Annotated in this window: 103 protein-coding genes and 3 tRNA genes (2 of these 106 only partly in view); 57 read left to right on the top strand and 49 right to left on the bottom strand. The window is 67.8% G+C overall.

Going from position 1 to position 111,444, the window contains the following annotated elements:
• Positions 1-898, bottom strand: partial view of an acyltransferase family protein gene (locus LC039_RS26975; protein WP_226624741.1) — the beginning only. The gene continues 1,004 nt to the left of window position 1, outside the view; 898 of the gene's 1,902 nt are visible here — the first part of the coding sequence; it begins with the start codon at positions 896-898; the stop codon falls past the left edge of the window.
• Positions 899-1,258: 360 nt separating this feature from the next.
• Here LC039_RS26975 and LC039_RS12725 point away from each other — a divergent pair, with 360 nt between their 5' ends.
• From LC039_RS12725 to LC039_RS12710, 4 genes are all read left to right on the top strand, one after another.
• Positions 1,259-2,146 (top strand): LysR family transcriptional regulator, encoded by an 888-nt coding sequence (locus LC039_RS12725; RefSeq protein WP_226624740.1) that lies wholly within the window; start codon positions 1,259-1,261, stop codon positions 2,144-2,146.
• Between the two features lie 74 nt (positions 2,147-2,220).
• Positions 2,221-2,931, top strand: a complete 711-nt coding sequence (locus tag LC039_RS12720; protein ID WP_226624739.1) for an ABC transporter ATP-binding protein — start codon at positions 2,221-2,223, stop codon at positions 2,929-2,931.
• 4 nt (positions 2,932-2,935) lie between these two features.
• Positions 2,936-5,296, top strand: a complete 2,361-nt coding sequence (locus LC039_RS12715; protein WP_226624738.1) for an ABC transporter permease — start codon at positions 2,936-2,938, stop codon at positions 5,294-5,296.
• A gap of 4 nt (positions 5,297-5,300) precedes the next feature.
• Entirely contained in the window at positions 5,301-6,539 is a 1,239-nt protein-coding gene (locus LC039_RS12710) for an efflux RND transporter periplasmic adaptor subunit (protein ID WP_226624736.1), read from the top strand.
• Between the two features lie 227 nt (positions 6,540-6,766).
• Here the strand turns inward: LC039_RS12710 and LC039_RS12705 are convergent, their stop codons facing one another.
• The gene (locus LC039_RS12705) at positions 6,767-7,012 is read right to left on the bottom strand and encodes an accessory factor UbiK family protein (protein WP_066104340.1); all 246 of its coding nucleotides are present in this window, start codon (positions 7,010-7,012) and stop codon (positions 6,767-6,769) included.
• A gap of 94 nt (positions 7,013-7,106) precedes the next feature.
• Here LC039_RS12705 and lgt point away from each other — a divergent pair, with 94 nt between their 5' ends.
• Genes lgt through pgeF form a run of 3 tightly spaced genes read left to right on the top strand, consistent with a single transcriptional unit; the run spans position 7,107 to position 9,807 of the window.
• Positions 7,107-7,994, top strand: coding sequence for a prolipoprotein diacylglyceryl transferase (lgt, locus tag LC039_RS12700; RefSeq protein WP_226624733.1), 888 nt, complete (start codon positions 7,107-7,109; stop codon positions 7,992-7,994).
• Positions 7,991-9,055 carry a class I SAM-dependent methyltransferase gene (locus tag LC039_RS12695; RefSeq protein ID WP_226624731.1) on the top strand — a complete coding sequence of 355 codons (1,065 nt, stop codon included), beginning with the start codon at positions 7,991-7,993 and terminating at the stop codon, positions 9,053-9,055. The genes lgt and LC039_RS12695 overlap by 4 nt, the downstream gene beginning before the upstream one ends.
• On the top strand, positions 9,052-9,807 hold the full coding sequence (gene pgeF / locus LC039_RS12690) for a peptidoglycan editing factor PgeF (RefSeq protein ID WP_226624729.1): 756 nt from the start codon (positions 9,052-9,054) through the stop codon (positions 9,805-9,807). Before LC039_RS12695 ends, pgeF begins: the two co-directional genes overlap by 4 nt.
• Positions 9,808-9,822: 15 nt before the next feature.
• Here pgeF and LC039_RS12685 read toward each other — a convergent pair whose 3' ends face one another.
• The gene (locus LC039_RS12685) at positions 9,823-10,119 is read right to left on the bottom strand and encodes a hypothetical protein (RefSeq protein ID WP_226624727.1); all 297 of its coding nucleotides are present in this window, start codon (positions 10,117-10,119) and stop codon (positions 9,823-9,825) included.
• A 60-nt stretch (positions 10,120-10,179) separates the two neighbouring features.
• Here LC039_RS12685 and LC039_RS12680 point away from each other — a divergent pair, with 60 nt between their 5' ends.
• On the top strand, positions 10,180-10,860 hold the full coding sequence (locus LC039_RS12680; RefSeq protein WP_226624725.1) for a Hint domain-containing protein: 681 nt from the start codon (positions 10,180-10,182) through the stop codon (positions 10,858-10,860).
• Positions 10,861-10,909: 49 nt separating this feature from the next.
• Here the strand turns inward: LC039_RS12680 and LC039_RS12675 are convergent, their stop codons facing one another.
• On the bottom strand, positions 10,910-11,410 hold the full coding sequence (locus LC039_RS12675; protein ID WP_226624723.1) for an Lrp/AsnC family transcriptional regulator: 501 nt from the start codon (positions 11,408-11,410) through the stop codon (positions 10,910-10,912).
• 191 nt (positions 11,411-11,601) lie between these two features.
• Here LC039_RS12675 and trxB point away from each other — a divergent pair, with 191 nt between their 5' ends.
• The gene (gene trxB / locus LC039_RS12670; RefSeq protein ID WP_226624722.1) at positions 11,602-12,606 is read left to right on the top strand and encodes a thioredoxin-disulfide reductase; all 1,005 of its coding nucleotides are present in this window, start codon (positions 11,602-11,604) and stop codon (positions 12,604-12,606) included.
• Positions 12,607-12,999: 393 nt separating this feature from the next.
• Positions 13,000-13,908 (top strand): autotransporter domain-containing protein, encoded by a 909-nt coding sequence (locus LC039_RS12665; RefSeq protein WP_226624719.1) that lies wholly within the window; start codon positions 13,000-13,002, stop codon positions 13,906-13,908.
• A 17-nt stretch (positions 13,909-13,925) separates the two neighbouring features.
• On the opposite strand, the gene LC039_RS12660 is transcribed toward LC039_RS12665, so the two are convergent.
• The 3 genes from LC039_RS12660 to LC039_RS12650 are packed head-to-tail and all read right to left on the bottom strand — an operon-like array spanning position 13,926 to position 15,468.
• Positions 13,926-14,807, bottom strand: a complete 882-nt coding sequence (locus tag LC039_RS12660; RefSeq protein ID WP_226624717.1) for a PhzF family phenazine biosynthesis protein — start codon at positions 14,805-14,807, stop codon at positions 13,926-13,928.
• 19 nt (positions 14,808-14,826) lie between these two features.
• The gene (locus tag LC039_RS12655; RefSeq protein WP_226624715.1) at positions 14,827-15,054 is read right to left on the bottom strand and encodes a DUF1150 family protein; all 228 of its coding nucleotides are present in this window, start codon (positions 15,052-15,054) and stop codon (positions 14,827-14,829) included.
• A gap of 3 nt (positions 15,055-15,057) precedes the next feature.
• A complete protein-coding gene (locus LC039_RS12650; protein ID WP_066104369.1) occupies positions 15,058-15,468 on the bottom strand; it encodes an Hsp20 family protein in 411 nt (136 codons plus the stop codon).
• A 172-nt stretch (positions 15,469-15,640) separates the two neighbouring features.
• Here LC039_RS12650 and LC039_RS12645 point away from each other — a divergent pair, with 172 nt between their 5' ends.
• From LC039_RS12645 to LC039_RS12630, 4 genes are all read left to right on the top strand, one after another.
• Positions 15,641-15,865: a YdcH family protein gene (locus tag LC039_RS12645; RefSeq protein ID WP_092423670.1), complete on the top strand. Its 225-nt coding sequence runs from the start codon at positions 15,641-15,643 to the stop codon at positions 15,863-15,865.
• Positions 15,866-16,128: 263 nt separating this feature from the next.
• Entirely contained in the window at positions 16,129-16,944 is an 816-nt protein-coding gene (gene proC, locus LC039_RS12640; RefSeq protein ID WP_226624713.1) for a pyrroline-5-carboxylate reductase, read from the top strand.
• Positions 16,937-17,275 carry a tRNA-binding protein gene (locus tag LC039_RS12635; RefSeq protein ID WP_226624704.1) on the top strand — a complete coding sequence of 113 codons (339 nt, stop codon included), beginning with the start codon at positions 16,937-16,939 and terminating at the stop codon, positions 17,273-17,275. The genes proC and LC039_RS12635 overlap by 8 nt, the downstream gene beginning before the upstream one ends.
• A complete protein-coding gene (locus tag LC039_RS12630; protein ID WP_226624702.1) occupies positions 17,272-18,225 on the top strand; it encodes a 2-hydroxyacid dehydrogenase in 954 nt (317 codons plus the stop codon). Before LC039_RS12635 ends, LC039_RS12630 begins: the two co-directional genes overlap by 4 nt.
• Positions 18,226-18,256: 31 nt before the next feature.
• Here the strand turns inward: LC039_RS12630 and LC039_RS12625 are convergent, their stop codons facing one another.
• Together LC039_RS12625 and LC039_RS12620 are read right to left on the bottom strand one after the other, a co-directional pair.
• Positions 18,257-18,850, bottom strand: coding sequence for a thymidine kinase (locus LC039_RS12625; RefSeq protein ID WP_226624700.1), 594 nt, complete (start codon positions 18,848-18,850; stop codon positions 18,257-18,259).
• Between the two features lie 39 nt (positions 18,851-18,889).
• Positions 18,890-19,744 carry a glycosyltransferase family 32 protein gene (locus LC039_RS12620; RefSeq protein WP_226624698.1) on the bottom strand — a complete coding sequence of 285 codons (855 nt, stop codon included), beginning with the start codon at positions 19,742-19,744 and terminating at the stop codon, positions 18,890-18,892.
• A 137-nt stretch (positions 19,745-19,881) separates the two neighbouring features.
• Here LC039_RS12620 and LC039_RS12615 point away from each other — a divergent pair, with 137 nt between their 5' ends.
• Positions 19,882-20,778, top strand: coding sequence for a hypothetical protein (locus LC039_RS12615; RefSeq protein ID WP_226624697.1), 897 nt, complete (start codon positions 19,882-19,884; stop codon positions 20,776-20,778).
• 3 nt (positions 20,779-20,781) lie between these two features.
• Here LC039_RS12615 and rimO read toward each other — a convergent pair whose 3' ends face one another.
• The 3 genes from rimO to LC039_RS12600 form a co-directional block, all read right to left on the bottom strand.
• On the bottom strand, positions 20,782-22,146 hold the full coding sequence (gene rimO, locus LC039_RS12610) for a 30S ribosomal protein S12 methylthiotransferase RimO (RefSeq protein WP_226624695.1): 1,365 nt from the start codon (positions 22,144-22,146) through the stop codon (positions 20,782-20,784).
• Positions 22,147-22,355: 209 nt separating this feature from the next.
• Entirely contained in the window at positions 22,356-24,137 is a 1,782-nt protein-coding gene (locus LC039_RS12605) for an SLC13 family permease (RefSeq protein WP_226624692.1), read from the bottom strand.
• Between the two features lie 184 nt (positions 24,138-24,321).
• Entirely contained in the window at positions 24,322-24,927 is a 606-nt protein-coding gene (locus tag LC039_RS12600; protein WP_226624691.1) for a GcrA family cell cycle regulator, read from the bottom strand.
• A 123-nt stretch (positions 24,928-25,050) separates the two neighbouring features.
• Between LC039_RS12600 and LC039_RS12595 the strand changes: the two genes are divergently transcribed.
• Positions 25,051-25,860, top strand: coding sequence for an ABC transporter permease (locus LC039_RS12595; RefSeq protein ID WP_226624689.1), 810 nt, complete (start codon positions 25,051-25,053; stop codon positions 25,858-25,860).
• A gap of 82 nt (positions 25,861-25,942) precedes the next feature.
• On the opposite strand, the gene LC039_RS12590 is transcribed toward LC039_RS12595, so the two are convergent.
• From LC039_RS12590 to dapF, 4 genes are read right to left on the bottom strand one after another with little or no spacing between them, the layout of a single operon-like run.
• Positions 25,943-26,647, bottom strand: a complete 705-nt coding sequence (locus tag LC039_RS12590) for a CDP-alcohol phosphatidyltransferase family protein (protein ID WP_226624687.1) — start codon at positions 26,645-26,647, stop codon at positions 25,943-25,945.
• Between the two features lie 39 nt (positions 26,648-26,686).
• Entirely contained in the window at positions 26,687-27,313 is a 627-nt protein-coding gene (locus LC039_RS12585) for an FMN-binding negative transcriptional regulator (RefSeq protein ID WP_226624686.1), read from the bottom strand.
• A 4-nt stretch (positions 27,314-27,317) separates the two neighbouring features.
• Positions 27,318-28,577 carry a tRNA (N(6)-L-threonylcarbamoyladenosine(37)-C(2))-methylthiotransferase MtaB gene (gene mtaB / locus LC039_RS12580; RefSeq protein WP_226624684.1) on the bottom strand — a complete coding sequence of 420 codons (1,260 nt, stop codon included), beginning with the start codon at positions 28,575-28,577 and terminating at the stop codon, positions 27,318-27,320.
• A complete protein-coding gene (gene dapF, locus LC039_RS12575) occupies positions 28,574-29,374 on the bottom strand; it encodes a diaminopimelate epimerase (RefSeq protein ID WP_264179530.1) in 801 nt (266 codons plus the stop codon). Before dapF ends, mtaB begins: the two co-directional genes overlap by 4 nt.
• 213 nt (positions 29,375-29,587) lie before the next feature.
• Here dapF and LC039_RS12570 point away from each other — a divergent pair.
• Positions 29,588-29,663, top strand: a tRNA-Lys gene (locus LC039_RS12570).
• 23 nt (positions 29,664-29,686) lie between these two features.
• Positions 29,687-29,762 (top strand) — tRNA-Lys (locus LC039_RS12565).
• 241 nt (positions 29,763-30,003) lie between these two features.
• Here LC039_RS12565 and LC039_RS12560 read toward each other — a convergent pair.
• Genes LC039_RS12560 through LC039_RS12550 form a run of 3 tightly spaced genes read right to left on the bottom strand, consistent with a single transcriptional unit; the run spans position 30,004 to position 33,130 of the window.
• Complete coding sequence (locus tag LC039_RS12560; protein ID WP_226624679.1) at positions 30,004-31,482, bottom strand: O-antigen ligase family protein; 1,479 nt, start codon at positions 31,480-31,482, stop codon at positions 30,004-30,006.
• Positions 31,479-31,688: a hypothetical protein gene (locus LC039_RS12555; RefSeq protein ID WP_226624678.1), complete on the bottom strand. Its 210-nt coding sequence runs from the start codon at positions 31,686-31,688 to the stop codon at positions 31,479-31,481. Before LC039_RS12555 ends, LC039_RS12560 begins: the two co-directional genes overlap by 4 nt.
• Positions 31,685-33,130 (bottom strand): lipopolysaccharide biosynthesis protein, encoded by a 1,446-nt coding sequence (locus LC039_RS12550; RefSeq protein ID WP_226624677.1) that lies wholly within the window; start codon positions 33,128-33,130, stop codon positions 31,685-31,687. Before LC039_RS12550 ends, LC039_RS12555 begins: the two co-directional genes overlap by 4 nt.
• A gap of 324 nt (positions 33,131-33,454) precedes the next feature.
• Here LC039_RS12550 and LC039_RS12545 point away from each other — a divergent pair, with 324 nt between their 5' ends.
• The 10 genes from LC039_RS12545 (at position 33,455) to LC039_RS12500 (ending at position 51,356) form a co-directional block, all read left to right on the top strand.
• Entirely contained in the window at positions 33,455-34,621 is a 1,167-nt protein-coding gene (locus LC039_RS12545) for a hypothetical protein (protein ID WP_226624676.1), read from the top strand.
• 61 nt (positions 34,622-34,682) lie between these two features.
• Entirely contained in the window at positions 34,683-35,930 is a 1,248-nt protein-coding gene (locus LC039_RS12540; protein WP_226624675.1) for a glycosyltransferase, read from the top strand.
• Positions 35,931-36,566: 636 nt separating this feature from the next.
• Positions 36,567-37,559, top strand: a complete 993-nt coding sequence (locus LC039_RS12535) for a sulfotransferase family protein (protein ID WP_226624673.1) — start codon at positions 36,567-36,569, stop codon at positions 37,557-37,559.
• A 56-nt stretch (positions 37,560-37,615) separates the two neighbouring features.
• Positions 37,616-38,605, top strand: coding sequence for a UDP-glucuronic acid decarboxylase family protein (locus LC039_RS12530; protein ID WP_226624672.1), 990 nt, complete (start codon positions 37,616-37,618; stop codon positions 38,603-38,605).
• A gap of 95 nt (positions 38,606-38,700) precedes the next feature.
• Entirely contained in the window at positions 38,701-39,894 is a 1,194-nt protein-coding gene (locus LC039_RS12525) for a polysaccharide lyase family 1 protein (RefSeq protein WP_226624670.1), read from the top strand.
• A gap of 331 nt (positions 39,895-40,225) precedes the next feature.
• The gene (locus LC039_RS12520) at positions 40,226-41,515 is read left to right on the top strand and encodes a sugar transferase (protein WP_226624668.1); all 1,290 of its coding nucleotides are present in this window, start codon (positions 40,226-40,228) and stop codon (positions 41,513-41,515) included.
• A gap of 142 nt (positions 41,516-41,657) precedes the next feature.
• Complete coding sequence (locus tag LC039_RS12515; protein WP_226624667.1) at positions 41,658-47,840, top strand: malectin domain-containing carbohydrate-binding protein; 6,183 nt, start codon at positions 41,658-41,660, stop codon at positions 47,838-47,840.
• Position 47,841: 1 nt separating this feature from the next.
• Positions 47,842-49,011 (top strand): glycosyltransferase family 4 protein, encoded by a 1,170-nt coding sequence (locus LC039_RS12510; RefSeq protein ID WP_226624666.1) that lies wholly within the window; start codon positions 47,842-47,844, stop codon positions 49,009-49,011.
• The gene (locus LC039_RS12505) at positions 49,008-50,168 is read left to right on the top strand and encodes a glycosyltransferase (RefSeq protein WP_226624665.1); all 1,161 of its coding nucleotides are present in this window, start codon (positions 49,008-49,010) and stop codon (positions 50,166-50,168) included. Before LC039_RS12510 ends, LC039_RS12505 begins: the two co-directional genes overlap by 4 nt.
• Before the next feature lie 12 nt (positions 50,169-50,180).
• Complete coding sequence (locus tag LC039_RS12500) at positions 50,181-51,356, top strand: polysaccharide biosynthesis/export family protein (RefSeq protein WP_226624664.1); 1,176 nt, start codon at positions 50,181-50,183, stop codon at positions 51,354-51,356.
• Between the two features lie 16 nt (positions 51,357-51,372).
• Here the strand turns inward: LC039_RS12500 and LC039_RS12495 are convergent, their stop codons facing one another.
• The 12 genes from LC039_RS12495 to LC039_RS12440 all read right to left on the bottom strand — a co-directional run bounded on the left by LC039_RS12495 (position 51,373) and on the right by LC039_RS12440 (position 65,489).
• Complete coding sequence (locus LC039_RS12495) at positions 51,373-52,311, bottom strand: MYG1 family protein (RefSeq protein WP_226624663.1); 939 nt, start codon at positions 52,309-52,311, stop codon at positions 51,373-51,375.
• A gap of 77 nt (positions 52,312-52,388) precedes the next feature.
• Positions 52,389-53,876 carry an acyl-CoA dehydrogenase family protein gene (locus tag LC039_RS12490; RefSeq protein ID WP_226624662.1) on the bottom strand — a complete coding sequence of 496 codons (1,488 nt, stop codon included), beginning with the start codon at positions 53,874-53,876 and terminating at the stop codon, positions 52,389-52,391.
• 7 nt (positions 53,877-53,883) lie between these two features.
• Entirely contained in the window at positions 53,884-55,527 is a 1,644-nt protein-coding gene (locus tag LC039_RS12485) for a tannase/feruloyl esterase family alpha/beta hydrolase (RefSeq protein ID WP_226624660.1), read from the bottom strand.
• A gap of 57 nt (positions 55,528-55,584) precedes the next feature.
• A complete protein-coding gene (locus LC039_RS12480) occupies positions 55,585-56,460 on the bottom strand; it encodes an amidohydrolase family protein (RefSeq protein ID WP_226624652.1) in 876 nt (291 codons plus the stop codon).
• A 12-nt stretch (positions 56,461-56,472) separates the two neighbouring features.
• Positions 56,473-58,347, bottom strand: coding sequence for a feruloyl-CoA synthase (locus tag LC039_RS12475; RefSeq protein ID WP_226624643.1), 1,875 nt, complete (start codon positions 58,345-58,347; stop codon positions 56,473-56,475).
• Positions 58,348-58,368: 21 nt separating this feature from the next.
• A complete protein-coding gene (locus tag LC039_RS12470; protein ID WP_226624642.1) occupies positions 58,369-59,157 on the bottom strand; it encodes a crotonase/enoyl-CoA hydratase family protein in 789 nt (262 codons plus the stop codon).
• A gap of 32 nt (positions 59,158-59,189) precedes the next feature.
• Positions 59,190-59,954 carry an SDR family NAD(P)-dependent oxidoreductase gene (locus tag LC039_RS12465; RefSeq protein WP_226624641.1) on the bottom strand — a complete coding sequence of 255 codons (765 nt, stop codon included), beginning with the start codon at positions 59,952-59,954 and terminating at the stop codon, positions 59,190-59,192.
• An 11-nt stretch (positions 59,955-59,965) separates the two neighbouring features.
• Positions 59,966-61,246 carry a TRAP transporter large permease gene (locus LC039_RS12460; RefSeq protein ID WP_226624640.1) on the bottom strand — a complete coding sequence of 427 codons (1,281 nt, stop codon included), beginning with the start codon at positions 61,244-61,246 and terminating at the stop codon, positions 59,966-59,968.
• Positions 61,246-61,794, bottom strand: a complete 549-nt coding sequence (locus LC039_RS12455) for a TRAP transporter small permease (RefSeq protein WP_226624639.1) — start codon at positions 61,792-61,794, stop codon at positions 61,246-61,248. Before LC039_RS12455 ends, LC039_RS12460 begins: the two co-directional genes overlap by 1 nt.
• Positions 61,795-61,871: 77 nt before the next feature.
• The gene (locus LC039_RS12450) at positions 61,872-62,975 is read right to left on the bottom strand and encodes a C4-dicarboxylate TRAP transporter substrate-binding protein (RefSeq protein WP_226624638.1); all 1,104 of its coding nucleotides are present in this window, start codon (positions 62,973-62,975) and stop codon (positions 61,872-61,874) included.
• Between the two features lie 57 nt (positions 62,976-63,032).
• Positions 63,033-63,506, bottom strand: a complete 474-nt coding sequence (locus LC039_RS12445) for a MarR family winged helix-turn-helix transcriptional regulator (RefSeq protein WP_226624637.1) — start codon at positions 63,504-63,506, stop codon at positions 63,033-63,035.
• Positions 63,507-63,629: 123 nt separating this feature from the next.
• A complete protein-coding gene (locus LC039_RS12440; protein WP_226624636.1) occupies positions 63,630-65,489 on the bottom strand; it encodes an FAD-dependent monooxygenase in 1,860 nt (619 codons plus the stop codon).
• Positions 65,490-65,591: 102 nt separating this feature from the next.
• Here LC039_RS12440 and LC039_RS12435 point away from each other — a divergent pair, with 102 nt between their 5' ends.
• Both LC039_RS12435 and LC039_RS12430 read left to right on the top strand, forming a co-directional pair.
• Entirely contained in the window at positions 65,592-66,023 is a 432-nt protein-coding gene (locus LC039_RS12435; protein ID WP_226624635.1) for a MarR family winged helix-turn-helix transcriptional regulator, read from the top strand.
• A gap of 120 nt (positions 66,024-66,143) precedes the next feature.
• Positions 66,144-67,016, top strand: coding sequence for an MBL fold metallo-hydrolase (locus LC039_RS12430; RefSeq protein ID WP_226624634.1), 873 nt, complete (start codon positions 66,144-66,146; stop codon positions 67,014-67,016).
• Between the two features lie 64 nt (positions 67,017-67,080).
• Here the strand turns inward: LC039_RS12430 and LC039_RS12425 are convergent, their stop codons facing one another.
• The 5 genes from LC039_RS12425 to LC039_RS12405 all read right to left on the bottom strand — a co-directional run bounded on the left by LC039_RS12425 (position 67,081) and on the right by LC039_RS12405 (position 71,639).
• Positions 67,081-67,731 (bottom strand): isochorismatase family protein, encoded by a 651-nt coding sequence (locus LC039_RS12425; RefSeq protein WP_226624633.1) that lies wholly within the window; start codon positions 67,729-67,731, stop codon positions 67,081-67,083.
• A 1-nt stretch (position 67,732) separates the two neighbouring features.
• Positions 67,733-68,224: a flavin reductase family protein gene (locus LC039_RS12420; protein WP_226624632.1), complete on the bottom strand. Its 492-nt coding sequence runs from the start codon at positions 68,222-68,224 to the stop codon at positions 67,733-67,735.
• Entirely contained in the window at positions 68,224-69,510 is a 1,287-nt protein-coding gene (locus LC039_RS12415; protein WP_319003719.1) for an amidase, read from the bottom strand. Before LC039_RS12415 ends, LC039_RS12420 begins: the two co-directional genes overlap by 1 nt.
• Before the next feature lie 108 nt (positions 69,511-69,618).
• Positions 69,619-70,698: a pyrimidine utilization protein A gene (gene rutA, locus LC039_RS12410; protein ID WP_226624624.1), complete on the bottom strand. Its 1,080-nt coding sequence runs from the start codon at positions 70,696-70,698 to the stop codon at positions 69,619-69,621.
• Positions 70,699-70,886: 188 nt separating this feature from the next.
• Positions 70,887-71,639 (bottom strand): GntR family transcriptional regulator, encoded by a 753-nt coding sequence (locus LC039_RS12405; protein ID WP_226624622.1) that lies wholly within the window; start codon positions 71,637-71,639, stop codon positions 70,887-70,889.
• 115 nt (positions 71,640-71,754) lie between these two features.
• Here LC039_RS12405 and LC039_RS12400 point away from each other — a divergent pair, with 115 nt between their 5' ends.
• The 5 genes from LC039_RS12400 to pheT all read left to right on the top strand — a co-directional run bounded on the left by LC039_RS12400 (position 71,755) and on the right by pheT (position 78,211).
• Positions 71,755-72,993, top strand: coding sequence for an MFS transporter (locus LC039_RS12400; RefSeq protein ID WP_226624620.1), 1,239 nt, complete (start codon positions 71,755-71,757; stop codon positions 72,991-72,993).
• Between the two features lie 407 nt (positions 72,994-73,400).
• A complete protein-coding gene (locus LC039_RS12395) occupies positions 73,401-73,601 on the top strand; it encodes a hypothetical protein (RefSeq protein WP_226624618.1) in 201 nt (66 codons plus the stop codon).
• A complete protein-coding gene (locus tag LC039_RS12390) occupies positions 73,598-74,956 on the top strand; it encodes an amidase (RefSeq protein ID WP_226624616.1) in 1,359 nt (452 codons plus the stop codon). The genes LC039_RS12395 and LC039_RS12390 overlap by 4 nt, the downstream gene beginning before the upstream one ends.
• A 19-nt stretch (positions 74,957-74,975) precedes the next feature.
• Entirely contained in the window at positions 74,976-75,581 is a 606-nt protein-coding gene (locus tag LC039_RS12385; RefSeq protein WP_226624614.1) for a malonic semialdehyde reductase, read from the top strand.
• Positions 75,582-75,814: 233 nt separating this feature from the next.
• Positions 75,815-78,211, top strand: a complete 2,397-nt coding sequence (pheT, locus tag LC039_RS12380) for a phenylalanine--tRNA ligase subunit beta (protein WP_226624612.1) — start codon at positions 75,815-75,817, stop codon at positions 78,209-78,211.
• Between the two features lie 180 nt (positions 78,212-78,391).
• On the opposite strand, the gene LC039_RS12375 is transcribed toward pheT, so the two are convergent.
• The 3 genes from LC039_RS12375 to LC039_RS12365 all read right to left on the bottom strand — a co-directional run bounded on the left by LC039_RS12375 (position 78,392) and on the right by LC039_RS12365 (position 80,903).
• A complete protein-coding gene (locus LC039_RS12375) occupies positions 78,392-78,652 on the bottom strand; it encodes a hypothetical protein (RefSeq protein ID WP_226624610.1) in 261 nt (86 codons plus the stop codon).
• Between the two features lie 62 nt (positions 78,653-78,714).
• Positions 78,715-79,056: a carboxymuconolactone decarboxylase family protein gene (locus LC039_RS12370; protein ID WP_226624605.1), complete on the bottom strand. Its 342-nt coding sequence runs from the start codon at positions 79,054-79,056 to the stop codon at positions 78,715-78,717.
• 158 nt (positions 79,057-79,214) lie between these two features.
• Entirely contained in the window at positions 79,215-80,903 is a 1,689-nt protein-coding gene (locus LC039_RS12365) for an acyl-CoA dehydrogenase family protein (protein WP_226624603.1), read from the bottom strand.
• A gap of 146 nt (positions 80,904-81,049) precedes the next feature.
• On the opposite strand from LC039_RS12365, the gene LC039_RS12360 reads away from it, so the two are divergent.
• Entirely contained in the window at positions 81,050-81,820 is a 771-nt protein-coding gene (locus LC039_RS12360) for a sulfite exporter TauE/SafE family protein (protein WP_226624601.1), read from the top strand.
• Between the two features lie 112 nt (positions 81,821-81,932).
• On the opposite strand, the gene LC039_RS12355 is transcribed toward LC039_RS12360, so the two are convergent.
• Positions 81,933-82,358, bottom strand: a complete 426-nt coding sequence (locus LC039_RS12355; protein WP_226624599.1) for a PPC domain-containing DNA-binding protein — start codon at positions 82,356-82,358, stop codon at positions 81,933-81,935.
• Between the two features lie 67 nt (positions 82,359-82,425).
• A complete protein-coding gene (locus LC039_RS12350; RefSeq protein ID WP_226624594.1) occupies positions 82,426-83,067 on the bottom strand; it encodes an alpha/beta hydrolase in 642 nt (213 codons plus the stop codon).
• A gap of 183 nt (positions 83,068-83,250) precedes the next feature.
• Between LC039_RS12350 and LC039_RS12345 the strand changes: the two genes are divergently transcribed.
• The 10 genes from LC039_RS12345 to LC039_RS12300 all read left to right on the top strand — a co-directional run bounded on the left by LC039_RS12345 (position 83,251) and on the right by LC039_RS12300 (position 89,397).
• Positions 83,251-83,442 carry a DUF3329 domain-containing protein gene (locus tag LC039_RS12345; protein ID WP_226624592.1) on the top strand — a complete coding sequence of 64 codons (192 nt, stop codon included), beginning with the start codon at positions 83,251-83,253 and terminating at the stop codon, positions 83,440-83,442.
• A gap of 112 nt (positions 83,443-83,554) precedes the next feature.
• A tRNA-Trp gene (locus tag LC039_RS12340) sits at positions 83,555-83,630 on the top strand.
• Between the two features lie 258 nt (positions 83,631-83,888).
• On the top strand, positions 83,889-84,689 hold the full coding sequence (locus LC039_RS12335) for a transporter (protein ID WP_226624590.1): 801 nt from the start codon (positions 83,889-83,891) through the stop codon (positions 84,687-84,689).
• A gap of 199 nt (positions 84,690-84,888) precedes the next feature.
• Positions 84,889-85,722, top strand: coding sequence for a UDP-2,3-diacylglucosamine diphosphatase (locus LC039_RS12330; RefSeq protein ID WP_226624588.1), 834 nt, complete (start codon positions 84,889-84,891; stop codon positions 85,720-85,722).
• Entirely contained in the window at positions 85,722-86,891 is a 1,170-nt protein-coding gene (locus LC039_RS12325; protein ID WP_226624586.1) for a ceramide glucosyltransferase, read from the top strand. Before LC039_RS12330 ends, LC039_RS12325 begins: the two co-directional genes overlap by 1 nt.
• Positions 86,892-86,895: 4 nt before the next feature.
• The gene (locus LC039_RS12320; RefSeq protein WP_226624584.1) at positions 86,896-87,492 is read left to right on the top strand and encodes a DedA family protein; all 597 of its coding nucleotides are present in this window, start codon (positions 86,896-86,898) and stop codon (positions 87,490-87,492) included.
• Entirely contained in the window at positions 87,489-88,190 is a 702-nt protein-coding gene (locus LC039_RS12315; protein WP_226624582.1) for a glycosyltransferase family 2 protein, read from the top strand. Before LC039_RS12320 ends, LC039_RS12315 begins: the two co-directional genes overlap by 4 nt.
• A 47-nt stretch (positions 88,191-88,237) precedes the next feature.
• Positions 88,238-88,843: a CDP-alcohol phosphatidyltransferase family protein gene (locus LC039_RS12310; protein WP_226624581.1), complete on the top strand. Its 606-nt coding sequence runs from the start codon at positions 88,238-88,240 to the stop codon at positions 88,841-88,843.
• Between the two features lie 108 nt (positions 88,844-88,951).
• On the top strand, positions 88,952-89,155 hold the full coding sequence (locus tag LC039_RS12305) for a DUF2892 domain-containing protein (RefSeq protein ID WP_226624580.1): 204 nt from the start codon (positions 88,952-88,954) through the stop codon (positions 89,153-89,155).
• An 83-nt stretch (positions 89,156-89,238) separates the two neighbouring features.
• The gene (locus tag LC039_RS12300) at positions 89,239-89,397 is read left to right on the top strand and encodes a hypothetical protein (protein WP_226624579.1); all 159 of its coding nucleotides are present in this window, start codon (positions 89,239-89,241) and stop codon (positions 89,395-89,397) included.
• A 113-nt stretch (positions 89,398-89,510) separates the two neighbouring features.
• Here the strand turns inward: LC039_RS12300 and LC039_RS12295 are convergent, their stop codons facing one another.
• On the bottom strand, positions 89,511-89,717 hold the full coding sequence (locus LC039_RS12295; RefSeq protein ID WP_066104551.1) for a cold-shock protein: 207 nt from the start codon (positions 89,715-89,717) through the stop codon (positions 89,511-89,513).
• Positions 89,718-90,251: 534 nt separating this feature from the next.
• Between LC039_RS12295 and LC039_RS12290 the strand changes: the two genes are divergently transcribed.
• Positions 90,252-90,728, top strand: coding sequence for a DUF2938 domain-containing protein (locus LC039_RS12290; RefSeq protein WP_226624578.1), 477 nt, complete (start codon positions 90,252-90,254; stop codon positions 90,726-90,728).
• Between the two features lie 270 nt (positions 90,729-90,998).
• Here the strand turns inward: LC039_RS12290 and ettA are convergent, their stop codons facing one another.
• Positions 90,999-92,654 (bottom strand): energy-dependent translational throttle protein EttA, encoded by a 1,656-nt coding sequence (gene ettA / locus LC039_RS12285; protein ID WP_226624577.1) that lies wholly within the window; start codon positions 92,652-92,654, stop codon positions 90,999-91,001.
• Positions 92,655-92,827: 173 nt separating this feature from the next.
• Between ettA and LC039_RS12280 the strand changes: the two genes are divergently transcribed.
• Positions 92,828-93,436 carry a nicotinate-nucleotide adenylyltransferase gene (locus LC039_RS12280; protein ID WP_226624576.1) on the top strand — a complete coding sequence of 203 codons (609 nt, stop codon included), beginning with the start codon at positions 92,828-92,830 and terminating at the stop codon, positions 93,434-93,436.
• Between the two features lie 85 nt (positions 93,437-93,521).
• The gene (dacB, locus tag LC039_RS12275) at positions 93,522-95,120 is read left to right on the top strand and encodes a D-alanyl-D-alanine carboxypeptidase/D-alanyl-D-alanine-endopeptidase (protein ID WP_226624575.1); all 1,599 of its coding nucleotides are present in this window, start codon (positions 93,522-93,524) and stop codon (positions 95,118-95,120) included.
• A gap of 30 nt (positions 95,121-95,150) precedes the next feature.
• Here dacB and LC039_RS12270 read toward each other — a convergent pair whose 3' ends face one another.
• On the bottom strand, positions 95,151-95,576 hold the full coding sequence (locus LC039_RS12270) for a tellurite resistance TerB family protein (RefSeq protein WP_226624572.1): 426 nt from the start codon (positions 95,574-95,576) through the stop codon (positions 95,151-95,153).
• Positions 95,577-95,697: 121 nt separating this feature from the next.
• Here LC039_RS12270 and LC039_RS12265 point away from each other — a divergent pair, with 121 nt between their 5' ends.
• Together LC039_RS12265 and LC039_RS12260 are read left to right on the top strand one after the other, a co-directional pair.
• Complete coding sequence (locus LC039_RS12265; RefSeq protein ID WP_226624570.1) at positions 95,698-97,275, top strand: lysine--tRNA ligase; 1,578 nt, start codon at positions 95,698-95,700, stop codon at positions 97,273-97,275.
• 186 nt (positions 97,276-97,461) lie between these two features.
• Positions 97,462-99,750, top strand: coding sequence for a right-handed parallel beta-helix repeat-containing protein (locus LC039_RS12260; protein ID WP_226624568.1), 2,289 nt, complete (start codon positions 97,462-97,464; stop codon positions 99,748-99,750).
• Positions 99,751-99,805: 55 nt separating this feature from the next.
• Here LC039_RS12260 and LC039_RS12255 read toward each other — a convergent pair whose 3' ends face one another.
• Positions 99,806-100,474, bottom strand: coding sequence for a hypothetical protein (locus LC039_RS12255; protein ID WP_226624566.1), 669 nt, complete (start codon positions 100,472-100,474; stop codon positions 99,806-99,808).
• A gap of 184 nt (positions 100,475-100,658) precedes the next feature.
• On the opposite strand from LC039_RS12255, the gene parA reads away from it, so the two are divergent.
• Together parA and LC039_RS12245 are read left to right on the top strand one after the other, a co-directional pair.
• On the top strand, positions 100,659-101,300 hold the full coding sequence (parA, locus tag LC039_RS12250) for a ParA family partition ATPase (protein WP_226624565.1): 642 nt from the start codon (positions 100,659-100,661) through the stop codon (positions 101,298-101,300).
• Positions 101,301-101,320: 20 nt separating this feature from the next.
• A complete protein-coding gene (locus tag LC039_RS12245) occupies positions 101,321-102,172 on the top strand; it encodes a DUF6206 family protein (protein ID WP_319003718.1) in 852 nt (283 codons plus the stop codon).
• 410 nt (positions 102,173-102,582) lie between these two features.
• Here the strand turns inward: LC039_RS12245 and fsa are convergent, their stop codons facing one another.
• On the bottom strand, positions 102,583-103,236 hold the full coding sequence (gene fsa, locus LC039_RS12240) for a fructose-6-phosphate aldolase (RefSeq protein WP_226624564.1): 654 nt from the start codon (positions 103,234-103,236) through the stop codon (positions 102,583-102,585).
• Positions 103,237-103,343: 107 nt separating this feature from the next.
• On the opposite strand from fsa, the gene LC039_RS12235 reads away from it, so the two are divergent.
• Entirely contained in the window at positions 103,344-105,533 is a 2,190-nt protein-coding gene (locus tag LC039_RS12235; protein WP_226624562.1) for a primosomal protein N', read from the top strand.
• 182 nt (positions 105,534-105,715) lie between these two features.
• On the opposite strand, the gene LC039_RS12230 is transcribed toward LC039_RS12235, so the two are convergent.
• Positions 105,716-106,174, bottom strand: coding sequence for an Lrp/AsnC family transcriptional regulator (locus LC039_RS12230; RefSeq protein WP_226624560.1), 459 nt, complete (start codon positions 106,172-106,174; stop codon positions 105,716-105,718).
• 88 nt (positions 106,175-106,262) lie between these two features.
• Between LC039_RS12230 and LC039_RS12225 the strand changes: the two genes are divergently transcribed.
• The 3 genes from LC039_RS12225 (at position 106,263) to LC039_RS12215 (ending at position 110,481) form a co-directional block, all read left to right on the top strand.
• Complete coding sequence (locus tag LC039_RS12225; RefSeq protein ID WP_226624558.1) at positions 106,263-107,390, top strand: type III PLP-dependent enzyme; 1,128 nt, start codon at positions 106,263-106,265, stop codon at positions 107,388-107,390.
• 81 nt (positions 107,391-107,471) lie between these two features.
• Entirely contained in the window at positions 107,472-109,763 is a 2,292-nt protein-coding gene (locus LC039_RS12220) for a xanthine dehydrogenase family protein molybdopterin-binding subunit (protein WP_226624557.1), read from the top strand.
• A gap of 265 nt (positions 109,764-110,028) precedes the next feature.
• Positions 110,029-110,481 carry a CoA-binding protein gene (locus tag LC039_RS12215; protein WP_226624554.1) on the top strand — a complete coding sequence of 151 codons (453 nt, stop codon included), beginning with the start codon at positions 110,029-110,031 and terminating at the stop codon, positions 110,479-110,481.
• A gap of 169 nt (positions 110,482-110,650) precedes the next feature.
• Here the strand turns inward: LC039_RS12215 and LC039_RS12210 are convergent, their stop codons facing one another.
• Both LC039_RS12210 and hisF read right to left on the bottom strand, forming a co-directional pair.
• A complete protein-coding gene (locus LC039_RS12210) occupies positions 110,651-110,965 on the bottom strand; it encodes a phosphoribosyl-ATP diphosphatase (protein WP_226624918.1) in 315 nt (104 codons plus the stop codon).
• 20 nt (positions 110,966-110,985) lie between these two features.
• Positions 110,986-111,444, bottom strand: the 3' portion of a protein-coding gene (gene hisF, locus LC039_RS12205; protein ID WP_092423828.1) for an imidazole glycerol phosphate synthase subunit HisF. Its footprint extends 300 nt past the window's final position; the window shows 459 of its 759 coding nt (coding positions 301-759); the start codon falls outside the window, past its right edge; its stop codon occupies positions 110,986-110,988.

Here is a 111,444-nt window from a genome sequence, read left to right as displayed (position 1 = left end):
AGAAGGTGATGATCGGCTGGTGCCACAGGTAGGCGCTGTAGGAAATCAGGCCAATCAGCACGATCCAGCGCCGGGTGAGCAGCCAATGCACCGCCGTTCCGGGCCGGGTGAAGAGGATGACCAGCGCGGCGCCGACACAGGCGGGCAGCGCGACGAGCCCGGCCGAGAGCAGCGCCTCGCCGACGAAGAAATAGCTCAGCAGGATCGCGGCGAGCCCGGTCGCCGAGAGCAGGTTGAGCAGGCGCGTTCCGGTCAGGCCTTCGGCATGCTTGAAGCCCAGGGCCGCCAGCGCGCCGATCAGCAGCTCCCAGGCGCGCATCGGGAAAAGGTAGAAGGCGTACTTGGGGTTGGTATCGCTCGCCCAGAGGGCCAGCACGGCGCTTGCGAGGCCGGCGGCAAGCAGGGCATGCCAGAGGAAGCGCGGGGCCTTGCGGATGACCAGTGCCAGGATCAGCGGGTAGACGATGTAGAACTGCTCTTCGACCGCGAGACTCCAGGTATGCAGCAGCGGGTTCAGCTCGGCATGGGTCTCGAAATAGTTGACCTCCTTGAGAAAGAAGATGTTCGACAGGAAGGTCATCGTGGCCGCGACGCTCATGCCGAAAGTCTTGAGGTCGCTCGGGGGCAGGAAGATCAAGGCGGCGGGAATGGTGCAGGCCACGACGAAGAACAGCGCGGGAAGGATGCGCCGGGCGCGTCTCTCGTAGAAGTCGGCGATGCTGTAGGTCTTCGCCTCGAGGTCGGAAATCAGCAGGGAGGTGATCAGAAAGCCGCTGATCACGAAGAAGACATCGACGCCCAGAAAACCGCCGGGAACCGAGCTGTGAGACGCGTGAAAGGCAACGACGGGAATAACGGCAAAGGCGCGCAGGCCATCAATGTGCGCTCGATACTTCACTCGGGTACTCCAAATATTCTAAAAAATTCAAATAAAACAAAATGTCAGCGTGAAGGGTGCCCTAAGCCGGACCCTGCGCCTGCACTGGCTTAGATGGTAAAGCATGGTGGGCTTTCGATCCACACTGTTGAAGCGCATCGCTCCCCGGGGGCGGTGACCTGGCGCGCTCGCGCATGAATAGGGGGCGCCTGCACAGGGATGATGCGCTGTCCGTGGACGGCTGCGTCCGATTGAGCCATTGCCTTCGAGCGTCTCACCGCGGGCAGGCTGCCCCACGGCAAGCGTCGTCCAAGGAGCGCCATTGCACCCGCTGATCGGGCGGGCGATCATGATGGAAATCACACGGTTCGATAGGTCCTCATGATCGCCAAGCTGGAAATGTTCATCGCGCTGGCCCGGGAGAAGCACTTTGGGCGGGCCGCGCTCAGCCTCGGCATCACCCAGCCGACGCTCTCCACCGGCATCCGCCAACTCGAGGAGCAGCTCGGGGTCAAGCTGGTGCAGCGCGGCTCGCGCTTTGGCGGGCTCACGCCGGAAGGCCAGCGCGCGCTCGAATGGGCGCGGCAGATCGTCGGCGACACGCGGCGGCTGCGCGACGAGATGCGCGCCTCGCGCCAGGGGCTTGCCGGCCACCTGCGGCTCGCGGTGATCCCCACCGCGCTGACCTGGGCCTCGACGCTGGCCGCGCGTTTCAACGAGCGCCATCCGAGGGTCACCTTCACGGTGCTCTCGCGCGCCTCGGCGGAGATTCTCGCGATGCTTGACGACCTCGAGATCGACGCCGGGATTTCCTACCTCGACAACGAGCCGCTGGGCCGCGTCACCACCCGCCCGCTCTACCGCGAGGCGTACCAGCTTGTCTGCCGTGAGGATCACCCGCTCGCCGGGCGAAAGATGCTGGATTGGTCAGAGCTGGGCAGCCTGAAGCTCTGCCTGCTGACCCCAGAGATGCAGAACCGCCGCATCATCAACCGACAGTTCATGGAGGCCGGGGTCGAACCGGTCTCGGCCATCGAGTCGAACTCCACCGTGGTGCTGGTGAGCAATGTGCTGACCGGCGACTGGGTGACCATCCTGCCAACCGACCTCGCGAGCTTCCTGGCCGAGGGCAAGCCGCTGTCGCTGGTGCCGCTGGCCGCGGACAGCCGAGCGCATGAGGTCGGGCTGATCGCGCCCTGGCAGGAACCCTATACGCCGGTGCTGCAGGCGCTGCTCGACGAGGCAAAGGGGCTGGCGCGCCCGGCGTGACGGGGCGGCATTTGATCCGCCTCAAGACAGGCGGGGCCCGGCTGCCCTAGGCTGGCGGCAAAGGAGGGCGCCCCGTGCCGAAGCAGCCGATCTACCGTGTCGAAGGGCTCACCCGCGTCTATGGCGAGGGGGCCTCGGCCGTGCATGCGCTGCGCGGCGTCGATCTCGAGCTGCCGCCGGGCGAGATCACCGTGCTGCTTGGCCCCTCGGGCAGCGGCAAGTCGACGCTGTTGAACATCCTCGGCGGGCTCGACCGCCCCAGCGCGGGGCGGGCGTGGTTCCGGGGCGAGGAGTTGACCGCCATGCGCGACCGGGCGCTCACCCGCTACCGGCGCGACAATCTCGGCTTCGTCTTCCAGTTCTACAACCTCATGCCCTCGCTGACCGCCGAGGAGAACGTCGAACTCGTCACCGAGATTGCCCGCGATCCCATGGACCCCGAGGAGGCGCTGGCGCTGGTCGGCCTCGGCTCCCGCAAGGATCACTTTCCCAGCCAGATGTCCGGCGGCGAGCAGCAGCGCGTGGCCATCGCCCGCGCCGTGGCCAAGCAGCCCGACGTGCTGCTCTGCGACGAGCCGACCGGGGCGCTCGACAGCGCCACCGGGCGCGAGGTGCTGGGGGTGCTGCAGCATCTCAATCGCAGCCTCGGCACCACGGTGATGATCGTCACCCATGCCGCCGCGACCGCCGAGATGGCCGACCGGGTGATCCGTTTCGCCGATGGCGCGATCCGCACGGTCGAGCGCAACGACGCCCCGCGCGCCGCCGCCGAGATCGAGTGGTGAGCGCATGAGCACCCTGGACCGCAAGCTCTCGCGCGATCTGTGGCGGATGAAGGGGCAGGCGGCGGCGATTGCCGTGGTCATGGCGCTGGGCGTGATGATGCAGGTGATGATGGCCGGGCTGGTGGTCACCCTCGACGAGACCCGCCGCGGCTACTACGAGCGCTACCGTTTCGCCGAGGTCTTCGCCCCGGTGACCCGCGCCCCGAGCCACGTGTTGCACCAGGTCGCGGCGCTGCCCGGCGTCGCGCGGGCCGGGGGGCGCATCTCCGGCGCGGCGCGGATCGAGCTGCCGGACCGCCCGGTGCCGATTGCCGCGCAGGCGCTGTCCTTGCCCGACCACGCGGAGCCCGCGCTCAACGCGATCCGCCTGCAGCAGGGGCGGCTCTTCGATCCCGGTGCGCCCGAGGAGGTGGTGCTGCTCGACACTTTCGCCACCGCGCACGGGCTGCGGCCGGGCGACGGGCTGCAGGTGGTGATGAACGGCGCGCGGCGCAGCCTGAGGATCACCGGGCTCGCGCGCTCGCCGGAATTTCTCTATGCCCCGGCACCGGGCGAGATGGTGCCGGACGATACGCGCTTTGCCGTGCTGTGGATGTCGCAGACCTCGCTCGCCGCCGCCTTCGACATGAAGGGCGCCTATTCCGAGTTTCTCGTGACGCTCACCCGCGGCACCGATCCGCGCGGGGTGATCGAGGCGCTCGACCATCTTCTGACGCCATGGGGCGGGGCGGGAGCCTATGACCGCGAGGACCAGTTCTCGCACCGCTTCGTCTCGGAGGAGATCAACGGTCTGCGCGACACGGCGGCGGCGATTCCGCCGGTGTTCCTCGGCATCGCCGCCTTCCTGCTGAACATCGTCATCGCGCGCATGGTGCAGGCCGAGCGCGAGGAGATCGGCCTGCTCAAGGCGTTCGGCTACCGCGGCGCCGAGATCGGCGGGCACTACCTCAAGCTGGTGCTGGCGATTGCCGTGGCGGGGGCGCTGCTGGGCGCGCTGCTGGGCATCCTCGCGGGGCGCGGGATGGTGCAGCTCTACCTGCATTTCTACAAGTTCCCCTTCCTCGTCTTCCGACTCGACCCGGGCGCGCTGGCGCTGGGGCTGGTGGTCAGCGTGCTGGCGGCGGCGGCGGGCGGGGCGGTGGTGCTGCGCCGCATTTTCGCGCTGCAACCGGCCGAGGCGATGCGCCCGCCGGCCCCCGCCGACTATCGCCGCGCCGGGCGATGGGCGCGGGCGGTGAAGGCGCTCGACCAGCCGACGCGCATGGTGCTGCGCCGCTTCACCCGCACGCCCTTTCGCATGCTGGGCGCGGTGGTGGGGATCACCTTCGGCATGGGGCTCTCGGTGGGCATGCTGACCATCCACGCCGGGTTCAACCAGGCGGTGGCGCTCAGCTTCGACGTGCTCGACCGCTCCGAGGCGAGCGTGACCTTCACCCATGCCGTGTCGCAGAAAACCCTGCTCGAGCTGGCGCGCCACCCCGGCGTGCTGCGGGTCGAGGGCACGCGCTCGGTTCCGGTGGTGCTGCGCAACGGCCGCCTGACCCACCGCGGCGCGATCACCGGGTTGCCGCCGGAGCCCGAGCTGGTCCGCGCGCTGACGCCCGACTACGCGCCCATCGCGCTCGACGGGCCGGGGCTGGTGCTGAGCACGGCGCTGGCGCGCAAGCTCAAGGCGCAGGCGGGGGACGTGCTGACCGTGGAGGTGCGCGAGGGCGCGCAGCCGGTGCTGCGCCTGCCGGTCACCGGCGTGTCGGAGACCGTGCTCGGCGCCCCGGCCTACATGGCGCTGGAGGCGCTGGACCGGGCGCTCTTCGAGCCGGGGCGCATCTCCAGCGCCGCCCTGCGGCTCGATCCGGCGCAGGCCGAGGCGGTGCAGGTCTGGCTGCGCGACCAGCCGGTGGTGGCGGGGGTGAGCCTCAAGTCCGAGGCGCGCGAGGCCTTCGAGCGGGTGATGAACCAGGGCACCGGGGCGACGCGCTTCATCATGGCCGCGGTGGCCTTCACCATCACCTTCGGCATCATCTACAACGCCGCCCGCATCGCGCTGGCCGAGCGCGCCCATGACCTCGCCAGCCTGCGGGTCATCGGCTTCTCGAAGGGCGAGGCGGCCTACGTTCTGCTCGGCGAACTGGGGCTGGTGACGCTGCTGGCGCTGCCCTGCGGCGCGTTCCTGGGCTGGGGCATCGCGCATATGCTGGCCGCCGCCTATTCCTCCGACCTCTACACGATCACGGTGGTCTTCCGGCCTGCCGCCTTCGGATTCGCCGCGCTGGTGGTGATCTCGGGGGCGGTGTTCTCCGGGCTGCTGGTGAAACGCGACGTGGACCGCGCCGACCTGGTCGCGGCACTCAAGACACGGGATTGACCTCATGGCTCTCAACCGACCCCGCAACCGCACCCGGCTGGTCCTCGGCCTCGGCCTTGCGCTGCTGCTCGTTCTGGCGCTGGCCGCCGCCTTCTGGCCGCGCCCCGAGCTGGTGGACCTCGGGCAGGTGACGCGTGGCCCGCTGGTGGTTACCATCGACGAGGAGGGCAAGACCGAGGTGCGTGATGTCTACGTGGTGACCACGCCCGTCGCCGGGCGGCTGCTGCGGGTGCAGGCGATCGACGGCGATCCGGTGGCACAGGGCGACGTGGTGGCCCACATGCGCCCCGCAGCGCCCTCGGTGCTCGACCTGCGCACGCGCGAGCAGGCGCGGGCGGCGGTGGCAGGCGCGCAGGCGGCGCTGCTGCAGGCCAAGGCCGAGGTCAACGTGGCGCAGGCGGACGTGGAGCTGGCGGTCTCGGACCATGACCGGGCCAAGGCGCTGGCGGCGCGGGGCACGATCTCCACCGCGGCGCTGGATCAGGCGCGCACCGCGGCGCTGGCGGCGCAGGCGCGGCTCGAGACGGCACGGGCGGCGGTGGCCATGCGCGAGGCGGAGCTGGCCAATGCGCAGGCGCAGCTCATCGGTTTCGACGATCAGGGGCTGGCCGAGGCCCTCGCCGAGGTCGGGGCCTCGGACATTCCGCTGCGCTCGCCGGTCGACGGGCGCATCCTGCGCGTGGTCGAACAGTCCGAGACCTCTCTGGCGGCCGGCGCGCCGGTGCTCGAGATCGGCAATATCGCGCAGGATCTGCAGGTGGCCGTGGACCTGATTTCCTCGGACGCGGTGCAGGTGGTGCCGGGCGCGCGGGTCATGCTCGACGATTGGGGCGGGCCGGGCTCGCTGGAAGCGGAAGTCGAGCGCATCGCGCCGCTCGGCACCACCGAGGTCTCGGCGCTGGGGGTCGAGGAGCAGCGGGTGCGGGTGATCCTGCGCTTCACCGCGCCGGTCGAGGCGCGCGCGGCGCTGGGGCACGGCTACCGGGTGCTGGCGCGCATCGTGATCTGGGAGGATCAGGACACGCTGCAGGTTCCGCAGAGCGCCGCGTTCCGCGAGGGCGGGGGCTGGGCGGTGTTCCGGGTCGAAGACGGGCGCGCCGTGCAGGTGCCGGTCACGCTCGGGCAGGGCAACGGGCGGCAGGTGCAGGTGCTGGACGGGCTGAATGACGGCGACGAGATCGTGCTCTATCCGCCGGGGGATCTGGCGGATGGTGGCCTGGTGGCGCAGCGGCAGGCTGGGTGAAGGGGCGCGGCGTCTGTCCGCCCGGCCTCAAGGCGAAGCCGCCGGGCGAGCGCCTGCCCGTCCCGGCGGGCTGGCGCGTTGGCGATGCGGTGAAACGAGACGAAGTCGCTCGGTCTTGGCCCACATAGAGCGCTGAACACCGCTGATCACCTATTTCGCGGCGCCAGCCCACGGGCAGGCGCTCGCCCGGCTCGCGTTGCCGGTCTTGGGCGCAAAACCGGGCCGGCTCAGCCCTGACCCTTCTCCAGCGCGTCGAGACGCGCCTTCAGGGCCTCGTTCTCTTCGCGGGCCTTCTGCGCCATGGCGCGAACCGCGTCGAATTCCTCGCGGGTCACGAAGTCGCGATCCGCCAGCCAGCGGTCGATCATCGATTTCATCGCCGTTTCGGCCTCATCCTTCGCGCCCTGTGCCACGCCCATGGCGTTGGTCATGAGCTGCGAGAGATCCTCGAATACCTTGTTGCGCGTCTGCATTGGGCTCTCCGTCATATGCTTGTGTCCTATATGGGCCGAGAGGCCCGCGGTCACAAGGTTGACTTCCCCCGGAAACTCCCGTCACTCATCGCGCATGAGAGCAGCCATTCCCTTTCCGCCCCTGTCCTCCGAGGTCTTCTCGATCTCGGTCTTCGGCATGGAATTCGCCCTGCGCTGGTACGCGCTTGCCTATATCGCGGGCATCATCATCGGCTGGCGCATTGCCGTTGCCGCGGTGAAGCGCGTCCACCTCTGGCCGGGCGACCAGCCGCCGATGAGCCCGGCGCAGGTCGAGCAGCTGCTGACCTGGGTGATCCTCGGCATCATCCTCGGCGGGCGGCTCGGCTTCGTGCTGTTCTACCAGCCCGCCTACTACCTGGCGAACCCGGCCCAGATTCTGATGGTCTGGCAGGGTGGCATGTCGTTCCACGGCGGCTTCCTCGGGGTGCTGATCGGCTTCCTCGGCTTCTGCCTGAAGAACCGCATCCCGATCGGCTCCACCGCCGACATGCTGGCGATCTCCGTGCCGCCGGGGCTGCTGCTGGGGCGCATCGCCAACTTCGTCAATGCCGAGCTTTGGGGCCGCCCGACCGAGCTGCCCTGGGGGGTGATCTTCCCCGGAGAGGCGGCGCAGGCCTGCGGGCAGGCGCTTGGCGAGCTTTGCGCGCGCCACCCGTCGCAGCTCTACGAGGCGCTGCTGGAAGGGGTGCTGCTGGGCGCGCTGGTGCTCTGGCTCGGGCTGCGCAGGGGCGGGTTGAAGACGCCGTGGCAGATGGCGGGCGTGTTTCTCGCCGGCTACGGCATCGCGCGCTTTCTGGTGGAGTTGGTGCGCCAGCCCGACGCGCAGTTCGTCTCGCCCGGCAACCCGCTGGGGCTGGCCTGGCACGTCGGGGGCTACGGGCTCACCATGGGCCAGATGCTCTCGCTGCCGATGATCCTCGTCGGGATCGGGCTCATTCTCTGGGCGCGGCGCCGCGCATGAGTGCGCTGCTTCCGCTTCTCGAGGCGCGCATCGCGGCCGAGGGGCCGATGAGCGTGGCCGAATACATGACATGGTGCCTGCTGCACCCGCAGCATGGCTATTACACCACCCGCGATCCACTGGGCCAGAAGGGCGACTTCACCACCGCGCCGGAAATCAGCCAGATGTTCGGAGAGCTGCTCGGCCTCGCGCTGGCGCAGAGCTGGCTCGACCAGGGGCGCCCGGAACGGATTGTCCTTGCCGAGCTGGGGCCGGGCCGGGGCACGCTGATGGCCGATGCGCTGCGCGCCATGAAGGGCGTGCCGGGGCTGCTCGACGCGGCGGAACTGCACCTCGTCGAGGCCTCGCCCGCGCTGCGCGCCGCGCAGGCGACACGGCTTTCGGACTACGGGCCGTCCTGGCACGACAGCCTCGCCGAGCTGCCCGAAGCGCCGCTCTTCCTGCTCGCCAACGAGTTCTTCGATGCACTGCCCGTGCGCCAGTTCCTGCGCGACGGGGACGGCTGGCGCGAGCGCGTGGTCGGCTGGCACGAGGGGCAGCTCTCCTTCGGGCTCACCGACATCGCGGCGCAGGCGGCGCTCGAGCACCGGCTGGCCGATACCGCACAGGGCGACATGGTCGAGACCTGCGCCCCTGCCGAGGCCATCGTGCAGGAGGTGGGGCGTCGAATCGCGGCGCAAGGTGGCGTGGCGCTGATCGTCGACTACGGGGGCTGGGGCAGCCTCGGCGACACCTTGCAGGCGGTGCGCGCACATGAAAAGACCGCGCCGCTGGCGGCGCCCGGCGATGCCGACCTGACCGCGCATGTGGATTTCCGCGCGCTGGCGCAGGCGGCAGCCCCGGCGGCCCATGCGCCCCTGACGGCGCAGGGCGTCTTCCTCGAGCGGCTCGGCATCACCGAGAGGGCGCGGGCGCTTGCGGCGCGGCTGAACGGCACGGCGCTGGAAAGCCATGTTGCCGCACATCGCCGGTTGACGCATCCCGGGGAAATGGGAAGTTTGTTCAAGGTTCTGGCGTTGCACGCGCCGGACGCACCGCCGCCGCCCGGATTGGATACATGACGCTGGAAATCATCACCGCCGAGTCCCTCAGCCCGCTCCGGCACGGGTTCTTCACCCGCAAGGGAGGTGCCTCCTCCGGGGTCTTTGCCGGGCTCAACTGCGGGCCGGGCTCATCGGACCAGCGCGAGATCGTGGCGATCAACCGGGCGCGCGTGGCGCAGGCCATGGAGGTGCCGGTCGAGTCGCTGGTGACGGTCAGCCAGGTGCATTCGCCGACGGTGGTGACGGTGACCGGCCCGCTGACCGATCCGCGCCCCGAGGCCGACGGGCTGGTGACCCGCGAGCCGGGGCTCGCGCTGGCGGTGCTGACCGCCGATTGCCAGCCGGTGCTCTTTGCCGATGGCGAGGCCGGGGTGATCGGCGCCGCCCACGCGGGCTGGCGCGGGGCACAGGCCGGGGTGCTGGAAGAGACCATCGACGCGATGATCGCCCTCGGGGCCAGCCGCGACGGCATCCGCGCGGTGATCGGGCCGACGATCAGCCAGCGCGCCTACGAGGTCGGGCCCGAATTCCTCGACGAGTTCATGGCCGAAGATCCCGACAACGGGCGCTTCTTCGCCGGAGGGCAGGGCGACCGGGCGCAGTTCGATCTTCCGGCTTACGGGCTGCACCGGCTGCGCAGCGCCGGGGTCGAGGCGGAATGGACCCGCCACTGCACCTATTCCGATCCCGACCGCTTCTTTTCCTTCCGTCGGGCCACCCATCAGCGCGAGGCGGATTACGGTCGGTTGATTTCCGCGATCCGGCTCTGAGCGGCCGCTCGGCGGCTACAGCCGTGAGAAGTGACGTCGCCACGATTCGTCCTTCTTTCCGAGGGAATGTGTCGAAGTGGTTCCCGTATCTCCGACAATCTCTGGCCGGGCGGCGAATTGATCAAAAAGGCGCTCGCATTTCATCGAAACTTTGACATAAATGCCAAAAAGCGGCCAGATCGCCGCCTGTCGGTAAGACGTCCTTCTGTCGTTGTTGGTGGGGGCCAGCACGGATGTGACAGTTTGAGTAAGGATGTTGTCATGACCAGTTTTCATCACGTGGCCCGCGGTCACGACGGTGTTGTTTCTCAAGAACCTCCGCGGGTCCCGGTCTCTCTCCGGAACGGGCGGCCTCGTCGCGCAAGCTCTCTCATGCGCAAATACGAGGTCGCCGCGCTGTTGCCCGATCTTTCAATTTCCATGAAGCAGCAGGTGGCGCCGGCGCTACCGCTGTTCGAAGAGGCCTGCTCGGCCTTCGCCCGTGGCACGCTGATCCGCACGGTGCAGGGCCCCGTCGCCGTCGAGGACCTGCTGCCGGGCGACCTCATCGAGACCAGCCGCGGCGCGCAGACCGTCACCTGGATCGGCTCGACCAGCTATGTGCCGGGCGTGGAATGCGCGCAGAGCGCGCTTGGCACGCTCACCCGTGTCACCGCCGAAGCCTTCGGACTCGGCCGGCCGGGCGTCGACCTGCTGCTCGGCCCGGCGGCGCGGATGGTGGTGACCCGTGCGCAGTTCAGGGCGCTTCTGGGACAGGACAGCGTGCTGGTGCCGGTCGCCGACGAGGCCGATTACGACCGCATCGTGCCGGTGACACCGGCGGGCGGCGTGCAGCTCTATCACCTGATGGTGCCGCGTCACGCGACGCTCCGGGTCGGCGGGCTCGAGATGGAGACCTATCATCCGGGCAAGCTGTTGCACCAGTTCAACAGTCCGAACCTGCGGGCGCTGTTCCTGTCGATGTTCGAGAACCTGTCGGAGCTACAGGATTTCGGGTCGCTGTCGATGACCCGCTCCTCGCGCGAGGCGGTCGAGAGCCTGCGGGCCATCTGAACCGGCGCGCCTTACCTGAAGGTTTTCTGGACCGGGAGCGGGGCAGTCGTCAGGCGGTCCGGCTCAGCCGTTCCTCGAGCACGTCGAAGGGCACGCCCGGTTCGTCCTTGGCGCAGCGGATGACCAGCGAGGTCTTGACCGAGGCGACGTTCGGCGCGGTCAGAAGCTGCTCGGTCAGGAAGGCCTGGAAGGTCGACAGGTCGGGGGCCACGCACTTGAGGATGAAGTCCACCTCGCCATTGAGCATGTGGCACTCGCGCACCAGCGGCCAGCCGCGGCAGCGGTCCTCGAAGGCGCGCAGGTCGGCCTCGGCCTGGCTCTGCAGCCCGACGCTGGCAAAGACCTGCACCTCGAAGCCCAGCTCGCGGGAATCGACCTCGGCGTGATAACCCTTGATGAAACCCTGTTCCTCGAGGGTTCGGACACGCCGCAGGCAGGGCGGGGCCGATATGCCCACGCGGCGGGCAAGTTCGACGTTGGTCATGCGGCCATCGGCCTGCAGTTCTGCCAGAATCTTCCGGTCGATGGGGTCGAGCCTGTGGGCGGGCATGCGTCTTCCTTGAGCTTTTCGCGAATATTATATCAGGCGGGACATCGACGCAATAATCTTTCATATTCTTGAAAGATTATTAACTGCGCGAGATTCCGGGGAGACTGCGGGACGCACGGGGTTTGCGTCGCCGCCGCGCGTGGCTATATGCAATTCCCAAACCGATTGCCATAGCTCGCGAGAGGCACGACATGTCCGACACCCGCCACACACGGCTCCTCATCATCGGCTCCGGCCCGGCCGGCTACACCGCAGGCGTCTACGCCTCGCGCGCGATGCTGTCCCCGCTGCTGGTCCAGGGGCTCGAGCCCGGCGGCCAGCTGACCACCACCACCGAGGTCGAGAACTGGCCCGGCGAGACCGAGATCCAGGGCCCCGAGCTGATGGTCAAGATGGAGGCGCATGCCCGCGCCATGGGCTGCGAGATCATCGGCGACATCATCACCGATCTCGACCTCGGCCAGCGCCCCTTCGTGGCGAAGTCCGACAGCGGCACGACCTACACCGCCGACGCCGTGGTGCTCGCCACCGGCGCGCGGGCGAAATGGCTGGGCCTGCCGACCGAGGACGAGTTCAAGGGCTTCGGTGTCTCGGCCTGCGCCACCTGTGACGGCTTCTTCTACCGTGGGCAGGAGATCGTGGTGATCGGCGGCGGCAACACCGCCGTGGAAGAGGCGCTGTTCCTCACCAATTTCGCCTCGAAGGTCACGCTGATCCACCGCCGGGATACGCTGCGCGCCGAGAAGATCCTGCAGGAGCGCTTGCTGGCGCACCCGAAGATCGAGACGCTCTGGCACCACCAGCTCGAGGAAGTGGTCGGCGAGGACATGCCCAAGGGCGTCACCGGCGTGAAGGTCAAGCACGTGACCACCGGCGAAATCACCGAGATCCCGGCCAAGGGCGTCTTTGTCGCCATCGGCCACGCCCCGGCGTCGGAACTGGTGAAGGACCAGCTCGAAACCCACATGGGCGGCTACGTGGTGACCAAGCCCGGAACCACCGAGACCTCGATCCCCGGCGTCTTCGCGGCAGGCGACCTGACCGACCACAAGTACCGCCAGGCGGTGACCTCGGCGGGAATGGGCTGCATGGCGGCGCTGGAAGCCGAGCGCTGGCTGGCCGAGCAGGGGCTCGACGCGGGCAAGGACACCTCCGAGCCGCTCGGCTACGGCGCGCCGGTCGAACAGGCGTCCTGAGTCTCGCCGAACTGATCTGAAAGAAGCGCGATGCCGGGATTCGGTGTCGCGCTTTTTCTTTTCCGACAGGGCGAGATCTGGCCGCGTCGGGGCTGACCAGGGACCGCTCGCCTGCCTGCTTTTGCGGCAATTCCGGGTCTCGTGACGCACGCTTTGGCAGGGCGCCCAATGCCTCCGCGCGCCTTCGGGCGCAGAGGTTTTGCGACGCTGCGTCTCTCTCGCGAAATTGAGCGCTCTGGCGCGGTGAGGGGCTTTGATGCCCAACGCGCGCCGCATATCTCTGGAACAACTCACAGGACTCGAAGACCTCGCCCCGTCGCCGCTCCAAGGTGGACGGACCTGACACTTTCGCCCGGCCGTATGTCGACCTGACCTTCTCCCTCGGAGGACGCCATGAAGACCGCTCGCCTGACACGCGCGCTCGCGCTGCTGACCTGCCTGCTGACGGCTGCGCCCGTGCTGGCGGAGGACGAGCTGCGTTCCGCCTATCGCAGCAGCGTGTCGACCACGCTCGCCGCGTCGGTCGGCGCGTTCGACAGCGTGCTGGGGCACGCGCTGAACGGCTATGGCAAGGTGCGCCTGAACAGCAAGGGGTTGTTCGTTGCGACTCAGGCGCCCGGAAGCGCACCGCGCATGTGGTGGGCGCTGGAGGCGCGGGAGTACCATGGCAGCACCAGCGGGCGGAAAATCGATGTTCTGCTGGGGATCGAGCGGCCGATCGGCACGGGCACCCGGCTCGGCTTTGCCACGGGCTACGGGGTCGCCGAACTTGATACCGGGCGCGACGTCCGCACCCAGACCTTCAGCTTTGCCCCCTACGTGGAGACCTCGCTGACCGACCATATCGGGCTCAAGGCCTGGGCGGCGCTGGCGCGGCCCGACTACCGGCTCGGAAGCTCGCCGCGCAGCGCCTGGCGCACCGCGGCGGGGCTCAACGCCAGCGGAAATTACGAACTGCGGCGCATGGATATCTCCGGCGCCGCGGGTCTGTCGCTGTCGCAGCAGTCGAGCAGTGGGATCGGCGAGGTTTCGGCCTGGCAGGTGGGCAAGCTCTCGGCTTCGCTGCGGACCCGCGCGACCCTGAGGTTGGAGCGCAATTTCCGCCCCTACTTCGAGCTCGGCTACAAGTACGGAACCTGGGTCGACGCCGGAAACTCCGGTGAGACCCACGCGCCCAGCCTCAAGACCGGCCTGAGCTGGAGCCACAAGAAGCGCAGCTTCACCATGAGCCTGATCGGCACGCAGGTCTTCGATCCGGTGCAGCCGCTGGTGCTCAACACCAGGTACAGCATCCGTTTCTGAGGGCCGCGGGGGCGGGGTCAGAGGTGAATTTCGCCGGAGATCAGCACATGCGCCTGTCCGGCCACGCGCACGCCGGTGATCGCTTCGGGCGGCCCGAGCACCTCGACCTGCGCCTGTCCCGGGCGACCGAGGCCGTGGCCCTGTTCGGCGGTGAAGACCGGGCTGCCGATCAGCCCCTTCAACCAGAGATAGGCCGCCATCGCGCCGGTCGCCGAGCCGGTGAAGGGATCCTCGGGCGGGCTTGGCGGTGCCATGAGAAGCCGCGAAAACGTGTCCCCCGCCGCGGTCGCGCCGCCGAGCGTCACGAGGAAGGGCTCGGCCAGGTCGAGGCGTTCGCCCGACGCTGCGGCGAGCCGGGGCAGCGCGTCGAGGTCCAGCCTTGCCCGCTCCAGAGCATCGCGGTCCTTCAGCACGGCGATGCAGAAGGGCAGGCCGGTGGAGACCACCTGCGGCTGGCCGAGGATGTCGGAAGGCGACAGCGAGACGGCATCTGCGACCAGCGACTTGTCGGGGCTGGGGCCGAAGACCGGCGCGGTTTGGGTCATCACGATGCGCGGCGGGCTGACGCTGTGGTCGATCTCGATGGGGATGAGGCCGGCCTTGGTTTCAAGCGTGATCCGGTCGCCGCTGACCAGCCCGCGGTGCAGCAGCGCCGCGACGGTGGCGACGGTGGGATGCCCGGCAAAGGGAATCTCGCCGCTGGCAAGGAAGTAGCGCACCCGCACGTCGGCGACCTCTGAGGGGCCGGTGAAGGTGCATTCCACCAGAGAGGTCTCGCGCACCACCGCCTTGCAGGTCGCGTCGTCCAGCGCCGCGCCGCCATGCAGGACGGCGCAGCCGTTGCCGCCGAAGGGCACGTCGGTGAAGGCGTCGGCCCAGTCGAGCGGCAGCGTGGTCATGGTGCGAACAGGCGCGCGTTCAGTGGACGGTGACGGGGGCGAGGTCGTTCTGCCGCGCCAGCGCGAAGGCCATGCCGCGGTCGCGGACCAGGGCCAGCCGCTCGCCGTCGGCGCGGTGCACCGCGTAGAGACGGGTCTGATCGCCGACCTGTTCCTGCACGTCCTCGGGCAGCTCGCTCACCTCGACGGAGCGGACATAGACGATGCGCTCGGCGTCAAACTCGGAGAAGTCATACTTCGTGTTCATGGCTCAACCCTTTCTGATGTTGATGGTCTGCACCACCGTCTCGGGACGGGACATGGTCAGATCCACGTGCAGCAGACCGTTCTCCATGACCGCTTCCCCCACCTCGACTCCATCGGCGAGCACGAAGCTGCGCTGGAATTGCCGCGCCGCGATGCCGCGGTGCAGGAAGATCCGGTCGGATCCGTCGTCGCGCTGCCGTCCGCGGATCACCAGCTGGCGGTCCTCGACGGTGATGGCGAGATCGGCCTCCGAGAATCCGGCCACTGCGAGCGTGATCCGGTAGGAGTGATCCGACGTCTGTTCGATGTTGAAGGGGGGGTATCCCTCGCTCGACTTGGCGGTGCGCTCGAGCAGGCGCTCGAGCTGCTCGAAGCCGAGCATGTGCGGATAGGAACCCAGGGTCAGTTTGCTCATGACATGTCCTTGACAGGGAAGCGACCGTCCGCCGGGCCCCGTAAGCGGCAACCCGACACTTCGGAATATGGGAAGGCGAGCAAGGCAGTGCAAGGGGGTTGCGGGGGCTTTGCGGGCGCGGCAAGAGTTGATATTCTAAGACTTCCTTCCCGCAAGGCCTGAGGACACACCCATGAATGCGCCGCAAGACATCTCGATGAAGACCGAAGAGGTCTTGCGCGTGGAGCTGGAAGTCTTCCGGCGCGAGCACCGCGATCTCGACGAGGCGATCCTGGCGCTGCAGGAGCGCGGCACCGCCGATCAGCTGACGCTCCAGCGGCTGAAGAAGAAGAAGCTCTTCCTCAAGGACAAGATCGCCATGATTGAGGATCGGCTGACCCCCGACATCATCGCCTGACGCGCCCGGAAAGGGCAGCCGTCGCGGACTGCCACGCGCGAGCTCGCCCCAAATGACCGCCGGGGCATGTCGGGGCCATGCGCTGCCTCACCACATGGGGGAGCGCCGCAGGTCTCGCTGGTGACTGCAACTGCCGTTTTTGCCGGGACAATTGCCTCCTGTCGGCTGAGATGCGTTCCGATTTTCCGTCACTTTGCGCAGAGCGTTGCACGATCTGGATGGCGAGCGTATCACTTGCGGCAAAATCGACAGGAGGGTCCGACATGAAGGACGGTGAGCTGGCGCAGCGCGGTCTGGTGCTGCTGGGATGCGGGAAGATGGGATCGGCCATGCTGGAAGGCTGGCTGGGACGGGGCCTGCCGCCCGCGTCGGTCTGGGTCAATGATCCGCGCCCCTCGGAATGGCTGCAGGCCCAGGGCGTGCATCTGAACGAGCAACTGCCCGAGAGCCCGGCCATCGTGCTCATCGCGGTGAAGCCGCAGATGATGGCCGATGCGCTGCCGGTGCTGGCAAGCTACGGCAATGGGAGCACGGTCTTCCTGTCGGTGGCAGCCGGGGTGACCATCTCCACCTACGAGCGGATGCTCGGTGACAAGACCCCGATCATCCGCGCCATGCCCAACACCCCCGCCGCCGTGGGGCAGGGCATCACCGCCATCGCCGGCAATGGCAATGCCAGCGCCGCAAACCTGACGATGGCCGAGGACCTGCTCTCGGCCGTGGGCGAGGTCGTGCGGCTCGAGGGCGAGGGGCAGATGGACGCGGTGACCGGCGTCAGCGGGTCTGGACCGGCCTATGTCTTCCACATGATCGAATGCCTTGCCAAGGCGGGCGAGGCCGAGGGGCTGGCCCCCGAGCTCGCCATGCAGCTCGCAAAGGCCACGGTGGCCGGCGCCGGCGCGCTGGCGATGCAGGCCGCCGACGACCCGGCGCAGCTGCGCAAGAACGTGACCTCGCCCAATGGCACGACGCAGGCCGGCCTCGACGTACTGATGGACGAGGACAAGGGCCTGCCGCCGCTGATCCGCGCCACCGTCGGCGCGGCCGTGCGACGCTCCGAAGAGCTGGCCAATGGCTGAGATCAGCTACGACGACTTTCTCAAGGTCGACATCCGCGCGGGCAAGGTGGTCCGCGCGGAGCCTTTCCCCGAGGCCCGCAAGCCCGCCATCAAGCTCTGGATCGATTTCGGCCCGGAGATCGGCGAAAAGAAGAGCTCGGCGCAGATCACCGTGCATTACGCGCCCGAGGAGCTGGTCGGTAAATCCGTGATGGCCGTGGTCAATTTCCCGCCGCGGCAGATTGGCCCCTTCATGTCCGACGTTCTCGTTCTAGGTTTCTCCGACGAGACCGGGGCCATCGTGCTTGCGACCCCCGACAAGACCGTACCGCCGGGAGGACGCCTGCATTGACCAAGATCCTGATTGCCCGAAACCTGCCCGAGAGCGTTGTCGATGAGGCACGTGCCGAGTTCGACGTGACCTACCGCAACCGGCCCGATCCGATGAGCCGCGAGGAGATGCTTGCCTCGCTGTCGGACTATGACGGCGTGCTGATGACTCTGGGTGACAGCTACAACGCCGAGGTCTTCGCCGCCGCCGGCGTGCCGCGGGCAAAGATCCTCGCCAACTTCGGGGTGGGCTTCAACCACATCGACGTCGAAGTGGCGCGCAATGCCGGGGTCACCGTGACCAACACGCCCGGTGCCGTCACCGATGCCACCGCCGATATCGCCATGACGCTGATCCTGATGTCCTGCCGCCGCGCCGGCGAGGGCGAGCGGCTGGTGCGTATGGGCAGTTGGCAGGGCTGGCACCCGGTGCAGATGCTGGGCCTGCACGTGACCGGAAAAACCGTTGGCATCCTCGGCATGGGGCGCATCGGCCAGGCCATCGCGCGGCGCTGCCACTACGGCTTCGGCATGGAGGTGGCCTACATGAGCCGCTCCGAGAAATCGCTCGATCATCCGGCGACGCGCTACGACACGCCCGAGGAGCTGGCGGCCAATGTCGACATCCTCGTCACCGCCCTGCCGGGCGGCGCGCAGACGCATCACACGGTCAACGAAGGCGTTCTGGCGGCGATGCGCCCGCATGCGCATTTCATCAATATCTCCCGCGGCGACGTGGTCGACGAGGCGGCGCTGATCTCGGCCTTGCAGGACAAGCGCATCGCCGGGGCGGGGCTCGATGTCTACGAGTTCGAGCCGCAGGTGCCCGAGGCGCTGCGCGATCTCGACAATGTGGTGCTGCTGCCGCATCTCGGCACCGCCGCGCTGGAAGTGCGCGAGGACATGGGCCGCATGGCGGTGGCCAACCTGCGGGCCTTCTTCGCCGGGGAGCCGGTGCCGAACCCGGTCTGACAGCAGCAGACCCGGGCGGCGGCCGTCCGGGTCAGGCGCGCGCGGGGGTGTCGCCCATCGCCGCGCGCCAATGCTTGCGGCAGAGCGAGACATAGGTCTCGTTGCCGCCGATCTGCACCTGCGCGCCGTCGCTGAGCGCCTTGCCCGAACCGTCCTGCCGGATCACCATGGTCGCCTTGCGCCCGCAATGGCAGATGGTGCGCACCTCTCGCAGCGAATCCGCCAGCGCCAGCAGCGCCGCCGAGCCGGGGAAGAGCTGGCCGCGGAAATCCACCCGCAGCCCGTAGGCCATGACCGGCAATCCCAGATCGTCCACCACCCGTGCAAGCTGCCAGACCTGCTCCTCGGTGAGGAACTGTGCCTCGTCGATGAACACGCAGGCCAGCGGGGTCTTGCGGTGCGCCGCGGCGATCACCGCGAAGAGATCATCCTCTGCGCCGAAGGTCTCCGCCTCCTGTCCCAGCCCGATGCGCGAGCCGATGCGCCCGTGACCGGCGCGCGTGTCGAGCCGGGCGGTCAGCAGGAAGACCTCCATGCCCCGTTCGCGGTAGTTGTGCGCCGCCTGCAGGAGCAGGGTCGATTTGCCGGCGTTCATGGTGGAGTAGTGGAAATGCAGCTTGGCCATGGCCGTCTCTTGCACCAGCCCGGACGGGGGAGGCAAGGCTCAGGGAGCCGGATGCTCCGCCTGACCGAAGATCAAGTCGAGGTGCTTCTCGGAGGGCACGCTTTTCAGCGAGAGCTTCTGCATCGGCGCATCGAGCAGGCTGAGCAGCTCGCGGTCGGTCATCCGCGCATAGTCGCGCTTCCAGTGCCGCACCATCAGGTGGCGGTAGGAGGGGCGCTTGGGCACCTCGGCCCAGGCGGCGCGGAAGGGCTCGCTGCGGTGGAGCTGCAGGTCGAACAGGTAGTGCGGCCAGAAATAGGGGTGGACCGGGCGCTCGGCGCCGCCGCCGGGCTGCACCGACCACATGCGGTTCTTCGGCTCGATCACCCGCTTGCGGGTGTCGGCACGGCGCAACCCGGCAAGCCGGCAGGCCAGCGCGCCCTTGCCGCCACGGTCGAGCTCGCGCCTTGCGCTCTGCGCGCGGCGGGGGCGGTCCCAGTAGCCGCGCATCGCCTCGAGCCAGCCTCGGGTGATCGCATGGCCCGGCTCGGAGACGAGGAACCAGTTCTCAACCGGGCGGCGGCGGTAGGGGTCGTGGAAGGCGAAGAAGCCCGTGCGGGTCAGCGGCTCGAGCCAGTCGTCGAGCGGCGCGCAGGGGATGGTGCCGCAATCGACGTAGACGCCGCCCTTCCGGTCGAGGTCCTGCACGCGGAAGATGTCGCCGCGGCCCTGCAGCGTTGCGGGCACATGCGTCAGACCCAGCGCGCGAAAGGCCGCCGCCGCGTCGCTTTCGTCGGCGATCTCCAGCGACCAGCCGGGGTTGAGCCGCGCCCAGGCGTCCCAGCAGCGTTTCACGATATCGGGCGCGCCGGCCTCGCCCTGCGCCCAGAACATGGAAATGCGTCGAACCGTCATGCCTGCCTCGTGCCCCCATACGCCCGCCCTGTTGCGCAGGCTGCGCAACTTGGTCAAAAGGAAACTCACCCGGCTTAGCCCGGGCACCGGCCCCGCGCAAGCGGCGCATCCCCGGCCGCGAAGAATGGAGATCAGCCTTGTCCCTCGCCCTGATGAAACTGCGCGCCATCGTCAAGTACCGCCGGATGACGCGGTCCCTGCGCAAGACGGTGCGCCGCATCGAGCATGACAGCAGTGGCATTTCCAACGAGTTCGACCGGGCGCCGCTGCAGCGCGAGGCGCTGCTGCCGCTGATCGGCAGCGCGCCGGTGCATGCGGGCGAGACGAGCGAGATGGCGGTCTACTCGACCTACTGCGGGCCGCTTGGCAGCTTCACTTACGACAGGAACAACCGGCCCAAGAACTGGCCGCATTACTTCGTGTCGAACAACCGCAGCGCGCTGGAGATCGTCGAGGGGCTGGGCTGGAAGCCGATCTTCCTCGACCTGCCGGTGTCGAAGAACCCGGTGCTGAGCGCGCATCAGGCCAAGGTGGCCAAGGCGCTGCCGCATCTCTTCCCCGATCTCGCGCGGCACCGCTTCCTGACCTACATGGACGACAAGCGGCGCATTCCGCATGGCGATCTGGAAGGTCTCCGCGACCGGCTGGTCGAGGCGGGCGGGGCCATGGCGCTGCGGCTGAGCCCGCATATCGAGGGCAATATCCTCTGGGAGTTCACCGACTCGCTGTTCCAGGACCGCTACCGCGAGCAGGCGCACCAGATGCTGCGCTACACGCTGGCGCAGATGGAGGCGGGCAAGACGCTGGAGACGGACCGGCTGTTCACCACCAACTTCATCCTGCGCGACATGGCGGATCCGCGGATCGCGGCGCTGAACGAGCGCTGGTATGACGACATCCTCGCCTGCGGCATCGATTGCCAGCTGGCCTTTGCCTTCCTCGCGCAGGGCGAGGCGGCGATCGTCGACCTGCCGGCGCCGCCGCGCAAGAAGTATCTCGGCAAGAAGATCGCCGCGCCCGAAGGCGCGGCCTGACGCTCAGACCAGCCGGCCCCAGAGGTCGTATTCCCCGGCCTCGTCGACCTCGACGGTGACCATATCGCCGGGCTTGAGGTGCTCGAAGCCCTCGTCGATGAACAGGTTGCCGTCGATCTCCGGCGCATCGGCCTTGGTGCGGCAGGTGGCTGCGTCCTCGTCGACCTCGTCCACCAGCACCTGCAGGGTCTGGCCGACCTTGGACTCGAGCTTGGCTTCCGAGATCGCCTGCGCCTTCTCCATGAAGCGCTCCCAGCGGTCCTGCTTGACCTCTTCGGGCACATGGTCCGGCAGCGCGTTCGAGCGCGCGCCCTCGACGTTCTCGTACTTGAAGCAGCCGACCCGGTCGAGCTGCGCCTCGTCCATCCACTCGAGCAGCGTCTGGAACTCGTCCTCGGTCTCGCCGGGGTAGCCGACGATGAAGGTCGAGCGCAGGGTGATGTCGGGGCAGTCGGAACGCCATGCGGCGATCTCGTCGAGCGTGCGCGCGGCCGCGGCGGGGCGTGCCATGCGCTTCAGGGTCTCGGGGTGGGCGTGCTGGAACGGGATGTCGAGATAGGGCAGCACCAGCCCCTCGGCCATCGCTGGGATCAGCTCGCGCACGTGCGGGTAGGGGTAGACGTAATGCATCCGCACCCAGGCGCCGAACTGGCCCAGATCACGGGCGAGCGAAAGGATCGGGAATTTCTCGTCCCGGTCCTTCCAGTCGGTGCCATAGGCCGAGGTGTCCTGCGAGATCACCAGCAGCTCCTTCACCCCGGCCTCGACCAGTTTCTCGGCCTCGCGCAGCACCGCGCGCTGCGGCCGCGAGGTGAGCAGACCGCGCATGTCGGGGATGATGCAGAACTTGCACTTGTGGTTACAGCCTTCCGAGATCTTCAGGTAGCTGTAGTGCCGCGGCGTGAGCTTGACGCCCGAGCCCGGCAGCAGGTCGACGAAGGGATCGGGGGAGGGCGGCACGGCACCATGCACCGCGTCGAGCACCTGCTCGTACTGGTGCGGGCCGGTGACCGCCAGCACCTTCGGGTGGGTGCCGGTGATATATTCGGGCTCGGCGCCGAGACATCCGGTGACGATGACCCGGCCGTTCTCCTTCAGCGCCTCGCCGATCGCCTCGAGGCTTTCGGCCTTGGCGCTGTCGAGAAAGCCGCAGGTGTTGACGATCACCGCGTCGGCGCCCGAATAGTCGGGCGAGATGCCGTAGCCCTCGGCGCGCAGCCGGGTGAGGATGCGCTCGCTGTCGACCAGCGCCTTGGGGCAGCCAAGCGAGACCATGCCGATGGTCGGCTGGCCGTCGCGGCGGGTTTCCGTGACGCGGGCGCGGGCAAGGTCGGGGCGAAGATCGGGCGGATTCTGCATGGGCGGCATATACGCGCTCTCACGGCGTCCGAAAAGGGTGGTTGCACGACGCGCGCCAATCCGCGCCGCCGCGCCTGCGGAGGGGATGGGATTTGCGTATTTCGAAAGAGAAGAAGCCGGGTACGCCACCCGGAACGTCTTCTCTTTTCAAATACGCAGGGGGTGAGGCGCGCAGCGCCGAGGGGGCAGCGCCCCCTATCATTTCTTGTGGTACATCCTCAGCCGAACAGCCAGAGGATCCCGGCGCAGGCGGCGAGGGCCGCCACGAGGTTCATCGCCAGCCCGATCTTCAGGAAGTCGGAGAATCGGTAGTTGCCGGCGCCGTAGACCAGCGTGTTGGTCTGGTAGCCGATCGGCGTGGCGAAGCTCGCCGAGGCGCCGAACATCACCGCAATCGTGAGCGCGCGCGGATCCAGCCCGGTGCTTTCGGCAAGGCCGATGGCGATCGGGGTGAAGACCACGGCGACGGCGTTGTTGGTGACGGTCTCGGTGAGCAGCGAGGCCAGCAGGTAGACCGCCAGCAGCGCGAAGAACGGCGGAAGCCCAGAGATCGGCGGCGCCAGCCAGCCCACCAGCAGGTCGACCGCGCCGGTGTTCTGCAGACCGAGGCCGACCACCAGCATGGCGAAGATCAGCACCAGCACCGAGCCGTCGACCGCGCCCCAGGCCTCGTCGGCGTCGATGCAGCGCAGCACGAGGATGGCGGCGACCGCGAGGATCGACAGCGTCGCGATGTCCATCAGGCCGAGGGCGGCAAGGGTCACCACGGCGGCCAGCGCCGCCAGCACCAGCGGCGCGCGGCCGCGGCGGAAGGCGCGGCCGGTGGGGCGGCTGACCGAGACCAGCTGCGCCTCGTCCTCCAGCGTCTGGAAGGCGCTGGAGGGCCCTTCCAGCAGCAGCTTGTCGGCCGGGCGCAACCGCACCGAGCCGAGGTCGGGGCCGGGGTTGTGCTCGTGTCGATGCGCGCCGAGCACCCGCACCCCGAAGCGCCGGCCCAGCGACATGCTGCGCAGGCTGCGGCCCAGCGAGGACTTGCGCGGCGAGACCACCACCTCGACGGTCACCAGTTCGCCCTCGGGCGGCTCGCCGCGGCGCAACCCGATCTTCAGCCCCGGATCGTCGTGCAGGGTGAGCAGCTCGGAGGTCGGGGCGCGCAGGATCACCGTGTCGCCCTTTTCAAGCACCTGCTCCTCCAGCGGCGCGGGCAGCGGGCTGCCCTTGCGGCGCAGGCCGGTCACCCGCACGCCGCTGCGGTTGAGCGGCGCGATCTCGGAGAGCGGCTTGTCGGCGTAGGTCTCGTCGGCGAGCACCGCCTCCGACAGGAAGGTGGTCTCGCCGAGCATCTGCTCGGGGTCGCTGGCGGCGCGGTCGGGCAGCAGCAGCGGGCCGAGAATCGCGAGGGTCGTGCCGCCCGCCAGGGCCACCAGCAGGCCGACCGGGGTGATCTCGAAGATGCCGAAGGGGGCAATCCCCTGTCCGCGTGCCACGCCATCGACCAGCAGGTTGGTCGAGGTGCCGATCAGCGTGCAGGTGCCGCCGAGGATCGCCACGTAGCTCAGCGGGATCAGCAGCCGGGTCGGGGCCTTGCCGAGCGCGGCGGCGAGGCGGATCACGACGGGGATCAGCACCAGCACCACCGGCGTGTTGTTGACGAAACCCGAGGCGACCAGCGTCACCCCGAGGATCACCATCAGCGCGAGGCCGGGCCGCTCCTGCGCCTGGGAGATCACCAGGTCCGAGATCGCCTCGAGCACCCCCGTGCGCACCAGCGCGCCGGAGAGCACGAACATCGCCGCGATGGTCAGCGGCGCGGGGTTGGAGAACACCGAAAGAAGCTGGTCGGAGCCGACGTAGCCGAGGGCCACGAAGAGGGCGGCAAGCCCGGCGGCGGGCACCTCGGGCGGGTAGAGCTCGAGCATGAAGACGACGAAGAGGCCGAGGATCAGCCCGAGGGCGATCAGGGAATCGTAGTCGGCGATCTGGGAAACGAGGTCTGTCATCACGGTTCACTCTTGCGTCTGTCACAACGCTGGAGTGTGGAAGGAGGTTGCGCAACCCCCTGCGCTTCTGGCGGAAATCGGCCGGGGATGGGGCCGGGGCAGGCAAAGAAGGATGGGGGCGGGGCCGGCAAAAAAAACCGCCCGGGCCGGAAGGCGCGGGCGGTTTGAAATCTTGCGGGGTGGTTCAGCGGCGGCGGTCGCGGCGCGAGGACATCGGCTGGAAGGCCACGCCCACGTGGGCTTCGCAGTAGGGCTTGCCCTGCTGCACGGGCAGGCCGCAGAACCAGAAGTCGTCGGTCGCCGGGTCGCCGACCGGCCACTTGCAGGTGCGCTCGGTGAGATCCATCAGCGACAGCTTCTTCGCCTTCTTCTCGATCTCGGAAACCTTGGCCAGCGCCTCGGGGCTGATCTCGTTCGCCGAGGGCTGCGGCGGCAGCGGCTGGCCGGCGGGCACGATCGGCTTGCGCGACGGGCCGAGCGGGGCCGGGCGAGTCTCGACCGCCGTTGCGGTCTCGCGCGCGGGCTCGGGGGGCGGGGCCGGCTCGGCCTTGGGCGCGGGCTTGGCCTTGGCTTCCTTGGCGGCGGGTTTGGCTTCCTTGACCGGGGCCGCGGGAGCGGCAGGGGCTGCGCCGCCTGCGGGGGCGGTGCGGTTCGACAGGCCGAGCCGGTGGACCTTGCCAATCACCGCGTTGCGGGTGACGCCGCCAAGTTCCTTGGCGATCTGGCTGGCCGACTGGCCCTCGGCCCACATCTTCTTGAGAAGCTCGACGCGCTCATCCGTCCAGGACATGTACGATCCTTGCTTGAGAAAAAGCGGCCCGTGATCGAGGGCCGCCTGAAAATTCCATCAGGGGCCCTATTGTAGTCATCGGTTGCCGAGTTACAAGCCGGACCCAGACGGAAAGGAGACCTTATGGACAGCCAAGCCCGCTTCGAGCCCGGTGCGCGCCGTTTCGGCGCCGTGAACTGGCTCGGCCTCGCCACGCTCTGCCGCCGGGAAACGCAGCGCTTTCTCGCGGTCTGGACGCAGACGCTTCTTGCGCCGCTGGTCACGGCCGGTCTGTTCCTGGTGATCTTCACCATTGCGATAGGGCCGACCCGCGGCGAGGTGATGGGGGTTCCTTTCACCCGGTTCATCGCGCCGGGCATCCTGATGATGACGGTGATTCAGAATGCCTTTGCCAATACCTCCTCGTCGATCGTCATCTCGAAGGTGCAGGGCAATATCGTCGACACGCTGATGCCGCCGCTGGCGCCCTTCGAACTGGTGATCGGCTATCTTGCCGGGGGCATTGCCCGCGGCCTCGTGGTGGCCTGTGCCATCCTGGCGGGCCTTTGGGTCACCACCGGGCTGGTGCCGGCGCATCCGCTGATCGTGCTCGGCTTCGTGTTCCTCGGCGGGGCGTTCCTGTCGGCGGTGGGCATCGTGGCGGGACTCTTCGCCAACAAGTTCGACCAGATGGCGGCGATCACCAACTTCATCGTGACGCCGCTCGCCTTCCTGTCAGGCACGTTCTACTCGGTCGAGGCGCTGCCGCCCGGGCTCTACGAGATCACCCATTTCAACCCGGTCTTCTACCTGATCGACGGGGCGCGCTACGGCGTGCTGGGCGTGTCCGACGCGAACCCGGCGCTCGGGGCCGCGGTGGCGATCTTCGCCACGCTGGTGGTCTCGCTGATGGCCTGGGGGCTGTTCCGCACCGGCTGGCGGCTCAAGGCCTAAGGGGCCGCCCTCGCCGAAAATGAAGAAGGGGGCCCTTGGGCCCCCTCTTTTTGTGTCCGGTCCCGGGGCGCGCCGCGACGCCTCAGGCGCGCTCGCGCACCCGCTGCGGAAAGACCTGCTGCGCGATGCCCGCGAAGAGCAGGTAGACCGAGGTGACCACGAGGCCCCAATGCGCCCAGCTCTGCGGGTGGAAGTCGACCCAGGCGGCCCAGCCGGCGAAGAAGGTCCAGGCCAGCGCGATGGGCAGCGACAGCGACCGCCAGCGTTCGGTGCGCACCGGGTGGATGAACTTCAGCGGCAGGAACATCGCCACCGCGAGCAGGGTCACCAGGGTCAGGATCACCCAGAAGTTCGGCTGCAGGGCGAAGAGCACCAGCACCAGCATGTTCCAGCAGCCGGGGAAGCCGTGGAAGGAGTTGTCGGTGGTCTTCATGCGGCTGTCGGCGAAATACATCGCCGAGGCAAAGGTGATGATGATGATCGCGATCCAGCCGGTCCAGCCGGGCAGCAGACCCGAATGGAAGAGCGCGAAGGCCGGGATGAAGACATAGGTCAGGTAGTCGATGATCAGGTCGAGCAGCACGCCGTCGAAGCGCGGCGAGTTGGCCTTCACGTCGTACTTGCGGGCGAGCGGGCCGTCGACGCCATCGACGGCAAAGGCCACGACCAGCCAGAGGAACATGATCGACCAGTCTTCCTGCGCGGCGGCAAGCATGGCGAGCATGGCGAAGACCGCGCCTGTGGCGGTCAGCAGGTGAACGATGAGAGCGCGGGTTTTCAGGGTCATGCCGCCTGACATGACCGATCTGCGCGCGCCTTGCAATCATCACGCCTCGTCGGGCGGGGGATCCTGCATGAGCGTGGCCAGTGCGCCGAGCTCCTGTCCGAAGCCGGATTCAAGCGCATCGGCGGCGGCGCGGCGCATCTGAACGGTCTTGTTCTGCGAGAGCTTCCAGGTGCTGTCGATCTCGTCGATGTGCAGGCGGAAGGGCAGGATCATGCGCTGCAGCTTGGCGCGGACCTCCGGGTCCATCTTCTCCATGGTCCAGGGGGTCTTCGGCGCGAGTCGTCCCTCGAAGGCGGCGCTCTGCGCGGCGAGCAGCGGGTCGATCTGGTCCTGCGGCAGCGGCTCGAGCCTGCCGGTCAGGTGCACGGCGACATAGTTCCACGTCGGCACCTGCCCGGGGTCGCCGTACCAGTCGGGCGAGATGTAGCCGTCGGGGCCGCTCACCGCGAGCCGGGCCGGAAGGCCCGCGCGGGCGGCGCGGCAGATCGGGTTCGAGCGCACGAGGTGCAGATCGGCGTAAGCGGCATCCTCCGACAGCAGGAAGGGCACATGCGACAACAGCGGCGCGCCCTCGGCGCTGACCGCCAGCGTGCCGAAGCTGCGGGCGCGCAGCAGTTCGAGGCTGCGGGCCTCCTCGGTGCGGCGGAAGATCGGGTTCGGATGCACCGTGTCAGGCCGTGAGCTGCGCGCCGCGGATGCCGGTGATCGTCGCGGTGACGATGGCGCCTTCTGCCTGCGGCGTGTCGAAGAGCACCTCGGTGAACTGCTCGGTGCGACCCATCTCGGGGCTTTCCATCAGGATGTGATGGGTGCGGCCGGGCTGCGCGGCGAGGTGGCGCTCCACCGCGGCCTCCCCGGCGGCGCGCAGGCGGGCGGCGCGCTCCTTGATGACGGTGCCGTTCACCTTGCTCGGGATGCGCGCGGCGGGGGTGCCGGGGCGCGAGGAGTAGGGGAAGACGTGCAGCCAGGTCAGGTCGCACTCCGCGACCAGCTTCAGCGAGTTGGCGAAATGCTCTTCGGTCTCGGTCGGGAAGCCGGCGATGATGTCGGCGCCGAAGGTCATCTCGGGGCGCAGCTTGCGCGCCTCCTCGCAGAAGCGGATGGCGTCGTCGCGCATGTGGCGGCGCTTCATGCGCTTGAGGATCAGGTCGTCGCCGTGCTGCAGCGACAGGTGCAGGTGCGGCATCAGGCGCGGCTCGGTGGCAATGGCCTGCATCAGGTTCTCGTCGGCCTCGATGGAATCGATCGACGAGATGCGCAGGCGCGGCAGGTCGGGGATCAGCTTGAGGATCCGCATCACCAGATCGCCGAGGCGCGGTGTGCCCGGCAGGTCGGCACCCCAGGAGGTGAGGTCCACCCCGGTCAGCACGACCTCGTTGTAGCCCTGCTGCACCAGCCGCTTGATCTGATCCACGACCACGCCGGCGGGGACCGAACGGGAATTGCCGCGGCCATAGGGGATGATGCAGAAGGTGCAGCGGTGATCGCAGCCGTTCTGCACCTGCACGTAGGCGCGCGAGCGGGTGCCGAAGCCGTCGATCAGGTGGCCGGCGGTCTCGGTCACCGACATGATGTCGTTGACCATGACGCGCTCGGTCTCGCCGATGAAGCCGTTCGACAGGCGCGACCAGGTCTCGGGCGCCATCTTCTCGGTGTTGCCGACCACCGCGTCGACCTCGCCCATGGCGGCGAAGCTGTCGGGATCGATCTGCGCGGCGCAGCCGGTGACGATGACCTTGGCGTCTGGGTTCTCGCGGCGCAGCCGGCGGATCTCCTGCCGGGCCTTGCGCACGGCTTCGGAGGTCACGGCGCAGGTGTTCACGATCACCGCGTTTTCCATGCCGGCCTGCGCGGCGAGATCCTTCATCGCCTCGGTCTCGTAGGCGTTGAGGCGGCAGCCGAGGGTGGTGAACTTGGGTGCGCCGGTCACGAGACCATCTCCAGCCAATCGTGGGTGAAATGCCCGTCGAAGACATGGGCGGTGGGGCCGGTCATCCAGACGCCGTCCTCGCGCCAGTCGACCTGCAGCGTGCCGCCGTCGAGCTCGATGGTCACGCGGCGCCCGGTGAGGCCGCGGCGTGCGGCGGCGACGGCGGTGGCGCAGGACGAGGAGCCCGAGGCTAGCGTGAGGCCTGCGCCGCGCTCCCAGACCCGCATGCGCAGGTGGTCGGGGCCGATCAGGCTGGCGACCTGCACGTTGGTGCGCTGCGGGTAGAGCGGGTGGTGCTCATGCGCCGGGCCGAAGGTCTCGATGTCCACCGCCTCGGCATCCTCGACGAAGAAGGTGCAATGCGGGTTGCCCATGCCGGTGGCGGTGGGCTTGCCCTCGATCGGCAGCTCCAGCGTATCCATTTCGGAGGCGAGCGGAATCTCGTGCCAGTCGAGCTGCGGCGGCCCCATGTTGACCGAGGTCAGCCCGCCTTCGGCATCACGGGCGAAGAGCGTGCCGCGCTCGGTGGTGAGCGTCAGCTCGGTCTTGCCGGTCTCATCCATCAGGAAACGCGCGATGCAGCGCGTGGCGTTGCCGCAAGCGCCCGCGGTCGAGCCGTCAGCGTTGTAGAAGGTCAGATGCGCATCGCCGCTGCCCTGCTCGATGATCGCCAGCTGGTCGAAGCCGACGCCGCGGTGGCGGTCGGCGATGGCCATGGCGAGGGCAGGGGTCATGGCAATGGAGCGCGCACGCGCGTCCAGCACGACGAAGTCGTTTCCGAGCCCGTGCATCTTCATGAAGGGCAAAGTTTGTGCGCGCGTGTGTTTCATCCGGGCGCATATACGCTTCTTGACGGTACGTTTCCAGCCTGCGTTGCGCGGGGCAGCCTTGCTGCGAATGCATGCACCGGCGAGGGGCGGGGCCGGGGCTGCGGGAGAAGTTCGGCAGAATTGTCATTTTTCCGCTTGACCCCCCACGCCACAGTTCCTAGAAGCCGCCCCACACACAGTGGGCCGTTAGCTCAGTTGGTAGAGCAACTGACTTTTAATCAGTGGGTCGCAGGTTCGAATCCTGCACGGCTCACCACTGTGTTAAAGTCCCGAGAGAGTGGGCCGTTAGCTCAGTTGGTAGAGCAACTGACTTTTAATCAGTGGGTCGCAGGTTCGAATCCTGCACGGCTCACCACTCCGGACTGTTTCCCCTGACATATCAGACCCATGTCGCCGGGCCCCTTGGGCCATTGCGGCGCATCGATCCTGCCTCGCGCGTTCTTTTTCGCGTGGCGAATCTGTGCAGACGGCGCCGCGCCGACCCGTCTGGGATCGGGCGCAGGCGAGCTTTGGTCGCTCGCGAACATTTTCGTTGCGGGCAGTGGGATGCCTGTCTCGGCCGGCCATGAGAGATCGGGCTCTTCCCGCCGACTCGCTCAGCGAGACGGTGGCGGGAAGGGGTGCACAACCCGTCGGGTCCGGAACTTCAGGGCCGGGTGATCCGCGTAGATGCAGCGCATGATCATGTAGGATTCGGCGGCGAGCGAGACGACGTACCACAGGAACCGCGGGATGCCGTCCTGCAGGAAGGTCATCGCCGCCATGTAGCCGACGAAGGCGCTGCAAAAGGCGATCATTCGCCTTGCCATCAACTCGTCTCCGGCGCTGCGCGCGATGGCCGCGCTCCGGAAGAAGCTCACCGCGCCGAAGAAGGCGAAGGCGAGGAACAGGACTAGTCCGATCAGCCCCTGCTCGGTGAGAAACTCGAGGTAGAGGCTGTGAGTCGCGCGCCCCTCGCCACGGAAGATCAGCCCGTTCTCGAGCGCGTTGTTCTGGTAGTGAAGCCGGAAGTTGCCCAGACCGACGCCGAACCAGGGGTGTTCGTTGAACAGGTTGTAGGCGACGGTCCAGCTGGCGAGCCGACCCTCGGTGCTGGTGTCCTGCGCCGCGCCCTCGGCGGCGGTGCTGAAGATGCTGGTGAAGCGCTCGATCACCCGGTCGCTGGCCAGCGCCCCGGCAAGGATCACCACAACCCCGGCAATCGCCGCGACGGCGAGGAACTGTTTGCGGGTGAAGCTGGTGCTCAGCACGATCAGGCCCAGCGTCAGGCCGATCAGCGCGCCGCGCGACTCGGTGATGACCAGCCCGGCGATCAGGATCGCGGAGGCCAGCGCCCAACAGATCATCGTGACGGGGCCGCGGGCGTTGAGCAGGTGGAACAGCCCCAAGGGAAGGGTGAAGACCACGATGGCGGCAAAGAAGTTCGGATCGAACAGCATGCCCGAGAAGCGGCCCGAGCCATCGGTGAAGCGCGAGAAGCCGTGGAATCCGGTGGGCGAGTCGCCGAAGACCATCTGGTACAGGCCGAGAAAGCAGATCACCACGATCGGCAGCGTGGCGGCGAGTGCCACCGTCTCGAAGCCGCGCTTGTTGTTCATGAAGGCCAGCGCGAGGATCGCCACGATGGCTTCCTTCAGGAAGTCGATGGAGAGCGCGATGCTCATTTCCCAGCGCATGGCATAGGTGGCGCTCAGCAGCTTCATGGCGAAGACGATCGACAGGCAGCAGATGGCGACGCGCGGCACGTAGGGCAGGTCGCGATAGATCGCGTAGCGCGCCGCAAGCAGCATGAAGAGCCCCGGGGCGGTGATCTTGGCGAGGGAGGGGGCGCCGAACGCGATGATGAGATTGTCGGAGAGGTTGGACATGATCATCACGATCAGTCCGGCGAGCGCGATCATCGGAAACCGGATGCCGACCGCGAAGATCAGCAGCGCCACGGGCAGCGCCATCATCAGCGAGGTGCGTCCCGAGAGCACGAAGCTCACGGCCAGTGCGAACAGGCCGCTGAGCAGGATGATGCCCCAGCCGCGCCAGTCGAAGCCCTTGCGGGGCGGGATGGTCGACTCGCTCATTCCTCCGGCCCCCGGTGTCGGGCCGGCGCTGCCGGGTCGCCCCTGTGAAAGGCGCCGCGCAGCTTGTGCGCGCTGCCGACGAGGTTGCGTGTGGCCTTGGTCAGCGGCACCCATCCTGCCGAGTTACGGCGGCTCTGGCCGGGGCGGGTGCTCGAGAAGGCGGGTTCCGCGCGCACCGCGCTTCTGGGGTCTCGGGGCGATGTCATGCGCGTCTCCTTTTCAGGATGAAGCGCTGCCCCGCGGTGAAAACTCCCGGCAGAACCAGCCGCAGGGCGACGAGGTAGGTGGCGGCAAAGGCGGCCGAGCCGGCCATGAGGCGCAGCAGCTCGGAGCCGGTGTGCAGTTGCAGGGCAAGAAAGGCAGCCAGCGAGGCGCTGCCGGCGCAAAGCAGCGCGGGACGCAGGGCGGTGGCAATCTTGCCCGCGGTCACATCCATGATCCGCTTGGTGGCAAGGTAGATCGGAATGAACCGGACGAAGGCCATCACCAGCTGCGCCGCGGCGACGGCGGTGATGCCGAAGGGCACGGCGGCGGCCAGCAGCAGGATGAAGATCGGCAGGTTGAACAGCGCGGCCCGGAACATCAGGTCGGTGCGGCTCACCGCCTTGAGCAGCTCGCCGGGCACCATGTTCAGCGTGCTGACGGCCAGCGCCGCGGCGATGAACTGCATGGGCGCGACCATGTCGTACCACTTTTCATTGTAGAGGACGTGCACGGTCGGCTCGGCGAGCACGGCAATCGCCGCGCCGATGCCGAACATCAGCAGCGCGCAGTAGCGCAGCGCCTGGTAGTAGTATTTCGCCAAGTCCTCGGGATGGGTCTGCATCTTCGACATCACCGGGTGCAGCACCGTGCCCGCGACCGAGGTGAAGCTCTTGATCGCCAGCTCGGGGATTCGATAGGCGATCGCGTAGACCCCCAATGCCGCCGGACCGAGGAACTTGCCGACCAGAAGGTTGTCGAGCAGTCGCGGCGTGGCGTTGATTGTCTCGGCGCCGATCAGGTAGGAGCCGAAGCTCATCACGTAGCGCACGGTCGGCCAGTCGGGCAGGGCGCTGGGCCTCCAGGGGCGGATCCAATACAGCATCAGCGTGCCCATGAGCGAGCCGGCCACATAGCCGATGACCAGCGCCCAGACCCCGAAGCCCATCATTGCCAGCACGATCGAGGTGAGACCCTTGACCAGCCCCTGTGCCACGTCGGGCACCATCTTCTTGCGAAGGTTGAGCTCGCGGAACAGCAGACTGTAATGCACCGAGCCGAGGGCGCGGATCACCAGCACCAGGCAGATCGTGCCCAGGAGCGGCTGCAGATCGGGGGCTTCGAAAAGCCGCGCGATGCCGCCGGATCCCCACCAGAGGAGCAGCGCCATGACACTCGAGGTGAACAGGGCGCAGAAGAACACCGCATTGGCGGTTTCCTCCTGCCGGTCCTTGACCGAGATCAGCGCGGCTCCGAGGCCGAACTTCGAGATGATCTCGAAATATCCCATGATCGCCAGGCAGATCGCCATCAGGCCGAATTCGCCGGGATCGACGTAGCGGGCAATGATGATGACCGCGACGAAGTTCAGGAGCTTGGTGGATGTGAAGGAGAGGTAGGCCCAGAACAGGTTCTTGGAGGTGGCCTTGCCGGGAGAGAATGCCATGCAGCAGAATCCTCGAAAACATGAGGAGGGAAAAGAAAATACCGGCCTGAGAAAATAGAGGGCCAGGAGGAAGAATCGTGGTCAGTCTACGGCCATCGCGTCGCGGGGCAAAGGGTTAAACCGTTTCGGCGGGATCGCCGCACAAGTTTGACGCGATTTGCACGCGAACGGGCTCACTTGATCGTGAGCGCCCCCTGCGGGCTCTGCAAATATTGCCGCAGGGCAGCGCGGGTGCTACAGTTGTATCCCGAACGGGATTAATTTCGCTTCTTTTTACATTTTCTTTTTACCGACGCCGTTTGGTGTCCATGGATTGGTTAGACCGTGAAACGCATCATTCTTGCTATTGTCGTGTTCGGCGCAACTCTCACCCCCATGCTCTTCGTCATCAAGCAGTCGAAGCCCATGTTCGAGGCTCGCTCGCTGGTGTCCTTCGCGCTCGGCCGCGAGTATGTCTATGTGCCGGATCCGAGCCTTACGGACATTCGCGCGCCGAACGCGGGCGACTTCCAGGGCTTCGTCAACGCGGAGATGCTGCTTCTCGACAACCCCAAGCTGGTGCGCCGGGCGATCGAGAAGGTGGGTCTGGACCGGATCTATCCCGACATGCCCGACACCGAGGCGGGGCTCGTCGGGGCCACGATCCGGCTCGACGAAAGCACGATGATCGAGCTGATCACCGGCTCCTACGTGGTGAAGGTCTCGGTCTTCCACAACAATCCGGTGATCGCCGCGGAACTGGTCAATGCGCTGGTCGAAGCCTTCCTTGATCATCGCCGGGTCATGTACACCGAGCGCGAGCTGACCACGATCACCGCCCGGCTCGAAAAGGCGCAGCAGGAGGCCGAGGAGATCGACGCCGCGCTGATCGACCTTCTCGGGGGGCCGGACGCGACGGGTCTGCAGATCGAATACGAGAACTCCGTGCGCGACGAGGTGGCGCTCAATGCCGAGCTGCGTGAGGCGCGTCTGAACCTGATCTCGCTGCAGCAGCGGATGACCTCCTTCGAGCACCGGCTGGGCGCCGAGGCGGAGGCGCTGGAAACCGAGACCGCGATCGAGGAAGCGCAGAGCCGGATCAGCTACCTGGAGCAGGAGCACCGCCAGACCCAGGAGCATATCGCGGAGCTGTCCGAGGTCATGCCCAAGGCGCGTCTGCTGCAGGCGCGGCAGGGGGCGCAGACCGATCGCATCGCCGAGCTCGACCTGCGGTTGCGCGATGCGCGGGCGGTCGAGGTGTCCGGCTTCGACAACGTGCGCGTCATCGAGGAGGGCACGCCGCCGATCAACCCGGTCAGCATGTCGCCGCGCACGCAGTTCGCCATCGCGCTCATCGTCGCCGGGATCGCCGGTTTCGCCGCCTACATGATCGCGACGCTGCTGGGCTCGCGTCCGAAGAAGACCCGGGAAGAGGATTTGCACGCGCCGGGGGTGACCGTGATGAAGCAGTCGCCGCGTGGCGACGACCGTCCGGCGCATCTCGCGCGCTGAGCAACGCGCGCGCGGCCGCGCCGGCCGCGCGTAGCCTCATTTCCCTAAGACGGACTGTCCCATGAAGGCTGCCAAGATAGATCTCCCCGGGCATGCGCTCGCCGTGGATGCGCCGGCCCCGCTGCGCCTCGGCTACCTGATCGACACCCTGCTGACCGGCGGCGCCGAACGCCTCGTTCTGACCTTCGCCGAGGCGGTGCGTGGGCGCGCCGACATTGCCCTGACCGTGTTCGTGCTGAGCGACCTCGACACGCCCTTCCTGCAGCGGCTGCGGGCCTCGGGCACCGAGGTTGTGCTGCTGCCGGGGCGCAACCTCGTGGACGTCGGGCGGTTCCGGCGTCTGGTCGCGGCGCTGCGCGCGCATCGGATTGAGTACCTGCACGCGCATCTGGCCTCGTCGAGCACGCTCGGGGCCTATGCCTCGCTGTTGCTGGGCATCCCGTTCATCACCACGATCCACAACGTGAAACCCTCGGTGCGGCGCATCCGCCCCGGCCGGAGGTTGTTGCAGGGGCTCGCCATGCGCCTGCCCGGGGTCAACAAGATCGCGGTGGGCGAGGCGGTGGCCGAGGCGGCGGCCGCCGAGATCGGACGGTCGGGCTGCCGGGTCGTTCCGAATGCGGTTTCGGAAAGCGTTGTTGCGCCGCTTGCCGCCCGGCAGCGCCTGCGCAGCGAGCTGGGGCTGGCAGACGGGCAGATCGCGCTGGTCTGTGTCGGCGCGATTATCGGCCAGAAGGCGCATGAGGTGCTGCTCGACGCCTTTGCCGCCATCCGCGCGCGGGCACCACAGGCGGTGCTTCTGCTGGTCGGCGATGCCCGCGACACCGCGCGTTTCGAGGCCCTGAGCGCGCAGGCGGCGCAGCTCGGGCTCGGCGGCGACGAGCTGCGGTTCCTGGGCATGCGCAGCGACATCCCCGAGGTGCTGGCGGCCAGCGATATCTTCGTCAGCTCCTCGCATTGGGAGGGGGCGCCAGTCTCGCTGCTCGAAGCCATGGCCAACGGTCTGCCGCCGGTGGTCACCGATGTCGGGGAAAACGCGCTGGTGCTCGAGGGGACCGGCGCCATCCTCGTGCGGCCGCGTGACCCGGAAGCGCTGGCGCATGGGGTGATCGAGATGATCGAAACGCCCGGCCTGAGCGCGCGCACCGGCGAGGCGGTGCGCGCGCGCGCACTTGGCCGCTACGGGGTGACGACCTGGGTCGAGCGGTTGCTGGCGATCTACGCCGAGACCGGGCGCCGCAGCGACTGGCATCGCATGTCAAAGGGTATCTCTGCGCCATCAGTACAATTTCCGGGTGTGCCGAGATGACGGGCACAGCGGTCACGCTTCGGTGCCGGACCCACGCCGGGTCCCTTAATTCCTTGACGGATCTTGCCTGCGTTGCGTATCGTCAGAGCATATGTACGCAGAGCGGGCTCGCCGCCATTTTTGGGCTGGGGTTCGTATTTTTGGATTTTGTCCCAGATGTTTAGGGGGACCATTTGTCGGTTGTCTACTCCAGTCCGGCTGCAACGCCCACGGATCTTGTTCGATTGGTCAGGATTGGTCGATGCCGCTGAACACTGCAGAAAGGAGGCTCCGTGTCACGCGCGGTCAGGGTTCTACCGACCGCTCGCAAGCATCGCCCATGCACAAGCAGGCTGAACGACCGCCCCGGCGGGATCGGCCCTATGTCAGACAGGCGATACTCCTCACTACCTGTGCACTAACCGCAGTTTTTTACGCTTGGCTTTTTTCATTTTTCGTTGGTTTCAGCCTTGGGGCGGTTGCCTGGATTGGGATTGCAGCTCTGGGCGCTTTTGCCGGGTTTATCCTTTCGGTCATTCTCTGACCGTCTGACCCGGGCGCTCTGCCTTCCGACCACGCGTCCACTCCGATATTTTTTCTGGCACCTCGCGGTGCCGCGGCCTGAGGCGACCGGCGATGCAGTAGGAGACGCTGCCCGTGTCGACGCATTCCCTCCCGTCCGATCCAGAACCCGTTTCCGGGCGCGATCTTCTTCCACCTGCCGCCTACCTTATCGGTGCGCCGAAGTGCGGCACGACGGCGCTTGGCCACTATCTGGCGGGGCACCCGGGCGTGAGCTTCAGCAACCCCAAGGAGCCGCACTACTTCTCGCATGATCTGCGCGGCCTGTGCCTCTGCCCCGACGAGGCGACCTACCGGGAGCTCTTCGCACCGGGTGATGAGGCCCGCGTCGCGATGGAGGGATCGGTCTGGTATTTCTACTCGGAGACGGCGATCTCCGAGATCCTCAAGGCGCGTCCGGATGCGATGTTCATCGTCATGTTGCGCAACCCGGTGAAGATGTTGGCCTCGCTGCACCGACAGCTGATCCATGCGCTCGACGAGAGCGAAGAGGATTTTCGCAAGGCGTGGGACCTCTCGGACGCGCGGGCGGCGGGGCGGAGCATTCCCCGCAGCTGCCGCGCGCCCTCGACGCTGGTCTACAAGCGCACCGCTGCCTACGGCGAGATGCTGTCGCGGCTCTATGCACGGGTGCCGCGCGAGCGGGTGCTCGTGCTGTTCCAGGAGGACATGCGGCTGGATACGCCCGGTGTCTATCGCCGGGCGCTGACGTTTCTCGGTCTTAAGGATGACGGCCGCCTCGACTTCCCGTCGATCAACGAGGCCAAGCGGGCACGGTCCCGGCTCGTGCGCTTCGTGGTCTCGCGGGCAAGGCCCGCGCGCGAGCTGGTCTCGCGCCCGATCAAGCGCGTCCTCGGCGTCGAGTCGCTGGGGTTGCTGAAGAAGGTGGATGCGCTCAACACCGCCAAGTTGGCCAAGGTGCCGGTTCCGCCCGACCTCGCCGAGGAAATCGCGGAAACCTATGCCGAGGACATGCTGCTTTTGCAGGAGCTTGTCGGGCGCGACCTTGCGGCATTGGGCTGGCCTGTGCCGGCCCCAGTGCTGCCCAAATCCGCGGCGGGAGGCTGACACCCGCGGCACGCTGTAATTTTTGACTTAATTTATTTTTTGACAAAGGAAACAACATGTTGAAGCGCAACTACAACAGCCGAAAGCGCATCCTCGTTACCGGCGGCGCGGGGTTTCTCGGCTCCCATCTCTGCGACCGCCTGCTGGAGAGCGGGGCAGAGGTGCTCTGCGTGGACAACCTCTTCACCGGCACCAAGCGCAATATCGAGCACCTGCTCGGCAACCCGCGCTTCGAGTTCCTGCGCCATGACGTGACCATTCCGCTCTATGTCGAGGTCGACGAGATCTACAACCTCGCCTGTCCCGCCTCGCCGATCCATTACCAGCACGACCCGGTGCAGACGACCAAGACCTCGGTGCATGGGGCGATCAACATGCTGGGGCTGGCGCGGCGGCTGAAGTGCCCGATCCTGCAGGCCTCGACCTCCGAGGTCTATGGCGACGCGCTGATCAGCCCGCAGGCCGAGGGCTACTGGGGCAACGTGAACCCGATCGGCGTGCGCTCGTGCTACGACGAGGGCAAGCGCTGCGCCGAAACGCTGTTCTTCGACTACCATCGCCAGCACGGGCTGCCGATCAAGGTCGTGCGCATCTTCAACACCTACGGGCCGCGCATGCACCCGCAGGACGGGCGCGTCGTGTCGAACTTCATCCGCCAGGCGCTGTACGACGAGGATATCACCATCTACGGCGACGGCAGCCAGACCCGCTCGTTCTGCTACATGGATGAGCTGATCGACGGCATGATGCGGATGATGGCCACCGAGGACGGCTTCACCGGCCCGGTGAACCTCGGCAACCCGTATGAATGCACGGTGAAGCAGCTCGCCGAGATGATCGTGGCGCAGACCGGATCGAAGTCGCAGCTTGTGTCGCGCGAGCTGCCCAGCGACGACCCGGTGCAGCGCCGTCCCGACATCACCCTCGCGCGGGAGCACCTTGGCTGGAATCCCTCGATCGAGCTGTCGGAGGGCATCGCCAAGACCATCGCCTACTTCGAGGATCTGCTGGGCAAGAAGTCCCGGCAGATGCAGGCCACCTCCTGATGTGCGGCCGGCGCGCCACGACGTGGCGCGCTGACCCGCCGCTGCTGCCCCCGGCGCCCCGGCGTCCGGGGGATGATCCATTTCAGGAGGGGACCATGACGTCTTTCGCATGTTCGAGACGGCGCCTGATCATGGCGTCATCCGCTTTCGCTGCCGCGTCCGTCGCGGGGCTCTCGCTGCCGACGGGACCGGGGCAGGCCGGGCAAGAGACCGCCGCGGGCATCGGTTTCGGCGCGCGCACGCGCGGGGGCGGGGACGGGCGTACGCTCCGCGTGACATCGCTGGCCGATCACGGGCCCGGAAGTCTGCGTTGGGCGGCGGAGCAGGAACGCGGGCCGCGCAACATCCATTTCGACATCGGCGGCACCATCGACCTGATGCGGGCCATCGAGGTCGGTCCGGACGTGACCATCGATGGCGGCACCGCGCCGGGCGGGATCACCGTCACAGGTGGCCGAATCCGCGTGGTCGGCAGCAATGTGATCGTGCGCGGGATGCGGCTCCGTCCAGGCGACGGGCCGGGCGACGATCCGGACAATCGCGACGGCCTGTCCATCGGCGACCGCGACAAGCCGATCCGCAACGTGCTGATCGACGGCAATTCGATCAGCTGGGCGGTCGACGAGAACCTCGCGGTCTGGGGCAACGTCGCGGATGTCACCCTGTCGAACAACATCGTCGCCGAGGCTCTGGACCACTCGATCCATCCTAAGGGGCGGCACAGCATGGGCCTGCTGATCGGTGGCGGCTCGGTGAAGCGGGTCACGGTGATCGGCAACCTGCTGGCCCACAACCGACACCGCAATCCGAACGTCAAGGATGGCAGCCTGCAGATCGAGTTCATCAACAACTTCGTCTACGACTGGGGTCCGAGCGGGTTTCAGGGCACGGAATCGACGGTCCATATCATCGGCAATGTCTACGTGCCGGGGCCGGGCACCGTCGACCGTCCGCCGCTGCATCTCCAGGATGGCGGGCAGCCGGGGCCGAATTTCTTCGTGTCGGACACCATCGGCGCGATCCGCGAGGATGCGACGTTCACGCTCTCGGACGGGCCGCTGTTCGAGGGCAGCGGGGCGCCGGTCCTGCCGTCGGCCGCGGTCGAGGACGCTGTGCTCGCGCAGGCCGGGGCACGCAAGCCCGCGCTCGACCCGATCGACACGCGGCTGCTGGAGGAGGTACGCAGTCGCACTGGCAACTTCGTCGATTCGCCCGAGGAGGTGCGCAATGGTCGACGCCCGAAGGTGCCTGCCGGGGCCGAGACGACCCAAGGTCAAAATTCCAACTAGTGATTGAGCCTGTGTGGCGGAAAGATGATGGAATTGTGTCGGTGGCGCTGCGCGCGTAGGACTTGGTCGTGAGATTGTTGCGATATCGTGCACAGTAATAGTGCAACCTATGCGGGAGAAGGGCGATTGCCTCCTTGCTCTTCCGGGTTTGCAGGCTACGTCTCAAAAAACCGCTTTGCACCGACCGGTCAGAAAGCTAATATTTGTTTAAGAATGATGTGATTTTACAAACGATAAAAGTTCTCGGCGCCGTATTTTTTTAAGGCGCAACTGGGGCAAATTCTGGCCGAAGTCCGAGCATCACAGACGTTTTGATGATCGCCGCGCGTTTATGCGGCAGATTTTATTGTTTTTTTGGCGAGGGGTTCCGCCCCTTGGTTCCTTGAGTTTGCCGAGGATATTTCCGATGGATTTTTCTACCAATAACGATCTTAAAAGAAGTAACAGTTACAGTTCGATAGACGAGACCTCCTCCCGCCGCTTCAGCAATTTCAACGCCTCGCAATACCGGACGGACCTCACCTCCCCACCTGCCAGCGAGACCGGCTTCGCAGGCGCACCCAGCACACAAACGACAGCCTGGCCCGCCTCGGGTCGGCGGGGCAGCAAGCCGCGGTTCTCGGTCGGCTTTCGGCCGCGTTCGCGGTTCGTCTACCGCGCCTACAACTTCGCCATCGCCATGACGCTGTTCCTCATGGTTTTGCCGCTGTTCCTGGTGATCACCGCGCTGCTGGCGCTCACCCAAGGCGCGCCGATCTTCTACCGCGGCCCGCGCATCGGGGAGAATGGCAAGCTGTTCGATGTCTACAAGTTCCGCAGCCTCGACACGGCCAAAGCCGCAAAGCTCACCAAGGACAAGGTGCTGCCCAAGGGGACGGGGCTGGAAACGCCGATGGGGCTTTTCCTGCGCGAAACCCGGCTGGACGAGATCCCGCAACTCCTCAACGTGATCAAGGGCGACATGAACATGTGCGGCCCGCGTCCGGTGCGGCCGGAAATCGCGGCGCAATACTCGGCCACGATCCCCGATTACGAGCGCCGTTTCCGCGTGAAGCCGGGCATGATCGGGCCGGCGCAGGCCTTCATGAGCCACGGGACCTCCAAGGCGATCCGCTCGCGGCTGAACAACAAGCTGTGCCGCACCGAGGTGTCCTATCTTGGCGAGATTTCCTTGGTGTTTCTCGTCGGGGCCTGCGTGCTGGCGCGGACGGTGGCGCGGATCGGCTCGCTGGCCTTCGGCAAGCGCGCGGAACGTGCCGAGGTCGCGCGGGCGCGCGTCTATGACATGCGCTTCGTGTCGGATGACGGCCAGTCCCGGGCGGTGTTCTGGGTCGACGAGGACCAGCTCATTCTGGATCAGGGCAATGCGCTCAACGTGCCGCTTTCCGGTCGCCTGACCATGCTCCTCCCGGATGGCCAGACCCGCAGCGCGGCGGTCGAGCTGAGCACGGTTCAGGCCATCGCGCCGAATGGACGGATCCAGGTCGCCTACGCGGCAAAGACCGAGTTCAGCGCGCACATCCTGAGCCGCTACCTGTTCCAGGCGGTCGTCGTGCCGCATCGTTCCGAGTTTCTGCTTGCGAAGATGCGCAGGGCGTTCGCCCGGTCGAAGGCCGCGTGACGCGAGACGACGTTTGACGGGTCCCGGCCCGGGCGGATGAAGGGGCGGGGGCCGAAATCACCAAGGTCTAGAAGAAGAAACAGCAAGATAAATAACTGATTTTCTTATAGTTTATTTTACCCTCTCGTTAGAGGAACTTGAAATGCCCGAGGATATTACGTTCGGTGTCACGGACCTGACGGCGGAACTGAGCACCAACCCGACGGCGCTGGATTTCAGCGAAACAGGAAATCCGGTGCTCTTCGTCGCGCAACAGAACGGCACGATCTATCGCTACGAGATCGAACGCCAGCCGGACGGCCCGGATGCCGACACCAGCCCGGACTTTGTTGTCACATCGACGGTGGCGATCAATGTCATCAAGAACGACACGCAGAACTTCAACGATGACGGAAGTCTGAACACCTCGGCACAGCGTCAGATGACCGGACTCGTCGCGACCACCGACGCGGCGGGCAACGACGTGCTGTATGTCACCTCTTCCGACTGGCGCATCGCCGTCGGCGAGGACAGCGGGCTGGACACCAACTCGAGCCAGATCCATCGCATCGTGCTCGATCCCGACACCGGCGAGGTGCTGTCCAATGTCGCCATCGTGCGCGGCCTGCCGCGCTCGGAGGAGAACCACGCGATCAATGGTCTCGACCTCTCGGTCGACCCCGACACCGGGGATACCTACCTGTGGGTTTCCATCGGCGGCAATACCAACAAGGGCGCCCCCGGCAACAACTTCGCGGGGACGGTGGATTTTGCCTACTCGGCGTCGATCATCAAGATCAACCTGACCGAGCTCGACTCCTACGACATCCGCACCGATGCCAATGGCAACCTCTTCGTGCTCGACATGCCGACGCTCGACGATCCGTCGCGGAGCAACGTCGACCTCGCCTCGCTCGGCATCCAGAACCTGAACCTCGACCCCAACTTCACGCTCGACGACAACGGCAGCATCAACGGCGTGCTGCAGCCCGACTGGGCGGGCGGCAACAACGGCCTGAACATGGCCAAGATCACCGACTACGTGCTGGTCAGCGAGGGAGGCCAGCTCAAGCTGGTGAGCAATCCGCTCAGCATCCACGCGCCGGGGTTCCGCAACCCCTATGACGTGCTGGTGACCGAGGACGGGCAGGTCTACACGTGGGACAACGGCCCGAACGGCGGCTGGGGCGGTCAGCCGATCTCCTATTCCGACGGCTCGGTCGTCAACGACTGGACCTCGGAGTTCGCCACCAACGAGTTCAGCGAGCTGAGCAGCAGCGGTTACGGCGACCAGTTGCACTACCTCGGCGAGATCACCGATGAATACGGGCCCTACGGTGGCCATCCGAACCCGATCCGCGCCGCGGCCGAGGCCCTGTCGCTCGCCTTCAACAGCGATGGCAGCTACGCCGGGGCCACCTCCGGCTCGCCGATCATGGCCTATGGCGAGGTGCTCTTCGCCAACGAGGCCGAGGCGCGCGACTTCCTCTCCGAACTGCTGATCATCTACGAGCAGCAGGGGGACGGGAACTGGGTCGACGTCTCCGGCACCACGGGGCTTCCGGCGGACTTCTTCGACGTGGTTTCGGGCTATGGCTGGGAGCAGCCGGGCGGGTCAGTCTCCAATGTGCTGGCGTTCTTCGACGGCACTTCGGTGATGGATGGCACGGCCTATTCGCCGGAGGCGGAGCTGCTGAACAATACCGAGGACGGCTCGCTGCTGACGCTGCCGGAATCTACCAACGGGCTCGAGGAGTACACCGCGACCTTCTTCGGCGGGGCGCTGCAGAACACCATCATCGCGGCCAGTTTCGACGGCACGCTCTATTTCACCAAGGTCGAGGACACCGACGGTGACGGGCGGATGGATTCCGCCTCGGTGGTTTACGAGCTGAGCAACTTCGGCTCGCAGCCGCTGGCGGTGACGGCGCTTGGGGACGACGGGCTCGGCACCTTCATCGACAATGACGGCGACGGGCTGGACGACTTCGCGGGGCTGATCGTCAGCGGGGTCTACGGCAAGGACAATATCGCCATCTTCATCCCGGGCGGCGAACCGCTCGACCCCGGAGACGATCTCGATCTCGACGGCGTCAACAATATCCTCGACAGCCACGTCGGCGATCCGACCGACGGCACCGGCGTGGTGGTCGGGCCGAACGGCTCGGCCAAGTGGGACTTCGAGCTCAACAATCCCGCTTCGACCCCGCCCGGCGCGGTGCCGAGCGGGGACAGCATCGCGGGCGGCATCGGTGTCAACGCCGTGTGGCGCAACAACGTGCTGCCGGGCACCGACAATGCCGGCGATCCGACGCAGGGTCTCTACAACGGCGGCGTCTTCAACCTCGGCGGCGCCTCGAGCTTCGTCAGCATCGACGAAGCCTATTCGGGCACCGCCGTGGGCGCGGCGAACACCCAGCAGGACGTGCTCGGCATCGGCTTCATGTCCTCGGGCGCGCAGCAGCTCGCGATCACCAGCGAGATGGTCAATATCTTCACCTACTCGCTGAACAACGACGCCCCGGCGAAGACCTGGGACGGCGGCGAGAAGGTCGGCCTCATGGTCGGGCCGGGCGATCAGGACACCTTCGTCGAGGCGACCATCGCGGTGGTCGATGACGGCGGCACCATCAAGTATGGCGTGCAGCTGATCGTCGAGGAGAACAACAGCTTCGTCAGCAGCTTCGTCGAGGTGCCGGGGATCGAGAACCCGGCCATCCTCGGCGTCGGCGACCCGAACTTCGAGGTTGCCATCGATCTCGACCTGACCACCGGGGCCGAGACCGCCACGGCGCGGGCGCGCTACGTGAACAACGGCGTCTACACGGCCTGGGTGCCGACCGCGACGCTGGCGCTGCCGACCGCGGTCGTCGAGGCGGTGAATGGCGAGTACGACAACCTCGGCGCCATCACCGGCGCGGTCGTCGGCATGGTCGCCTCGACCGAGACCGGTGACGACAGCTTTGCCGCCTCCTGGGACTGGATCGAGGTCACCAACACCTCGGACGGCGAGGTTGTGCACCGCTGGGTTGGGGGCAATGCCGACGTGGCGGCGACCGACGGCGGGATGGACTGGAGCAGCAGCACCTCGGTGCTGGTGGCCGGCACCACCTCGGTGTCGACCTTCAACATCACCACGCTCGACGCATCGGTGCCCTCGACCGCACCGGTCGGCATCTTCACCCAAGAACGCTGGGCGCAGCCCACGGGCGAGGGGATGCAGTACGAGTTCGCCGTCGATCCCGGCAGCTACGCGATCCGGCTCTACATGGGCAATGGCTACGCCGGCACCGACCAGATCGGCGAGCGGCTGTTCGACGTGTCGATCGAAGGCGCGCTCTTCCTCAATGACTTCGACCTGATCCAGGCCTTCGGGGATGGCGTCGGCGGCATGGTGCAGTGGACCGGCCAGATCAACGACGGCATCGCCGACATCGACTTCGCGACGGTGTTCGAGAACCCGCTGATCAACGCCATCGAGATCCTCGCCATCGACAGCGTCGAGCAAGGCCCGGCGATCTCCGTCGGCGACGCGGTGGCGGGCGAGGGCGACGGCTCGGTGACCGTGGCGATCTCGGCCAGCAACTACGTGCCGAGCGACAGCACCGTGCTGGTGCAGTTCGAGGTGCGCCCGGTCTCGGCCACGGCGGTCAGCGACTACACGGTCGAGGGCGCGACCCTCAATACGGCGACCGGCATCTACAGCGGCACCCGGCAGATCGCCGGCGGCTCGGCGGATGCCAGCGTGCAGGTGAACATCCTCGATGACGCGCTGGTCGAGGGGACCGAGAGCTTCGAGGTGGTGATCACCGCGGTGACCGGCGCCAATGCCAGCATCGGAGACGAGAGCGCCACGGTCACCATCCTCGACAACGACAGCTCGTCGGGCGGCCCGACCGGAGACGGCGCGGTCACCCTCGCCATCACCGCCAACTCGAACAACGTGCAGAAGTCGAACTACGACTCGGGCTCCTTCGTGCTCAGCAACGTCGGCAACAAGGTGGTGACGAAGGTCGAGATCGACGTCACCGGCGCGGTGCTGAAGGATGCGGTCTTCGATCCCTTCGGGGTTGCCGGGGATACGGTGGCCAAGGTGCTGACCATCAACAGCGCCGGCGGAACCGGCGTGGTTGCGCCGAACAATGACGCCAGCGACCCGAACAACGAGACCTACGTGGGCGCCGGCGGCATCGCCGGCTACGAGGGCATCGTGCTTACCTTCGACCAGGGCAGCTCCGGCGGCTTCCAGTCGGGCGAGACGGTGACCTTCTCGGTCGACATGGATCCCAACTCCATCGCCGGGGCGCGCAAATCGCCGCTCGACGCAGGCACCGATCCCGCCTGGGACGTGGGCGGCGTGTCGGGGGCCGAGCTGATCGGTTCGAGCTTCACCGTCACCTATGCCGACGGCACCACAAGCACCGGCTACCTGCAGGGCACGGGCAACCAGGCCGGTGCCAAGGGGCTCTCTTCCCAGCAGGTGGCGGGCACCGAGGCCGGCATCGTGGTCAACGGGCTGAGCGAGGGCGGCGTGGGCACCTACAGCGCCAGCGACTTCAGCATGCTGGTCAGCGGGCCCGCGGGGGCGACCATGCGTGTCGTTCTGATGAAGGGCATGATCCAGCCCACCACCAACGTCTTCTACACCGGCACCAGCGCCGACCAGGACTATGCGCCGCAGCTCGACGCGCAGCTTGCGGCCCTGGCGGCTTCGGACTTCGCGGCGAACAACGCGGTCGAGTTCCAGACCGTCGACGTCACCCTGACCGGTGGCGTACAGGATATCTCGTCGCAGTTCGATCTGTCGGGCGTGGCCGCCTACGACTTTGCCGGGGAGAACGAGCTTCCGCTCGGCATCGTCGCGGCACTGATCGACCCGTCGAACGAGAACCTGCCGGTGGGGCCGACCTCGGCGCCGATCTACCTGAGCTATGATCCCGACAGCTCCAGCGGCGGTGGCTCCGGCGGCGGAGGCACGCCCATCGGCGATCCCTTCCGCGTAGAGGCCGAGGACATGACCCTCGTGCAGGGCTTCGCGGTCTTCAGCAACCCGCACGCCTCGGGCGGGCAACTCATTCAGGCGACCGACCCGGGCACGCAGATCGCCAGCTACAGCGTCACCACCGCCGGCACCTTCGATATCCTGCTGGGCTATTTCGACGAATCCGACGGGCAATCGACACTGAACGTGCTGGTCAACGGCACGGTGGTCGACAGCTTCACCTGGGATCTCGATGCCGGGGATGCCACGGTGAACGCCAGCTCCTATGCCGAGCACATGATCTCGGGCATTGCGCTCGCGGTCGGCGATACGCTGCAGCTCTCGGGTGTTTCGGGCGGCGGCGAGCCGCTGCGCATCGACTTTGCCGAGTTCACCCCGGTCGAAGACGGATCCGGCAGCGGCACGGGAGGTGGCGGCACCGGTGGCGGCGATACGGGCGGTGGCGGCACCGGCGGCGGGGGCACCCCCGCAGGGGATCCCTTCCGGGTCGAGGCGGAGGACCTCACGCTCGTGCAGGGCTTTGCGGTCTTTGGCAACCCGCATGCCTCGGGGGACCAGCTCATCCAGGCGACCGACCCGGGCACCCAGATCGCCAGCTACACCGTCACCGAGGCCGGCAGCTTCGACCTCACGCTCGGCTACTTCGACGAGTCCGATGGCCAGTCGACGTTGACCGTGCTGGTCAACGGGACGGAGGTCGACAGCTTCGTCTGGGACCTCGACGCGGGCGATGCGGTGGTGAACGCTAGCTCCTTCGCCGAGCACACGATCTCGGGGCTCGATCTTGCGGTCGGCGATACGCTGCAGCTCTCGGGCGTGTCCGGCGGCGGCGAGCCGCTGCGCATCGACTACCTCGATTTTCAGCCGCTGTCCGGCGGCTCGAATTCCGGCGATGGCGGCAGCGGCAGCGCCCCGCCCAACCCCGGCGAGCTGGTGCATGTCGAGGCCGAGAGTTTCTCTCTCGACCAAGGTTTCATCATTGCCAACAACGTCCATGCATCTGGCGGGCAACTGATCCAGGCCAGTACTCCGGATGTGCAGAGCGCGAGCTTCGTCTTTGCCGATGCCGCGGGAGTCTATAACCTTACCTTGGGTCATTTTGACGAGTCCGACGGTCAGTCGCAGCTCGACATCCTGGTGAACGGTCTCGTCGTGGACAGCTTCGTGTGGAACCTCGATGCGGGCGACGCGACCGTGAACAAGAGTTCCTTTGCCGAGCACAGCACGCTCGGTGTCGAGCTCGAAGCCGGCGATGTCCTGAGCTTCACCGGCATTTCGGACGGCGGCGAGCCGCTGAGAATTGATTATCTCGAATACATTTACGTGGATGGGATCATTGGGTGAGATGAAGGATTTTTTAGCGGTGCGCCCCGCGCGGTTGCGGGGATTGATGGTGATCCGCGGGAGTTTCTCGCACATCAATGCCCAGGTCGAGGCGGCCCTGCGCAGGGTCCGCCCCGACATCGACCTCGATGTCATCGACCTGAAGAAGGAGTTCAAGGAGGACATACTCGGCCAGCTGCGCTGCCTGCTCGGGGTGCAGCGCGAATACGGCCTGTCGAGCTGGAGCTCCAAGGACATGCTGCGCTACCGGCTGGCCCGCTCGCAGGCCTATTACCGGGCGGCGAGCGGCAGCGTGCGCGACCGCTTCGATCCCGCCGAGTATGATTTCACCCTGCAGACCCAGTCGCTGTTCAACGCCGCGCTGCCCGGCATCCCCAATTTCGTCTACACCGACCACGTCGCGAGGGCGGGCATGTCGAGCCTGCAGGGCCAGTTTGGGGCGCCGAGCGACGGCTGGTTCGCGTGCGAGCGGCAGATCTATGCGCAGGCGGAGCACGTCTTCACCTTCGGGCCGAAGATCCGCCGCATGCTGATCGAGCACTACGGGCTCGCATCGGAACGGGCCACGGCCATCGGCGCCGGGGCCTCGGTGCTGCCGCAACGCCCCGTCGAGATCAGCCCCGAGCGCTACGCCCGCCGCCGCATCCTCTTTGTCGGGGTCGACTGGGAGCGCAAGGGCGGGCCGGAGCTGGTCGAGGCCTTCGAGCTGCTGCGCAAGCGCCTGCCGGATGTCACGCTCACCGTCATCGGCTGCAGCCCCGAGATCGAGGTCGAGGGGGTCGAGGTTCTCGGCCGCCTGCCGCTCGAGGAGGTCGCCGAGCATTTCCACGAAGCCTCCTGCTTCTGCATGCCCTCGCGGCTCGAGCCCTTCGGGGTGGTCTTCGTCGAAGCCATGCAGTTCGGCCTGCCGGTGGTCTCCACCGACGTCGGTGACATCGCGTCCATCGTGGTCGAGGACGAGACCGGCCACGTGGTTCCAGCGCGCGACCCCGCGGCGCTGTCCGAGGCGCTGTTCCGGACGCTGTCCATGCCGGACCGGGCGCAGCGTCTCGGCGCGGCGGCCAAGGATCGGGCGGCGCAGTTCACCTGGGACGCGGTGGCGCAGCGCATTGCCTCGCATTTCCCCGGCGAGCCGGCCATGCCGCGCGACGAGCTGGAGGTGGCCTGGTGAGCAAGCGCATCCTCTACGTGATCGACAGTCTCAAGTTCGGCGGCGCCGAGATGCTTCTGCTCGGCCTGCTGGACGCGGCCCGCGAGCGCGGCTGCGAGGCACATGTGGCCTATTTCACACCCGGCCCGCTCGAGGCTCGGGTGGCCGAGCGCGGCGTCGGCATGACCCGTCTAAGCAAGAAGGGCGTGCGCGATCCGCGCGCGCTCTTCCGCTGCATGAAGCTGATCCGCGACTGGCGGCCGGATGTCGTCCACAGCCATCTCATCAAGAGTGATCTGGTGGGTCAGACCGCGGCGCGGCTGACGGGCGTGCCGCGCATCATCACCCTGCACAACACCGATCCATGGCGCGAGAAGAAGGCCAAGAGCCTCGTCTACCGCGTGCTCACCGCCGGAGCCGACGCCTGCATCGGCGTGTCGGAGCGGGTCAGTGAACACGTCGCCCGGACCGGCGGGTTCCGCGCCGACGGCATCCAGACCATCGTCAATGGCATCGATCTGCGCCACTTCGACCCGGCGCGGTCGGAGCCGCTTGACCTCGCGCGCTACGGCGTGCGCGCCGATGCGAAGGTGGTCGCGGTGATCGGCAGCCTGACGCCGCAGAAGGATCACGAAAACTTTCTGCGCAGCGCCGCGACGCTTGCGCAGCGGGTGCCCGAAACGCAGTTCCTGGTCGTCGGCGAGGGGCCACTCGCACCGCAGATCGAGGCCCAGGCACGTGGGCTCGGGCTGGGACCGGACAAGCTCATCCTGACCGGGGCCATCGGCGAGATGCGCGAGCTTCTGGCGGCGCTCGATGTGCTGGTGATCTCCTCGGCCTGGGAAGGTCTGCCGATGGTGCTGCTCGAGGGCATGGCGATGCAATGCGCCATTGCCTCGACCGCCGTGGGCGGCATTCCAGACGTGCTCGAGGATGGCCTCAGCGGTCGCCTCGTGCCCGCGCGCGACTCCGAAGCGATGGCGCAGGCGGTGGCGGCATTGCTGGCCGATCCCGGTGCCGCGTCCCGGCTCGGCGCGGCGGCGCGGGGCACCGTCGCAGCGCGTTTCAGCGCCGAGGTCATGCGCGAGCGCATCTTCGCCCTTTACGACAGCAAGCACAGACCGCGCCGCGGCGCGCATCACCAGCCCGGGGAACCGCGGCTGGACAGTCCCAATTGAGGAGTACTGAGAATGGTTGTTTATCTTCGCCAGTTTGCCGCCTGTTCGGCACTTGCCCTGGCTCTCTCCCTGACCGGAGGCACGGCGCAGGCCGAGGCCCCGGTCTATCACGTCGACGTCGGTGACCGGCTGGCCATCTCGGTCTACGGAAAGCCCGAATTGTCCGGCAACTTCCAGGTCCGTGCCGACGGGCAGATCGCCATGCACCTGCTGGGGCAGATCCAGGTCGGCGGGCTGACCATGCGCGAGGTCGAGGAGCGGATCGAGACCGAGGCGCGCGAGCGCTTCTCCAGCCGCGAGTCGGTGGTGGTGGACATGCTCGAGTACCGCGACGTCTTCGTGCTCGGGGCGGTCGACACTCCCGGCGCCTACGAGTTCCGCCCCGGGCTGACCGTGATGAAGGCGGTGGCCATGGCGGGGGGCATCGAGCGCGTGCAGGAAGACCTCCGGAGCGAGCGCGACATCGAGAACGCCCGCAACAACCTCGCCGAGGCGCAGAGCCGGCTGACCTTTGCACAGTCCGAGCGCGACGCCCTGGCGCGCGAGCTGGCACGGCTCGACGGCGAGACCTCCGAGGCGCAGGTGCCGGAGGTCCAGCTCGATCTGGAGCAGGAGCAGCTTGTCGGCCTGCGCCGCTCGCTGATGGAAGACCTGATGGAAGGCGCCAGCATGCGCAGCATGCTCGCTGACGAGGAGGCCGGGATGCTCGATCAGCGCCGCGAGCTGATCAACGAGCGGCTCGATGCCACGCAGGAGCAGCTCGAAAGCATGCAGGAGCTCGAGTCCCGCGGCCTCGCGCGGAAGGAGCAGACGCTGGGGCTGAAGATCGACCTGTCGGAGTACAATGCCGATCTGCTCGAGGTCGCCGCCTTCGTCTCGCGCGCCAAGCAGACCCGCGCCAACGCCGAGAGCGACATCCAGGAGGCGCAGACCGAGTACCGGCTCAACCTGCTGCAGGATAAGCTGGAGGCCGAGCAGCGCGTCGCCCAGGAGCGCACCGAGGTGCAGATGGCGCTGAACTTCCTGCGCCGGGCCAGTCCCGCCGCGGCCGCCGAGGTGGGCGAGGCCGTCGAAACCGTCTACGAGGTCTTCCGCAACGGCTCCGACACGCCCGAGCGGGTGGCGCCCACGGCGCTGCTCGGGCCGGAGGATGTGCTGAACATCAGCTTCCAGGCGGTGATGCAGTAGGCCACTTCGGCGCGGCTCAGGCCGCGCCGGCCACCGCCTCGGCCTCGCGCACCGCCAGATCGGCCATCGCGAGGATCGCCTCGTGGCTGCCGGCCACGGCGATGAAGCGTCCGTTGTGGCAGAACTTCGCCCCGGCAACGCCGCTGGCCTCTTCCAGCGCGGCATCGGTCAGACCGGCCCAGGCGGCGGGCAGATCGGCGCGCAGCTCGAAGCCGTCGGCATTCTTGCGGATGCCGGTCAGCGCCCAGTCCCCGCCGCGGGGGTGCACCACGAAGAGCAGGTGATCGGCGCCCGCCGCCGCCACCGCCGAGCGGAACGGCATGCCCTGCGGCAGCTCCAGAACGCGGCTTTCTCCGGCGCTCTCGATTGCCGCCATCACCTGCGCCTCGGCGCGGCGCTTGGCGGCCTTGCGGCGGATCGAGGCTTCGACGAAGGCGCGGGCGATGTGCAGCGCATCGGCAAAGGCCATGTCCTCGGCCTCCGGCGCCTTGTCGTCATAGACCGGCTTCAGGCTTTCCAGCAGCATTGGCAGGGTGAGGTCCGAGAGCATCGGCCCGGCCTCGGAGGGGCTGAGCGCGCCATTGTCCATCAGGTCGACCGGCAGCACGAAGCCCCGGTCGAAGCTGGCGTGGATGTCCTCGAGATCGGTCTCGGGCACACCGGAGGCGCGCAGGTAGTCAAGGCCATAGTGCGCCCAGATCAGGCCGAAGGAACTGAGCGGCTGCCCGTCCTCGCGCAGCGGTGCGTCCTTCTGGTGGTGATCGTAGATGGCCTGCGCGTGGTCGTAGTCACGACCGACGTCGTAGATGATCTTGCCCGCGCCGGGGGTGATCCACGCCGTATCGCGGCTGCGGATGATCTCTGCGTCGGGGTGGAGCCGGGTGAGGATCACCGAGGACAGCAGCTCGTCGGCATGGAAGCCGCCGGAATGGGTGACAAGGTGGGTGATCTGCATCTTCGGGCCTCCGGATTGCTCGGCGCTCCCTTATCGCGGGAGCGCCCTGCTGCCAAGTCGCACGCGGCCCGGAGGGGTCAGCCCGCCGCCAGCCGCAGCCGGATCGCCTGCGCCAGCAGCGCCGCGGTCTCCTGCGCGAAGCCATGCGCCTCGCCGCGGACGTCCGGGGTCTCGGCGAGGGTCCGGGCGTGGCCCTGCCAGGCCTCGCATTGCAGCGCCAGCTCGGGGTCCGCGCCGCCGAGCCGCGTCACCAGCGCCGCGAACTGGCCGATCGCCGCGCCGCCCTCCAGCTTCAGACCGCGCGTTGCCAGGGTCAGCGCGTGGATGCCGTTCGCCCCCTCGTAGATCGAGGTGATCCGGGCATCACGCCAGACCTGCGCGACGCCGTATTCCTCGAGGTAGCCGTAGCCGCCGAGGATCTGGATACCGAGGTCCGCCGCGCGCAGCCCCGCCTCGGTGGCGTAGATCTTGCACAGCGGGGTGAGGAACTCGATCAGGGCAGGGGCCTCGCCCTTTTCCAGTTCGGCCAGAGCGACGTGGCACATGCCGCGGGCGGTCCGCGCAAGATCTTGCTGCTCGTCCAGCATGCGCGTCACGTCGGGATGGTCGGTCAGCAGCGCCGGGTCGCCCTCGGGGGTGCGGCCCTGCCTGCGCTCGGCGGCATAGGCGGCGGCGATGGCATGGGCGCGGCTGGCGTGGGCAACGCCCTGCAGCGACACGTCGAGCCGCGCGTGGTTCATCATGGTGAACATCGCTGCCAGCCCGCGCCCCTCGGTGCCGATCAGCTCGGCGGTCGCGCCGTCGAATTCCATCTGGCAGGTGGGCGAGGCGTGCAGGCCGAGCTTTTCCTCGATGCGGGTGACGGTGATGGCGTTGCGCAGGCCGTCGATGTCCGACGGGCAAGCGAACAGGGACAGCCCCTTCACCCCGTCCTCGGGCGCGCCGGTGCGGGCCAGCACCAGGTGCAGGATGCCCAGTGACATGTCCTGATCGCCGCCGGAAATGAAGATCTTCTGGCCCTCGATCTTCCAGCCGTCTCCCTCGGGCGTGGCCTTGCAGCGGATGCGCGAGAGGTCAGAGCCCGCCCCGGCCTCGGTCAGGCACATGGTCGAGAGCCATTCGCCGGAGGTCAGGCGCGGAATATAAGTGACTTGCTGCTCCGGTGCGCCGTGGGCAAGCAGGGTCGAGATGGCGCCGGGCACCAGCCCGGTCACCATCTGCAGCGAGTGGTTGGCGCCGGTGAAGATCTCCGACACCGCCGCCGCGGTCAGGTGATCGAGTGCCTGACCGCCGAAGTCTTCGGGGGCGGTGAGCCCCTGCCAGCCGCTCTCGGCGAGTTCGGCATAGGCCGCGCCGAACCCCTCTGGCATCCGTACCCGACCATTTTCGAGCCGGCAGCCCTGCCGGTCGCCGGGCCCGTTGAGCGGTGCAAGGACGCCTTCGGCGAAGGCGGCGAAGTGCTGGGTGATCTCCTGCGACAGTTCGGCGTCCCAGCCGGGGGTGTCCCCGGCAAAGGTCCGCAGGCTGTGAAAAATCTCGTCGGTCGGGGCCTGGAAGGGGATCATCGGTGCCTCATTCGCAGTGGAAGCTGTCGGCGGATTTCGGGTCGCCGCCCTGGTAGTGGGCGACCTGCGGTGCCGGGCAGAGCGGGCGGCTGGCGCCCTGCAGCGGTTCGGGCAGCTCGGCGTTGTCGGCGCGCGCCGTGGCGGTGATCGCGCCGGGGGCGCTGCCGTCCTCGACCCAGGACACCAAGGGCGTCAGCAGGTCGAAGGCGTCGGTGGCCGGACCGCCGTGGCAATGGTTCATCCCCGGAACCGGGTAGAAGCGGGCAAAGGCCTCGGCGTCATCGCCGTTGTTGGTGTCGAGCGCGGCGTACCAGCGGGCGGTGTCATTGACCGAGAACACCGGATCGCTGACGCCGTGCGTCACGATGATCTTGCCACCCGCATCGCGGAAGGCCGCCAGCTCGGGGTCGTCCGCGCCCGGTGGTGTCATTACCGCCATCGGCGACTCGGGGAAGGCCTCGGAGGTGGCGTCGATCGCGTCTGCCTGCGCGGCGATGTCGAACTGCATCAGGAAGTCCGACAGCGCCTGCGGCGTGCCTTCGACCGCGCTCGGTGGCACGGTGAAGACCTGCGCCAGCGAGGCCGATCCCATCACCGCTATGAGCGGCATCTGCTCCCATGGCGGCACGGTGCTCTCGACCTTCCAGAAGCGCCAGTTGCCCCCCTCGATGCCCGCATCCCAGCTCCAGTCGGAATAGAGCTGCTGGCCTTCGGCGCCCTTCGGCCCGGCATGGATGGTCTGCAGCGCTGAGACCTGCGTTTCCGAGAGACACCCGGAGTTCTGGCCCTCGGTGCATTGCAGGGCGGTCACGTCGAAGGTGGCCTGGCAGGCGGCGGTGTCCATCACCAGGCCGTCCTCGAGCCCGTCGAGCGCATCGCAGCTTGACCGGATGCCCTGCGCGACAAGCGAAAGATCTTCCTTGGAGAACGAGCTGCGGATGTCGCCGGTGATCGGCGTCAGCGCCTGCACGTCCAGCGCGTGCTGCACGGCGGCGCGGGGCAGGTTGAAGCCCGGGGCGGCGACCAGCAGCCCGTCGAAGGCCCCGGGCAGGCGCGCGGCGGCGACCATCGCGTGCCGCCCGCCGTTGGAGCAGCCGATGCCGTAGGCGTGGTTTACCGGCGTCGCGTAGTAGGCCTCGACCATCTGCCGGGCCAGCGGCTGCAGGATTTCCACCGCCTTGTAGCCGTACATCCGCCGGGCCTCGAAATCGGCACCGAAGGCGGCACCGCCCGCCAGCCCCATGTCGGGATTGGCTTTGCCGTCGTGGCCCGCGTCGCTGGAGACGACGGCAAAGCCGCGCGCCAGCGGTGAGCTTTCGCCGGTGCCGCTCTGAAGGGCACCGGTGGCGGGCTTCACCTCGCCGTCGTTGCCGCCGTTGAACTGGTGCACAAGGTCGCCGTTCCAGTCGTCGGGCAAGGCCAGCTCGAAGCTCAGGGCGTAGTCCTTGCCATCGGAGCCCACGCGCTCGGCGGTGCGGGCGCGGATGCGGCACTGCGGGGCTGGGCTCTCCTCGCCGGCGTCCACGGCGGCAACCTCGGTGAAGGTGACACCCGACAGCCCGAGCGCCTCGGGGGTCAGCCCTTCGCAGTCGACGGCGAAGGCGGGTGCGGCGATGCAGATGAGGGCCGTGCTGGCCAAAAGCGATTTCATGGGGATCCTCCCGTGTCTTTGAGACCCGCGCGCCTCCTCCGCGCGCGGGTGGGTCGTTCAGGCCTCGATGCCCATCAGGCGCATGGCGTTTTCCTTGAGGATCAGCGGGCGCACCTCGTCCTTGAACTCGGCCTTGTCGAAGGCGTTAAGCCATTTCTCGGGCGCGATCATCGGCCAGTCGGATCCGAAGAGCATCTTCTTCTTCAGGATCGAGTTGGCGTATTGCACGAGGATCTTGGGGAAATACTTCGGAGACCAGCCCGAGAGGTCGATGTAGACGTTGGGCTTGTGTTGCGCGACCGAGAGCGCCTCTTCCTGCCAGGGGAAGGAGGGATGCGCGAGGATGATCGGCATGTCAGGGAAATCCACCGCCAGATCATCCATATACATTGGGTTGGAATACTTCAGCCGCATGCCGTTGCCGCCGCGCATGCCCGAGCCGACGCCGGTCTGCCCGGTGTGAAAGAGCGCTGGAACCCCGGCCTCGGCAATCGCCTCGTAGAGCGGATAGGCCATGCGGTCGTTGGGATAGAAGCCCTGCATCGTGGGGTGGAACTTGAAGCCCTTGATGCCGTGGTTCTCCACCAGATCTCGGGCCTCGCGCGCGCCCAGCTTGCCCTTTGCCGGATCAATCGAGGCGAAGGGGATCAGGATGTCGCTATTCTTGGCGCAGGCGTCGGCGACCTCGTAGTTGTCGTAGCGCCGGTAGCCGGTCTCGCGCTCGCTGTCGACGGGGAAGATCACCGCCGCGATGTTCATCTCGCGGTAGTGCGCGGCGGTCTCGTCGATGGTCGGCGGATGCGCCCAGGGCGCGCCGAAGTACTTGGCCATGGTCGACTGCAGCTCGTCATAGCCGTCGTCGGTGTGGCAGCCGCAGGCTTCCTCGGCGTGGGTGTGGAAATCGATCGCGCGGATCTTGGCGAAGTCGATCATGGGGATGCCTCCTCAGACGCGGATCAGGCCCGGGTCTTCGTTGTCGTAGAGCCGCTCGAGCAGGTCGGCGCGGCGGGTCAGGATCTTCTTGATGTTGAGCGAGCCCTTGTCGGTGATCTCGTGGTGCTCCAGCGAGGGCGGCTCGGCCAGAACCAGCGCGCGGGTGATGCGCTTGGCCGAACCCGTGACATGCGCGTTCATCTCGCGCAGGCGCAGCTCGACCTTGGTCATCAGCTCCGCGTCGGTGACCGCACCCTGCGTCTCCTCGCCCGGCTTTGCGGCACCGGGCACCGGGAAGATGAACAGGCCCACCTCGCCGCGATCATGGCCGCAGATCACCACGTCCTGCGCCAGCCCTGCGAGCTCCTTTAGCGCGGACATGCGCAGGTTGCCCGCCTGCACCCATGTGCCGGTGTCGAGCTTGAAGTCCTCCGAAACGCGCCCGTCGAAGATCAGCCCGCGGTTGGCATCCTCGGCATCGACGAAGCGCACCGCGTCGCCGGTGATGAAGAAACCCTCCTCGTCGAAGGCCTCGGCGGTCTTTGCGGGGTCGTTGAAATAGCCCTGCATCACGTTGGGGCCCTTCACGCGGATCTCGCAGCGCATGTCCTCGTCGGGGATCAGCTTCACCTCGACGCCCGGAAGCGGCACGCCGATCACCCCCGAGCGGCCGATGGGCTCGTGCACCATCAGGCAGGCGGGGGCGGTCTCGGTGAGGCCCCAGCTCGAGATCATCATCGGCAGCCCGCCGCGCGCATGGATGCAGAACTGCTCGAGCGCCTCCCAGACGTCCTGCGGCAGCGAGGCCCCGGCGTAGAACAGCAGTTGCTGATCCTTGAAGAGATGCGCCTGCAGCGCCGGGTCGTGCTTGATCGCATCGACCAGCATGTTCCAGCCCACGGGCACGTTGAAGGCCAGCGTGCCGGGGCGGTCGCTGCGGTTCTTGAGGGTGGTAGCAAAGCCCTTGCCGGTGGGCTTGCCGCTGTCGATGGTCAGCGTGCCGCCATGCGCGAGCATCATGTTCACGTTGTGCGAGCCGCCGAAGACGTGGTTCCACGGCAGCCAGTCAGTGATGCGCGGCGCGTGGTCCATCAGGAAGGGCAGGGCGACCTGCATCTGCACCTGATTGACGCACATCATGCGGTGGGTGGTCAGCACGCCCTTGGGGTCGGAACTGGAGCCGGAAGTGAACAGGATCTTGGCCAGCGTGTCCGGCCCGACCTTGGCGTGCACGGCGTCAAGCTCGGGGCTTTCCTCGGCATGGATCAGCTCGGACAGAGGGGTGACCGGGCGGCCTGCCTCGCCGCGCGCGGCGACGACCTCGACCTCCGCAAGCTGCGGCAGGGCAAGGGCAGAGGCATAGCGCGTGGCGTCATCGACGAAGGCGAGCTTGGGGGTCACCTTGTCGAGCACGTAGATCAGGCGACCATGCGCCTCGGGGATCAGCGAGTATTGCTCGGCCAGAGGCACCACCGGCACGCCGATGTATTGCGAGGCCAGCGAGACCAGCAGGTGATCGAGCCCATTACCCGAGAGCATGGCGATCGTGTCGCCTTCTCCCAGACCGCGTGCCAGCAGCGCCGAGGCGATGGCGCGGACCTGCTGCAGCAGCTCCTGGTAGGTCACGTTGCGCCAGCCCGGGCCCTCGGTGTGGCGCTCCGAGACGGCGACGCGATAGGGGGCATTCACCGCCCATTCGTGCAGCCATGCGCCGGTGTTGGGCACAGCCTCGGGCAGATCATAGCCCGAGCGCAGCAGGATGGTGCCATCCGCGCGGTCTTCGCGGACAACCTTGTGCGGCACGTAGCGGGTCAGCGTGTGGCGCTGCGCCCAGTCGGCGCGGGCTTCAAGGCCCGCCGGGGCGCGTTCGATGACTGTCATGTCCATTCCTCCTCCCTCCGGTTCGGTTCAGCGGAACACGGGCGCGCGCTTTTCGAGGAAGGCGTTCAGCCCCTCTTCGGCGTCCGGGGTGGTCTGCACCAGCGCGGCGCAGAGGCTCTCGGTGAAGAGACCATCGCTGCGCGACATGTCGTTGATCCGGCTCAGGGCCTGCACCATGAAGTAATTGGACATGGGCGCGTTCCCGGCGATCTGCTCGGCCAGCTTGCGGGCCAACGGCAGCGCCTCGCCCGCCTCGACGCTGTAGTGGGTCAGCCCCAGCCGCAGCCCGTCCTCGGCACCGTACTTGCGGCCGGTCAGCATCATCTCGACCATGCGATCCGCCCCGAGGATGCGGCCCACTCGCACCGAGGCGCCGCCGCCGACGAAGATGCCGCGCCGCCCCTCGGGCAGCTGGAAGATCACCGAGGGCTCTGCGATGCGCACATGGGTCGAGGCCGCCAGTTCCAGCCCGCCGCCGATCACCGCGCCTTCCATGGCCGAGATCGTCACCTTGCCGCCGAACTGGATCATCTCCATCACCCGGTGCCAGTTGCGCGAGTGGTAGACACCGTCCTCGGCGCTGCGCGAGACATGCTCCGACAGGTCGAGCCCCGAGCAGAAGTGCCCGCCCGCGCCGGTCAGGATGACCACGCGGACGTCTTTCGGCAGGGTCACATAGGCGTTCTCCAGCGCCGCGATCAGCCCGTCGCTCATGGCATTGCGTTTGTCGGTGCGGATCATGGTGATGGTGGCGATCTGGCCGTCCACCTCGGTGGTCAGATATTTGGCGTGGTCGGACTGTGCGGGATCAGACATGGCTGTCTCCTTCGGGAACTCGGGGCGGGCGGTCATTTCGGGGCGAGCCGAACGGCGCTGTCGAGGCGGATCACCTCGCCGTTCAGCAGCGGGTTCTGGATGATCTGCTGCACCAGCAGCGCAAACTCGTCGGGTCTGCCCATGCGCGAGGGGAAGGGCAGGCCAGCCTCCAGCGCGGTGCGCGCCTCGGGCGGTAGCCCGGCGCTCATGGCGGTCTCGAAAAGCCCCGGCGCGATGGTCATCACGCGGATGCCGAAGCGGGCCAGTTCGCGCGCGGCGGGCAGGGTGAGCGAGGCGATCCCGCCCTTGGAGGCGGCATAGGCGGCCTGTCCGATCTGCCCGTCCTGATAGGCGACCGATGCGGTGTTGAGGATGATCCCCCGCGCGCCGTCCGCATCTACCGGCTCCAGCGTCGACATGGCGCGGGCGGCATGGCTCAGCACGATGTAGCTGCCGAGCGTGTTGACTCTCAGTGTACGCTCGAAGGCCTCGATGGGCAGCGACCCGTCGCGGGGAAGGATGCGGGTGGCGGTTCCGATGCCGGCGCAGTTGACCGCGATGCGGGGGGTGCCGAGCGTGTCGGTGACCTGCGCAAATGCAGCCTCCACCGCGGCGGCGTCCGAGACGTCGACCGCCACCGCAAGTCCGCCGATCTCGTCCGCCACGCGGCGCGCAGCCTCGGTGGAAAGGTCCAGCACCGCAACCTTGGCCCCCTCTGCCGCCAGCCGCCGCGCGGTGGCTTCGCCGAGGCCGCTTCCGGCGCCGGTGACGAGGGCGATGGTTCCTTTGATGTCCATTGGATTAGTCCTCAGAAGAAGCCGCGGATGGCGAGCATGCCGCCGACCAGCACGAGGTCGGCAAGGATGAAGGGCACGATCCCCGCGAACACCTGCTCGAGCCGCACGTAGTCTCGGGCGACCGAATGTATGACGAAGACGTTGAGCCCCACCGGCGGGGTGATCATCCCGATCTCCAGCAGCTTGGCCACCAGCAGGCCGAACCACAGCTTGTCGACGCCGTGCTGGGCGAGGATCGGCAGGAACAGCGGCAGGGTCAGCAGCAGCGCCCCGATCGGTTCGAGGAACATGCCGAGGATCAGGTAGATCACCACGATCACCAGCAGCAGCGCGAAGGTGCCGAGGCCGAGCCCCTCGACGAACAGGCCCATCTGCATCGACAGGCCGGACATGGCCACAAGCCGGGTGAAGAGGTTCGCGCCGATAGCGATGATGAAGAGCGCGCCCGACGAGAGCAGTGTGTCGATCAGGCTTTCCTTGAAGTCGGCCCAGCTCAGCGAGCGACGTGCTATGCCGAGCAGCAGCGCGACGAAACTGCCGAAGGCGCCCGCCTCGGTGGCGGTGAAGAAGCCGGTGAAGAGCCCGCCAAACACCGCGCCGATCAGCAGCAGCACCGGCCAGATCTCGGCGGTCTTCTTCCAGCGGTCGCCCATGGTGTAGGGCTCGGCGCGGGGCAGGCTTTCGGGGTTGCGCAGCCAGACGAGCAGCACGGCGCAGATGTAGAAGGCCAGCGAGGCGAGGCCGACGAAGAGCCCGCCGAGGAAGAGGTCGTTGATCGAGATCTCGGCCTGGATCCCGAAGAGGATCAGGATGATCGAGGGCGGGATCAGCGCGCCGATGGTGCCGCCTGCAGCGACGGCGCCGGTGGCGATGCGCAGGTCGTACTTCTGCCGCGCCATCTCGGGCACCGCGATGCGGCCGATGGCGGCCGAGCAGGCAACCGACGAGCCCGACACGGCGGCAAAGCCCGAGGCCCCCGCCAGCGAAGCGATGGCCAGCCCGCCGGGTAGCCAGCCCCACCAGACCCGCGCCGCCTCGAACAGGCCGCGGGTGAGGCCGGAGTGATAGGCGATGTAGCCCATCAGCAGAAACATCGGGATCGAGCTGAGCGTCCAGCTGGCCGAGGTGGTGTAGGGGATGGTCGAGAGCATCGAGAGCGCCGGGCGGAGGCCCGCGACCGCCCAGATGCCGATGAAGGACACCAGGATCAGGCTGGCGGCGATGGGCACGCGCAGGCCGATCAGGATGAGCAGGGCGGCGAGGGCCAGAATGCCGATGGTGACGGGGTCCATCAGATGTCCTCCCCGGAATTGGAAACGTCTTCGAGGGCGCCGACCGGATCGTGGTCGTGCTCGCCGAAGCGGCCGGTCAGCACCTCGTAGATGCGGAGCGCCATGATCAGCAGGGCGAGGGCGAAGGAGATCGGCAGGATCCAGTAGCTCGGCCAGGTGACGAAGCGCAGCGTGCCGGCCTCGATGTAGGCGCCGCGGGCCATCTGCCGCATCGCCTCGAGCCCGGAGCCGTAGGTGAGCACGGCCAGCACCGCGGCGAAGATGCCGAAGCCCAGCAGTTGCACCAGTTTCAGCGGCGTGCCGGTGAGGGTCTGGGTGAAGACGGTCGCCTCGATGTGGCGGCGCTTCAGTTCGGTCAGGGCCAGCGGCAGCACGCTCACGGCGACCATGTAGTATTTGCCGACGAGGTCCGAGGTGCCGGGAAAGCCGGCGCCGAGAAAGGCGCGCATGAACACGTCGACCACGACCTGCAGCATCATCGCCAGCAGCACGAGGCCGCCCAATACCATACTGATCCGCGCCACGGCGGTTTCAATCGGAGCAAGCATCCGATCCTCCGGGGGATGAAGGGGGAAAGTCGGGAGGGACGCGCGCCGCCGGGAGGCGCGGCGCGCGCCGGTCAGGCTCAGCTGCCGTAGGAATTCAGGTCGATCTTCGACCAGATTTCCTCGGTCCGCAGCGCGCCCAGCTCTTCGGGGGACATGCCGGGGGTGACCAGCTCTTCCCACTTGTCGATCAGCGCCTTGTAGCGGTCGATCTTGGTTTGCGCGTCGCTCACGCCGCGCTCCTCGAGGATTGCCGCGGCATTGGCGAGACGCTCCTCGTTGAAGCTGTCGCGGGCGTCGATCAGGCTCTGGTCGGGCGCAATGAACTCGACCATGTCGCCGGCGCGGACCTCCTCGATCTGCCGGTCGAAGGCGGCCATGCCGTTGGCGATGCCGTATTGCGCCGCGGTGGCCAGCGCCATGCGGTCGTCGCTGTCCATGCGGTCCCAGAGCATCTTGCCGGCGGTGGTGATCGCCGCGCCGTTGAATACGCCCTGCTCGATCTCGGTCACATAGCCCACCACGTCGCCGAGGCGGTTGGCGATGATCTCGTGCGGCGAGGAGAAGGTGGCGTCGATCACGCCCTGGCTGAGGCTCTCGAAGAGCTCCGACGAGGGCATCTGAGCCGGTGCGCCGCCGACGCTTTCGATGAAGGCCGCGTAGAAGGGAGAGCCCGAGCGCACCTTGAGACCGGCCATGTCCTCGACGGTCTTCACCGGCTTGGTCGACAGCAGGTCATAGAGCGGCGTGGTGTCCGAGCCGAGGTAGACCTGGCCATTGCGGCTGAACTCGGCCTGGCAGGGCGCGCAGGTGGCGATGTATTCGGTCACCGCCGAGCTGATCACCGCGGCGCTCGAGCCCAGCATCGACAGTTCCGAGACCAGCACGCTGTCGGGGTATTCGGCGACGAAATAGGGCATCAGCAGCGCGCCGAACTCGGTCACCCCGTCGCGCAGGCCGGTCGACATCTCGTTGGGCGCGACCAGCCCCGAGGGGGTGTCCTGACCCGTCCAGCGCCCGTCCGTCAGCTCCTCGAGCTTCTTGAACATCGTCGGATAGACGTCCTTGGCGACGGCATGGTTGGGGCCGAAGCCGCTGGTGGCGCGGATGGTCTCGGCCGAGGCGCCGGCGGCCAGCGCGGAAATCGAGCAGGCGAGCAGAGTCGCCGCAATACGCGTTTTCATGGTTTTCCTCCCTGTGAAAGTCTGCGGCCGGCCTCCTCTGCCGCCCGCGGCATTCGCTCAGCGCGTCTTCGCCTCGAGCCGTTCCAGAACGGCCATGAGATGCGCGCGGTCCTTGTCGTCGAGCCGGCCGATGATCTGGTCCTCGGCCGTTCTCACCTTGTCTGCGGCACGGTCGCGCAGGCGACGTCCGCGCAGCGTGGCCGTCAGCGCGTAGCGCCGGCGGTCGGTCGGAACCTTCTTGCGGGTCACGAGGCCGCGCTGTTCCAGCTCGTCGATGATCACGACGAGGTTCGAGCGTTCCATCTGCAGGGCGTCGGCAAGTTCCGACTGCACGATCCCGGCATTGTCGGCGATGATCGACAGGCACGAAAAGCTGACCACCCGCAGGTCGTCCTCGGCCAGCACGCGCTGCGCCTCGGGCTGGATCTGCATGTAGGCGCGTTTCAGCCGGTATCCGATCAGCTCGCCAAGCACCGTGTCCTCCACAGTCGGCCTGCCACGGTCCTCGGAAAGGTCGTCAGTCTGCGGCATGGGGTTCCTCCTGACCAGAACGGTATGGAGGATAATAGTTATAGTCAATAACTATTATTTTGGTCCGCGGCCTGGGGCTTTACGGGCCGCCGCAAGGACGGCGGCCCGAGGGCTTCCATGGGGTTACGCAGGGAGCAGGAAGCCGTTGAGGAATTTGGAAATTTCGTTCACCGCATCGAGCGGAAGAACCTGCGCGACATACTGGTCGGGGCGCAGAACCAGCAATGCGCCGCGGGCCCTGTCGATGCCCCGCAGGTCGAAAATATCGGGCCCGTTCGGCGCCGGGCAGAAGACCTTTTCGTAGTCGGTCAGCCCGTGCTTGCCCTTCTTCGGCAGCAGCGCGGCGGGCAGTGCCTCGAGTCGCACCTCGCGGTGCAGCGTCTGGAAGACCGCGCGCAGGTCGATGAGGCTGTCCGGATCCGCGCCTTTCGGCGTGAAACCCGCGATCACCGGGGCCAGCGCGTCGCAGAGCTGCGCGATGGCGCCGCCGGGCTGCCCGCTGTCACCCTCGGGGGCGAAGGCCAGCACCCGCCAGCGGCCGTCCGCCTTGAAGGCATGGCCGAGCTGCATCGGCTTGGCGTCCGCGAGCCGCACCACCGGCGCCGAGTGGAAGCGCTTGCCGACAAGCTGTCCCGCCGCCAGTGCCTGATGCTCGGTGCCGCCGGTGATCAGCGAAGCATCGTAGCGGGTCTCGACCCCGGCGGTGTAGCGCCCGTGCTGCTTGAAGTAGCGCTGGAACTGCGCGGCTTCGGCAGCGTCCTTCGGCTTGGCGCTGAACAGCCGCGCCATGTCGCGGTCGAAGTCGATCAGCTCCTTGGCCTTGGCCCGGCGCTCCTCGGAATAGGTGTCGAGCAGGGCAGGGGCGGCGCGCCCGCGCAGCACGGCGGCGAGTTTCCAGCCGAGGTTGAAGGTGTCGGCCATGCTGACGTTCATGCCCTGACCGGCCTTGGGGCTGTGGGTGTGGCAGGCATCGCCGGCGATGAAGACGTGCGGGCTGCGGCTGCCGCGCTCGTCTTCGGGCACGTCGTCGAAGGCGTCGCAGACCCGCTGGCCGATCTCGTAGGCGGACCACCAGGCGACCTCCTTCACCTCGAGTGCATAAGGCGCGAGGATCGCCTGCGCCTTGGCGATCAGCATCTCGGCGCTGACATCGCGGTCGGCGGCGCGCTCGTCGCCGTGCAACTCGTCCAGCTCGATGTACATGCGGACCATGTAGCCGCCCTCGCGCGGGATGATCAGCACGCTGCCCTGATCGGCGGACTGGATCGCCGCCTTGAGGCGGATGTCGGGGAAATCGGTGACCGGCAGCACGTCCATCACGCCCCAGAGTTGCCGCGCCGACTCGCCCTTCAGCGCGTGGCCCATGGAGGCGCGCACCGTGCTGCGCGCGCCGTCGCAGCCAACGACATAGCGGGCGCGGATGGACTCGGTGCCCGTCCCGTCGAGGCAGTTGAACGTTGCCCGCATCGGGTAATCGGCATCGCCGCTCTCGGTCAGCTCCACCAACTCGCGGCTGTAATCCGGGGTCAGGCGACGCGGCGAATTGCGCATGATCTCGAGGTAGAAGTCATGCACCCGCGCCTGGTTGAGGATCACGTGGGGCATCTCGGACAGGTCGTGCTCGACGTCCTGTATGCGGTCGGCGCGGTGCAGGGCGCCGTCGTTGCCGGGGCGCCAGAAGGCGACCTCGTTGACCCAGTAGCCCTCTTTCGTGACCCTTTCGGCAAAGCCGAAGGCTTCGAACATCTCTACCGAGCGGCAGGCGATGCCATCGGCCTGTCCCACCTCCAGCGGGCCGGGCTTGCGCTCGGTGATGCGTACCGAGATCTCGGGGAAGGCCGAGAGCTGGGCGGCCAGTGTCAGGCCCGCCGGGCCGCAGCCGACGATCAGCACATCGATCTCCTGCGCCTTCTGATCCGCCCCGGGCAGGGCGGCGGAAATGGCGGGGTCTCCGCTGCGAAATCCGTTCAGGTGAAACTGCATGGCCTGGTCCTCCCAAGGTAATAAGTGTACGTATTATATTTCTCTGGTGTGGTGCGGAGTCAATATGGTAAGTGTACGTATCATATTTTGGAGCCTAACCCCATGACGTCACGCGACGATCTGGGCCAGATGCCCGGCCACCTGATCCGAAGGCTGAACCAGCGCTCGACCGCGGTCTTCTCGGAGCGGATGAAATCGGCGCCGGTGGAGCTGACCTCGGTGCAATACGCCGCGCTCGACGTGCTGGCGCGCGAGCCGGGGATCGACCAGGCCCGGCTTGCCTCGCTCATCGCCTATGACCGGGCGACGATCGGCGAGGTGGTGAAGCGGCTCGAGAAGAAGGGGCTGGTGGCGCGGCAGGTGAACGAGGAGGACCGGCGCGCCCGTACCCTGCGCCTGACCGCGGACGGCGAGACCGCCCTGGCGCAGGTCGCTCCCCTGGTCGCAGCGCTGCAGGCGGAGATCCTCGGTAAGCTGACCGAGGCGGAACAGGCGCAGTTCCTGGAGCTGGCGCGCAAGGCGGTGGAGCCCTGAACGCTGTGGCGCGAAAATTTCTCGCCTGGGGGGTGACTTCACGCCTCGGGAATATACATTCGGCATGATGAATGTGACTGGGCCTCGCGGCCGGGTCCACTTGAGAGCAAGGAGACAGAGATGACCCCGAGCCCCGCCGTGAATACGTTCTGGGATGAACCCACCGGAAGCTGGCAATACGTGTTCCACGATCCGCAGACCATGCAGGGCGCCATCGTCGACCCGGTGCTGGATTTCGACCCGCTGGCCGGCGCCACGGGTACGAAGAACGCCGATGCGATCATCGCCTACGTGCAGGAGGCCGGGATCGAGATCACCCATATCCTCGACACCCATCCGCATGCCGACCACTTCTCGGCGGCACCCTACATCAAGTCGAAGATCGGCGGCACCACCGCCATCGGCGAGCATGTGAAGAAGGTGCAGAAGCTTTGGCAGGAGATCTACAACCTGCCCGACCTGCCGACCGACGGGGCGCAATGGGACGTGCTCTTTGCCGACGGCGACACGTTCATGGTCGGCGGAATCCCGGTGAAGGTGATCTTCAGTCCCGGGCACACGCTGGCCTCGATCACCTATGTCGCTGACGACGCGGCCTTCGTGCATGACACCTTCATGATGCCCGACAGCGGGACCTCTCGGGCGGACTTCCCGGGCGGAAGTTCGGCGGACCTTTATGATAGCCTGATGAAGATCCTCGCGCTGCCGGACGAGACGCGGCTCTACGTCGGCCACGACTACGCCCCCGAGGGCCGCGAGGCGCAGTGCTGCGCCACCGTGGCCGAGCACAAGGCGCGCAACATCCACCTCAAGGAAAGCCCGTCCGAGGCCGAGTACCGCGCGGTGCGCGACAAGCGGGACGGCACGCTGCCCCTGCCGAAGCTGATGCTGGCGGCGCTGCAGGTGAACATCCGCGGCGGGCGCCTGCCCGAGGCGGAAGCGAACGGCCGCAGCTACCTGAAGATCCCGCTGAACTACTTCGAGCCGCGGTAAGTGAAAAAAAGGGGCGCCGGGGCACAAAACCCGGCCCCCGAAACGTCATGGCCTGCTAGGGACGTCAGGCTCTGACGGATAGGGTGCCGCCTAACTTCGCGAACTCCGCAAGGCAGGCATCCATGCCGATCACGTCGGCATATTTCGCGTTCATGTCGAAGAGATTGGCCGCGTGCGGCCCCTCGTGGCGGTCGCCGCAGGCCTCGCGCACGACCAGCGTCCGGAACCCGTGGCTCATGGCGTCGACGCAGGAGGCGCGCACGCAGCCCGAGGTGGTCAGCCCGGTCAGGATCACGCTGTCGCAGCCCATCGCCGTGAGGGTCGAGGCCAGCGAGGTGCCGAAGAAGGCCGAAGGGTATTGCTTGGACACCACCAGCTCGTCGTCCTCGGGCACCAGCCCTTCGGCGAATTCGGCGGTGGCGCGGCCGGGCAGGAAGGCCTCGAGCGGCGCCGCCTTCTCGAAGAAGCGCCCGCCGTCGATGCCGCTCGGGTGCAGCGCAATGCGGGTGTGAATGACCGGCACGCCCGCCGCCCGGGCGGCCGCGCGCAGCTCGAGCGCAGCGGCCAGCGCGGAGACGGCGCCGGCGCCGGCAAAGAGCGGGCAGGTCTTGTCGTAATAGGCCTGGGCAAAGTCGATCAGCAGCAGCGCCGGTCGCGCGCCGAAGCCCACCGACCGGTCATAGACCCCCGCGTAATTCTCCGCCGCGCCGCTCACCTCAGACGCTTTCGGTCTTGGTGAGGCTCTCGAACCGGCCGTCATGGTAGAGCAGCGGGTCCGAGGCGCTGCCCCAGTCGGTCACCGCGACCACCTCGCCGATGAAGATCGTGTGCGTGCCGAACACGCTCTTCTGCGCCGGGCGGCAGTCGAAGCTCACCTGCGCGCCGCGCAGGGCGGGGGCGCCGGTTTCCAGCTCGGACCAGTCGCCGATCTCGAAACGGGTCTCGCGATCCTTGGGGGTGGCAAAGCGGGTCGCCACGTCCTGCTGCTCGCGCGAGAGCACGTTGACGCAGAAGGACTCGGCCTCGCTCAGGTGCTCGTGGATCGAGGCCGAGGCGTTGACGCAGATCAGCAGGCTCGGCGGCTCGGCGCTGAGCGAGGTCACGGCGGTCGCGATCAGCCCGTGCCGCACGCCGTTGCACTCGCAGGTGATCAGCGAGACGCCAGCGGCAAGGCGGCGCATGCCGGATTTGAAATCATTGGGGTCCATCAGTCGTCCTTTCCTTCGGTCACGGCGGGCGGGGAGGACGCCAACGCCGGGGCAATCTGGGCGGCAAGCCGGATCACCCGGCTGTCCTGCGCCCGCGCCGCCACGAGCTGTACGCCGAGCGGCAGCGGTTGCGAAACTGCTGGAACATGAATGCAGGGCAGTTGCATCGCCGTCCAGAGCGCATTGAACTTTGGCTTGCCCGCGCCGCGCCCGAGCGGCGCGAAACCGGGCGCTGCGGGGGCGATCACCGCGTCATAGGGGGCCGCCAGGAACTCGAAGGCGCGGCGGTGGTCCGCCAGCCTGTCGTAGGCCTCGAACATCTGGCGGGCGGTATGGCCTTCGCTGCGGTTGGCCCGGTTCAGGAAATCCCGGTGCACCAGCGCGCCGCGGTGGCGCAGGTTGCGCATCGCGGCGGCGCCCTCGCTCATCTGCACGCAGCGGTGCAGCGCGTCGAGGTCCCCCATCCCGGCGGGCAGTTGCAGCCACTCGGTGTCGGCGACGCCGGCTAGCCGTTCGGGCAGGCTCTGCATGAGGTCCAGCGCCTCGGGCGCCAGCTCGTCGGCATAGGGTGTCAGGCACAGCGCAAGCTTCGGGCGGGCCGGGGGCATTCCAGCCTCCGGGAAGCCGTAGAGATCACCCAGCAAGGCGAGGTCGTCGTAGGAGCGGGCATAGAGCCCCACGGTGTCGAGGCTGGTGGCATAGAGCTTCACCCCCTCGGCCGAGATCAGCCCCCAGCTCGGCTTCATCGCCGGGGTGCCGCAGAAGGAGGCGGGGCGGATTGTCGAGCCGCCGGTCTGGGTGCCGAGCGCCAGCGGAACGTGGAAATCCGCCACGGCGGCGGCAGAACCGGCCGAGGAGCCGCCGGAGGTGCGCGACGGATCGGCGGGGCAGCCGGTCATCGCGTTGCGCCCGGCGGCGGCGAACTCGGTGGTGTCGGTCTTTCCGAGGATGATCGCACCGGCGGCGCGCAGGATCTCGACGCAGGGCGCATCGTCGCTCGGGCGGCGGGTGCTGTAGAGCGGGGAGTTGTGGGTGGTCGGCAGGTCCGCCGTGTCTATCACGTCCTTGATGCCCACGGGGATGCCAGCCAGCGGGCGCGGATCCGAGGCGGCGATGGCCGAGGCTTCGGCCTCGGCGCGCGGGTTGAGGCTCAGCCAGGCGCGGATCTCGCCGTCGCGCGCGGCGATGCGGGCGAGGCAGGCGCGGGTCAGCTCGCGCGGGGTGAGCCGCCCGTCGCGCATCAGCGCGCGGGCGGTGGTGGCATCGAGCCGGCAAGGATCGGTCATCGCGGGGAGGGGAGTGCTTTTTATGTTTGTTTTATGGGGTGGGCGCGGCGGTCCCCGGAGGGAGCATAGGGGCCGCCGCGCCCGGTCAAGCTCAGAATGGGGCGCTGATCAGGCGGCCTTGAGCTTGTGGCTGCGCGACTGCATCAGCGGCTGGATATTCTCGCCGAAGGCATCCATGCCGAGCAGGAAGTCGTCGAAGGTCATCATGATGCCCTTCACGCCTTCGACCGCGGCGGCCTCGTCGAGCATCTTGGCGACCGTGGCGTAGGAACCGACCAGCGTGCCCATGTTGAAGTTCACCGCGCCCTCGGGCACCGCCATGTGCTTGGCGGTCGAGGTGCCGTCGCGGCCCTCGTCGACGTTGGACTGGTCGATGAGCCACTTCAGCGCGCCCATGTCGGCCATGTCGTGATACTTCTGCCACTTCGCCATCGCCGCCTCGTCGGTCTCGTCGGCGATCACCATGAACAGCACGTAGGCCCCTACGTCGCGGCCGGATTCCTTGCCCGCCTCAACCAGGATCTTGGCGTTGTCGGCAAAGGCCGTGGGCGTGTTGATGCCCGCGCCGAGGATGAAGTTGTAGTCGGCGTATTCGGCCGCGAACTTCATGCCGCGCGGGCTCATGCCGGCGGCGACGATCTCCACATCGCCCTGCGGCGGCGGCGAGAGCTTGCAGTCGGCCATGGTGAAATGCTCGCCCTTGAAGTCCGAGCTGCCCTGGCCCCAAAGATCCTTCATCACCTGCACGTATTCGGTGGCGTAGTCGTAGCGGTAGCCGAACCACTCGTTGCCCGGCCAGAGGCCCATCTGGCTGTATTCGCCCTCGGCCCAGCCGGTCACGATGTTGATGCCGAAGCGGCCCGGCGCGATCGAGCTGATCGTCGAGGCCATGCGCGCCACGATGGCGGGCGGCAGGGTGAGGATGGCGGTCGAGGCGAAGAGCTTGATTTCCGAGGTCACGGCGGCGAGGCCGGCCATCAGGGTGAAGCTTTCCAGCGCGTGGTCCCAGAACTCGGTCTTGCCGCCGAAGCCACGGAACTTGACCATCGAGAGCGCGAATTCCAGCCCGTAGCTCTCGGCCTTCTGCACCACCTGCTTGTTGAGGTCGAAGCTCGCCATGTACTGCGGCGAGCCTTCGGAGATCAGCCACCCGTTGTTCGCGATCGGGATGAAGACACCCATATCCATGTGAATTCTCCTGCTGGACGTTTCGTTTTTGTATGTCCGAACTTAGTCCGGCTGCCTTGTGGCTGGTCCAGAGGGGAATTTGGAAAAGTCCGGACTTTTGCGAGGCGTCCGGGCCATTGATGATTTTCTGTGCAGATGCGCCGTGGGCTGGCCTTCGCTTGGGCAGCGCGCAAGCCCCCGCCCTTGGCTCACTCGGCGGAGAGATTCGTGCGATAGGCGAAGGCGTCGTCGGGCGAGGTCTGGATCGCGTATTCCAGCAGTCGCCCGCCCGAGGCGAGGTACCGCCGAGTGATGCGCAGGCCGATCGTGCCCTCGGGCCGGTTCATCGCATGGCAGACCTCTGGCGAGATCTGCACTGCGCGGATCTCCTGCTGGATTTCCTCAATCCGCTCGCCAGTACGCTGCTCGATGAGCTGGAACAGCGAAGACCGCAGCTCGGTCATCTCGGCCACCACTTCCTGCGCGATCGGGTCTAGGTAGACCTCGTTCCAGCAAAAAGGCGTAGGTTCGCCGATGAAGTGACGCGGTCCGGCCATGTAGATCAGCCGTTTCCCGGGGCGACAGCCGATCTCGGCCGCGGTTTTCCCGCGCACTTCGCGCCGCTCCTTCTGCTGGATGAAGAACTCGCTCTGGCTGGCGAATTCGAACAGGTCGTCGCGCGAATCGTTGCGGAAGCGGTCGCGCCAGTCGGGCTTGGCGGCCTCGACCCGCGTGCCCACGCCCTTGCGGGCCGCCAGCATGCCGCGCTTGCGCAGCTGCGCGATGGCCTGGCGCACCGTGTGGCGGCTGACGCCGAGCTGCACGGCAAGCTCTGCCTCGGGCGGAAGCAGGCTGCCCACGGCGCGCTCGCCGGAAACGATCTGGCGCTCCAGCCGGTGCGCAACCTGCAGGTAAAGCGGGGTAGACGTGCCCGGATCCTGGTCGATGTCCTGCTCTGTCATCATCGCTTTCGCCCCTCGGTGTCGATCCCATTCTTGCTAATAAGTACGGACTTATCTAGATATAGCATCCGACACCCTCCTACTCGCCTTCCACTCAAGTCCGGACTTTACGCGAATGAGCGACAGCTTGTCGACCCAGGGCGCCCCGATCGCGCCGAGCCTTTGGATCAAGCCGCTGGCGATCATGACGCTGGTGCAGGTGGCGGCCACCTGCAGCATCCTCGCGCTGACCGCCCTGGCGCCGGAGGCCGCCGCCAGCCTCGGCATCGGCGCGCATTGGATCGGCTACCAGATCAGCCTGATCTACTTCGCGGGCATGTTCGCCTCGGCCTTCGCGGGGGGCGTGGTCGAAACCCTGCGCGCCGAGCGGGTGATCCGGCTGGAACTGGCGATCTTCGTGCTCGGCCTGCTGATGCTGGCCAGCGCGGTGCCCGTGCTAATGGTGCTGGCGTCGCTGCTTTTCGGCATCGGCTACGGGCTCAACAACCCGGCCTCCTCGGTCATCCTGCACCGCACCACGCCGCGCCCGCGCCAGAGCCTCGTCTTCTCGATCAAGCAAAGCGGCGTGCCGCTGGGGGCGGTGGTGGCCAACGTGCTGCTGCCCGCGCTGGCGGTGGCGCTCGGCGCGGGATGGCAGAGCGCGCTGGTGCTGGCGGCGGTGCCGCCGGCGCTGCTGCTGCTCTGGTCGCTGCTCGTCGACCGGCCCGAGCCGACCCAGCGCGGCGTTGCCACCGAGGGCGTCTGGCGCCGCATGCTGCGCGAGCAACAGGCGATCCTGTCGAACCCGCGCCTGCGCACGCTGGCGCTGCTCGGGTGCCTCTACTCGGCGCTGCAGCTCATCGCTACGGCCTTCATCGTCGTGATGCTGGTCGCGCATGGCTGGACGCTGGTGGCGGCGGGCAGCGTGGCGGCGGCGTCGCAGATGCTCGGCGCCATCGGCCGCGTCGCCTGGGGCGTGGCGGCGGACCGTCTCGGCGGCTTCCGGACGCTGAGCATCATCGGTTTCATCGCCGGGTGCATTCTCTTCTCGCTGAACTGGATTGGCATCTTCCCGGCACCGCTGCAGGTGATGCTGCTGGCCGGGCTCGGCGGCGTCGCCTCTGGCTGGAACGGCGTCTTCCTCGCCGCCGCGGCGCGCACCGCGCCCAAGGGCAAGGTCGGCGCCAACACCGGCGCCCTGCTGGTCTATACCTTTGTCGGGGTGATCCTCGGGCCGAGCTGCTTTGCCTTCATCTACGGGCTGGTCGGCGACTACGGGCTCGGCTTCACGCTGTTCTCCTCTGTGGGCTTCCTCGGAGCGGCGCTGTCCTGGGGACAGATGCGGGCGCAGGCCCGCGACGTGGCGTCCGCATAAGTCCGGCGTAGAAGGCTGGGGCCTCGGTGGTCAGATTCCGGGCAATTGTGCACTTACTGCAAAATCCCGCGGTGGAGTCACACCCGACTCGTTGACACTAGTCTGAATAAGTCCGGACAATGTTCGTGTCGCTTCGTCCAGCGAACACGTCACATGGCATCGGCCCCGGAAACAGCGCAGAAGATGAGAGCCCCAGTACACCCCCCAGCGGCAGACCTCCCGCGCTCCTGCCCGCGACCATTTTCTCATCACGCCACGCGCGGATGCGGTCACCGGCTGGGCAGAGCGCGTCCCGCCGCCGCATTCCTCCCCGCGTCCCCTTTTCCCCGCCGCGCTGCCGGATCAGCAGATACCCCCAAGCCCCCATCAGTCAGCCGCCCCGGAGCCGCTGGGAAAGGACCCCGAACATGGAACAGGAGCTGACCGCCCTTCTGGGCCGCGCCCCCTCCGAGGGTGAGCGCGCCATCGCGCAGGATCAACGCGCCCGGGTCGAGGCTGACATCTTCGCCAACCCGCTGCTCGCGCTGCCTGGCGACGGCCCGCTGCGCCCCTCGGGACGCTGCGGCGCGCTGGCGGCCACCGATCCCTTTGCGGAGGGCGCCGCATGAGCGGGGTGACCATCGCCGGCCTCCTTTCGCGCCTCGAGTCGGGCGAGACCACCGCCACCGCGCTGCTCACGGAACTGCAGTCCCGGATCACCACCCGCGGCACGCTCTCGCCGTTCCAGCGTCTGGAATGGGAGCGCGCCTATGAGCAGGCCGTTCTCTCGGACCGCGCCCGGCGCGAGGGCAAGCCGCTGGGACCGCTCGCCGGCGTGCCCATGGCGCATAAGGACATGTTCGACCGCAAGGGATCGACCGTCGGCTTCGGCGGCCACCCGTCCGCGCGCAAGACCGCGACCGGCACCGCGACGGTGCTGGAGCGGCTCGATGCGGCGGGGGCGGTGGACTTCGGCCGCCTGCAGATGTCGGAGTTCGCCATGGGGCCGACCGGGCAGAACCATCACCACGGCATGCCCGAGAACCCGGCGGTGCCGGGCGGCGTGCCCGGCGGTTCCTCGAGCGGCTCGGGCGTGGCGGTCGGCATGAGGCTGGTGCCCGCGGCGCTCGGCTCGGACACCGGCGGTTCGATCCGCGTGCCCGCGGCCTGCAACGGCGTGGTCGGCTTCAAGCCCGGCCTCGGCCTCGTGCCGCTCACCGGAGCCATGCCGCTGAGCTGGACGCAGGACACCGTCGGCCCGCTCGCCGCCTCCGTCGACTGCGCGCGCCGCGTGCTCTCGGTGATCTCGGGCGGCAGGACACGGGCGCAGGCCGAGCCCCCGCGCAAGCTGCGCATCGCCTTCGACCGCGGCGGCTTCGTCGAGGGCATCTCGGACCGGATGCGCACCGCGCTCGCCGAGACCCGGGGCGCGCTGGCGGGGCAGGGGCATGACCTCGTCTCGCTCGACATGGGGTATTTCTCGGACCTCACCGAACCCGCCAATGTCATTGCCATCGCCGAGGCCGCCACGGTGCACGCCGACCGGCTGCGCGACTGCCCCGAGACCTACGGCACCCAGGTGCGCGCGCGGCTCGCGCAGGCGGCGGGCATCTCCGCCCAGGCCTACCTGCGCGCCCGGCAGATCCGCGAGATCGCCATGGCGCGCACCGCCGAGGAGATTTTCGGGGCCGCCGACCTGGTGATCCTGCCCGGCCTCGCCGACGTGGCGCCGCAGGCCGAGGTGCTGGTCCATGCAGAGGGCACCGAGATCGCCCGGATGATCTCCGGCATGACCGGCTTCACCCGCCCCGGCTCGATCCTCGGCCTGCCGGTGCTCTCGCTGCCGGTCGCCTGGACCTCGGACGGCCCGCTCAGCCTCCAGATCATGGGGCCGCGCGGGTCGGAGGACCTGATCGCCGATCTCGCGCAAACCCTTGAAATCTCGCGCCAGCCGGTGGAAGCCGCGCTGGCGGAACCCGCTTGAAGACTGAAAGGCACGACAGATGAAAGACCTCCTCCCCACCGGCGCGCTCGATGCAACGGCGCTCGACACGCTGTTTCTTGAAGCCCGCAGCCAGAACGCCTGGCAGGACAAGGACATCCCCGAGGATATCCTCGAGCAGCTCTACGACCTGGTGAAGATGGGCCCGACCTCGGCCAACTGCTCGCCGGCGCGTTTCGTCTTCATCCGCAGCCAGGAGGCCAAGGAGAAGCTCTCGCCGGCGCTCTCCAGCGGCAACCGCGAGAAGACTATGACCGCCCCGGTCACCGTCATCGTGTGCCAGGACATGGAGTTCTACGAGAAGCTCGGCGAGCTCTTCCCGCATGTGGACGCCAAGCCCTGGTTCACCGGCTCCGAGGCGATGATCACCGAGACCGCCTTCCGCAACTCCTCGCTGCAGGGCGGCTACCTGATGCTGGCGGCGCGCGCGCTCGGCCTCGACTGCGGCCCGATGTCCGGCTTCGATGCCAAGCTGGTCGAAGAGACCTTCCTTGCCGGCACCACCTGGAAGGTGAACTTCATGGTCAACCTCGGCTACGGCGAGCCCTCGAAGGTCTTCGACCGCCTGCCGCGCCTCAAGATGGAAGACGCCTGCAAGGTGCTCTGAGCCGCACTCTTCCAGCGCGCCCGGCGGACAGGCTGCCGCCGGGCCTTTCGATTCTTCTTCTCTTTCCCAATACGCCGGCCCACTACGCCGGGGTGAATTGGCCGCAGGCCAAGAGGGGCAGCGCCCCTGCTTTCCTTGGCCCCGGGACGTCGCTCCCTCGGGCCAACCCCCTTTCCCCTCCCGCCTCATTCCGCTAAGGACCGGACCCAAGCGAAACCAAGCCGGGCCGAGAGATGAAATTCACGCTTTCCTGGTTGAAAGACCACCTCGACACCTCCGCCACGGTGGAGGAAATCACCGAGGCACTGACCGATCTGGGACTGGAAGTCGAAGGGGTCGAGAACCCCGCCGACCGCCTGTCGGCCTTTACCATCGGCAAGGTGCTCAAGGCCGAGAAGCACCCCGACGCCGACAAGCTGCGCGTCTGCACGGTGATGACCGATGAAGGCGAGAGCCAGATCATCTGCGGCGCGCCCAACGCGCGCGAGGGGATCACCGTGGTCGTGGCCAAGCCCGGCACCTACGTGCCCGGCATCGACACCACCATCCAGGTCGGCAAAATCCGCGGCATCGAGAGCTTCGGCATGATGTGCTCCGAGCGCGAGATGGAGCTGTCTGAGGAGCATGACGGTATCATCGAGCTGCCCTCGGGCGAAGTCGGCGAGACCTTCGTCGACTGGCTGGCGGCGAACGATCCGGCCAAGGTCGATCCGGTGATCGAGATCGCCATCACCCCGAACCGCCCCGACGCGCTTGGCGTGCATGGCATTGCCCGCGATCTCGCGGCGCGCGGCCTCGGTACGCTGAAGCCGCTGCCCGAAGTCACCGTGCCCGGCAGTTTCGCCTCGCCGATCAACGTCACCATCGACGAAGACACGCTGGACGACTGCCCGGTGTTCTACGGCCGCGTCATCCGCGGCGTGAAGAACGGCCCCTCGCCGCAATGGCTGCAGGACCGGCTGAAGGCCATCGGCCTGCGCCCGATCAGCTTCCTCGTCGACGTGACCAACTATTTCACCTTCGACCGCAACCGCCCGCTGCACGTCTTCGACGCCGGCAAGGTGTCGGGCGACCTGCGCGTGCACCGCGCCAAGGGTGGCGAGACGCTGGAGGCGCTGGACGAGCGCAGCTACACGCTTGAGCCGGGCATGGTGGTGATTTCGGCCGGCGACACCGTCGAAAGCCTCGGCGGCGTGATGGGCGGCGAGCCCACTGGCGTCTCGGAGGGAACCGTCGACGTCTTCCTCGAGGCGGCGTACTTCGAAACCGTCCGCACCGCCTACACGGGCCGCGCGCTGAAGATCAATTCCGACGCCCGCTACCGCTTCGAGCGCGGCATCGACCCGGCCTCGGCAGCCCCGGGCATCGAGGCGGCCACCGCGATGATCCTCGAGATCGCCGGCGGCGAGGCCTCGGAAGTCATCGTCGCAGGTGCCACCCCCGACGTGAGCCGCGCCTACAAGCTCGACACCGACCGGGTGATCAGCCTCGTCGGCATGGAGATCCCGGCGGACGAGCAGCGCGCCACGCTGACCGCCCTCGGCTTCACCTTCGACGGCGACATGGCCAATGTCCCGAGCTGGCGCCCCGACGTGATGGGCGAGGCGGATCTGGTGGAAGAGGTGGCTCGCGTTGCCTCTCTCACCAAGCTGCAGGGCCAGCCGATGCGCCGCACCCAGCCGGGCGTGCCGAAGCCGATCCTCTCGCCGATGCAGAAGCGCGAGCAAATCGCCCGCCGCACCACGGCGGAGCTCGGCTACAACGAATGTGTGACCTACAGCTTCATCGACCAGGCCGCGGCCGAGATCTTCGGCGGCGGCACCGATGCGACCATGCTGGCGAACCCGATCAGCTCCGAGATGAGCCACATGCGCCCCTCGCTGCTGCCGGGCCTGCTGCAGGCGGCGGCGCGCAACCAGGCGCGCGGCTTTGCCGACATGGCGCTCTTCGAATGCGGCCCGGCCTTCGCCGGCGGTGAGCCCGGAGAGCAGGCAACGCAGGTCTCCGGCATCCTCGTCGGCCGCACCGGTCCCAAGGACGTGCACGGTGCCTCGCGCCCCGTCGACGTCTTCGACGCCAAGGCCGATGCCGAGGCGATCCTCGCGGCCATGGGCGCGCCCGCCAAGATGCAGATCCTGCGCGGCGCCGAGGGCTGGTGGCACCCGGGCCGTCACGGCAAGCTCTGCCTCGGCCCGAAGAAGGTGCTGGGCGTCTTCGGCGAGCTGCACCCCAAGGTGCTGCAGGCGTTGAACGTGAAGGGCCCCGTCGTGGCCTTCACCCTCTACCCGCAGGACATCCCGCTGCCGCGCAACTCCGGCGGCGCGCGCCCGGCGCTGAAGCTCAATGACCTGCAGGCCGTCGAGCGTGACTTCGCCTTCGTGGTAAACGCCGATGTGGCGGCGCTGGACCTGGTCAACGCCGCGGCGGGCGCCGACAAGGCGCTGATCGAGGAGGTGCGCGTGTTCGACGAGTTCATCGGCGGCAGCCTCGGCGAGGGCAAGAAGTCGCTCGCCATCACCGTGCGCCTGCAGCCGAGCGACGCGACGCTGAAGGAAAAGGACATCGAGGCCGTGGCGGCGAAGATCGTCGCCAAGGTCGAGAAGGCCACCGGCGGCACGCTGCGCGGCTGATCCGCGTCCGAGAATGAAGAAGGCCCCGGCGGAGCGCTCCGCCGGGGCCTTTTCTTGTCCGGATGCCGGGGTGCGCCTCAGCCTCGCCAGAAACGCAGGATCTCGATGCGCAGCACGCGCATCAGGTCCCGCCAGCCCGAGCCGGGCCGCTGGAAAGGTTCTCGCACACGCCGCGGCACGTCAGTTCCGCGGGCGCGTCGGCGGGGTCAGCTCGTCGCCGCTCAGCACGCCGTCCCCGTTGCGGTCCATCCGGGCGAACATGGCGCGGGTGTTGGCCTCGAACTCGGTCTTGGTGACCTTGCCGTCGCCATTGGCATCCATCTGCTTGATCATGTCGCCGGGGCCCCGCCCGGGGCCGGCAGCGGGGCCGCCCTGCGGCTGGGCCGCGAGCGCGGTGGCGGAGAGGAGAAGGGCGGTCGCTGCTGCGATGAGGGGCTTCATGGGGCGTCCTTTCTTGCCTGAACTCCTCTGATACGCAGCCCGAACGCCTTTCCGTCGCAGGCTTAGCTCTCGGCGGTGAATTCGTCGTAGGCGGCGAGCGCCTTGGCGGCATACATCAGGCCCGGCCCGCCGCCCATCTGCACGGCCATGCCGCAGACATCGGCGATCTCCTCGCGGGTGGCGCCGAGGCGGACCAATGCGCTGACGTGGCTCAGGATGCAGGCGTCGCAGCGGATCGCGATGCCGATGCCGAGCGCCACGTATTCCTTCTGCTTGTGGTCCAGCGCGGCCTCGGCCGAGGCCGCCTTTTCCATCTCGACGAAACCGGCGAAGGTCTCGGGGATCGCCTTGCGCAGCTCGCGCAGTTCCTTGCGCTTGTCCGAGAGTTGTTCCTTGAACGACATATTGCTCTCCATGAATGTAATTGCGCCCTGATGACCACGCGGTTGGGGCCGCAGCCTTGATCCAGATCAGACAAGTGCAGGGTAGCGGGATTGCGCGTTCTGCAGAACGCAGAAGGCCCCGCGGGGCGGGGCCTGCATGCGCGTTGGAGGCGGGGCGCTCAGCCGAGAAGCCGCCGCGCGATCACCTGAGCCTGGATCTCCGCCGCTCCCTCGAAGATGTTGAGGATGCGCGCGTCGCACAGGATGCGGCTGATCGAGTACTCCAGCGCGAAACCGTTGCCGCCGTGGATCTGCAGGGCATTGTCGGCATTGGCCCAGGCCACGCGCGCGCCGAGCAGCTTGGCCATCCCGGCCTCGAGGTCGCAGCGGATGCCCTCGTCCTTCTCGCGGGCCGAGAAATAGGTGAGCTGGCGGGCGATCATGATCTCGACGGCCATCATCGCCAGCTTGCCCGAGACGCGCGGGAAGGCGATTAGCGACTTGCCGAACTGCTTGCGCTCCTGTGCGTAGCGCATGCCGACGTCGAGCGCCGATTGCGCCACGCCGATAGCGCGGGCGGCGGTCTGGATGCGGGCGCTTTCGAAGGTCTCCATGAGCTGCTTGAAGCCCTTGCCCTCTTCGCCGCCGAGCAGGTTCTCGCCCTTCACCTTGAAGCCGTCGAAGCCGAGCTCGAACTCCTTCATGCCGCGATAGCCGAGCACCTCGATCTCGCCGCCGGTCATGCCGGGGGTGGGGAAGGGGGTGTCGTCGTCGCCGGGGGTCTTCTCGGCGAGGAACATCGACAGGCCCTTGTAGTTGTCGCTGCCGGGATCGGTGCGGGCGAGCAGGGTCATCACATGGGCGCGTGCGGCATGGGTGATCCAGGTCTTGTTGCCGGTGATGGTGTAATCGCCGTTCTCGTCCTTCACCGCGCGGGTGCGCAGGGAGCCGAGGTCCGAGCCGGTGTTGGGCTCGGTGAAGACCGCCGTGGGGAGCGTCTCGCCGCTGGCAATGCGGGGTAGCCATTTCGCCTTCTGCTCTTCGGTGCCCCCCGCGATGATCAGCTCCGCGGCGATCTCGGACCGGGTGCCGAGGCTGCCGACACCGATATAGCCGCGCGACAGCTCTTCGGAGACGACGCACATGGACGCCTTTGACAGGCCGAAACCGCCGAAGTCCTCGGGGATGGTCAGGCCGAAGACGCCCATCTCCGCCAGTTCCTCGATCACCTCCATCGGGATGTAGTCGTCCTTGAGATGCCACTCGTGGGCGAAGGGCTCGACCTTCTCGACGGCGTAGCGGCGGAACTGCTCGCGGATCATCTCGAGCTCGTCGTCGAGGCCGGTGCGGCCGACGGTGATCTCGGCGGCACGCTCTTCCATCAGCGCAACAAGACGGCTGCGGGCGGTCTGGGAATTGCCGCGCGCGGCAAGGGTGACCGCGGCACCTTCCTGCAGCGGGGCGGCGGCAGAGGCGGGCAGGCCGAGATCGGTCAGGCGCACCATCTCGCCCTGGTTCATCTGGATGCCGCCGGCGATCTGGCTGAGGTACTCGCCGAAGGCGATCTGCAGCAGCAACTGCTCGACCTCGCCAAAGGTGCCCTCGGCCGTCAGCCGCTCGGCCCAGCCGTGCATCTGGCGCAGCGACTCGGCGTAGGTGGCAAGCCATGCAAGGCCGTGGGCGGCGAACTGGTGCTCTTCGATCAGCTTGCCCGAGACGAGGCCATCCTCCTCGACCTGCGCGCGAACGGCGGTGCGGGCCGCTTCGAAGACCTGCTCCACCGGGGCCAGTGCCGCGCCGGTCAGCGCCAGAAGATCCCCCAGCACGATGCCGTTTTCCACCATGCCACCCTGTCCGTCATGAGCCATGAATCGCCTCCTCCTGTGCCAGGGACCGGCATAGCGATTTTGCAGTCGCAGCGCAACAAAAATACCCAAAGTGCAATATAATGGTTTGCAATATTACCCGGAAGATTACGGCTGTTCGGCGGATCACCCCATGATATGAGCGCTTTATGGATGCACTCTTCACCCTCGTCTCGCCGCCCATGCTGGCGCTCGCCTTCGCCGTCGCAGCACTGGCCGGGCTGGTCAAGGGCATGGTCGGCTTCGCCATGCCGATGATCATGATCTCGGGGCTGGGCTCGGTGGTCTCGCCCGAGCTGGCGCTCGCCGGGCTGATCCTGCCGACGGTGGCGACCAATGCGCTGCAAGCCTTCGGCGAGGGACCGCGCGCGGCCTGGGAGACGGTGAAGCGCTTCAAGGTCTTCCTGGTCGTCGCCTTCATCATGCTGGCGCTTTCGGCGCAGCTCGTGCGGGTGCTGCCGGTGCAGGTGCTGCTGGCGATGATCGGCGGGCCGGTCTTCCTCTTCTGCCTGATGCAGCTGGCGGGCTGGCGGCCGAACCTGCCGAACGGATCGACCCCGGCGCTCGAGGCGACGGTGGGCGGGGTGGCCGGCTTCATCGGCGGCATGTCCGGGGTCTGGGGGCCGCCCTTCGTGGCCTATCTGACGGCGATCGGTACCGAGAAGCGCGACCAGATCCGGGTGCAGGGCGTGGCCTACGGGCTGGGCGCGATCTCGCTGGTTGCGGCGCACACGGTGTCGGGCGTGTTCAACGCGCAGACGGCGCCCTTCTCCGCGGCGCTGCTGATCCCGGCGATGGCGGGCATGTGGCTGGGCCGGCGCGTCCACGACCGCATCGACCAGGCGATGTTCCGCAAGCTGACCCTGGTCGTGCTGCTGGTGGCGGCGCTGAACCTGTTGCGGCGGGCCTTCTTCGGCTGACCGGTTGCGGGACGCCCGCGGCCGGTGCGCAGACGGGGGCGCTGCCCCCGACCGCCTGCGGCGGTCTCCCCCGGGATATTTCTGCCTAGGCGAAAGGGCGGGCCCTGCGCCTCTAGTCGAAGAGCAGTTCGGGGTAGCCGGTGCGCGGATCGACCATGCGGCGGAAATGCACCGGCGCGAGGCCGATCACCACCTCGGCGGTGGTGCGCACGACGGAGCCCTCGAGCAGGTGCCCGCCGAGCATGGACCCCTTCGAATCCGATACGGCGACATGCAGGTGCGGGCCATTGTCCGAGAAGGTGCCTGAGAGCGAGACGATCTCCAGCGTGACCTCCAGCGAGAGCGGCGCATCGAGGCCGGCGGGCCGCAGGCAGACCCTGGAGAGGCTTCCGACGCAGGCCACGACGAAGCCCGCGTGCTCGCGCTCGGCTGCGAAGGCCCGGTCGAGCGTGGCGCGCAGGTCGTCGCCCGGCAGCAGGCGCAGGGCGAGAAAGCGCGTCGCGGCGCCGGGCCAGAGGGTCTTCAACGCGGGGTCCATGCGGACAACTATGCCACAGCGCTGCAGACTTCCCTACATTCTTCGCGCAGCGCGTGCATTCTGGGCGTCAGGTCGCGCCTTGCGGGAGCCAGTCGGCGGCAATGTTCAGGTCGGCCTGGCTGAGGCCGTGACCGGTCGGCAGGGCCCGCGAATCGAGCCGGGCGCCCGCGCCTTTCAGCCAGTCCACCAGCGCGGGGGCGTGGCCGCCATAGGGATCTGCCTGGCCGGAGATCGCCAGCACTTCCGTTCCCGACAGATCGACCTCGGGCAGATCTTCGAGCACCAGCATCGGGCGCAGCAGGATGGCGCGGCGCAGCAGGCCGGGGTGCAACGCCATCAGCGCGGCGGCGAAATTGGCGCCGTTGGAATACCCCAGCACGGTCAGCCGCGCGGGGTCGACGCCCTGGCTTTCCAGCAGGTCCGGCAGGAACGCCGCGAACGCCGCGGCCTCGTCGCGGATGCTGTCCTGGTCGAAGCGGGCCATCTCGAGGCGGCGGAACCAGCGGTTGACCCCCTCGTCGCTGGCGCGGCCGCGCACGCCGAGCAGCGTGGCGCGCGGCGCCAGCGCCTGGCCCAGCGGCAGCAGGTCGCTCTCGGTGCCGCCGGTGCCATGCAGGAGCAGGATGGCGGAACCGTCGGGCTCGGCCGGGCGGTGGACGCGGTGGTGGAACGCATTGCCCGAGGGCGGCGTCTCGGTGCGAGGGGACATGGCGGGTCTCCGGGATCGTTGCGGCATCTTGTCTGCCCGAGATAGGTAGGGCAGGCGGGGCCGTCTTCCCGCATCGGCGCGGGGCACCTGTTCATCTGCGCAGGGTGCGGTGCATGGTGCGCTCCGGCGTGCCTTGCGGTCCGGTTGCTGCTAGGAAAGGCAAAACCCGAGGCAGGAGTTCCCATGTTCGACTTTTCGCACCCCTTCTATCGCCCGCTCTGGCTGCGCATCGCGATCACCCTCGTCTGCCTCGGCTGGGGCGTGATGGAGCTGCTCATCGGATCGCCCGGCTGGATGGTCGTCGGCTTCGGATTCGGCGCGATCTGCGCCTACAAGCTGCTGCTGACCTACGAGCCGCCGGCCGAGGGCGAGTGATGCAAGCGGGCCGCGGTCGGGCCGGGAGTTCGGGGCATCGCGAGGGAAGCCGATTTTCACGCGGTTCCCCTGTTGACCATGCTCTCAGAACCTTCTAGAGAGCGCCGTACACAGGGGTATAGCTCAGCTGGTAGAGCGACGGTCTCCAAAACCGTAGGTCGCGGGTTCGAACCCTGCTGCCCCTGCCAAGCACCCAAGACGGGGTGCAGGTCCTTCACGACATTCCAAATCCGTTGAGTCAGCTTGGCTCGCTGCGAATCGCACACCGGTTTCTGCGCTGCGCCGGCGCCCTATTGCGTGGTCGCGGCGTTGCGAAATTGCCTGCTTTCCGCCGCGTAATAGATGTACCCGGAAAAGTTGTTTCGCTGGCCGGGCGATTTCGCCTAGGCTTCTGAAAAGTGTGTTCATCAAGCCTTTTCCGCATGACTTTTCATTGGAGCGCTATCATGACCCATTTTCCCCGAGTGGCGGCGGTCGGCACTGCCGCGGCACTGCTTGCAAGCCCAGCCCTGGCACAAGCCCCGTCGGATGCGGCGGATCTCCAGAAGCAGCTCTCGAACCCGGTGGCCTCGCTGATCTCCGTGCCCTTCCAGTTCAACTTCGATGACAACATCGGGCCGGACGACAAGGGCGAGCGCTGGACGATGAACATCCAGCCGGTCATCCCCTTCGATCTCGGCGGCGGCTGGAACCTGATCTCGCGCACGATCGTGCCCGTCGTGTCGCAATACAACCTGCCTTCGGAGGGCGAGGATGACTGGGGGCTGGGCGACACCACGCAGAGCTTCTTCTTCTCGCCGACGCCGAGCCCGGGCGGTCTGATCTGGGGTGTAGGTCCGGCCTTCCTGTTCCCGACAGCCACCGAGGACAACCTCGGGCTCGATACCTTCGCCGCGGGTGTGACCGGCGTGGTTCTCAAGCAGAGCGGCCCCTGGACGCTGGGCGTGCTCGCCAACCACCTGTGGGACTGGGACGGGCCGGTGGAGATCGATACGACCTTCACCCAGCCGTTCATGGCCTATGCCTACGACAACGGCTGGACCGCGACGCTGCAGGCCGAGTGGACGCATGACTGGGTCAACGACACCGACTCGGCGCCGATCGGGTTGCTGGCCTCCAAGCTGACCAACATCGGCGGCACGCCGGTGAGCTGGCAGGGCGGGGTGCGCTACTACGCCGACTCCGCGCCGAACGGTCCCGAGGGCTGGGGCGCGCGCTTCGGCGTGACGCTGCTCTTCCCCAAGTGAGGCGCCGGGCGCTGCCCGGCCACCCAGCGGGCCGGGCGTATCTTGCTGCGGTGATCCATCGAGAAGTATGGGAAAGAACAGGAATTTCTGGCTGAGCGGGAACCTTTGGCGCCCGATTCACGTTCTCGCGGATGCAGCGTCACACTGACGATACATCGAGACGCCATAAGGCGGGCGAACAGTGAAGGAACATGCCCGGATGCCGACCTTTTCCGATGCCCTGAACGCTCGCAAGCCTTACCGCAGCCTGTTCATTTCCGACCTGCACCTAGGCGCGCGCGCCTGCCGCGCCGCACCCATCCTAGAGTTCCTGCGCGGCGTCGACGCCGAGACCATCTACCTCGTCGGCGACATCTTCGACCTGTGGCACGGCGGGCGCCTACACTGGGCCGCGGCGCATGACGCGATCATGGCCGAGCTGCGGGCACGGGCGACGGCGGGCACGCGGGTCGTCTACCTGCCGGGCAACCACGATGCGACGATGCGCGATCCGGGCGCGGCGATCGAGGGCTGGGAGCTGCGCGAGGCGGTGATCCACACCGCGGCGGACGGGCGGCGCTACCTGGTGCTGCACGGCGACCAATGCGATCCGCGCATCCTGCGCTGGCATTTCATGACCCGTCTTGGCAGCCGCGCCGATGCGCTGCTGCGCCAGCTCGACGGCTACCTGCGCCGCCGCGCCGGGCTCACCGAATGGGAGCAGAGCTTCGTCGACCGGGTGCTTGCAGGGGCCAACACCCTGCTGGCGATGGGCGACGGGTTCGAGCGCAAGCTGACCAAGCTTGCGGGGGCTGCCGGGGCCATGGGGGTGATCTGCGGCCATTCGCACAAGCCCGGCCTGCGCCGGCACAACGGCGTCGTCTATGCCAATTGCGGCGATTGGGTCGACAGCCTGACCGCGCTGGCCGAGGATTTCGACGGCGAGATGCGCCTGCTCAGCTACGAGCGTGCGACCGCGACCGCCGCCGCGCCGCGCCCGGCGGCAGCGGCCCGCCCGGTCGAGGGCAAGGCCGTGGCAGAGGGGGCGCTATAATGTTGCTGGCCTGTCTGCTGCTCGTCCTGGTGCCGCTGGCTCTCCATCTCGCCAGCGCCGCGCTGGCCGGTTGGCGCTATGTCACCCCCGGTCCGCAGCCGGAGGCGCGCGCGCTGCCCTTCCTGTCGCTGATCCGCCCGGTCTGCGGGCTCGATGCCTTCGACGAGGAGACGCTGCGCTCGTCCTTCCGGCAGGCCTATCCCGCCTACGAGGTGATCTTCTGCGCCGCCCGCGAGGACGATGCCGCGGTGCCGCTGGTGCGTCGATTGATCGCCGAGCACCCGCATGTGCCCGCGCAGCTGTTGATCGGCGAAACCCGGCTGACCGGCAACCCCAAGCTCAACAACCTCGTCAAGGGCGTTGCTGCGGCGCAGAGCGATGCGCTGGTGATGACCGACAGCAACCTGCTGCTCGACCGCGACTACCTGCGCCGGCTGGCGGCGACATGGCGCGGCGACACCGGCCTCGTCTCGGCCCCGCCCGCGGGCAGCCGTCCGGGCAACTTCTGGGGCGCGGTGGAATGCGCCTTCCTCAACAGCTCGCAGGGCCGCTGGCAGCTCGCGGCGGACAGCCTCGGGTTCGGCTTCGCGCAGGGCAAGACGCTGTTCTGGAAACGCGCGGTGCTGGACGCGGGCGGCGGGTTCGAGGCGCTGGGGCGCAACCTTGCCGAAGACGTGGCCTCGACCAAGCTGGTGCGCGCGCAGGGGTTGAAAGTGCGGCTGGCGCGGCGGCTCTTTGCCCAGCCGATCGGGCGGCGCGAAGCGCGGGCGGTCTGGGACCGCCAACTCCGCTGGTCGCGGGTGCGGCGCGACGGCTTTCCCGGTCTCTTCATCGGGGAAATCGCCCAGGGCCCGCTGCTGCCGCTGCTCGGCCTGACCGGGCTGGCCCTCATAGGCGCGGCAAGCGCCTGGACGCTGCCGCTGCTGGCCTGCCTGTGGTACGCTGCGGAATGGGCCCTGTGCCGCGTGGCGGGCTGGCCTGCCGGGCTGCGCGATCTCGCGGCCATGCTGGTGCGCGACCTCTTGCTTCCGGCGATCTGGGTTGCCACATGGGCGGGGCGCGGCATCTCCTGGCGCGGGACGGACATGGCGCCCGAGACGGCCTCCCAGGCGACCCGGGGGACGGCTCCGGACCGCCGGGCGCGGGCGGCTGCGGGGCCAGCGGAGTAGAGCCTTGATCGGACTGGAAACGGTAACTGCCCTCATCGCCAAGGAAGGTCTGGCGATCCTCGCGCCCATCGCCTTGCTCGAGGGGCCGATCGTCACGGTGATCGCCGCCTGGCTCGCGAGCCGGGGGCTGCTGGACATCTGGAGCGTCACGCTCGTGGTGATCGCCGCGGATATCGCGGGTGACATGCTCTACTACGCCATCGGGCGCTGGGGGCTGAACCGGCTGCCGCAGAGCTGGCTGATGAAGATGGGGCTCAATCGCGCGCGGCTTGCCGCGCTGGCCGGGCACTTCCACCACAAGGGCGGGCGCACGCTGGTGATCGGCAAGATCACCCATAGCGCCGGTGCGCCGATCCTCGTGGCGGCGGGGCTGGCGCGCATGTCCATCTGGCGCTTCTTCTGGGTCAACACGCTGGCCACCATCCCCAAGAGCCTGTTCTTCGTCGCGCTCGGCTACACGCTGGGCTCGGCCTACAGCCAGATCGACAACTGGATCGCCCGCGCCTCGCTGGTGCTGCTGGGCGGGCTGGTGCTCTTCGGCGTGGGCTGGGTGCTGCGCCGAAGCGTGAAGACGGGCCTCAGGATGGGGGGCAAGCCATGACGACCTGCGCACTCAGCTGCATCATCCCCGCCTTCAACGAGGCGCCGCGCATTGCCGCGGTGCTGGCGGCGGTGCTGGACCACCCGCTGATCGGCGAGGTGGTGGTGGTCGACGACGGCTCGTCGGACGGCACAGCCGAGGTGGCCGAGGCCGCGGGACAGGGGCACGGCAAGCTGCGGGTGCTGCGCCAGCCGCGCAACGGCGGCAAGACCCGCGCTGTGGCGCGCGGCATCTCCGAGGCACGCGGCACCCATGTGCTGCTGCTCGACAGCGATCTCATCGGGCTGGGGGAGGGGCACCTCTCGGCGCTGGCCGGGCCGGTGCTCGAGGGGCGCGCCGATGCGGCCATGAGCCTGCGCCGCAACGCGCCGCTGCTGTGGCGGGCCATCGGCATCGACTACATCTCCGGCGAGCGGGTGATGCCCCGTGCCGTGCTGGCCGCGCAGCTCGATGCGCTGCACACCCTGCCGCGCTTCGGGCTCGAGGTCTTCATGAACCGGCTGTGGATCGACGCCGGGTTGCGCGTCGCCGTGGTGCGCTGGCCCGAGGTCGAGAGCCCGTGGAAACACGACAAGCGGGGTGGCTGGATCGAGGGGCTGCGCGCCGACCTGTCGATGATGGGCGACATCTTCCGCACCGTTCCACCGAGCGAGACGCTGCGGCAGGTGCTGACGCTTCGGGCGCGGCGCATCACCTGAGCGGAGCGGCTTGAACGCCGGGGCAAGCCGGTCCAAGACTTGCCGCCATGATAGACGCTTACCTCCTGCCGCTGCAGCGCCGCCTGCTGCATCCCGTCGCCCGCGCGCTGCATGAGCGCGGCATCAGGGCCGACTGGGTCACGCTGGCGGGCTTTGCCTGCGGTCTCGCCGGGGCCGGGGCGGCGGCCTGCGGCGCTCCCGGGCTGGCGCTGGCGGGGCTGGTGGCGAACCGTGTGGCCGACGGGCTCGACGGCGAGATCGCGCGGCGAGCCGGGCCGACCGACCGCGGCGCCTTTCTCGATATCGCGCTCGACTTCCTGTTCTACGCGCTCTTCCCGCTCGGCTTCGCGCTGGCCGATCCGCAGGCCAATGCGCTGGCCGCCGCGGCGCTGATCGCCAGTTTCATCGGCACCGGCTCGTCCTTCCTGGCCTTTTCGCTGATCGCCGAGCGGCGCGGGATGGCGGCGGCGGACTACCCCAGCAAGGGTATCTACTACCTCGGCGGGCTGACCGAGGGGGCGGAGACCATCGCGCTCTTCGTCGCCATCTGCCTCTTTCCCGCGGCCTTCGTGCCGCTGGCCTGGGGGTTCGCGGCGGCCTGCGCGGTGACGACGTCAACGCGATTGCTCGCCGGCTGGCGCCTGTTCCGCTGAACCGAGCAGCTCATTGAATTCTGAATATTGAATGTGATGGCGCGCGCGCCTACATTTCTCTCAGCGGGGTGCCGAGGGGGCATCCGGAGGTCTGAAGGAGTGCAGAACATGACACTGGACCGTGCCGTAATGCTGTTTGCCGGGGTGATGGTGCTGCTGAGCGTGGCGCTCACCGTCTGGGTGTCGCCCTATTGGGTCTGGTTCACCGTGTTCATCGGGCTGAACCTGATGCAATCGGCGATAACCGGCTTCTGCCCGGCGGCGATCGTCTTCCGCAAGCTCGGGGTCAAGAGCGGCAACGCCTTCTCCTGACGGTGGCGCGGAACCGGCAGGGGGCGCGAGGGGTTTCCTAGGCAAGCCCCGCACGGGGCATTTTACCTGACCCGGAGGACCCCATGTCCCTTGCAAACATCATACGTCGCGCGGCGTCGAGCTATGCCGCGAGCCAGACCCGCAGCAACCGGCCGATCCGCCGTCGCCCGGTGAAGCGCAGTCACAGCCAGAAGTTGCGGATGGCGCAGAGCGCGCTGCGCGAAGTGCAGCGCCGGCTCTGAGCTGGCCCTGCCAGCCACACTGCGCAAGAAACCACACTGCGCAAGCAAAAGGGGCGGTCCCAGACGGGCCGCCCCTTCGCTGTGCGGGGGAGATCCCCCGCGAAATCCGGTGCTCAGGCGAGCTGGATGTTCACGGCGCTTTCGCGGCCGTCACGGCCTGCCTGCAGCTCGTAGGTCACTTTCTGGTTGTCGGCGAGGCCGGTGAGGCCCGAACGCTCGACTGCAGAGATGTGGACGAAGACGTCCTTGGAGCCGCCATCGGGAGCGATGAAGCCATAACCCTTGGTGGTGTTGAACCACTTCACGGTACCAGTTGCCATGGGATAAACCCCTTCCTGTCTATGTGCTGCCCACGGAACTGCGGCAGCCCGGCGTAGAAACGTCTGTATCGATAGACTGCGTGCCGGGTAGGAACTGGGTCGTCGAATAGAAGCCTAGCGTGCTCGACGCTGCCACGATTAGGCCTGAAATTCAAGGGGATTCGCTTTGGGTGGGGCGGCGCCTCGCCGCCAGGTTGGCAAGATTGTCACCATTGGCATCAAGGGGTTGCCCGGGAATGGGGGCTGCCGCGAAGGCCGGGTGGGCAGGGATCGGCCCATCTCGGGGCGCGCCTGGATCGGGGCTTGCCTTTGCCGCCGGCGGCGTTCTCGGGGGGAGGCGGGCGGCTTGCGGAGGCCGCTTGGCGATGGCTGCCCGCTCCGCGTCGGACGCCCCCGGTGCTGACCCGTGGGAGGGAGCCTGCCGCCCGGAATGCCGGGGTTGCGCGCCCGGCCCGCTGGGCCCCGCCAGGTGCATTCGGCCTTGTGGTGCGCTTGCCCTTGCGGCATCTCTGGTGCGTTCACAGGAGGTTAGCGATGCAGCAGGTACTTGTCGGACTGGCCATGGGGCTGGGAGGCACCATCGCCATGGACATCTGGGCGCTGCTGCTGCACCTCGTGCTCGGCTACCCGAAACCGGCGTGGCACAATCAAGGGCGCTGGCTGGTGCGCGCGCTCGGTGGCAAGGTCTTTCACGACGACATCGCCGCCACGCCGCCGATCCCCAACGAGAGCGCCATCGGCTGGGCCTTCCACTACGCGGTGGGGCTCGTCTACGGCGTGCTCTTCGTGCTGCTGGCGGGGCCGGGATGGCTGGCCGAGCCGCGCTTTCTGCCGCTCTGGCTCTTTGCGCTGGTCACCATCGCGGCGGGCTGGTTCCTGCTGCAGCCGGGCATGGGCCTGGGCTGGGCCCTGTCGAAAACGCCCGCCCCGTGGAAGGGGCGGGCGCTGGGTCTGATAGCCCACACGGTGTTCGGTCTTGGGATGTGGGCGGTGGCGCTGGCCGCCACCTGAGCGTCAGATCATCGCCCAGTCGGTGAAGCGGAACGCGGGCTGTGGCTCGGGTTCCGGTTTCTTGCTGGCCGTCTGGCGCGATTTCTGTGCGGACTGCGTGCTCATGTCGAACTCTTGAGGTCTATGCGTGTGTTGCACGGGAGGCCGGGCGATTGGCCGCTTCTCCCGCGGCAGGGCACCTAATCCTCGACCTCGAAAAACGAAAGACCCCACGCACCGTCAAGTGCGTGGGGTTGCTGATTTCGTGAGGCGTGAGCGGCGGAAACCGGCTCAGCGCGCGAATTTCTTGAACTTCACGCGGGTCGGCTCGAGCGCATCGGCGCCGAGACGGCGCTTCTTGTCTTCCTCGTAGTCCTCGAAGTTGCCTTCGAACCATTCCACATGCGCCTCGCCCTCGAAGGCCAGGATGTGGGTACAGATCCGGTCGAGGAAGAAGCGGTCGTGCGAGATCACCACGGCGCAGCCGGCGAAGTCGACAAGCGCGTCCTCGAGGGCGCGGAGGGTCTCCACGTCGAGGTCGTTGGTCGGTTCGTCGAGCAGCAGGACGTTGCCGCCCTCTTTCAGCAGGCGCGCCATGTGCACGCGGTTGCGTTCGCCGCCCGAGAGCAGGCCGACCTTTTTCTGCTGGTCGCCGCCCTTGAAGTTGAAGGCACCGCAATAGGCGCGCGAGTTGATCTGCGCATCACCGAGCTGGATGATCTCGGCGCCGTCGGAGATCGCTTCCCAGACCGTGGCGTCGCTGGCCAGATCGTCGCGCGACTGGTCGACGTAGGACAGCTTGACCGTGTCGCCGTAGGTGACCGAGCCCTCGTCCGGCTGTTCCTGCCCGGTGAGCATCTTGAACAGCGTCGACTTGCCGGCGCCGTTCGGGCCGATGACGCCGACGATACCGCCCGGCGGCAGCGAGAAGTCGAGATCCTCGATCAGGAGCTTGTCGCCCATGGCCTTCTTCAGGCCCTCGACCTCGATCACCTTGCTGCCAAGGCGCGGGCCGTTGGGGATGATGATCTGGGCCTTGCCGACCTTCTCGCGCTCGGACTGGCCTGCCATTTCCTCGTAGGCCGCGATACGCGCCTTCGACTTGGCCTGGCGGGCCTTGGCGCCCTGGCGCATCCACTCGAGTTCGCGCTCGAGGGTCTTCTGCTTGGCCTTGTCCTCGCGGGCCTCGTGCTCGAGGCGCTTGGCCTTCTGTTCCAGCCAGCTCGAGTAGTTGCCCTCGTAGGGGATGCCGCGGCCGCGGTCGAGCTCGAGGATCCAGCCGGTGATGTCATCGAGGAAGTAGCGGTCGTGCGTGACGCAGAGGATCGTGCCCTTGTACTCGATGAGGTGGTTCTGCAGCCATGCGATGGTCTCGGCGTCGAGGTGGTTGGTCGGTTCGTCGAGCAGCAGCATCTCGGGCGCTTCGAGCAGCAGCTTGCAGAGCGCCACGCGGCGCTTCTCGCCGCCCGAGAGAGTGGTGACATCCGCCTCGTCCGGCGGGCAGCGCAGCGCTTCCATCGCGACGTCGATCTGGCTGTCGAGATCCCACAGGTTCTGCGAATCGATCTCGTCCTGCAGCTGCGCCATCTCGTCGGCGGTCTCGTCGCTGTAGTTCATCGCCAGTTCGTTGAACCGGTCGAGCTTGGCCTTCTTCGCGGCCACGCCGAGCATGACGTTGCCGCGCACGTCGAGCGAGGCGTCGAGCTCGGGCTCCTGCGGCAGGTAGCCGACCTTGGCGCCCTCGGCGGCCCAGGCCTCGCCCGAGAAGTCCTTGTCGATGCCCGCCATGATGCGGAGCAGGGTCGATTTACCGGCGCCGTTGACGCCGACGACACCGATTTTCACCCCGGGCAGAAAGCTGAGACGGATGTTCTCGAAGCATTTCTTGCCGCCGGGATAGGTCTTGGAGACGCCGTCCATGTGGTAGACGTACTGATAGCTGGCCATCGGTTCCTCCGGTGAAAAAGCTTTGCGGGCGTGTATGGCACCGCACGGGGGGAAAGCAAATGCCTTGTTTCGCGGGATCCGCGGGGCCCGGGACCCCGGAGCCGGAAAAATCCGGTTGAACCCAAATCGAAATCCGGTGTCTTTGAGCATTCATTCCTGAAGGAAGGGGCGGGATGCTCTGGAATGCGCATCAGACCGGGTTTCACCTTGCGCCCGGGCAGAGGATCGGATTGCTCGGCGGCTCGTTCGACCCGCCGCACGAAGGCCATGTCCGCATCACGCTCGAGGCGCTGAAGCGCTTCCGGCTCGACCGGGTCATCTGGCTGGTCAGCCCGGGCAACCCGCTGAAACCGCAGGGCCCCGCGCCGCTGGAGGCGCGCCTCGCCGCCGCACGCGCGCTGATGCGGCACCCGCGGGTGCACATCAGTGGCTTCGAGGCGCTCGCCGGCACCCGCCACACCGCCCGCACGCTGGCGCTGCTGCAGGCGGGCCACGCCGGCGTGCGCTTCGTCTGGCTGATGGGGGCGGACAACCTTGCGCAGCTTCACCGCTGGGAGGACTGGCAGGAGATCATGCGCCGCGTGCCCGTCGGGGTTCTGGCGCGCCCCGGCAGCCGGCTTGCCGCGCAGGGCTCGGTGGCGGCCTCGGTGTTCCGACATGCCCGCCTGCCAAGCGCTGCCGCGCCATTGCTGCCGCTCTGTGCACCGCCGAGCTGGTGTTTCATCAACCTGCCGATGTCCGACCTCAGCTCGACCGCCCTGCGAGCGCGGGCGCGGCGGTGAGCTGCCCGCGGACCGGCGGAAATGTGAAGCGCGGCGACAGTGAGTGCGCTTGCTGCGCTAGGTCCGCATCGGTTAGATCGACGGTATGAACCGCGGTCACTCTCGTCGTCACTTCCTGCTCTCCCTTGCTGCAACGGGGCTTGCCTCTGCTGCGGCCCCGGCTTTTGCGGAGGCGCCCACGCGCTCGCTCAGGCCATTCGGGCGCGGTGACAAGCGGGCGGGGCCCGCACCCGACTCCCCCGAGGCGCTGATCGACAAGGCGCGGCTCGGCGACGGTCTGGTCGGCTTCGCGGTGCTGAGCGCCACCACCGGGCAACTGCTTGAAAGTCATCGCGGCACGCTGGGTCTGCCGCCGGCGAGTGTCGCCAAGTCGCTCACCGCCTCATACGGGCTCGACGTGCTGGGGCCGGATTACCGGTTCTCGACCGAGCTCTGGACCACCGGCGCCATCGTCGGCGGCGAATTGCGCGGGGATCTCGTGCTGGTCGGTGGCGGCGACCCGACGCTGGACACCGATGGGCTCGCCACGCTGGCGCGCAGCCTCGAAGAGGTGGGCATCAAGTCGATCACCGGGCGCTTCATCGTCGACGGTGGCGTGCTGCCCTACGCCCCGGTCATCGACACCGAGCAGCCCGATCACGTGGCCTACAACCCGGCGGTCGCGGGCATCAACCTCAACTACAACCGCGTCAGCTTCGAATGGGAGCGCAAGGGAGACGGCTACGAGGTCAGCATGGATGCGCCCTCGATGGCCGGGCGGCAGGGCGTGCGCATGGCGCATATGGCGGTCGCCGATCGCAACGGTCCCATCTACACCTATGAAGACCTCAACGGCCGCGACGAGTGGAGCGTGGCCAAGCATGCGCTCGGCAGCGGCGGCTCGCGCTGGCTGCCGGTGCGCAAGCCCGAGCTCTACGTGGGCGAGGTGTTCCAGGCGCTGGCCGGCGCGAAGGGGCTGCAACTGCCCGAGCCGGTGATCGAGCATGGCGTCGAGACGGTGGACTTCATCGGGCGGATCGAGAGCGAGCCGCTGCATGTCGTGCTGAAAGAGATGCTGAAGTATTCGACCAACCTCACCGCCGAGCTGGTCGGGCTGACAGCCACGCGCAAGCGCCTGGGGCATGCGCTGTCGATCAAGCATTCGGCCGAGGAGATGAACTCCTGGGCGCGAGAGAGTATGGGGCTGACCCATGTGGCGATGGTAGATCACTCGGGGTTGGGCGGTGACAGTCGCGTCGCGGCGGCGGATGTCGCCTCGGCGGTGCTGCAGGCCGAGCGGCGGCTGAACCTGAAGCCGCTGATGAAGCCGATCACCGTGCTCGACAACCGCGGCCGCCCGGTGAAGAACGCCTCGATCGAGGTGCATGCCAAGACCGGCACGCTCAATTTCGTCAGCGGGCTGGCAGGCTACGTCGACCAGCCGAGCGGCGAGGGGCTGGTCTTCGCGATCTTCTGCGGGGACGTGCCGCGCCGCGACGCGATCCCGATCGAGGCGCGCGAGCGTCCGCCGGGCATGCTGGCGTGGAACACCCGCGCCAAGATGCTGCAGCAGGACCTCATCCGCCGCTGGACCACGCTCTTCCCGGAGGGGAAGGGGCCCGAGACGGTTGCGTCTTCAAAGGTGACGCCCACCACGCAGACCTCTTCGGGCACGGTTGTCCCGGTGGAGGCGACGGCGCCCTGAGCGGCGCCCTCCGGTCTTAGGTCGCCGAGATCAGGCGCGCAGGTGCCGTGCCCGGGCACCGCGCTCGATGGCGGCGGCGTGCAGCCGGTCGATGTCGAGCTCGTAACGGATTTCCTCGAGCAGCCGCAGCTCTTCCTCGCGCAGCGTGCCATCGGCGGCGGCCACGTCGCAGGCCAGCGCATAGGCGGTCTCGTTCAGCCGCTCGGGCAGGTTGTCGCGCAGCAGGCCAAAGAGCGCATCGAGCCCGTCTTCCTGCTCGAAGAGGTCGAACACGAGGTCGGTGACCACGCGCATGCGGTCGATGTCATAGTCACTGAAGATCGGCAGCATGTTCACGGCGGATTCGATCTTCACCAGCTCGGCGGTGCGCATGTTCTCGTCCGAGGCCGAGATGGCGATCATCAGCGCGACAAGGCAGTCTTGCGGTGTCATCGGGTGCGGGGCGGCGTCGGGCACTGGAATACTCCGGAAAAATCATGCTACGGGCAATTTATTGACCCCGTGCCCCGCCTGCAATAGGAGGCGGTCGCACTGCCCCGTGATCGCGGGCGTTTCTTCCCTAATGGAGTGTTTCCTCATGTCCGAACTGCGCGACGCAGCAATGAGCTCGAAGGCCTGGCCCTTTGAAGAGGCGCGCCGGGTGCTGAAACGCTACGAGAAGACGCCCCCCGAGAAGGGATATGTGCTGTTCGAGACCGGTTACGGCCCGTCCGGCTTGCCGCATATCGGCACCTTCGGCGAAGTTGCGCGCACGACGATGATCCGCCGCGCCTTCGAGGTGATCTCGGACATCCCGACGCGGCTGATCTGCTTCTCGGACGACATGGACGGCATGCGCAAGGTGCCGGAAAACGTGCCCAACCAGGCGCTGCTGCAGGAGAACCTGCAGCGCCCGCTGACCTCGGTGCCAGACCCCTTCGAGGAGTTCGAGAGCTTCGGGCACCACAACAACGCCATGCTGCGCCGCTTCCTCGACACCTTCGGCTTCGAGTACGAGTTCTATTCGGCCACCGATTTCTACAAGTCCGGCAAGTTCGACGAGATCCTGCTTCGCTGCTGCGAGAAATACGATGATCTGATGAAGATCATGCTCAAATCTCTGCGCGAGGAGCGGGCCTCGACCTACTCGATCTTCCTGCCGGTCCACCCGGAGACGGGCCGCGTGCTCTACGTGCCCGTCAAGCATGTCGACGCCGCCGAGGGCACCATCACCTTCGACGATGACGACGGCAAGGAGTGGACCATCCCGGTTACCGGCGGCAACGTGAAGCTGCAGTGGAAGCCCGACTTCGGCGCCCGCTGGGCTGCGCTCGGCGTCGACTTCGAGATGTACGGCAAGGACCACTCGACCAATACGCCGATCTACGACGGCATCTGCCGCACGCTTGGCGTGCGCGCGCCCGAGCACTTCACCTACGAGCTCTTCCTCGACGAGAACGGCGAGAAGATCTCGAAGTCGAAGGGCAACGGCCTGTCGATCGACGAGTGGTTGACCTACGCCTCCTCGGAGTCGCTGTCCTACTTCATGTTCCAGAAGCCGAAGACCGCGAAGCGGCTCTGGTGGGACGTGATTCCCAAGGCGATGGACGAGTACCACCAGCAACTCCGCGCCTACCCGACGCAGGACGTGAAGGCGCAGCTCGCCAACCCCGTCTGGCACATCCACGGCGGCGACGTGCCCGAATCGAAGATGGTGGTGCCCTTCTCGATGCTGCTCAACCTCGCCTCGGCCGCCGGCGCCGAGGACAAGGAGGCGATGTGGGGCTTCATCCGCCGCTACGCGCCCGAGGCCGATGCCAGGACGCACCCGGATCTCGACGCCGCCGCCGGCTACGCGGTGCGCTACTACAACGACTTCGTGAAGCCGACGAAGCAGTTCCGCGCCCCCACCGAGCAGGAACGGGCGGCGATGGAAGATCTCGCATCGCAGCTCGAGGGCTACGACGGCGCGGCCGACGACGAGGCGCTGCAGACCATGGTCTTCTCGGTCGGCAAGGCGCATGAGTTCGAGAACCTGCGCGAGTGGTTCAAGGCGCTCTACGAGGTGCTGCTGGGTCAGAGCCAGGGGCCGCGCTTCGGCGGGTTCATCGCGCTCTACGGCGTCGCCGAGACCGCCGCGCTGATCCGTCAGGGACTTGCGGGCGAGTTGGGCTGACGCCCCTGAAATAATGAGACGAAGGGCCTTCCCGAGCGATCGGGGAGGTCCTTTTTCAATTGGCGGACGCCCCGTTGCGCCGGCATGGCGCGGTGCTGCCGCGGCCTTTTAACCTCTGCCCGTCAGCCTTGTTTCCCGTGGGATCGGCACGACCCCGCGAGGCGACAGAGAGCAGAGGTGCAAGCCATGAACATTGCGGTGACCGACGGGGTGGTGCTGACCCCCACGCCATTTTCCCAAGGGTTGAATGTCTGGTCGCGGGGCGACGGGCGGCCCGGGTCGGACACCTATGCCTCTTATGCCTCGGCGGCCTTCGTTCCGGCGGATGCGGAGTTCGGCGGCTGTCTCGAGCTGCAGAAGGCCGAGGCGACGCAGAAGCTGCGCTACATGGGGCAAACGCCGATATTGCCCGGCGTCTACCTGCGGATCACCGCACGGGTGAAGGCAGTCTCTGGCAATCTGCCTTCGATCCGCATCGCGGGCTGGGCCGGGCGCGGCAGTGACGTTGAGGTGACGGGTGTTCCGATGCAGGGCGACCCGGTCACGCTGAGCAGCTACGGCGAGGTGGTCGAGGTCTCGGCCATCGTCGGCACCGGGGCGCGCGGCGGCGTCGATCTCGTCTGGGGCACCGAGCCGACCTACGGTCACTTCGGGCTCGACCTGACCGGGCTCAGCGGCGGCGTGCTGCGGATCGACGACCTGCGGATCGAGGATGTGACCGGGGACTTCCTGCGCGGCATGATGGCCAGCGTCGACGTGCGAGACTACGGCGCGCTCGGCGATGGCAGCACCGACGACAGCGCCGCCTTCGAGGCCGCCGACGCGGTGGCGGACGGGCGGCAGATCGTGGTGCCCGCCGGAACCTACCGACTCGCCAACTCGGTCACGCTGGAGAATCCCGTGCGCTTCGAGGGGCAGGTGAGCATGCCCGCCTCGGCGATCCTCTCGCTGACCCGGGACTTCCACTTCCCCGCCTATCTCGCGGCCTTCGGTTGCGACGAGGCGCAGGCGCTGGCCAAGGGGCTGCAGTCGCTGCTCAACAACGCCGACCACGAGAGTTTCGATCTCTGCGGCCGCCGCGTGTCGCTGACCGCGCCGCTCGACGTGCGCGCGGCGGTGGACAACCGCGACACCTATTCGCAGCGCCGGGTGCTGCGCAACGGCCAGCTGCGCGCCGAGGCGGGGGGCAGCTGGGATGCGGTCAGCGTGTCCGGCACGGCCAGCTATTCCGCGTCGAACCCCTGGCAGCTGACCAACGTGTCGAACATCGCCAATATCGAGGTCGGCAGCCTGGTGAGTGGCGCCGGGGTGGGGCGCGAGATCTACGTGAAGGCAAAGAACGTCGGCGCCGCGACGATCACCCTGTCGCAGCCGCTGTCGGACGCCGTGGGCACGCAGGGCTACAGCTTCACCCGCTTCCGCTATTTGCTGGACTTCTCGGGCTTCACCAAGCTCGAGAAGTTCGAGATCGAGGACGTGGAGTTCCAGTGCTCGGAACTGGCGAGCGGGGTCATGCTGCCGCCGGCGGGCACGGTGAACGTGATCCGCAACTGCGTGTTCAACCGCCCCGGCCACCGCGGCATCACCTCGCCCGGAGACGGCTGCCAGGGGGTACTGATCGACCACAACCAGTTCCTCAGCGCCGAGCCCGAGCTTGCCACCCAGAACCGCCAGTCGGTGGCGATCAACACCAACGCCAACGACGTGAAGATCCGCGGCAACCGGGCCTCGCAGTTCCGCCATTTCGCGGTGGTCTCGGGGGCGCACGGGCTGATCTCGGGCAACCATTTCTTCCAGGGCGACGACAGCGGCGCGGGCATCCGCTCGGCGGGGATCGTGCTCTGCCTGCGCGCCTGCAACACCACGATCACCGGCAACTACGTCGATAATTGCTTCATCGAATGGACCAACGAGCGCGAGCCGGAGCCGGATTTCACCGGTGGTTTCGGCTTCGCGGGCCTGTCGGTGACCGGCAATGTCATGCTCTGCTCGGATGTCGCCGACTGGTTCTCATTCCTCGTGGTGAAGCCCTATGGCACCGGGCACATGGTCAACGGGCTGACCGTCTCGGGGAACCTCTTCCGCTGCGTCGGCGGGACGATCCAGCGAATCGACCGGGTCGACACCTCCTTCGCGCCGCTGAACCTCGATGCGATGCGGCGCGTCTTCGTCAGCTCGAACACCTTCCACAATGTCGAGCTGCAGACCGAGAACCCGCTGCCGGTTGCGCATGCGCAGAACAGTCCCGCCAGCACCTGGGTGGTGGAGACCGGAAACAAGCTGCCCTTCGGCGGGCAGGCGCGCGAGGTGCAGAGCCTGGTGCTGCGCTCGCGCCCACGCGATGCGGGCAACATCAGCCAGTTCGTGACGCCCTATACGACCACCGAGGGCGGCAGCGCCAAGGACGAGGTCCACGTGGTCTGGCCCGAGCCGATGCTGGGCGACCTGACCCTGACGGTGCGCATGGATCATTGATCTGCCTTTGTCACGGGGCGAGGGCCGGTGCCGCAAGGCGCCGGCCTTCCGCCATTCAGAACTCGGTCCAGAGGCCAAGGAGCAGGCCCGCGCTCTTGTCGCCCGTCAGGCCCCAGCTGCCGCCGATCTCGGCCTGCAGGCGCCTGCGCAGCGGCACCACCACCGAGGGGGCGAAGCGGGCGAAGGGCACATCGCCCTGCTGCACGCCGCTCTGGACCTGCAGGATCAGCCGCAGCTTGCGCGGCAGCCGGAGCCCATAGGTGAGATCGAGCTTGTAGTCCGTGCCCTCGGCGCCGCGCATCTCGGCCAGCAGGTCCGCGTTGAGCCAGCCGTTCTCCAGCCCGAGGCCGACCGACAGACCGGGCCGCAGCGTGGCCACCCCCTCGATCCGGCCCAACGCCAGCTCGGCGGCGACGCGCATCGGCCCCTTGCCGCGCAGCGGGACACGCAGGAAGGCGACCGCCTTTCCGCCGCCCGAGATCGACCGGCCGAGATCGGTGCCGAACGTCAGCCGGCGGTGCAGCCCGTATTCAAGATACAGCGTGTCGTAGCGCATCTCAGGGCTCGGAAAGTTCTGCACCGGTTCCTGCTGCGCCCAGCCGAGTCGCGTGGTTGTGCTGGCAAAGCCCTGTCCCTCGGGCTGCAGCCACGCCCCGGCGCAGAGCGTCCCGGGACCGGAGCCAAGCAGGGTGCAGGTCAGCGCGAGCAAGGGCAGGTGCCGCATCGGGAGCCTCCTGGGTCGGAAGCATGCCGGGCCCGGCTTAAGACCGAGTGAATCGCCCCGCGGTGCCTTCGTGCGTGGCCGGTGGGCGTCAGGTCATCTGGCCACTGGACGGGGTGCGGCGTTCGGATATGCTGCAGCTGCGAAAAGCCCCGGCAGGGGCCTGTCAGACAGCAGAGGGGGCGTCATGACCGGATCGGTGATCACCGTTGCGCAGCAGAAGGGCGGCTCGGGCAAGACCACGCTCTCGGCCAATCTCGCCATCGGGTTTCTTGCGCAGGGCAAGTCCGTGGCGCTGGTCGACATCGACCCGCAGGGCAGCCTCGGGCGCTGGTTCATGACCCGGCTCGAGCTGGCGCCGGGCGCCGTGGGCGCGCTGGAGTTTGCCACTTCCTCGGCCTGGGGCGTGACCTACGAGTGCCGCAAGCTGGCGGCGAGCCATGACGTGGTGATTGTCGACACACCGCCCAAGGCCGACAGCGACCTGCGCCCGGCGCTGCGCGCCGCCGACCTGGTGGTGGTGCCGGTCTCGATGAGCCACCTCGACCTCTGGGCCACCGAGGGCGTGCTCGATCTTGCGCGGCGGGAGAATCGCGCGGCGCTGGTGGTGCTCAACCGCACCCGGCCCGGCACGCGGCTCTCGGGAGAGATCGCCGAGGCGGTGCAGGCGATGGAGGTGCCGATCGCCGCCGCGCAGCTGGCCAACCGGGTCGGCTACGCCGAGGCCTTCGGACGCGGCCAGAGCGCCGCCGAGGGCCGCAAGACCCCGGCCCGCGCCGAGATCGCCGCGCTGACGGCAGAGGTGGCGGAGGCGCTGGCAAACGGGTAAAGCGGGCGGCAACAGGAGACATGACCCAGATGACCGATCACGCCGCGCTCGCCGAGACCATCCGCCGCCACCAGCAGGGGCAGGGCCAGCCGATCTCGCGCCTGGGGTATTTCTGCGCGCCCTTCCGCCCGGCCGACGGCCCGTTTGCCGACAAGGTGGTGAAGGTCTACCGCGGCCTGCCCGACGGCGCCGCGCTGGAGCGGCTGGCGCGGGCGCATGACGCCTATGTCGCGGCGCTGGAGCAGACCGGCGTGCCGCTGCCGCAGACCGAGTTCCTGCTGATGCTGACCGAGCAGGGCCGGGTGCCGGTGATCCTGCAGGAGGCGCTGCCCGAGGCCTCGCTGATGCGCCCGCGCATGCAGCGCGAGGATCTGGCCTCGACGCTGGCGATGATGGAAAGCGCCGGGCAGGTGATCGCGCAGTTCTGGAACAACGCCGACCAGATCGACGGCCGCGTCGGCTTTCATCCCTCGATCCGCAACTTCGCGGTGGTGGACGGGCAGGCGATCTTCTACGACACCTTCCCGCCGCTGATCGGCTACAGCCGCGACGAGATGGGCGAGCTGCTGCTGCAGTTCTCCGAAAAGCGCCTGATGCGCTGGGTCGGCCCGCTGCTGAAGTCCAAGGTCACCGGCATCCAGGACGAGTGGTACTCGGCCCCCGAGACGCTGGTCGGCCTCGTCGGTTCGGCCTGCCGCCTGCGGCCCGAGCACGCCAGCGCCTATCTCGACTGGGGCCGCGAGTTCGCCCCGCGCGCCATGCCGCGCTTCGCCGAGGAGGCGCTTGAAGGGCTCTCGCAGCCGCCGCGGCTGCCGGGCTACTGGACCGGCTTCCGCAAGCTGCTGGGCCTGCAGGGCGAGCCCAACCTCTGAGGGCGGCCCTGGCTCCGCCGCCGGATTCGCGTATTTGAAAAGAGAAGAAGCGGCAGGCGCTGCACAGGGATTTGAGCGTAATCTACCGTTAACCCTGATCGCATAGATTTTTCCGTGCGGTACAGGCTGGCGAGCCGACGACCGCAATAGGAGAAACCTCGCGGTCCCGCGGCCTTGTTGCGTTCCGGGGCCGCCGGATCGCGGGGTGGACCCGCGCGGTCCCCTGCTTCTTCTCTTTAGAAATACGCATGCCGGAACATTGCGGCGGGGCGCACGGCCGGGGCGGCATGGGCCCGTGGGCTATGCAAAGGCTTACGGAAAAGTCTTTCGGAAAAGGCTGCGGATAGGCGAAAGAAAAGGCCCGCCCCGAGCAGGGGCGGACCTTCGATATCCCGGATGGGAGGGCGCGATCAGACGATCTTGATGCCGGCCTTCTCGGCGTCGGCGACGAAGGCGGCGAGGCCCTTGTCGGTCAGCACGTGGTTGGCCATCGCCTTGATCACCGCGGGCGGCGCGGTGCAGACGTCGGCGCCGATCTTGGCGCATTCGGACATGTGGTTGGCGGTGCGGATCGAGGCCGCCAGCACCTGCGTCTCATAGCCGAAGTTGTCGTAGATCGCGCGGATGTCGGCGATCAGCTGCAGCCCGTCGAGGTTCAGGTCGTCGAGGCGGCCGATGAACGGCGAGATGAAGGTCGCGCCGGCCTTGGCGGCGAGCAGCGCCTGGTTGGCCGAGAAGCACAGGGTCACGTTGACCATGTTGCCCTCTTCCGAGAGCACCTTGCAGGCCTTCAGGCCATCCCAGGTCAGCGGCACTTTCACGGCGATGTTCGGCGCGATCTTGGCCAGCTTGCGGCCTTCCTCGATCATCGCGTCCGCCTCGAGCGCGACCACTTCGGCCGAGACCGGGCCGGGGACCAGCTCGCAGATTTCCTTGGTCACTTCGAGGATGTCGCGGCCGGACTTGGCGATCAGCGAGGGGTTGGTGGTGACGCCATCCACCATGCCGAGCTCGTGAAGCTCGCGGATGGCATCGACGTCGGCGGTGTCGACAAAAAATTTCATCTGGGTCAGCCCTCCAGGCTTGGCTTGGCATTCGGTCGCGCCTGTCTTACCTCAAGGAGTGAGGGGCGGGAACCCCCTTGGAAATAGCGCTAACGGACCTGCCCTCAATGGACGACCACTACGACGAAGGCACGCTGATCTCGGTGCTGACCACGCAGCCGCTCGACCGGCTGCTGGACTACAAGGCGCCGGCGGGCGGCTGCGCGCAGGGCGCCTATGTCGAGGTGCCGCTGGGGCCGCGCAAGGTGCTGGGCGTGGTCTGGGGGCCGGGGCAGGGCGGCTTCGATCCGGCCAAGGTCCGCGCGGCCTTCCGGGTGCTCGAGGCGCCGCCCATGCGCGCTGAGCTGCGCGAGTTCCTCGAGCGCTCCGCCGATTACACGCTGACGCCGCGCACCGCCATGCTGCGCCTTGCCACCCGCGCGCCGGGGCTGGGCGACGGGCCGGCGATGCGCAAGATCTACCGCAAGGGCGACAGCGCGCCCGACCGGATGACCGATGCCCGCCGCCGCGTCCTGGAGGTGCTCGACGAGATGGGCGGTCTGTCGCTGACCCTCAAGGAGCTGGCCGATGCCGCCGGGGTGACCTCCTCGGTGGTCAAGGGGCTGGCCAAGATGGGGGCGGTGCGCGAGGAGGAGGCGCCGCGCGACACACCCTTCCTGCGGCTCGACCCGGATCACGGCGGCAAGACGCTGACCGAGGACCAGGCCGCCGCCGCCGAGGTGCTGCGCGCGGGCGTGCGCTCCGGCAAATACGGCACGGTTCTGCTGAAGGGCGTGACCGGCTCGGGCAAGACCGAGGTCTACCTCGAGGCGGTGGCCGAGGCGCTGCGCAAGGGGCGGCAGGCGCTGGTGCTGCTGCCCGAGATCGCGCTGACCTCGGAGTTCCTGACCCGCGTCGAGGCGCGCTTCGGGGCAAAGCCCGCCGAGTGGCACTCGGGCGTCACTGTCACCGAGCGGCGGCGGGTCTGGCGGCAGGTGGCCGAGGGCGGCGCGCAGCTGGTGGTGGGGGCGCGCTCGGCGCTCTTCCTGCCGTTCCGCGACCTGGGCCTCACCGTGGTCGATGAGGAGCACGACACCTCCTACAAGCAGGAGGAGGGCGTGCTCTACAACGCCCGCGACATGGCGGTGCTGCGCGCCTCGATCTGTGCGGGGCGGGTGGTTCTGGCCTCGGCGACGCCCTCGCTGGAGAGCTGGGCCAATGCCGATGCGGGCAAGTATGAGCGGCTCGATCTCGTCTCGCGCTTCGGCCCGGCGGTGATGCCCGAGATGCGCGCGCTCGACATGCGCGGCGAGGATCTGCCGGGCAGCCGCTGGATCTCGCCGTCGCTGCAGGCGGCGGTGAAGCGGCGGATCGAGAAGGGGGAGCAGGCAATGCTGTTTCTCAACCGGCGCGGCTATGCGCCGGTCACCATCTGCCGCGCCTGCGGCCACCAGATCGCCTGCCCGCATTGCGATGCGCGCATGGTCGAGCACCGCTTCCAGCAGCGGCTGATCTGCCACCAGTGCGGCGAGAGCACGCCGAAGCCGGAGAAATGTCCCTCCTGCGAGGTCGAGGGCAAGCTTGCGGCGGTGGGACCGGGGGTCGAGCGGCTGGCCGAGGAGGCGGCGGAGGTCTTCCCCGAGGCGCGGCTGGCGGTGCTCTCGTCCGACCTCTTCGGCTCGGCGCGGCAGCTCAAGGCGGAGATCGAGAAGATCGCCATGGGCGGGGCCGACATCGTCATCGGCACGCAGCTCGTGGCCAAGGGGCACAACTTTCCCAATCTCACGCTGGTCGGGGTGATCGACGCCGACCTCGGCCTGCAGGGTTCGGACCTGCGCGCCGCCGAGCGTACGTTCCAGTTGATGCGGCAGGTGGCGGGGCGCGCGGGCCGGGCCGAGAAGCCGGGCACGGCGCTGCTGCAGACCTTCCAGCCCGAGCACCCGGTGATCCGGGCGATCCTCTCCGGCGACGAGGAGGGGTTCTGGAAGGCCGAGGCCGACGAGCGCCGCGCCGCCGGGATGCCGCCCTACGGGCGTCTGGCCGGGGTGATCCTGTCGTCGACCGAGGTGCAGGAGGTCTTTGATCTGGGCGCCGCGATGGCGCGGCAGGACGGGCCGTTGCGGCGCATCGGCGCGCAGGTCTACGGGCCGGCGCCAGCGCCGATCGCCCGGGTGCGCGGGCGGCACCGCGTGCGACTGCTGGTCAAGGCACCGAAGGGCGTGGCGCTGCAGGCGGCCTTGGCGGAATGGGCCGGGCAGTTCCGCCTGAAGGGAGAGCTGCGCATGGCCATCGACATCGACCCGCAGAGCTTTTTCTGAAGCCAGAGACACGGGCGCCGGGCGAGCGCTTGCCCGTGGGGTGGCGCCGCGGTTTTGCGCCTTGTACCAGCCAAGCCCGACCTTTCTTCGAGCCTCGTGCTGTGTGTCCGAAGCGCCAGCCCGGCGGGACGGGCAGGCGCTTGTTCGGCGGCTTCGCCCTGAGTCCGGACGGGTAGCCGCCTCTACCCCGCCCGGTTCAGCTTCGTGCTCAGGTGGATCAGGCTCTCCGAGCTCCGCACCCCGCGCGCCTCGGCGATCTTGTCGAGCGTGGCGTCGAGCTCCTCGGTGCTGCGGGCGCTGACCTGCACCAGCAGATCGACCCGGCCCGAAGTGGTATGCGCCGCCTCGACCGCAGGCATCTGGCGCAGGCGGGCGAGCACTTCGGGCTGGCTGCGCGGCTCGATGCACACGAGCACGGTGGCCCGGATCGGCGCCTTCAGCGCGGCGCCGCGGCGCAGGGTGAAGCCGGCGATGATGCCCCGCGCCAGCAGCCGGTCGATGCGCGCCTGCACTGTGGTCCGTGCCAGCCCCAGCTTGCGGGCAAGATCGGCCACCGGCAGCCGCGCATCCGCCTCGAGCAGCGCGATGAGCTGTCGGTCGGTTTCGTCGATCTGAATGGCTTTGTCGTCGATCTGTCGCATCATGTGCTGCATTCTGTGCCATCTGCCACGCGGATCCGAGCGTTTTCTGCGCCATGCTGAAAAGAAAACGCGAGAGGAGGCAGTGCCCATGCGGATCGATCCCACCCTTTCCCCGACGCCGGAAGCCTGGCTCGCGGCCAATGCGCCCGACGAGCCGGTGTTCTTCTTTCATCCGGCGCGGCTGGAGGCGGTGGCCCGCGAATTCCTGACCGGCTTTCCCGGCCTCGTGACCTACGCGGTCAAGGCCAACCCGGCGCCCGAGATGATCCGCACCCTGCACGCTGCCGGTGTCACCGCCTTTGACGTGGCCTCGCCCGCCGAGATGGCGCTGGTCCGGGCCGAGGCGCCGGGGGCGGTGCTGCATTATCACAACCCGGTGCGCTCGGCGGCGGAGGTCGCGGCGGGGCTGGAGGCCGGGTGCCTGTCCTGGTCGGTGGACCGGATGGCGGAGCTGGAAAAGCTGGCCGGCCTGCCGCGCGGCACCGAGATCGCCGTGCGGCTCAAGCTGCCGGTTGCGGGGGCTGCCTATGACTTCGGGGCCAAGTTCGGCGCGACGCCCGAGCAGGCGACGCCGTTGCTGCGGTGGGTGGCGGAGCTGGGCTTCACCCCCTCGATCACCTTTCACCCGGGCACGCAATGCACCAGCCCCGCGCCCTGGGCGCGCTATATCAATGAGGCGGCGGCGGTGGCCCGCTCGGCCGGGGTCACGCTGCACCGGCTCAACGTCGGTGGCGGCTTCCCCGCGCACCGCGATGCGGACCGGCCCGACCTGCAGGCGATCTTCGACACCATCCGCGAGGCGGCCCAGGGCGCCTTCGACAGCCCGCCGCAACTGGTCTGCGAGCCGGGGCGCGCGCTGGCCGCGGAAGCGCTGACGCTGGCGGCGCGGGTGAAGGGTGTGCACGACGAGGCGGTCTTTCTCAATGACGGCGTCTACGGCGGGCTCGCCGAATGGCGCGACATCGCGCCGATGGAGCGGGTGCGCGCGGTCAGCCGCAGCGGTGCCTCGCTGAGCGGCGAGCGAACCCGCCGCGTGGTCTTCGGCCCGACCTGCGACAGCATCGACCGGCTGCCCGAACTTCTGCCGCTGCCATGTGACCTGGCGGAAGGCGACTACCTGCTGTTCGAGGGCATGGGCGCCTATTCCCGGGCGCTGGTGACGGGCTTCAACGGCTACGGCGTGCGCAGGGTCGTGGAAATCGAGAGACAGGACTGAGATCACAGTCCCGGGCGCTGGACTCTGCTGCTGCGGCCTCTACAGTCGCGGCAAATACGCAGTCGCGGGAGGACCAGCCAGATGGAAAAATTCGGCAAGAGCCAGTCGTTCAAACGCAGCGAGGACGTGCGCTTCCTGACCGGTCACGGGCGCTACGTCGATGATATCGCTCCGGAAGGCGCGCTGCATGCCTTCGTCCTGCGCTCGCCGGTGGCCCATGCCGAGATCACCGAGCTTGACGTGTCGGACGCGCGCGAGATGCCCGGTGTGCACATGGTGGCGACGGTCAAGGACCTGATCGCCGCGGGCATGGACATCTCGATGGGCGGCACGGTGATCAAGAACCGCGACGGCAGCAAGGCCGCCGATCCGCTGCGCCCGGTCCTCGCCAAGGACCGTGTGCGCCATGTCGGCGAGCCGGTGGCGCTGATCGTCGCCGACAGCATGATCGAGGCCAAGGACGCCGCCGAGGCCATCGTCTTCGACTTCGAGGAGCTGCCGGTGCACATGGCGCTCGAGGCGGGCGGCGAGGCGATCCACTCCGAGGCGCCGGAGAACCGCGCCTTCGACTTCGGGCTCGGCAACGAGGCCGAAACCGAGGCGGCCTTTGCCGGCGCGGCCAAGGTGGTCAGCCTCGAGGTCGGCGACAACCGCGTCATCGTCAACGCCATGGAGCCGCGCGGCGCCTACGCCGAATGGGACGGCGCCAAGTTGCACGTCGCCTTCAACGGGCAGGGTGTCTGGGGGCTGAAGTCCGAGCTGGCGCAGGCCTTCGACCTGCCGGTCGAGCAGATCCGCGTCACCAACCCCGACGTCGGCGGCGGCTTCGGCATGAAGGCCCCGGGCTATCCGGAGTATTTCGCCATCGCCTTTGCCGCGAAGCAGCTCGGCAAGCCGGTGCGCTGGATGTCGGACCGCACCGAGGCGATGCTCTCGGACCACGCCGGGCGCGACCTGGTGACGCTGGCCGAACTGGCCTTCGACGAAGACAACCGCATCCTGGGCTATCGCAACCACACCCGCTGCAACCTCGGCGCCTACAACTCGAACTTCGGTCAGGCGATCCAGACCGCGCTCTATGCCAAGGTGCTGACCGGCACCTATGACATCAAGGCGGCCTACATGCGGGTCGAGGGGTTCTACACCAACACCACGCAGGTCGACGCCTACCGCGGCGCGGGCCGGCCCGAGGCGATCTACACGCTCGAGCGGGTGATGGACCGCGCCGCGCGCGAGCTTGGCGTCGATCCGAGCGAGCTGCGGCGGATCAACTTCGTGCAGGAGTTCCCCTACAAGACGGTGACCGGCGAGAATTACGACGTGGGCGATTTCTCCCGCGTGCTGGCCCATGCCGAGGCGGATGCCGACATCGCGGGCTACCCGGCGCGCAAGGCGGCCTCGGAGGCGCAGGGGAAACTGCGCGGGCTGGGGCTGTGCTACTACATCGAAAGCATCCTGGGCGACCCGGCCGAGGACGTGAAGGTGGAGTTCACCGAGGACGGCGGCGCGACGATCTACGTCGGCACCCAGTCGAACGGGCAGGGGCACGAGACGGTGTTTGCCAAGTTCCTCGCCGACCAGACCGGGATCCCGGTCGAGAAGATCGGCTTCGTGCAGGGCGACAGCGACCGCATCCCGCGCGGCGGCGGCACCGGCGGCTCGCGCTCGGTGACCACCCAGGCGACGGTGACGCTGACCGCGGTGCGCGACATGATCGCGGGCTTCTCGGAGTTCCTCGCCGGCGAGATGGGCGTCGATCCCGACGAGGTGCGCTTCGACGACGAGCAGTTTCGGGCCGAGGGCTCGAACCTGCACCCGACCATGCTCGAAGCGGCCGCGCTGGCCCGCGAGAAGGGCCGCGAGGATCTGCTGAGCTGGTCCGCCCGCACCGCCATCGATGCCCGCTCCTACCCCAATGGCGCGCATTTCTGCGAGGTGGAGATCGACCCCGAAACCGGCGTCACCCAGGTGGTGAAATACACGGTGGTCGATGATTTCGGCAATCTGATCAACCCGATGCTGGCCGAGGGGCAGGTGCATGGCGGGGTGGTCCAGGGGCTGGGCCAGGCGCTGACCGAACATACAGTCTACGACGAGGACGGCCAGCTTCTGACCGCGACCTTCATGGATTACGCCATGCCGCGCGCCAAGGATGCGCCCTGGATCGGTTTCGACGTCGAGCCGGTGCCGTCGACCGGCAACCCGATGGGGATGAAGGGCTGCGGCGAGGCCGGCACCGTCGGCTCGATGGCCGCCGTGTCGAACGCGGTGCAGGACGCGCTCTGGGAGCGGGGGATTCGCCAGGCCGACATGCCCTTCACCCCGCACCGGGTGTGGCAGATGCTGAGCAATGAGGCGATTGCCGCGGAATGATGCGCCAGCACGTGATGGACGGAAGGTCAAGAATTTTTCATCACATGATCGCGAGGGGTCTTCAATCTGTGGCATTTTCGCTTATCTCTGATGCAGAGGCGCGGAACTGGAACCTCCGCGACCCCTTCACTGTCCCTCGTTCCGTAACTTGCGTCCGGGTTTCATCCCGGACGCTTTTTCTTTTGTGCCGTCTTTTCCCGGGGACGCCGCGTTGCCTCTCGCTTCGTGGCTTCCTCTTCCCGCAGCGCTGTGACAGGCTGACTTCATGAGCTATTCCGACACCTTCCTCAAAGACATCCTGACCCGGACGCGGGTGATCGCCGTGGTCGGCATCTCGACCAACCCGGTGCGGCCGAGCCACTATGTTTCGCGCTTCCTGCACCAGCGCGGCTACCGGATCATCCCGGTCAACCCGGGCCATGTGGGGCAGACGCTCTTCGGCGAGGACTTCCGCGCCGGGCTCTCGGAGATCGACGCGCCGGTGGACATGGTCGACATCTTCCGCCGCCACGACGCGGTGCCCTCGGTGGTCGGCGCGGCGATGTCGCACCTGCCGCAGTTGCGCACCATCTGGATGCAGCTCGATGTCGCGCATGCCGAGGCCGCGGCAAAGGCCGAGGCAAAAGGCATCGACGTGGTGCAGGACCGCTGCACCAAGATCGAATACGAGCGCCTGCTGGGGGCGGGCGTGCCGCTGGCCGAGGCCATCGCCAGCTAACCGCGCAAGGGGGCTCTGCCCCCGCCGCGCTGCGCGCGTCTCCCCCGGGATACTTTTGCCTAGAAGAACTGCACAGAGGGGCCTGCGAGGGCGCAGGGCCTTCTTCTCTTTTCAAATACGCCGGGGGTGAGCCGCGCAGCGGCGAGGGGGCAGCGCCCCCTGAATCGGATCAGCCCTTCGGGCGGGCGGCCTTCTCGGCGATGCCCGACTGGCCCTGGCGGCGCTGCAGCTCGGCCATGACCTCCGACAGCGGCAGCTCGCGGGCGCGCAGCATCACGAGGAAGTGGAAGAGCACGTCGGCGGCCTCGGAGGCGAGCTTCTCGCGGTCGCCCTTGACCGCCTCGATGATCGCCTCGATCGCTTCTTCACCGAATTTCTCGGCGCATTTCTCCGGGCCCTTGGCGAGCAGCTTGGCGGTCCAGCTCTCGTCGGGCGAGGCGGAGGCGCGGGCGGCGACCACCTCTTCGAGCTTCTCGAGGGTCATCTCGGTCATGGCGGGGCCTCTCAGAGTCGCACCGGCACGCCGGCGGCGGCCATATGGGCCTTGGCCTCGGCGATGGTGTAGGTGCCGAAGTGGAAGATCGAGGCGGCGAGCACCGCCGAGGCATGGCCCTCGGTCACCCCTTCGACAAGGTGATCGAGCGTGCCGACGCCGCCCGAGGCGATCACCGGGATCGGCACCGCATCGGCGATGGCACGGGTCAGCGGCAGGTTGAAGCCGGCCTTGGTGCCGTCGCGGTCCATCGAGGTGAGAAGGATTTCTCCGGCACCCTTGCGCGCCATGGTGATGGCGAATTCGACCGCGTCGATGCCGGTGGGGCGGCGGCCGCCGTGGGTGAAGATCTCCCAGCGGCCCGGCTCCACGGTCTTGGCGTCGATGGCGCAGACGATGCACTGGCTGCCGAAGTGGTCGGCGGCCTCGGCCACAACGTCGGGATTGGCCACGGCGGCGGAGTTGAACGA

This window comes from Alloyangia pacifica, from assembly GCF_020524285.1.
Classification (GTDB): domain Bacteria; phylum Pseudomonadota; class Alphaproteobacteria; order Rhodobacterales; family Rhodobacteraceae; genus Salipiger; species Salipiger pacificus_B.
The sequence above is the reverse complement of the archived record's forward strand: the minus strand, read 5'-3'. Positions and strand labels throughout refer to the sequence as shown.

What these genes read in the sequence shown, in the direction of transcription:
- LC039_RS12725 (WP_226624740.1), top strand. Translation starts at nt 1,259, where the DNA reads ATGATCGCCAAGCTGGAAATGTTCATCGCGCTGGCCCGGGAGAAGCAC.
- LC039_RS12715 (WP_226624738.1), top strand. Translation starts at nt 2,936, where the DNA reads ATGAGCACCCTGGACCGCAAGCTCTCGCGCGATCTGTGGCGGATGAAG.
- LC039_RS12710 (WP_226624736.1), top strand. Translation starts at nt 5,301, where the DNA reads ATGGCTCTCAACCGACCCCGCAACCGCACCCGGCTGGTCCTCGGCCTC.
- LC039_RS12705 (WP_066104340.1), bottom strand. Translation starts at nt 7,012, where the DNA reads ATGCAGACGCGCAACAAGGTATTCGAGGATCTCTCGCAGCTCATGACC.
- lgt (WP_226624733.1), top strand. Translation starts at nt 7,107, where the DNA reads ATGAGAGCAGCCATTCCCTTTCCGCCCCTGTCCTCCGAGGTCTTCTCG.
- LC039_RS12695 (WP_226624731.1), top strand. Translation starts at nt 7,991, where the DNA reads ATGAGTGCGCTGCTTCCGCTTCTCGAGGCGCGCATCGCGGCCGAGGGG.
- pgeF (WP_226624729.1), top strand. Translation starts at nt 9,052, where the DNA reads ATGACGCTGGAAATCATCACCGCCGAGTCCCTCAGCCCGCTCCGGCAC.
- LC039_RS12680 (WP_226624725.1), top strand. Translation starts at nt 10,180, where the DNA reads ATGCGCAAATACGAGGTCGCCGCGCTGTTGCCCGATCTTTCAATTTCC.
- LC039_RS12675 (WP_226624723.1), bottom strand. Translation starts at nt 11,410, where the DNA reads ATGCCCGCCCACAGGCTCGACCCCATCGACCGGAAGATTCTGGCAGAA.
- trxB (WP_226624722.1), top strand. Translation starts at nt 11,602, where the DNA reads ATGTCCGACACCCGCCACACACGGCTCCTCATCATCGGCTCCGGCCCG.
- LC039_RS12665 (WP_226624719.1), top strand. Translation starts at nt 13,000, where the DNA reads ATGAAGACCGCTCGCCTGACACGCGCGCTCGCGCTGCTGACCTGCCTG.
- LC039_RS12660 (WP_226624717.1), bottom strand. Translation starts at nt 14,807, where the DNA reads ATGACCACGCTGCCGCTCGACTGGGCCGACGCCTTCACCGACGTGCCC.
- LC039_RS12655 (WP_226624715.1), bottom strand. Translation starts at nt 15,054, where the DNA reads ATGAACACGAAGTATGACTTCTCCGAGTTTGACGCCGAGCGCATCGTC.
- LC039_RS12650 (WP_066104369.1), bottom strand. Translation starts at nt 15,468, where the DNA reads ATGAGCAAACTGACCCTGGGTTCCTATCCGCACATGCTCGGCTTCGAG.
- LC039_RS12645 (WP_092423670.1), top strand. Translation starts at nt 15,641, where the DNA reads ATGAATGCGCCGCAAGACATCTCGATGAAGACCGAAGAGGTCTTGCGC.
- proC (WP_226624713.1), top strand. Translation starts at nt 16,129, where the DNA reads ATGAAGGACGGTGAGCTGGCGCAGCGCGGTCTGGTGCTGCTGGGATGC.
- LC039_RS12635 (WP_226624704.1), top strand. Translation starts at nt 16,937, where the DNA reads ATGGCTGAGATCAGCTACGACGACTTTCTCAAGGTCGACATCCGCGCG.
- LC039_RS12625 (WP_226624700.1), bottom strand. Translation starts at nt 18,850, where the DNA reads ATGGCCAAGCTGCATTTCCACTACTCCACCATGAACGCCGGCAAATCG.
- LC039_RS12620 (WP_226624698.1), bottom strand. Translation starts at nt 19,744, where the DNA reads ATGACGGTTCGACGCATTTCCATGTTCTGGGCGCAGGGCGAGGCCGGC.
- rimO (WP_226624695.1), bottom strand. Translation starts at nt 22,146, where the DNA reads ATGCCGCCCATGCAGAATCCGCCCGATCTTCGCCCCGACCTTGCCCGC.
- LC039_RS12605 (WP_226624692.1), bottom strand. Translation starts at nt 24,137, where the DNA reads ATGACAGACCTCGTTTCCCAGATCGCCGACTACGATTCCCTGATCGCC.
- LC039_RS12600 (WP_226624691.1), bottom strand. Translation starts at nt 24,927, where the DNA reads ATGTCCTGGACGGATGAGCGCGTCGAGCTTCTCAAGAAGATGTGGGCC.
- LC039_RS12595 (WP_226624689.1), top strand. Translation starts at nt 25,051, where the DNA reads ATGGACAGCCAAGCCCGCTTCGAGCCCGGTGCGCGCCGTTTCGGCGCC.
- LC039_RS12590 (WP_226624687.1), bottom strand. Translation starts at nt 26,647, where the DNA reads ATGACCCTGAAAACCCGCGCTCTCATCGTTCACCTGCTGACCGCCACA.
- dapF (WP_264179530.1), bottom strand. Translation starts at nt 29,374, where the DNA reads ATGAAGATGCACGGGCTCGGAAACGACTTCGTCGTGCTGGACGCGCGT.
- LC039_RS12560 (WP_226624679.1), bottom strand. Translation starts at nt 31,482, where the DNA reads ATGAGCGAGTCGACCATCCCGCCCCGCAAGGGCTTCGACTGGCGCGGC.
- LC039_RS12555 (WP_226624678.1), bottom strand. Translation starts at nt 31,688, where the DNA reads ATGACATCGCCCCGAGACCCCAGAAGCGCGGTGCGCGCGGAACCCGCC.
- LC039_RS12550 (WP_226624677.1), bottom strand. Translation starts at nt 33,130, where the DNA reads ATGGCATTCTCTCCCGGCAAGGCCACCTCCAAGAACCTGTTCTGGGCC.
- LC039_RS12540 (WP_226624675.1), top strand. Translation starts at nt 34,683, where the DNA reads ATGAAGGCTGCCAAGATAGATCTCCCCGGGCATGCGCTCGCCGTGGAT.
- LC039_RS12530 (WP_226624672.1), top strand. Translation starts at nt 37,616, where the DNA reads ATGTTGAAGCGCAACTACAACAGCCGAAAGCGCATCCTCGTTACCGGC.
- LC039_RS12525 (WP_226624670.1), top strand. Translation starts at nt 38,701, where the DNA reads ATGACGTCTTTCGCATGTTCGAGACGGCGCCTGATCATGGCGTCATCC.
- LC039_RS12520 (WP_226624668.1), top strand. Translation starts at nt 40,226, where the DNA reads ATGCGGCAGATTTTATTGTTTTTTTGGCGAGGGGTTCCGCCCCTTGGT.
- LC039_RS12515 (WP_226624667.1), top strand. Translation starts at nt 41,658, where the DNA reads ATGCCCGAGGATATTACGTTCGGTGTCACGGACCTGACGGCGGAACTG.
- LC039_RS12510 (WP_226624666.1), top strand. Translation starts at nt 47,842, where the DNA reads ATGAAGGATTTTTTAGCGGTGCGCCCCGCGCGGTTGCGGGGATTGATG.
- LC039_RS12500 (WP_226624664.1), top strand. Translation starts at nt 50,181, where the DNA reads ATGGTTGTTTATCTTCGCCAGTTTGCCGCCTGTTCGGCACTTGCCCTG.
- LC039_RS12495 (WP_226624663.1), bottom strand. Translation starts at nt 52,311, where the DNA reads ATGCAGATCACCCACCTTGTCACCCATTCCGGCGGCTTCCATGCCGAC.
- LC039_RS12490 (WP_226624662.1), bottom strand. Translation starts at nt 53,876, where the DNA reads ATGATCCCCTTCCAGGCCCCGACCGACGAGATTTTTCACAGCCTGCGG.
- LC039_RS12485 (WP_226624660.1), bottom strand. Translation starts at nt 55,527, where the DNA reads ATGAAATCGCTTTTGGCCAGCACGGCCCTCATCTGCATCGCCGCACCC.
- LC039_RS12480 (WP_226624652.1), bottom strand. Translation starts at nt 56,460, where the DNA reads ATGATCGACTTCGCCAAGATCCGCGCGATCGATTTCCACACCCACGCC.
- LC039_RS12475 (WP_226624643.1), bottom strand. Translation starts at nt 58,347, where the DNA reads ATGGACATGACAGTCATCGAACGCGCCCCGGCGGGCCTTGAAGCCCGC.
- LC039_RS12470 (WP_226624642.1), bottom strand. Translation starts at nt 59,157, where the DNA reads ATGTCTGATCCCGCACAGTCCGACCACGCCAAATATCTGACCACCGAG.
- LC039_RS12465 (WP_226624641.1), bottom strand. Translation starts at nt 59,954, where the DNA reads ATGGACATCAAAGGAACCATCGCCCTCGTCACCGGCGCCGGAAGCGGC.
- LC039_RS12460 (WP_226624640.1), bottom strand. Translation starts at nt 61,246, where the DNA reads ATGGACCCCGTCACCATCGGCATTCTGGCCCTCGCCGCCCTGCTCATC.
- LC039_RS12455 (WP_226624639.1), bottom strand. Translation starts at nt 61,794, where the DNA reads ATGCTTGCTCCGATTGAAACCGCCGTGGCGCGGATCAGTATGGTATTG.
- LC039_RS12450 (WP_226624638.1), bottom strand. Translation starts at nt 62,975, where the DNA reads ATGAAAACGCGTATTGCGGCGACTCTGCTCGCCTGCTCGATTTCCGCG.
- LC039_RS12445 (WP_226624637.1), bottom strand. Translation starts at nt 63,506, where the DNA reads ATGCCGCAGACTGACGACCTTTCCGAGGACCGTGGCAGGCCGACTGTG.
- LC039_RS12440 (WP_226624636.1), bottom strand. Translation starts at nt 65,489, where the DNA reads ATGCAGTTTCACCTGAACGGATTTCGCAGCGGAGACCCCGCCATTTCC.
- LC039_RS12435 (WP_226624635.1), top strand. Translation starts at nt 65,592, where the DNA reads ATGACGTCACGCGACGATCTGGGCCAGATGCCCGGCCACCTGATCCGA.
- LC039_RS12430 (WP_226624634.1), top strand. Translation starts at nt 66,144, where the DNA reads ATGACCCCGAGCCCCGCCGTGAATACGTTCTGGGATGAACCCACCGGA.
- LC039_RS12420 (WP_226624632.1), bottom strand. Translation starts at nt 68,224, where the DNA reads ATGGACCCCAATGATTTCAAATCCGGCATGCGCCGCCTTGCCGCTGGC.
- LC039_RS12415 (WP_319003719.1), bottom strand. Translation starts at nt 69,510, where the DNA reads ATGACCGATCCTTGCCGGCTCGATGCCACCACCGCCCGCGCGCTGATG.
- rutA (WP_226624624.1), bottom strand. Translation starts at nt 70,698, where the DNA reads ATGGATATGGGTGTCTTCATCCCGATCGCGAACAACGGGTGGCTGATC.
- LC039_RS12405 (WP_226624622.1), bottom strand. Translation starts at nt 71,639, where the DNA reads ATGACAGAGCAGGACATCGACCAGGATCCGGGCACGTCTACCCCGCTT.
- LC039_RS12400 (WP_226624620.1), top strand. Translation starts at nt 71,755, where the DNA reads ATGAGCGACAGCTTGTCGACCCAGGGCGCCCCGATCGCGCCGAGCCTT.
- LC039_RS12395 (WP_226624618.1), top strand. Translation starts at nt 73,401, where the DNA reads ATGGAACAGGAGCTGACCGCCCTTCTGGGCCGCGCCCCCTCCGAGGGT.
- LC039_RS12390 (WP_226624616.1), top strand. Translation starts at nt 73,598, where the DNA reads ATGAGCGGGGTGACCATCGCCGGCCTCCTTTCGCGCCTCGAGTCGGGC.
- LC039_RS12385 (WP_226624614.1), top strand. Translation starts at nt 74,976, where the DNA reads ATGAAAGACCTCCTCCCCACCGGCGCGCTCGATGCAACGGCGCTCGAC.
- pheT (WP_226624612.1), top strand. Translation starts at nt 75,815, where the DNA reads ATGAAATTCACGCTTTCCTGGTTGAAAGACCACCTCGACACCTCCGCC.
- LC039_RS12375 (WP_226624610.1), bottom strand. Translation starts at nt 78,652, where the DNA reads ATGAAGCCCCTCATCGCAGCAGCGACCGCCCTTCTCCTCTCCGCCACC.
- LC039_RS12370 (WP_226624605.1), bottom strand. Translation starts at nt 79,056, where the DNA reads ATGTCGTTCAAGGAACAACTCTCGGACAAGCGCAAGGAACTGCGCGAG.
- LC039_RS12365 (WP_226624603.1), bottom strand. Translation starts at nt 80,903, where the DNA reads ATGGCTCATGACGGACAGGGTGGCATGGTGGAAAACGGCATCGTGCTG.
- LC039_RS12360 (WP_226624601.1), top strand. Translation starts at nt 81,050, where the DNA reads ATGGATGCACTCTTCACCCTCGTCTCGCCGCCCATGCTGGCGCTCGCC.
- LC039_RS12355 (WP_226624599.1), bottom strand. Translation starts at nt 82,358, where the DNA reads ATGGACCCCGCGTTGAAGACCCTCTGGCCCGGCGCCGCGACGCGCTTT.
- LC039_RS12350 (WP_226624594.1), bottom strand. Translation starts at nt 83,067, where the DNA reads ATGTCCCCTCGCACCGAGACGCCGCCCTCGGGCAATGCGTTCCACCAC.
- LC039_RS12345 (WP_226624592.1), top strand. Translation starts at nt 83,251, where the DNA reads ATGTTCGACTTTTCGCACCCCTTCTATCGCCCGCTCTGGCTGCGCATC.
- LC039_RS12335 (WP_226624590.1), top strand. Translation starts at nt 83,889, where the DNA reads ATGACCCATTTTCCCCGAGTGGCGGCGGTCGGCACTGCCGCGGCACTG.
- LC039_RS12330 (WP_226624588.1), top strand. Translation starts at nt 84,889, where the DNA reads ATGCCGACCTTTTCCGATGCCCTGAACGCTCGCAAGCCTTACCGCAGC.
- LC039_RS12325 (WP_226624586.1), top strand. Translation starts at nt 85,722, where the DNA reads ATGTTGCTGGCCTGTCTGCTGCTCGTCCTGGTGCCGCTGGCTCTCCAT.
- LC039_RS12315 (WP_226624582.1), top strand. Translation starts at nt 87,489, where the DNA reads ATGACGACCTGCGCACTCAGCTGCATCATCCCCGCCTTCAACGAGGCG.
- LC039_RS12310 (WP_226624581.1), top strand. Translation starts at nt 88,238, where the DNA reads ATGATAGACGCTTACCTCCTGCCGCTGCAGCGCCGCCTGCTGCATCCC.
- LC039_RS12305 (WP_226624580.1), top strand. Translation starts at nt 88,952, where the DNA reads ATGACACTGGACCGTGCCGTAATGCTGTTTGCCGGGGTGATGGTGCTG.
- LC039_RS12300 (WP_226624579.1), top strand. Translation starts at nt 89,239, where the DNA reads ATGTCCCTTGCAAACATCATACGTCGCGCGGCGTCGAGCTATGCCGCG.
- LC039_RS12295 (WP_066104551.1), bottom strand. Translation starts at nt 89,717, where the DNA reads ATGGCAACTGGTACCGTGAAGTGGTTCAACACCACCAAGGGTTATGGC.
- LC039_RS12290 (WP_226624578.1), top strand. Translation starts at nt 90,252, where the DNA reads ATGCAGCAGGTACTTGTCGGACTGGCCATGGGGCTGGGAGGCACCATC.
- ettA (WP_226624577.1), bottom strand. Translation starts at nt 92,654, where the DNA reads ATGGCCAGCTATCAGTACGTCTACCACATGGACGGCGTCTCCAAGACC.
- LC039_RS12280 (WP_226624576.1), top strand. Translation starts at nt 92,828, where the DNA reads ATGCTCTGGAATGCGCATCAGACCGGGTTTCACCTTGCGCCCGGGCAG.
- dacB (WP_226624575.1), top strand. Translation starts at nt 93,522, where the DNA reads ATGAACCGCGGTCACTCTCGTCGTCACTTCCTGCTCTCCCTTGCTGCA.
- LC039_RS12265 (WP_226624570.1), top strand. Translation starts at nt 95,698, where the DNA reads ATGTCCGAACTGCGCGACGCAGCAATGAGCTCGAAGGCCTGGCCCTTT.
- LC039_RS12260 (WP_226624568.1), top strand. Translation starts at nt 97,462, where the DNA reads ATGAACATTGCGGTGACCGACGGGGTGGTGCTGACCCCCACGCCATTT.
- LC039_RS12255 (WP_226624566.1), bottom strand. Translation starts at nt 100,474, where the DNA reads ATGCGGCACCTGCCCTTGCTCGCGCTGACCTGCACCCTGCTTGGCTCC.
- parA (WP_226624565.1), top strand. Translation starts at nt 100,659, where the DNA reads ATGACCGGATCGGTGATCACCGTTGCGCAGCAGAAGGGCGGCTCGGGC.
- LC039_RS12245 (WP_319003718.1), top strand. Translation starts at nt 101,321, where the DNA reads ATGACCCAGATGACCGATCACGCCGCGCTCGCCGAGACCATCCGCCGC.
- fsa (WP_226624564.1), bottom strand. Translation starts at nt 103,236, where the DNA reads ATGAAATTTTTTGTCGACACCGCCGACGTCGATGCCATCCGCGAGCTT.
- LC039_RS12235 (WP_226624562.1), top strand. Translation starts at nt 103,344, where the DNA reads ATGGACGACCACTACGACGAAGGCACGCTGATCTCGGTGCTGACCACG.
- LC039_RS12230 (WP_226624560.1), bottom strand. Translation starts at nt 106,174, where the DNA reads ATGCGACAGATCGACGACAAAGCCATTCAGATCGACGAAACCGACCGA.
- LC039_RS12225 (WP_226624558.1), top strand. Translation starts at nt 106,263, where the DNA reads ATGCGGATCGATCCCACCCTTTCCCCGACGCCGGAAGCCTGGCTCGCG.
- LC039_RS12220 (WP_226624557.1), top strand. Translation starts at nt 107,472, where the DNA reads ATGGAAAAATTCGGCAAGAGCCAGTCGTTCAAACGCAGCGAGGACGTG.
- LC039_RS12215 (WP_226624554.1), top strand. Translation starts at nt 110,029, where the DNA reads ATGAGCTATTCCGACACCTTCCTCAAAGACATCCTGACCCGGACGCGG.
- LC039_RS12210 (WP_226624918.1), bottom strand. Translation starts at nt 110,965, where the DNA reads ATGACCCTCGAGAAGCTCGAAGAGGTGGTCGCCGCCCGCGCCTCCGCC.